The 112,078-nt window shown below is 64.1% G+C and carries 107 protein-coding genes, 1 tRNA gene and 1 pseudogene (2 of these 109 cut by a window edge); 45 read left to right on the forward strand and 64 right to left on the reverse strand.

From position 1 onward, the window contains the following. The 7 genes from pheT to infC all read right to left on the reverse strand — a co-directional run. On the reverse strand, window positions 1-866 hold the start of the coding sequence (gene pheT / locus A6B35_RS04865; RefSeq protein ID WP_006201244.1) for a phenylalanine--tRNA ligase subunit beta. It extends 1,543 nt beyond the left edge of the window; 866 of the gene's 2,409 nt are visible here — the first part of the coding sequence; it begins with the start codon at window positions 864-866; its stop codon lies off the left edge, out of view. After that, window positions 863-1,300 carry a GFA family protein gene (locus A6B35_RS04870; protein ID WP_006201245.1) on the reverse strand — a complete coding sequence of 146 codons (438 nt, stop codon included), beginning with the start codon at window positions 1,298-1,300 and terminating at the stop codon, window positions 863-865. Before A6B35_RS04870 ends, pheT begins: the two co-directional genes overlap by 4 nt. Beyond that, complete coding sequence (gene pheS, locus A6B35_RS04875) at window positions 1,297-2,382, reverse strand: phenylalanine--tRNA ligase subunit alpha (protein WP_006201246.1); 1,086 nt, start codon at window positions 2,380-2,382, stop codon at window positions 1,297-1,299. The genes A6B35_RS04870 and pheS overlap by 4 nt, the downstream gene beginning before the upstream one ends. A 196-nt stretch (window positions 2,383-2,578) precedes the next feature. Continuing rightward, window positions 2,579-2,980, reverse strand: a complete 402-nt coding sequence (gene rplT, locus A6B35_RS04880; protein ID WP_006201247.1) for a 50S ribosomal protein L20 — start codon at window positions 2,978-2,980, stop codon at window positions 2,579-2,581. 94 nt (window positions 2,981-3,074) lie between these two features. Next, a complete protein-coding gene (gene rpmI, locus A6B35_RS04885) occupies window positions 3,075-3,278 on the reverse strand; it encodes a 50S ribosomal protein L35 (protein WP_006201248.1) in 204 nt (67 codons plus the stop codon). A gap of 193 nt (window positions 3,279-3,471) precedes the next feature. After that, the gene (locus tag A6B35_RS04890; RefSeq protein ID WP_006201249.1) at window positions 3,472-4,116 is read right to left on the reverse strand and encodes a methyltransferase family protein; all 645 of its coding nucleotides are present in this window, start codon (window positions 4,114-4,116) and stop codon (window positions 3,472-3,474) included. A gap of 156 nt (window positions 4,117-4,272) precedes the next feature. Then, window positions 4,273-4,809, reverse strand: coding sequence for a translation initiation factor IF-3 (gene infC / locus A6B35_RS04895; RefSeq protein ID WP_081482097.1), 537 nt, complete (start codon window positions 4,807-4,809; stop codon window positions 4,273-4,275). A 207-nt stretch (window positions 4,810-5,016) separates the two neighbouring features. Here infC and A6B35_RS04900 point away from each other — a divergent pair, with 207 nt between their 5' ends. The 4 genes from A6B35_RS04900 to A6B35_RS04915 all read left to right on the forward strand — a co-directional run bounded on the left by A6B35_RS04900 (window position 5,017) and on the right by A6B35_RS04915 (window position 8,407). Continuing rightward, the gene (locus tag A6B35_RS04900) at window positions 5,017-5,787 is read left to right on the forward strand and encodes an alpha/beta hydrolase (RefSeq protein WP_006201251.1); all 771 of its coding nucleotides are present in this window, start codon (window positions 5,017-5,019) and stop codon (window positions 5,785-5,787) included. Window positions 5,788-5,790: 3 nt separating this feature from the next. Further along, the gene (locus A6B35_RS04905) at window positions 5,791-6,933 is read left to right on the forward strand and encodes a benzoate/H(+) symporter BenE family transporter (protein ID WP_006201252.1); all 1,143 of its coding nucleotides are present in this window, start codon (window positions 5,791-5,793) and stop codon (window positions 6,931-6,933) included. A 117-nt stretch (window positions 6,934-7,050) separates the two neighbouring features. Continuing rightward, the gene (locus tag A6B35_RS04910) at window positions 7,051-7,530 is read left to right on the forward strand and encodes a DUF2852 domain-containing protein (RefSeq protein WP_006201253.1); all 480 of its coding nucleotides are present in this window, start codon (window positions 7,051-7,053) and stop codon (window positions 7,528-7,530) included. Between the two features lie 118 nt (window positions 7,531-7,648). Continuing rightward, the gene (locus tag A6B35_RS04915; protein WP_006201254.1) at window positions 7,649-8,407 is read left to right on the forward strand and encodes a M48 family metallopeptidase; all 759 of its coding nucleotides are present in this window, start codon (window positions 7,649-7,651) and stop codon (window positions 8,405-8,407) included. A 29-nt stretch (window positions 8,408-8,436) separates the two neighbouring features. Here the strand turns inward: A6B35_RS04915 and A6B35_RS04920 are convergent, their stop codons facing one another. Continuing rightward, window positions 8,437-8,655, reverse strand: a complete 219-nt coding sequence (locus A6B35_RS04920; RefSeq protein WP_006201255.1) for a hypothetical protein — start codon at window positions 8,653-8,655, stop codon at window positions 8,437-8,439. A gap of 110 nt (window positions 8,656-8,765) precedes the next feature. Between A6B35_RS04920 and A6B35_RS04925 the strand changes: the two genes are divergently transcribed. The 6 genes from A6B35_RS04925 to A6B35_RS04950 all read left to right on the forward strand — a co-directional run bounded on the left by A6B35_RS04925 (window position 8,766) and on the right by A6B35_RS04950 (window position 14,380). Then, complete coding sequence (locus A6B35_RS04925) at window positions 8,766-9,425, forward strand: phosphoribosylanthranilate isomerase (protein ID WP_006201256.1); 660 nt, start codon at window positions 8,766-8,768, stop codon at window positions 9,423-9,425. An 88-nt stretch (window positions 9,426-9,513) separates the two neighbouring features. Next, window positions 9,514-10,734, forward strand: a complete 1,221-nt coding sequence (gene trpB, locus A6B35_RS04930; protein WP_006201257.1) for a tryptophan synthase subunit beta — start codon at window positions 9,514-9,516, stop codon at window positions 10,732-10,734. A gap of 2 nt (window positions 10,735-10,736) precedes the next feature. Continuing rightward, complete coding sequence (gene trpA, locus A6B35_RS04935; RefSeq protein ID WP_006201258.1) at window positions 10,737-11,576, forward strand: tryptophan synthase subunit alpha; 840 nt, start codon at window positions 10,737-10,739, stop codon at window positions 11,574-11,576. A gap of 36 nt (window positions 11,577-11,612) precedes the next feature. Beyond that, complete coding sequence (gene accD / locus A6B35_RS04940) at window positions 11,613-12,539, forward strand: acetyl-CoA carboxylase, carboxyltransferase subunit beta (RefSeq protein ID WP_006201259.1); 927 nt, start codon at window positions 11,613-11,615, stop codon at window positions 12,537-12,539. Between the two features lie 62 nt (window positions 12,540-12,601). After that, window positions 12,602-13,927: a bifunctional folylpolyglutamate synthase/dihydrofolate synthase gene (locus A6B35_RS04945; protein WP_006201260.1), complete on the forward strand. Its 1,326-nt coding sequence runs from the start codon at window positions 12,602-12,604 to the stop codon at window positions 13,925-13,927. Between the two features lie 33 nt (window positions 13,928-13,960). Continuing rightward, window positions 13,961-14,380 carry a VOC family protein gene (locus A6B35_RS04950; RefSeq protein ID WP_006201261.1) on the forward strand — a complete coding sequence of 140 codons (420 nt, stop codon included), beginning with the start codon at window positions 13,961-13,963 and terminating at the stop codon, window positions 14,378-14,380. Window positions 14,381-14,401: 21 nt separating this feature from the next. On the opposite strand, the gene A6B35_RS04955 is transcribed toward A6B35_RS04950, so the two are convergent. The 13 genes from A6B35_RS04955 to A6B35_RS05015 form a co-directional block, all read right to left on the reverse strand. After that, entirely contained in the window at window positions 14,402-14,683 is a 282-nt protein-coding gene (locus tag A6B35_RS04955) for a cupin domain-containing protein (protein WP_006201262.1), read from the reverse strand. 131 nt (window positions 14,684-14,814) lie between these two features. Beyond that, entirely contained in the window at window positions 14,815-15,138 is a 324-nt protein-coding gene (gene trxA, locus A6B35_RS04960) for a thioredoxin (protein ID WP_006201263.1), read from the reverse strand. Window positions 15,139-15,212: 74 nt separating this feature from the next. After that, window positions 15,213-18,731: a double-strand break repair helicase AddA gene (gene addA, locus A6B35_RS04965; protein ID WP_006201264.1), complete on the reverse strand. Its 3,519-nt coding sequence runs from the start codon at window positions 18,729-18,731 to the stop codon at window positions 15,213-15,215. Beyond that, window positions 18,728-21,847 (reverse strand): double-strand break repair protein AddB, encoded by a 3,120-nt coding sequence (gene addB, locus A6B35_RS04970; RefSeq protein ID WP_006201265.1) that lies wholly within the window; start codon window positions 21,845-21,847, stop codon window positions 18,728-18,730. Before addB ends, addA begins: the two co-directional genes overlap by 4 nt. Before the next feature lie 60 nt (window positions 21,848-21,907). Continuing rightward, window positions 21,908-22,672 carry a nucleotidyltransferase family protein gene (locus A6B35_RS04975; RefSeq protein WP_081482098.1) on the reverse strand — a complete coding sequence of 255 codons (765 nt, stop codon included), beginning with the start codon at window positions 22,670-22,672 and terminating at the stop codon, window positions 21,908-21,910. Then, window positions 22,669-24,174: a bifunctional tRNA (adenosine(37)-N6)-threonylcarbamoyltransferase complex ATPase subunit type 1 TsaE/phosphotransferase gene (locus tag A6B35_RS04980; protein ID WP_006201267.1), complete on the reverse strand. Its 1,506-nt coding sequence runs from the start codon at window positions 24,172-24,174 to the stop codon at window positions 22,669-22,671. Before A6B35_RS04980 ends, A6B35_RS04975 begins: the two co-directional genes overlap by 4 nt. 8 nt (window positions 24,175-24,182) lie before the next feature. Continuing rightward, window positions 24,183-26,747 carry a sensor histidine kinase gene (locus A6B35_RS04985; RefSeq protein WP_006201268.1) on the reverse strand — a complete coding sequence of 855 codons (2,565 nt, stop codon included), beginning with the start codon at window positions 26,745-26,747 and terminating at the stop codon, window positions 24,183-24,185. A gap of 187 nt (window positions 26,748-26,934) precedes the next feature. Then, window positions 26,935-28,335 (reverse strand): adenosylhomocysteinase, encoded by a 1,401-nt coding sequence (gene ahcY / locus A6B35_RS04990; RefSeq protein WP_006201269.1) that lies wholly within the window; start codon window positions 28,333-28,335, stop codon window positions 26,935-26,937. Between the two features lie 194 nt (window positions 28,336-28,529). Then, window positions 28,530-28,826, reverse strand: a complete 297-nt coding sequence (locus A6B35_RS04995) for an HPr family phosphocarrier protein (protein WP_006201270.1) — start codon at window positions 28,824-28,826, stop codon at window positions 28,530-28,532. Continuing rightward, complete coding sequence (locus A6B35_RS05000) at window positions 28,823-29,224, reverse strand: PTS sugar transporter subunit IIA (protein WP_006201271.1); 402 nt, start codon at window positions 29,222-29,224, stop codon at window positions 28,823-28,825. The genes A6B35_RS04995 and A6B35_RS05000 overlap by 4 nt, the downstream gene beginning before the upstream one ends. A 164-nt stretch (window positions 29,225-29,388) precedes the next feature. Continuing rightward, window positions 29,389-29,850 (reverse strand): HPr kinase/phosphorylase, encoded by a 462-nt coding sequence (locus A6B35_RS05005; protein WP_006201272.1) that lies wholly within the window; start codon window positions 29,848-29,850, stop codon window positions 29,389-29,391. A 17-nt stretch (window positions 29,851-29,867) separates the two neighbouring features. Then, window positions 29,868-31,652, reverse strand: a complete 1,785-nt coding sequence (locus A6B35_RS05010; protein WP_006201273.1) for a sensor histidine kinase — start codon at window positions 31,650-31,652, stop codon at window positions 29,868-29,870. Between the two features lie 22 nt (window positions 31,653-31,674). Continuing rightward, the gene (locus A6B35_RS05015) at window positions 31,675-32,376 is read right to left on the reverse strand and encodes a response regulator transcription factor (RefSeq protein ID WP_006201274.1); all 702 of its coding nucleotides are present in this window, start codon (window positions 32,374-32,376) and stop codon (window positions 31,675-31,677) included. Window positions 32,377-32,709: 333 nt separating this feature from the next. On the opposite strand from A6B35_RS05015, the gene A6B35_RS05020 reads away from it, so the two are divergent. The 3 genes from A6B35_RS05020 to A6B35_RS05030 all read left to right on the forward strand — a co-directional run bounded on the left by A6B35_RS05020 (window position 32,710) and on the right by A6B35_RS05030 (window position 35,543). After that, on the forward strand, window positions 32,710-34,311 hold the full coding sequence (locus A6B35_RS05020; protein ID WP_006201275.1) for a phosphoenolpyruvate carboxykinase: 1,602 nt from the start codon (window positions 32,710-32,712) through the stop codon (window positions 34,309-34,311). 82 nt (window positions 34,312-34,393) lie between these two features. Continuing rightward, the gene (gene arfB, locus A6B35_RS05025) at window positions 34,394-34,831 is read left to right on the forward strand and encodes an alternative ribosome rescue aminoacyl-tRNA hydrolase ArfB (RefSeq protein WP_040582465.1); all 438 of its coding nucleotides are present in this window, start codon (window positions 34,394-34,396) and stop codon (window positions 34,829-34,831) included. A gap of 94 nt (window positions 34,832-34,925) precedes the next feature. Then, the gene (locus tag A6B35_RS05030) at window positions 34,926-35,543 is read left to right on the forward strand and encodes an alpha-ketoglutarate-dependent dioxygenase AlkB family protein (protein ID WP_006201277.1); all 618 of its coding nucleotides are present in this window, start codon (window positions 34,926-34,928) and stop codon (window positions 35,541-35,543) included. Here the strand turns inward: A6B35_RS05030 and A6B35_RS05035 are convergent. The 17 genes and pseudogenes from A6B35_RS05035 to hisB all read right to left on the reverse strand — a co-directional run bounded on the left by A6B35_RS05035 (window position 35,506) and on the right by hisB (window position 48,403). Continuing rightward, window positions 35,506-36,054 (reverse strand): phosphatase PAP2 family protein, encoded by a 549-nt coding sequence (locus A6B35_RS05035; protein ID WP_425277651.1) that lies wholly within the window; start codon window positions 36,052-36,054, stop codon window positions 35,506-35,508. The two genes, A6B35_RS05030 and A6B35_RS05035, sit on opposite strands and share 38 nt — an antisense overlap. Beyond that, window positions 36,038-36,565: pseudogene (locus A6B35_RS37490) on the reverse strand (phosphatase PAP2 family protein); the annotation flags it as partial. The gene A6B35_RS05035 and the pseudogene A6B35_RS37490, both read right to left, overlap by 17 nt. A gap of 481 nt (window positions 36,566-37,046) precedes the next feature. Then, on the reverse strand, window positions 37,047-38,645 hold the full coding sequence (locus tag A6B35_RS05040; protein ID WP_006201279.1) for a hypothetical protein: 1,599 nt from the start codon (window positions 38,643-38,645) through the stop codon (window positions 37,047-37,049). Next, a complete protein-coding gene (locus tag A6B35_RS35435) occupies window positions 38,632-38,781 on the reverse strand; it encodes a hypothetical protein (protein WP_006201280.1) in 150 nt (49 codons plus the stop codon). The genes A6B35_RS05040 and A6B35_RS35435 overlap by 14 nt, the downstream gene beginning before the upstream one ends. Further along, entirely contained in the window at window positions 38,775-40,373 is a 1,599-nt protein-coding gene (locus tag A6B35_RS05045; protein WP_006201281.1) for a hypothetical protein, read from the reverse strand. The genes A6B35_RS35435 and A6B35_RS05045 overlap by 7 nt, the downstream gene beginning before the upstream one ends. Further along, a complete protein-coding gene (locus tag A6B35_RS05050; protein ID WP_006201282.1) occupies window positions 40,366-40,767 on the reverse strand; it encodes a GtrA family protein in 402 nt (133 codons plus the stop codon). Before A6B35_RS05050 ends, A6B35_RS05045 begins: the two co-directional genes overlap by 8 nt. Window positions 40,768-40,775: 8 nt before the next feature. Further along, entirely contained in the window at window positions 40,776-41,546 is a 771-nt protein-coding gene (locus A6B35_RS05055) for a class I SAM-dependent methyltransferase (RefSeq protein WP_006201283.1), read from the reverse strand. Then, window positions 41,546-42,553 carry a glycosyltransferase family 2 protein gene (locus A6B35_RS05060; protein ID WP_006201284.1) on the reverse strand — a complete coding sequence of 336 codons (1,008 nt, stop codon included), beginning with the start codon at window positions 42,551-42,553 and terminating at the stop codon, window positions 41,546-41,548. The genes A6B35_RS05055 and A6B35_RS05060 overlap by 1 nt, the downstream gene beginning before the upstream one ends. A 78-nt stretch (window positions 42,554-42,631) precedes the next feature. After that, window positions 42,632-43,591 carry a type I pantothenate kinase gene (gene coaA / locus A6B35_RS05065; RefSeq protein WP_006201285.1) on the reverse strand — a complete coding sequence of 320 codons (960 nt, stop codon included), beginning with the start codon at window positions 43,589-43,591 and terminating at the stop codon, window positions 42,632-42,634. 85 nt (window positions 43,592-43,676) lie between these two features. Beyond that, window positions 43,677-44,000: a phosphoribosyl-ATP diphosphatase gene (locus A6B35_RS05070; protein WP_006201286.1), complete on the reverse strand. Its 324-nt coding sequence runs from the start codon at window positions 43,998-44,000 to the stop codon at window positions 43,677-43,679. Between the two features lie 9 nt (window positions 44,001-44,009). Continuing rightward, a complete protein-coding gene (gene hisF, locus A6B35_RS05075) occupies window positions 44,010-44,804 on the reverse strand; it encodes an imidazole glycerol phosphate synthase subunit HisF (RefSeq protein WP_040582469.1) in 795 nt (264 codons plus the stop codon). Then, window positions 44,801-45,637 (reverse strand): arginase family protein, encoded by an 837-nt coding sequence (locus tag A6B35_RS05080; RefSeq protein ID WP_006201288.1) that lies wholly within the window; start codon window positions 45,635-45,637, stop codon window positions 44,801-44,803. The genes hisF and A6B35_RS05080 overlap by 4 nt, the downstream gene beginning before the upstream one ends. Beyond that, window positions 45,634-46,380 carry a 1-(5-phosphoribosyl)-5-[(5-phosphoribosylamino)methylideneamino]imidazole-4-carboxamide isomerase gene (gene hisA, locus A6B35_RS05085; protein ID WP_006201289.1) on the reverse strand — a complete coding sequence of 249 codons (747 nt, stop codon included), beginning with the start codon at window positions 46,378-46,380 and terminating at the stop codon, window positions 45,634-45,636. Before hisA ends, A6B35_RS05080 begins: the two co-directional genes overlap by 4 nt. Further along, window positions 46,381-46,671: a DUF1330 domain-containing protein gene (locus A6B35_RS05090; RefSeq protein WP_006201290.1), complete on the reverse strand. Its 291-nt coding sequence runs from the start codon at window positions 46,669-46,671 to the stop codon at window positions 46,381-46,383. Window positions 46,672-46,674: 3 nt separating this feature from the next. After that, window positions 46,675-47,325, reverse strand: coding sequence for an imidazole glycerol phosphate synthase subunit HisH (hisH, locus tag A6B35_RS05095; protein WP_006201291.1), 651 nt, complete (start codon window positions 47,323-47,325; stop codon window positions 46,675-46,677). Between the two features lies 1 nt (window position 47,326). Continuing rightward, the gene (locus A6B35_RS05100; protein WP_006201292.1) at window positions 47,327-47,800 is read right to left on the reverse strand and encodes a DUF2628 domain-containing protein; all 474 of its coding nucleotides are present in this window, start codon (window positions 47,798-47,800) and stop codon (window positions 47,327-47,329) included. Window positions 47,801-47,803: 3 nt separating this feature from the next. Continuing rightward, on the reverse strand, window positions 47,804-48,403 hold the full coding sequence (gene hisB / locus A6B35_RS05105; RefSeq protein WP_006201293.1) for an imidazoleglycerol-phosphate dehydratase HisB: 600 nt from the start codon (window positions 48,401-48,403) through the stop codon (window positions 47,804-47,806). 226 nt (window positions 48,404-48,629) lie between these two features. Between hisB and hslV the strand changes: the two genes are divergently transcribed. From hslV to A6B35_RS05130, 5 genes are all read left to right on the forward strand, one after another. Further along, window positions 48,630-49,181, forward strand: coding sequence for an ATP-dependent protease subunit HslV (hslV, locus tag A6B35_RS05110; protein ID WP_006201294.1), 552 nt, complete (start codon window positions 48,630-48,632; stop codon window positions 49,179-49,181). Continuing rightward, window positions 49,171-49,707 carry a GNAT family N-acetyltransferase gene (locus A6B35_RS05115; protein WP_006201295.1) on the forward strand — a complete coding sequence of 179 codons (537 nt, stop codon included), beginning with the start codon at window positions 49,171-49,173 and terminating at the stop codon, window positions 49,705-49,707. Before hslV ends, A6B35_RS05115 begins: the two co-directional genes overlap by 11 nt. Before the next feature lie 4 nt (window positions 49,708-49,711). Then, window positions 49,712-50,311 carry a DUF2585 domain-containing protein gene (locus A6B35_RS05120; protein ID WP_006201296.1) on the forward strand — a complete coding sequence of 200 codons (600 nt, stop codon included), beginning with the start codon at window positions 49,712-49,714 and terminating at the stop codon, window positions 50,309-50,311. Between the two features lie 5 nt (window positions 50,312-50,316). Then, window positions 50,317-51,630, forward strand: coding sequence for an ATP-dependent protease ATPase subunit HslU (gene hslU, locus A6B35_RS05125; RefSeq protein ID WP_006201297.1), 1,314 nt, complete (start codon window positions 50,317-50,319; stop codon window positions 51,628-51,630). 147 nt (window positions 51,631-51,777) lie between these two features. Further along, window positions 51,778-52,737, forward strand: a complete 960-nt coding sequence (locus A6B35_RS05130; RefSeq protein WP_006201298.1) for a DUF1402 family protein — start codon at window positions 51,778-51,780, stop codon at window positions 52,735-52,737. 18 nt (window positions 52,738-52,755) lie between these two features. Here the strand turns inward: A6B35_RS05130 and A6B35_RS05135 are convergent, their stop codons facing one another. The 4 genes from A6B35_RS05135 to A6B35_RS05150 are packed head-to-tail and all read right to left on the reverse strand — an operon-like array spanning window position 52,756 to window position 56,299. Next, window positions 52,756-53,562, reverse strand: a complete 807-nt coding sequence (locus A6B35_RS05135; protein WP_006201299.1) for a 3-methyl-2-oxobutanoate hydroxymethyltransferase — start codon at window positions 53,560-53,562, stop codon at window positions 52,756-52,758. Between the two features lie 39 nt (window positions 53,563-53,601). Further along, window positions 53,602-54,840 (reverse strand): NAD(P)/FAD-dependent oxidoreductase, encoded by a 1,239-nt coding sequence (locus A6B35_RS05140; RefSeq protein WP_006201300.1) that lies wholly within the window; start codon window positions 54,838-54,840, stop codon window positions 53,602-53,604. Beyond that, window positions 54,837-55,151: a Rieske (2Fe-2S) protein gene (locus tag A6B35_RS05145; protein ID WP_006201301.1), complete on the reverse strand. Its 315-nt coding sequence runs from the start codon at window positions 55,149-55,151 to the stop codon at window positions 54,837-54,839. Before A6B35_RS05145 ends, A6B35_RS05140 begins: the two co-directional genes overlap by 4 nt. Before the next feature lie 44 nt (window positions 55,152-55,195). Further along, window positions 55,196-56,299: a fatty acid desaturase family protein gene (locus A6B35_RS05150; protein WP_006201302.1), complete on the reverse strand. Its 1,104-nt coding sequence runs from the start codon at window positions 56,297-56,299 to the stop codon at window positions 55,196-55,198. Window positions 56,300-56,472: 173 nt separating this feature from the next. Between A6B35_RS05150 and A6B35_RS05155 the strand changes: the two genes are divergently transcribed. From A6B35_RS05155 to A6B35_RS05185, 7 genes are all read left to right on the forward strand, one after another. Further along, window positions 56,473-57,504 (forward strand): LacI family DNA-binding transcriptional regulator, encoded by a 1,032-nt coding sequence (locus A6B35_RS05155; protein ID WP_006201303.1) that lies wholly within the window; start codon window positions 56,473-56,475, stop codon window positions 57,502-57,504. Between the two features lie 310 nt (window positions 57,505-57,814). Continuing rightward, window positions 57,815-58,756, forward strand: a complete 942-nt coding sequence (locus A6B35_RS05160; protein WP_006201304.1) for a sugar ABC transporter substrate-binding protein — start codon at window positions 57,815-57,817, stop codon at window positions 58,754-58,756. A gap of 112 nt (window positions 58,757-58,868) precedes the next feature. After that, window positions 58,869-59,945, forward strand: coding sequence for an ABC transporter permease (locus tag A6B35_RS05165; RefSeq protein ID WP_006201305.1), 1,077 nt, complete (start codon window positions 58,869-58,871; stop codon window positions 59,943-59,945). A gap of 2 nt (window positions 59,946-59,947) precedes the next feature. After that, window positions 59,948-60,718 (forward strand): ATP-binding cassette domain-containing protein, encoded by a 771-nt coding sequence (locus A6B35_RS05170; RefSeq protein ID WP_006201306.1) that lies wholly within the window; start codon window positions 59,948-59,950, stop codon window positions 60,716-60,718. A 109-nt stretch (window positions 60,719-60,827) separates the two neighbouring features. Further along, window positions 60,828-61,820: an inositol 2-dehydrogenase gene (gene iolG, locus A6B35_RS05175; RefSeq protein WP_006201307.1), complete on the forward strand. Its 993-nt coding sequence runs from the start codon at window positions 60,828-60,830 to the stop codon at window positions 61,818-61,820. 84 nt (window positions 61,821-61,904) lie between these two features. After that, window positions 61,905-62,699, forward strand: a complete 795-nt coding sequence (locus A6B35_RS05180; RefSeq protein WP_006201308.1) for an SDR family oxidoreductase — start codon at window positions 61,905-61,907, stop codon at window positions 62,697-62,699. 195 nt (window positions 62,700-62,894) lie between these two features. Next, window positions 62,895-63,986: a 3-deoxy-7-phosphoheptulonate synthase gene (locus tag A6B35_RS05185; RefSeq protein WP_006201309.1), complete on the forward strand. Its 1,092-nt coding sequence runs from the start codon at window positions 62,895-62,897 to the stop codon at window positions 63,984-63,986. A gap of 39 nt (window positions 63,987-64,025) precedes the next feature. Here the strand turns inward: A6B35_RS05185 and A6B35_RS05190 are convergent, their stop codons facing one another. Then, window positions 64,026-65,135 (reverse strand): Gfo/Idh/MocA family protein, encoded by a 1,110-nt coding sequence (locus tag A6B35_RS05190; RefSeq protein WP_006201310.1) that lies wholly within the window; start codon window positions 65,133-65,135, stop codon window positions 64,026-64,028. A gap of 155 nt (window positions 65,136-65,290) precedes the next feature. On the opposite strand from A6B35_RS05190, the gene A6B35_RS05195 reads away from it, so the two are divergent. The 9 genes from A6B35_RS05195 (at window position 65,291) to phnN (ending at window position 74,837) form a co-directional block, all read left to right on the forward strand. Next, a complete protein-coding gene (locus A6B35_RS05195) occupies window positions 65,291-66,136 on the forward strand; it encodes a MurR/RpiR family transcriptional regulator (RefSeq protein ID WP_006201311.1) in 846 nt (281 codons plus the stop codon). Window positions 66,137-66,302: 166 nt separating this feature from the next. Next, complete coding sequence (locus A6B35_RS05200; protein ID WP_006201312.1) at window positions 66,303-68,237, forward strand: bifunctional 5-dehydro-2-deoxygluconokinase/5-dehydro-2-deoxyphosphogluconate aldolase; 1,935 nt, start codon at window positions 66,303-66,305, stop codon at window positions 68,235-68,237. A 26-nt stretch (window positions 68,238-68,263) separates the two neighbouring features. Then, window positions 68,264-70,108, forward strand: coding sequence for a 3D-(3,5/4)-trihydroxycyclohexane-1,2-dione acylhydrolase (decyclizing) (iolD, locus tag A6B35_RS05205; protein WP_006201313.1), 1,845 nt, complete (start codon window positions 68,264-68,266; stop codon window positions 70,106-70,108). A 56-nt stretch (window positions 70,109-70,164) separates the two neighbouring features. Continuing rightward, window positions 70,165-71,082, forward strand: a complete 918-nt coding sequence (iolE, locus tag A6B35_RS05210; RefSeq protein WP_006201314.1) for a myo-inosose-2 dehydratase — start codon at window positions 70,165-70,167, stop codon at window positions 71,080-71,082. Between the two features lie 64 nt (window positions 71,083-71,146). Continuing rightward, complete coding sequence (locus tag A6B35_RS05215; protein ID WP_006201315.1) at window positions 71,147-71,365, forward strand: DUF3329 domain-containing protein; 219 nt, start codon at window positions 71,147-71,149, stop codon at window positions 71,363-71,365. Between the two features lie 5 nt (window positions 71,366-71,370). Further along, window positions 71,371-72,183, forward strand: coding sequence for a 5-deoxy-glucuronate isomerase (gene iolB, locus A6B35_RS05220; protein ID WP_006201316.1), 813 nt, complete (start codon window positions 71,371-71,373; stop codon window positions 72,181-72,183). 149 nt (window positions 72,184-72,332) lie between these two features. Beyond that, a complete protein-coding gene (locus A6B35_RS05225) occupies window positions 72,333-73,040 on the forward strand; it encodes a DUF1045 domain-containing protein (RefSeq protein WP_006201318.1) in 708 nt (235 codons plus the stop codon). A gap of 31 nt (window positions 73,041-73,071) precedes the next feature. Continuing rightward, window positions 73,072-74,211, forward strand: coding sequence for an alpha-D-ribose 1-methylphosphonate 5-triphosphate diphosphatase (locus A6B35_RS05230; protein WP_006201319.1), 1,140 nt, complete (start codon window positions 73,072-73,074; stop codon window positions 74,209-74,211). Next, window positions 74,208-74,837: a phosphonate metabolism protein/1,5-bisphosphokinase (PRPP-forming) PhnN gene (phnN, locus tag A6B35_RS05235; RefSeq protein WP_006201320.1), complete on the forward strand. Its 630-nt coding sequence runs from the start codon at window positions 74,208-74,210 to the stop codon at window positions 74,835-74,837. Before A6B35_RS05230 ends, phnN begins: the two co-directional genes overlap by 4 nt. Window positions 74,838-75,000: 163 nt before the next feature. Here the strand turns inward: phnN and A6B35_RS05240 are convergent, their stop codons facing one another. From A6B35_RS05240 to A6B35_RS05250, 3 genes are all read right to left on the reverse strand, one after another. Further along, on the reverse strand, window positions 75,001-75,996 hold the full coding sequence (locus A6B35_RS05240; protein ID WP_065518153.1) for an ABC transporter permease: 996 nt from the start codon (window positions 75,994-75,996) through the stop codon (window positions 75,001-75,003). A 74-nt stretch (window positions 75,997-76,070) separates the two neighbouring features. After that, complete coding sequence (locus A6B35_RS05245) at window positions 76,071-77,615, reverse strand: sugar ABC transporter ATP-binding protein (protein ID WP_050900721.1); 1,545 nt, start codon at window positions 77,613-77,615, stop codon at window positions 76,071-76,073. Window positions 77,616-77,752: 137 nt separating this feature from the next. Next, window positions 77,753-78,715 (reverse strand): sugar-binding protein, encoded by a 963-nt coding sequence (locus A6B35_RS05250; protein ID WP_006201323.1) that lies wholly within the window; start codon window positions 78,713-78,715, stop codon window positions 77,753-77,755. 612 nt (window positions 78,716-79,327) lie between these two features. On the opposite strand from A6B35_RS05250, the gene A6B35_RS05255 reads away from it, so the two are divergent. Then, window positions 79,328-80,464: a LacI family DNA-binding transcriptional regulator gene (locus A6B35_RS05255; protein ID WP_006201324.1), complete on the forward strand. Its 1,137-nt coding sequence runs from the start codon at window positions 79,328-79,330 to the stop codon at window positions 80,462-80,464. A 44-nt stretch (window positions 80,465-80,508) separates the two neighbouring features. On the opposite strand, the gene A6B35_RS05260 is transcribed toward A6B35_RS05255, so the two are convergent. The 4 genes from A6B35_RS05260 to A6B35_RS05275 all read right to left on the reverse strand — a co-directional run bounded on the left by A6B35_RS05260 (window position 80,509) and on the right by A6B35_RS05275 (window position 84,691). Continuing rightward, window positions 80,509-81,264, reverse strand: coding sequence for an ATP-binding cassette domain-containing protein (locus A6B35_RS05260; RefSeq protein ID WP_006201325.1), 756 nt, complete (start codon window positions 81,262-81,264; stop codon window positions 80,509-80,511). Further along, window positions 81,257-82,312, reverse strand: coding sequence for an ABC transporter permease subunit (locus A6B35_RS05265; RefSeq protein ID WP_065518154.1), 1,056 nt, complete (start codon window positions 82,310-82,312; stop codon window positions 81,257-81,259). The genes A6B35_RS05260 and A6B35_RS05265 overlap by 8 nt, the downstream gene beginning before the upstream one ends. A 93-nt stretch (window positions 82,313-82,405) precedes the next feature. Further along, window positions 82,406-83,386, reverse strand: a complete 981-nt coding sequence (locus tag A6B35_RS05270) for an ABC transporter substrate-binding protein (RefSeq protein WP_006204515.1) — start codon at window positions 83,384-83,386, stop codon at window positions 82,406-82,408. A gap of 399 nt (window positions 83,387-83,785) precedes the next feature. Further along, complete coding sequence (locus A6B35_RS05275) at window positions 83,786-84,691, reverse strand: sugar-binding transcriptional regulator (protein ID WP_006204516.1); 906 nt, start codon at window positions 84,689-84,691, stop codon at window positions 83,786-83,788. Between the two features lie 173 nt (window positions 84,692-84,864). Between A6B35_RS05275 and A6B35_RS05280 the strand changes: the two genes are divergently transcribed. Continuing rightward, window positions 84,865-85,770 (forward strand): tagatose-bisphosphate aldolase, encoded by a 906-nt coding sequence (locus tag A6B35_RS05280; protein ID WP_006204517.1) that lies wholly within the window; start codon window positions 84,865-84,867, stop codon window positions 85,768-85,770. A 244-nt stretch (window positions 85,771-86,014) separates the two neighbouring features. Beyond that, the gene (locus A6B35_RS05285; protein ID WP_100084821.1) at window positions 86,015-87,529 is read left to right on the forward strand and encodes an ROK family protein; all 1,515 of its coding nucleotides are present in this window, start codon (window positions 86,015-86,017) and stop codon (window positions 87,527-87,529) included. Between the two features lie 55 nt (window positions 87,530-87,584). Here the strand turns inward: A6B35_RS05285 and A6B35_RS05290 are convergent, their stop codons facing one another. The 7 genes from A6B35_RS05290 to A6B35_RS05320 all read right to left on the reverse strand — a co-directional run bounded on the left by A6B35_RS05290 (window position 87,585) and on the right by A6B35_RS05320 (window position 94,072). Then, the gene (locus tag A6B35_RS05290) at window positions 87,585-87,935 is read right to left on the reverse strand and encodes a hypothetical protein (RefSeq protein ID WP_006204519.1); all 351 of its coding nucleotides are present in this window, start codon (window positions 87,933-87,935) and stop codon (window positions 87,585-87,587) included. Window positions 87,936-88,136: 201 nt separating this feature from the next. Further along, window positions 88,137-88,466: a hypothetical protein gene (locus A6B35_RS05295; protein ID WP_006204520.1), complete on the reverse strand. Its 330-nt coding sequence runs from the start codon at window positions 88,464-88,466 to the stop codon at window positions 88,137-88,139. A 139-nt stretch (window positions 88,467-88,605) separates the two neighbouring features. Further along, window positions 88,606-89,454 carry a glycosyltransferase family 2 protein gene (locus tag A6B35_RS05300; protein ID WP_006204521.1) on the reverse strand — a complete coding sequence of 283 codons (849 nt, stop codon included), beginning with the start codon at window positions 89,452-89,454 and terminating at the stop codon, window positions 88,606-88,608. Then, a complete protein-coding gene (locus A6B35_RS05305; RefSeq protein WP_006204522.1) occupies window positions 89,451-90,752 on the reverse strand; it encodes a lipopolysaccharide biosynthesis protein in 1,302 nt (433 codons plus the stop codon). Before A6B35_RS05305 ends, A6B35_RS05300 begins: the two co-directional genes overlap by 4 nt. After that, window positions 90,752-91,819, reverse strand: coding sequence for a GNAT family N-acetyltransferase (locus A6B35_RS05310; RefSeq protein ID WP_006204523.1), 1,068 nt, complete (start codon window positions 91,817-91,819; stop codon window positions 90,752-90,754). Before A6B35_RS05310 ends, A6B35_RS05305 begins: the two co-directional genes overlap by 1 nt. Then, window positions 91,812-92,726 (reverse strand): phytanoyl-CoA dioxygenase family protein, encoded by a 915-nt coding sequence (locus tag A6B35_RS05315; RefSeq protein WP_006204524.1) that lies wholly within the window; start codon window positions 92,724-92,726, stop codon window positions 91,812-91,814. The genes A6B35_RS05310 and A6B35_RS05315 overlap by 8 nt, the downstream gene beginning before the upstream one ends. A gap of 23 nt (window positions 92,727-92,749) precedes the next feature. Then, the gene (locus A6B35_RS05320; protein WP_202799461.1) at window positions 92,750-94,072 is read right to left on the reverse strand and encodes a DegT/DnrJ/EryC1/StrS family aminotransferase; all 1,323 of its coding nucleotides are present in this window, start codon (window positions 94,070-94,072) and stop codon (window positions 92,750-92,752) included. A 352-nt stretch (window positions 94,073-94,424) separates the two neighbouring features. Here A6B35_RS05320 and A6B35_RS05325 point away from each other — a divergent pair, with 352 nt between their 5' ends. From A6B35_RS05325 to A6B35_RS05335, 3 genes are all read left to right on the forward strand, one after another. Then, a complete protein-coding gene (locus tag A6B35_RS05325) occupies window positions 94,425-95,786 on the forward strand; it encodes a tetratricopeptide repeat protein (protein WP_006204526.1) in 1,362 nt (453 codons plus the stop codon). 258 nt (window positions 95,787-96,044) lie between these two features. Beyond that, window positions 96,045-96,656 (forward strand): YfbM family protein, encoded by a 612-nt coding sequence (locus A6B35_RS05330; RefSeq protein WP_006204527.1) that lies wholly within the window; start codon window positions 96,045-96,047, stop codon window positions 96,654-96,656. A 167-nt stretch (window positions 96,657-96,823) separates the two neighbouring features. Next, entirely contained in the window at window positions 96,824-99,001 is a 2,178-nt protein-coding gene (locus A6B35_RS05335; RefSeq protein WP_006204528.1) for a tetratricopeptide repeat protein, read from the forward strand. A gap of 212 nt (window positions 99,002-99,213) precedes the next feature. Here A6B35_RS05335 and A6B35_RS05340 read toward each other — a convergent pair whose 3' ends face one another. Further along, window positions 99,214-100,809, reverse strand: coding sequence for an ABC transporter substrate-binding protein (locus A6B35_RS05340; RefSeq protein ID WP_065518155.1), 1,596 nt, complete (start codon window positions 100,807-100,809; stop codon window positions 99,214-99,216). Window positions 100,810-102,250: 1,441 nt separating this feature from the next. Here A6B35_RS05340 and A6B35_RS05350 point away from each other — a divergent pair. Further along, on the forward strand, window positions 102,251-102,544 hold the full coding sequence (locus A6B35_RS05350; RefSeq protein WP_006200738.1) for a DUF982 domain-containing protein: 294 nt from the start codon (window positions 102,251-102,253) through the stop codon (window positions 102,542-102,544). A gap of 257 nt (window positions 102,545-102,801) precedes the next feature. Here the strand turns inward: A6B35_RS05350 and A6B35_RS05355 are convergent, their stop codons facing one another. From A6B35_RS05355 to A6B35_RS05370, 4 genes are all read right to left on the reverse strand, one after another. Further along, window positions 102,802-103,149, reverse strand: coding sequence for a hypothetical protein (locus tag A6B35_RS05355; RefSeq protein WP_006200739.1), 348 nt, complete (start codon window positions 103,147-103,149; stop codon window positions 102,802-102,804). 116 nt (window positions 103,150-103,265) lie between these two features. Next, window positions 103,266-103,342, reverse strand: a tRNA-Arg gene (locus tag A6B35_RS05360). 360 nt (window positions 103,343-103,702) lie between these two features. Continuing rightward, on the reverse strand, window positions 103,703-104,632 hold the full coding sequence (locus A6B35_RS05365; protein WP_006200740.1) for a DUF1003 domain-containing protein: 930 nt from the start codon (window positions 104,630-104,632) through the stop codon (window positions 103,703-103,705). Window positions 104,633-104,847: 215 nt separating this feature from the next. Beyond that, window positions 104,848-105,774 (reverse strand): D-alanyl-D-alanine carboxypeptidase family protein, encoded by a 927-nt coding sequence (locus tag A6B35_RS05370; RefSeq protein WP_006200741.1) that lies wholly within the window; start codon window positions 105,772-105,774, stop codon window positions 104,848-104,850. 240 nt (window positions 105,775-106,014) lie between these two features. On the opposite strand from A6B35_RS05370, the gene A6B35_RS05375 reads away from it, so the two are divergent. From A6B35_RS05375 to A6B35_RS05390, 4 genes are all read left to right on the forward strand, one after another. Beyond that, window positions 106,015-107,832, forward strand: coding sequence for a chemotaxis protein (locus tag A6B35_RS05375; protein ID WP_100084751.1), 1,818 nt, complete (start codon window positions 106,015-106,017; stop codon window positions 107,830-107,832). Window positions 107,833-107,952: 120 nt separating this feature from the next. Then, complete coding sequence (locus A6B35_RS05380) at window positions 107,953-109,059, forward strand: hypothetical protein (RefSeq protein WP_006200743.1); 1,107 nt, start codon at window positions 107,953-107,955, stop codon at window positions 109,057-109,059. A 91-nt stretch (window positions 109,060-109,150) separates the two neighbouring features. After that, a complete protein-coding gene (locus A6B35_RS05385) occupies window positions 109,151-109,777 on the forward strand; it encodes a nucleoside triphosphate hydrolase (protein WP_006200744.1) in 627 nt (208 codons plus the stop codon). Between the two features lie 77 nt (window positions 109,778-109,854). Next, entirely contained in the window at window positions 109,855-110,178 is a 324-nt protein-coding gene (locus A6B35_RS05390) for a hypothetical protein (RefSeq protein ID WP_006200745.1), read from the forward strand. 46 nt (window positions 110,179-110,224) lie between these two features. On the opposite strand, the gene A6B35_RS05395 is transcribed toward A6B35_RS05390, so the two are convergent. Both A6B35_RS05395 and A6B35_RS05400 read right to left on the reverse strand, forming a co-directional pair. Beyond that, window positions 110,225-110,929 (reverse strand): glutathione S-transferase family protein, encoded by a 705-nt coding sequence (locus tag A6B35_RS05395; RefSeq protein ID WP_006200746.1) that lies wholly within the window; start codon window positions 110,927-110,929, stop codon window positions 110,225-110,227. Window positions 110,930-111,044: 115 nt separating this feature from the next. After that, a protein-coding gene (locus tag A6B35_RS05400) for a beta-ketoacyl-[acyl-carrier-protein] synthase family protein (RefSeq protein ID WP_006200747.1) crosses the window boundary here: on the reverse strand, window positions 111,045-112,078 show its 3' portion. It continues 175 nt past the right edge of the window; the window shows 1,034 of its 1,209 coding nt (coding positions 176-1,209); the start codon falls outside the window, past its right edge — the gene reads right to left on this strand; the stop codon is at window positions 111,045-111,047.

A 112,078-nucleotide genomic window follows, 5' to 3' on the forward strand; every position in this document is an offset into this window, starting at 1 on the left:
GCATGCACCTTCTCGCCATCGCGTGCGCGCCGCACGGTGAGGTTTCCGTTGACCTTCCTGGCATCGAACACATGCAGCGGCCGGCCGCGGTCGAAGGTGACGTAATTGGTGATGTCGACCAGCGCGCTGATAGGCCTGAGCCCGATGGCGATCAGCCGCTGCTGCAGCCATTTCGGAGACGGACCGTTCTTGACGCCGCGCACCAGCCGCAGCGCGAAGCCGGGGCAGAGCTCAGGCGCTTCGATCGACACCTTCACCGGGCACATGCCGCTGCCGGCATGCGGCATGATCGCGCCGCCGACGAGGCGGCCGAGCCCGCTCGCGGCGAGATCGCGGGCGATGCCGTACACACTTGTCGCGTCCGGCCGGTTCGGCGTCAGGTTGATCTCGATCACCGGATCGTCGAGATGCGCATAGGCGGCGAAGCTGGTGCCGACAGGCGCGTCGTCAGGCAGGTCGATGATGCCGTGATGCTCGTCCGACAATTCCAGCTCGCGCTCCGAGCACATCATGCCGTGGCTTTCGACGCCGCGGATCTTGCCGACCGTCAGCGTCACGTCGATGCCGGGAACATAGGTGCCGGGCGCTGCGAAAGCGCCGATCAGGCCCGCGCGGGCGTTCGGTGCGCCGCAGACGACCTGGATGGGAGCCTTGCCGTCGCCGGTGTCGACGGTCAGCACGCGCAGCCGGTCGGCGTCGGGGTGCTGCACCGCCGTCAGCACCTTGGCGATGACGAAGGGTTTCAGGCCGGCCTTGTCGTCGACATGTTCGACTTCGAGGCCGATCGATGTCAGCCGCTCGACGATTTCCGTCAGCGAAGCGTCGGTCTCGAGGTGATCCTTGAGCCAGGAGAGGGTGAATTTCATGACTGTGTTCCGTCCGGGTTAGACGATGATGGTCTTGGCGCGCTGGTCTTCAGGTGCCGCGGCAAGTCGTCCGGCATGTGCAGGAAGGGCAGCTGCTCGCGCACATGGGCATGGTGCGTCGGCTTGAAATAGGCCGGCATGTCCATGGCGCCGAGCGTGAAATAGATGTGGTCTTCCAGCCGCTCGTCGACATAGGCGATCGGCGAGCCGCAGATGCCGCAAAACGAGCGCGTCACCGGCCCGTTCTCGTACATCTTCAGCGCCTTGCCGGTGAAGGCGACCTGGTCGGTCAGGAAGCCGACAAAGGCCGACACCGGCGCGCCGCTCGCCCGCCGGCAATCGCCGCAATGGCAATAGCTGACATGGTGCGGTTCGGCCGAGGCCTCGAACCGCACGGCGCCGCAGCGGCAGCCGCCAGTGTGCGGCGCTGTCATGCGCTTAGGCCCCCGAACAGCGTCGGCATGTCGAGCGGCCGGAAGCCGTAATGCGACAGCCAGCGCACGTCGGCATCGAAAAAGGTGCGCAAATCCGGCATGCCGTATTTCAGCATGGCGATGCGGTCGATGCCCATGCCCCAGGCGAAGCCCTGGTACTCGTCCGGGTCGAGCCCGCCATGGCGCAGCACATTGGGATGCACCATGCCGCAGCCGAGGATCTCCATCCAGTCGGAGCCTTCGCCGAAGCGCACTTCGCCCGGCCGCGAGCGGTCGCACTGGATGTCGACCTCGAGGCTCGGCTCGGTGAACGGGAAGAAGGACGGCCGGAAGCGCATCTTGACGCTCGGCACCTCGAAGAAGGCCTTGCAGAACTCCTCCAGCACCCACTTCATGTTGGCGACGTTGGCCGACTTGTCGATGACCAGCCCCTCGACCTGATGGAACATCGGCGAGTGGGTAGCGTCCGAATCCTGCCGGTAGGTCTTGCCCGGAATGACGATGCGGATCGGCGGCTTCTGCCGCTCCATGGTGCGGATCTGCACCGGCGAGGTATGGGTGCGCAACAGCTTGCGTTCGCCCTTCTCGTCCGGCTGGAAGAAGAAGGTGTCGTGCATCTCGCGCGCCGGATGCCCCTCGGGGAAATTCAGCGCGGTGAAATTGTAGTAGTCGCTCTCGATATCCGGGCCTTCGGCGATGGCGAAGCCGAGGTCGCCGAAGATCGCGGCGATCTCGTCGATGACCTGGCTGATCGGATGGATGCGGCCGCGCTCGGCTGGCGACTGGCGCACCGGCAGCGTCACGTCGACGGTCTCGGCGGCGAGACGGGCCGAGATCGCCACATCCTTCAGTTCGGCCTTGCGCTGGGTGAGCGCCTCGGTGACGCGGTTCTTCAGGCCGTTGATCGCCGGGCCCTTCACCTGACGCTCCTCGGCGCTCATCGCGCCAAGCGTCTTCAGCATTTCGGAGACCGAGCCCTTCTTGCCGAGCGCCGAAACGCGCACGGCTTCGATCGACGCCTCGTCGGCGGCCGAGGCGATGTCGGCCATCAGGGAATTTTCGAGAGTTTCCATGTCGCTCATGTTCCAGACCCGATTGAGCAATTCCAGGAAAAGTGTGAAGCGGTTTTCCGTCCGGAATTGCGTAAAAACAAAGACATGGAGCGGTTCGGCGTTCCCGTTAGACGATGAACCGCTCTAGGCATAAGAAAAACCCGCGCCAGCCGTGCCAGCGCGGGTTCCCCAAATCAGAATTGCGAATGCTTGGGAAGCGCTGGTCTTAAGCGACAGCGCTTTCAAAAGCGTTCGGCGTGGTGTTCTTGAGGTATTCGAGCGCGACCTTGGCCTTGGCCACGAGAGCGGCGAACGCCTGCGGCTCGTGGATGGCCATGTCCGACAGGATCTTGCGGTCGATTTCGATGCCGGCCTTGTTGAGGCCGTCGATGAAGCGGCCATAGGTCAGGCCGTGCTCGTGCGTCGCGGCGTTGATGCGCTGGATCCACAAAGCGCGGAACGAGCGCTTGCGGTTCTTGCGGTCGCGATAAGCGTACTGCAGCGACTTTTCCACCGCCTGCTTGGCGATGCGGATGGTGTTCTTGCGGCGGCCGTAGAAACCCTTGGCGGCTTTCAGGACCTTCTTGTGCTTGGCGTGCGAGGTGACGCCTCTCTTTACGCGTGCCATGTCATGATCTCCTTAAAAGCAATTCCAGGAAAAGTGCCCTGGCGGTTTTCCGTTCGGAATTGCGTAAAACAAATGCGTGTCCGGACCGAATGCCTTAGAGGCCGTTCGGCAGAAAATTCTTGATGACCTTCTTGCCATCCGGTTCAGCCAGAACCATCGTGCCGCGGGCATTTCGAATGAACTTGTTGGAACGCTTGATCATGCCGTGACGCTTGCCGGCCGCAGCCGACAGGACTTTACCCGTACCTGTGATCTTGAACCGCTTCTTGGCGGCCGATTTGGTCTTCATCTTGGGCATTTTGCTACTCCGTTTCTATGAGGTCCCTGTCGTGCCTTCGGCACTCCGCGCCTCTTGTTTTGTTCGCTTCGGGCCGACCAAAGCCCGAAAAGCAAATGAAACCGCCACGGCATGCCCTGCCGGGCGGTTTTCTTGGAACGGCGGTCCTATACGTCAAAGCAGGCTTGCACGCAACACCTGCCGGGATGCGACGTTATGGCAGCCGGAACAGCACCGGCAATATCCCCGACTGCTGCGCACCATCGATGGTTTCGAAGACCGGCAGTGCCACCAGGAACACCAACCCGTCGAGCAAAGTGGTCAACAGCAGGCGCGGCTTGAAGCTGCCGGTATCACCTTCCTCATAAAGCGAAAGCCTTGGGAAGAAGCGCGGCACCTTCGCCAGATAGGCCTGGTAAGGAGCGCCGAGAGCCTCCTTGAGGAATTTCTCCTCGCGCAGGATGACGATGTAGAAGGCGCCCGCGCAGAGCAGCCCAAAGCCGATCGTGGCCGTGATCGAGCCGATCTGCGCGCCGACGCCGGCGGCGGCGACGCTCGAGAAGACATAGAGCGGGTTGCGGGTGATCGAATAGGGCCCGCCAGTCACCACCTCGGCGGATTTGCGCCCGCCAATATAGAGCGTCGACCACAGGCGTCCGACGACGCCGAGGAAGATCAACAGCACGCCGAACATTTCGATGGACTCATGCACCGGGGTGTCCGGCGGAAAGGTCGACTGCCCGAACAGCAGTGCTGCGAACAGGACGACGACGAGCACCGCAAGCACCATCCGGCGCGTGTGCTGGTAGTTGCCCAGCCCATATTTGAAGTCCTCGGCAGGCTTCACTTCATTGACCATGTCGGAATCCGATCGTCGAGGGGTTCAGAGCTATCCTTGCTCCAGCCGGCGATTGCAGCGTCTGGACAAGAAAAAGGCGTCCCGCCGATCGCCGGGACGCCCTGGGGTATGATTCAGGCGGATTTAAGCGCGATGACCACGCTGAACTGATCGTGATCAGCGGGGTGCCAGCACCATCATCATCTGGCGGCCTTCGAGCTTCGGTTCCGCTTCGACCTTGGCGATCGGCGCCACTTCCTCGCGGACCTTGTTCAGAAGCTGCATGCCGAGTTCCATATGCGCCATCTCGCGGCCACGGAAGCGCAGCGTCAGCTTGACCTTGTCGCCTTCCTCGAAGAAGCGCCGCACGGCCTTCATCTTGGTCTCGTAGTCGTGGCTGTCGATGTTCGGGCGCATCTTGATCTCCTTGATCTCGATGACCTTCTGGTTCTTGCGCGCCTCGGCCGCCTTCTTCTGGTTGGCGTATTTCAACTTGCCGAGATCGAGGATTTTGACGACGGGCGGTACCGCATTGGGCGATATCTCGACCAGATCGAGCCCGGCCTCTTCGGCGAGCAGCAATGCGTCGTTGATGGAAACGTCGCCGCGGTTCTGGCCTTCTGCGTCGATAAGCTGGACCCGGGGAACCCGGATGTCGCGGTTGGAGCGCGGCCCATCCTTGGTGGGCGCCGCTGCTTTGAAAGGTCTGCGAATGGTCGTGGTCTCCTTGAGCCGTTTCGTTCAGGGTTCTTCAGTTCGGATGTTCAGGACGCGCCAATGTGGTGAGCGCGCGGCGCAAGTCAATAGCACAGCCTTCTCAGGAAATCACCTGATCGCGAGCTTGCACCAAGCAAAGAAAGTTGCAGGCCGCTTTTCGTTGAACGCCCGGCTGTGCCAAAAGACCCGGCGTGAGGGAAAGCCATGACCGCCACTGCGCCTGAGTTTCTGGAAGTCGAGGGAACCGATATCGCCGTCAGACGCGCGCCGGGGGCTGCGCCAGGCGTCGTCTGGCTCGGCGGCTACAAATCCGACATGCTGGGCACCAAGGCCGAGACGCTGGCTGAGTGGACGGCAAAGGAAGGCCGCGCCTTCCTGCGCCACGACTATTCCGGCCACGGCGAATCGGGCGGCGCCTTTGCCGACGGCACCATTTCGAAATGGCTCGGGCAAAGCCTTGCCGTCTTCCGTCACTTCACCAAGGGCAAGCAGGTCCTGGTCGGCTCCTCCATGGGCGCCTGGATCGCGTTGCGCATGATCCAGGAATTGCACAAGGCGGGTGACGACAGCATCGCCGGCCTGGTGCTGCTGGCTCCCGCGCCGGATTTCACCGCCGAGCTGGTCGAGCCGGTGCTGACCGAGGCGCAGAAGCGCGATCTCACTGAGAAGGGGTTCTTCGAGGAGCCGTCCGACTATTCGGCCGAGCCCTACATCTATACGCGCGCCTTGATCGAGGACGGCAGGAAGAACCTTGTCATGGCCGGGCCGATCGACACCCATTGCCCGGTCCACATCCTGCAGGGCCTGGCCGACGCCGACGTGCCGTCGAGCCATGCGCTGAAACTCGCCGCCCTGCTGCCGGCCGATGACGTGACGCTGTCGCTCATCCCCGATGGCGACCACCGCCTGTCGCGACCGCAGGATCTCGACATGCTGTTGCGGGCAGTGGGCGACATGGTGCGGCGAGCAGGGTAGGCCATGCGCATTTCCATCCCGATATCCGCCTTTGTCGCGGCAATCGTCGGCTTTGGCGGCACCCTGGCCATTGTCATCGCCGCCGCCAAGGCGGTCGGCGCCACCCAGGTCGAGACGGCGAGCTGGGTCACCGCAGTGTGCCTGGCGATGACCATCGAGTGCCTGTGGCTGTCCTGGCGCACGAAAATGCCCGTCATCACCGCCTGGTCGACGCCGGGCCTGGCGCTGATCGCGGCATCGAGCGGCTTTACGGTAAATGACGCGGTGGGCGCCTTCATCGTCACCGCCATCCTGTTGATCGCCACCGGCCTGTTCAAGCCGCTGACCCAGCTGATCGCCAGGATACCGGCCTCGGTTGCTTCCGGCATGCTGGCCGGCATCCTCGTCAGCTTCGCCACCGGCGCGGTCAAGACCATTCCCGCCGACCCCTGGCTGATCCTGCCGCTGATCGGGACATTTTTTGTCATCCGCCTGTTCAACCCGGCACTGTCGGTTCTTGCGGTGTTGATCGGCGGCGGCCTCGCCGCCTTCCTCACCGGCCGTGTCGGCGGCCTGCCGACGCCGGAACTGTCGACCCTCACACTGATTGCGCCGCATTTCAGCGCTGCGTCGATCATCGGCCTGGCCTTGCCGCTCTACCTCGTCACCATGGCCTCGCAGAACCTGTCCGGCCTCGCCGTGCTGAGGGCCGCCGGTTACCATCCCGAGCCCGGTCCGCTGATCGGCGTCACTGGCCTGTTGTCGCTGCTGACGGCGCCGTTCGGCGCCTCGACCACCAATCTGGCGGCAATCTCGGCGGCGATCTGCACCGGGCCGGACGTGCATCCCGACCCGGCCGAGCGCTGGAAGACGGGTCCCTTCTATGCACTGGCCTATCTGGTCTTCGCCATCTTCGGCGCCTCGCTGGTGGCAATCTTCGCTGTCCTGCCGCAGAGCCTGATCGTGCTGGTCGCCGGCCTGGCGCTGATGGCGCCTTTGGCCAACGCGCTGTCGATCGCGCTCAAGGAGGAGAGCGAGCGCATGGCCGCCACCGTCACCTTCGCCGTCACCGCTTCCGGGCTGACGCTGTTTGGCGTCGGCGCCGCGTTCTGGGGCCTGGTTGCCGGCCTGGCCGTGCTTTTCCTCGAAATGCTCAAAAAGAAATAATCATTTCAGCCCTTTGTCCGGTTTTGGCCGGATCTGTCTTGAATAGCCGTTTTCCCCATCCCATTTCGATTCCACGCAGCCGCAATTGGCTGTCTCCAACGGAAGGACTGGGAGAAAATGAACACGACTGCTTTGATCCGCCCGGCCTGGACGCCGGCGACCATCGCGTTGATGGTGATCGGCTTCATGGTGTTCTGGCCGCTCGGCTTCGCCATGCTCGCCTACATCATCTGGGGCGACCGGCTCGACGGCTTCAAGCGCGACGTCAACCGCGCCACGGACGGTATCTTCGCCGGCTGCCGCCGCGGTTCCGACAAGGCCGCGCGCTGGGGCCACGGCTCCGCCCGCACCGGCAACGTCGCTTTCGACGACTGGCGCGAAAAGGAGCTTGAGCGCCTCGCCGAAGAGCGCCGCAAGCTCGACGAGATGCTGACCGAGTTCGACGACTACGCTCGCGAACTGCGCCGCGCCAAGGACCAGGACGAGTTCGACCGCTTCATGGCGAACCGCAACAAGTCGACCAGCCCGACGACGACTGAGTCGAGCAAGTCGGCGACCACCAAGCGTGGCAAGGGTTCGAACCTGCTTGACGACTGAGGCCGCGCGACAGGTCTCGGCATGACAAACGGCGTCGCGCAAGCGGCGCCGTTTCTTTTTTGTTCTCTTTCAGCTTCGCTCCACTGGCCGTTTTCCTCGAATCGCGTATCGTCCAGCCATGTCCTTCGGCTTCTTCCGCAACCTGACCAAGCCCAAGCCCTCGCCCGTCGTCGAGCGCGAGCATAGCGTCGCTGGCCGCACGCTGCCGCTCAAGATCGTCGAGAGCGCCAGGGCGCGGCGCCTCACGCTGCGCATCGATTCCGGCGGTCAGGGCCTGCGCATCACCGTGCCGCCGGGGCTGCGCCGCGGCGAGGTCGAAAAATTCCTCGACCGTCACCAGGACTGGCTGGAGCAGCGGCTGGCCAAGGTGCCGACCCGTCCACAAGTAAGACCAGGCATCAAGATCCCGGTGCGGGGAGTGGCGCACCGCATCGTCCATGAGCCGGCGAAACGCGGCACCGTCACCGTGTCGCGCGACGAGCGCGGCCCGCTGCTGATCGTGCATGGCGAGCGCGTGCACCTGCCGCGCCGCATCGCCGATTTCCTCAAGCGCGAGGCCAAGCGCGAGATCGAGCGCCTGGTGGTCAAGCACAGCGCCGCGATCGGCAAGCGCGCCAAGGCGATCCGCTTCAAGGACACGTCGAGCCGCTGGGGTTCGTGCACCTCCGACGGCAATCTATCCTTCTCCTGGCGCATCATGATGGCGCCCGCGCCGGTCATAAACTACCTGGTGGCGCATGAGGTGGCGCATCTCAAGGAGATGAACCACGGCCCGAAATTCTGGAAATTGTGCGAACAGCTCTGCCCCGACACCGAGCGCTGCAAGGACTGGCTGAAGCGCAATGGCGGCGCGCTGCAGGCGATTGTTTTCGACTAACGCGCCCGAACCGGCCTCGGCCGGTCGGCTCAATCGTCATTCGCCGCGTTCAACTCCTCCGGCCGCAAGCCCTCATCGCCCTGGCGCGGCCACGGCAGGAAATTCCGCTCGAAGGCGTCGCCGCCGAAATAGTCGAGCGCGCGGTGCGCCTCGGCGCCGTTGAAGGCGGCCTTGTCCATCAGATGCGCGATGACTTCGCGCGCCTGCGCGATCTTCTGCCTGAGTTGGACGACGCTCTGGTCTGCCATGGTCGTTTCTCCCGCCTGTGTTCCCTTATGGAAAGGTAGCGCTTTCCTCTCCGGCGGCAACAGCATGCTTTTTCTCGACTCTTTTGCCGTTTCGTGCCAATCCCCGCGCCATGGCGCACGACATCAAGATATGCGGGTTGAAGACCGACGAGGCACTGGCCGCGGCGCTGGCCGGCGGCGCCAGCCATGTCGGTTTTATTTTCTTTGCCAAGAGCCCGCGCTACGTCGACCCGGCTGAAGCCGGTCGTCTGCGCGAAGCGGCGCGCGGCAAGGCCAAGGCGGTCGCCGTCACCGTCGACGCCAGCGACGCATTTCTCGACGAGATCGTCGCGAAAATGAGCCCCGAAATGCTGCAGCTCCACGGCTCGGAAACACCCGAGCGGGTTGTCGAAGTGAAGGCCCGCTACGGCCTGCCGGTCATGAAGGCGCTGTCGGTCAGCGAGGCAGCGGATATCGAGCGGATAAAGCCCTTCATCGGCATCGCCGACCGCTTCCTGTTCGATGCCAAGCCGCCGAAAGGATCGGAATTGCCGGGTGGCAACGGCATCGCCTTCGACTGGCGCATTCTGGCCGGCCTTGACGCCGGCGTCGATTACATGCTTTCCGGTGGGCTCAACGCCGCCAATATCGGCGATGCCCTCCAGCTTGCCAATCCGCCCGGAATAGACATTTCGTCGGGCGTGGAAAGCGTGCCGGGCGTCAAGGAGCCGGCGCTGATCGAGCAGTTTTTCCGGGCCGTCAGGGCCGCACGCGACAACCGCGCCGCCTGAGCGTGCTCTAAACCAAAGCATGTCCCGGAAAAGTGGGAACCGGTTTTCCGCCTAGGACATGCTCAAGACCAGATGCAGGAGATCGGCGATGGACAAGCCGGCGACACCCAATTCCTTCCGCACCGGACCCGACGAGCAGGGTATGTTCGGCATCTTTGGCGGCCGCTTTGTCGCCGAGACGCTGATGCCGCTGATTCTCGACCTGGAGCGGCACTGGAACGAGGTCAAGAACGATCCCGATTTCAAAGCCGAACTGCAGAACCTGTCGACCCACTATGCCGGGCGGCCGTCAAAACTTTATTTCGCCGAAGGCCTGACGAAACATCTCGGCGGCGCCAAGGTCTACTTCAAGCGCGAAGACCTGAACCACACCGGTTCGCACAAGATCAACAACTGCCTCGGTCAGATCCTGCTCGCCAAGCGCATGGGCAAGAAGCGCATCATCGCCGAGACCGGCGCCGGCCAGCATGGTGTCGCCTCGGCCACGGTCGCGGCCCGCTTCGGCTATCCGTGCGTCGTCTATATGGGCGCCACCGACGTCGCCCGCCAAAGCCCCAATGTCTTCCGCATGAAGCTGCTTGGCGCCGAAGTCAGGCCGGTGACCGCCGGCCACGGCACGCTGAAGGACGCCATGAACGAAGCGCTGCGCGACTGGGTGACCAATGTCGAGGACACCTATTACCTGATCGGCACCGCCGCCGGCCCGCATCCCTATCCGGAGCTGGTGCGCGACTTCCAGTCGGTCATCGGGTCCGAGGCGCGCGCCCAGATCCTCGAGCAGGAAGGCCGGCTGCCCGACACCATCATCGCCTGCGTCGGCGGCGGTTCGAACGCCATCGGCATGTTCCATCCCTTCCTCGACGACAGGCAGGTCCGCATCATCGGCATCGAAGCCGGCGGCCGCGGCCTCGACGGCATCGAGCACTGCGCCTCGATGAATGCCGGCGCGCCCGGCGTGCTGCATGGCAACCGCACCTATCTCTTACAGAATGCCGACGGCCAGATCATGGATGGCCATTCGATCTCGGCCGGCCTCGACTATCCGGGCGTCGGCCCGGAGCATTCCTGGCTGCGCGATAGCGGCCGCGTCGAATATGTCCCCATCCTCGATGACGAGGCGCTGGAAGCGTTCCAGCTGACGACGCGCGTCGAAGGCATCATCCCGGCGCTGGAATCGGCCCATGCCATCGCGCATGCGGTCAAGATCGTGCCGGCCATGGACAAGGACCAGATCGTCATCGTCAACCTGTCCGGCCGCGGCGACAAGGACGTGCACACGGTGGCCTCGATGCTGGGCATGGAGATCTGATCATGACCACCCGCATCGACCGCCGCATGGCAAAACTGAAAGCCGAAGGCCGCCCAGCTTTAGTTACTTATTTCATGAGCGGCGATCCGGACTACGACACCGCTCTGTCGATCATGAAGGCGCTGCCGAAGGCAGGCGCCGACATCATCGAAATGGGCATGCCGTTTTCCGATCCGATGGCCGACGGCCCGGCGATCCAGGCGGCCGGCCTGCGTGCGCTGAAGGGCGGCCAGACGCTGGTCAAGACGCTGCAGATGGCGGCAGAATTCCGGACCAGTGACAATGAAACGCCGATCGTCCTGATGGGCTACTACAACCCGATCTACATCTATGGTGTCGACCGTTTCCTCAAGGACGCGATCGCCAGCGGCATCGACGGGCTGATCGTCGTCGACCTGCCACCGGAAATGGACGAGGAACTCTGCATCCCGGCGCTCAAGGCCGGCATCAACTTCATCCGCCTGGCGACGCCGACCACCGACGACAAGCGCCTGCCCAAGGTGCTGCAGAACACCTCCGGCTTCGTCTACTATGTCTCGATGACCGGCATCACCGGCTCTGCTCTGGCCGACACCAACAAGGTTGCCGCCGCGGTCAAGCGCATCAAAGGTCACACCGACCTGCCGGTCTGTGTCGGCTTTGGCGTCAAGACCGCCGAGCAGGCGCGCACCATCGGTGCCAATGCCGATGGCGTGGTCGTTGGCACCGCGATCGTCAATGCGGTCGCCAATGTGCTCGGACCCAAGGGTGAAAAGACCGCCGATCCGGCCGAAGCGGTCGCCACTTTTGTCAGCGGACTGTCGCAAGGCGTGCGCTCGGCTCGCCTTGCTGCCGCCGAATAATCTTCCTACCTCTTCGTCAGGACAGGAGCCGAAGCGATGAACTGGATCACCAATTACGTCCGCCCGAAGATCAATTCGATGCTCGGCCGTCGCACCGACATGCCCGAAAACCTCTGGATCAAGGATCCCGAGACCGGCGAGATGGTGTTCCACAAGGACCTGGAGCAGAACCAGTTCGTCATCCCGTCTTCCGGCCACCACATGAAGATCTCGGCCAAGGAGCGGCTGAAATATTTCTTCGACGACGGCAGATACGAGACGCTCGAAAACCCCAAGGTCGTGCAAGACCCGCTGAAGTTTAGGGACGAGAAGCGCTACACCGACCGGCTGAAGGACGCCAAGGCCAAGACCGGGCTGGAGGACGCCATCGTCAATGCGCTGGGCAGCATCGACGGCCTCCCGGTGGTGGTCACGGTGCAGGATTTCGCCTTCATGGGCGGCTCGCTCGGCATGGCCGCCGGCGACGCCATTGTGCACGCCTTCGAGGTCGCCCTGCAGCGCAAGCGGCCGATGATCCTGTTCGCTGCCTCCGGCGGCGCCCGCATGCAGGAAGGCATTCTCTCGCTGATGCAGTTGCCGCGCACCACGGTCGGTGTCGACCGGCTGAAGGAGGCCGGCCTTCCCTACATCGTCGTGCTCACCAACCCGACCACCGGCGGCGTCACCGCCTCCTACGCCATGCTGGGCGATGTCCACATCGCCGAGCCCGGCGCGCTGATCGGCTTTGCCGGGCCGCGCGTCATCGAGCAGACCATCCGCGAAAAACTGCCCGACGGCTTCCAGCGCGCCGAATATCTGATGGAGCACGGCATGGTCGACATGGTGGTGTCGAGGCTCGAATTGCGCCAGACGATTTCGCGACTGTTGAAGATGCTGCTCAAGATGCCGGAAGAGCAGAAGCCGCTGGAGCCGGAAATCCTGCCGCCGGCGCTGACCCAGCCGGAAGCACGGCCGCAGGCCTGACGCGACTTTCTTAGCCGCGAACCGCGATTGCGCGAGACTCCGCGCACGCTTAGGATTCTTTTATGACCACGCTTGCCGCCGACCGCGAAATCGAAGCCCTGATGGCGCTTCACCCGAAAGGCTTCGACCTTTCGCTCGACCGCATTTCGCGGCTGCTCGAACGTCTCGGCAACCCGCAGGACCGGCTGCCGCCGGTCATCCACATCGCCGGCACCAACGGCAAGGGCTCATGCGCAGCCTTCTCGCGGGCGCTGCTCGAAGCCGCCGGGCATCTGGTCCACGTGCACACTTCCCCGCATCTGGTGAACTGGCATGAGCGCTACCGTCTTGCGGCCGAGGGTGGCGGCAGGCTGGTCGACGATGAGATCTTTGCCGAGGCCATCGCCCGCGTCGCCAAGGCCAATGCAGGCCAGAAGATCACCGTCTTCGAGATCCTCACCGCCGTCACCTTCATCCTGTTTTCCGAACATCCGGCCGCCGCCGCCATCATCGAGGTCGGCCTCGGTGGCCGCTTCGACGCCACCAATGTCGTGGCCAGGTCGGCGGTGTCGGTGATCATGCCGGTCTCGCTCGACCACGAGGCCTATCTCGGCGACCGCGTCGAGCTGATCGCCGCCGAAAAGGCCGGCATCATCAAGCCCGGCTGCCCGGTTGTCATCGGCGCCCAGGAAACCGAGACGGCGCTGCAGGTGCTGATCGAAACCGCCGAGCGGCTCGATTGCCCGACCTTCGTCTACGGCCAGGATTTCCTCGCCTACGAGGAGAACGGCCGCATGGTCTACCAGGACGAGGACGGCTTGATGGACCTGCCGCCGCCGCGCCTGCCGGGGCGTCACCAGTTCGCCAATGCGGCGGCGGCGATCGCCGCGGTCAAGGCGGCGGGTTTCGAGATCAGCCACCGCGCCGCCGAGAAGGCGATGACCAGCGTCGCCTGGCCGGGCCGCATGCAAAAACTGGCACAGGGCCGTCTGGCCGAGCTCGCGCCGAAGGGCGCCGACATCTGGCTCGACGGCGGCCACAATCCCGGCGCCGGCATCGTCGTCGCCGAGGCGCTGGCCGAGCAGGAGGACAAGAACCCGCGTCCGCTGTTCCTGATCTCCGGCATGATCAACACCAAGGACCAGAGCGGCTATTTCCGCGCCTTCAAGGGCCTCGCCCGCCATGTCTACACGGTGCCGGTGAGCATGAGCGATGCCGGCGTGCCGAATGACGAGCTGGCCATTCGCGCGGTCGAGGCCGGCCTGTCGGCCGAGCCGGTCAGCTCCGTCGCCAGCGCCCTGATGCTGCTGCGCGACACATGGGACGGCCCGCCCCCGCGCATCCTGATCGGCGGTTCTTTGTACCTGGCCGGCGCCGTGTTGGCCGAGAACGGCACGCCGCCAGCCTGAGCGTCCGTCCCCGATCACCGCAAGGAGCAAGTGATGATCAAGGTAAAACAGCTCGCTCACGCCTGCATTTTCGCGCATGATCTGGAAGCGACGCGGAGCTTCTACCGCGACGTGCTCGGCATGGACACCCAGTTCAATTTCCTGCGCGACGGGAAGATTTTCGGCTTCTACCTCAATTGCGGCGGCCGCAGCCATGTCGAGGTGTTCCAGAAAGACGAGGCTAGCTACAGCGAGCTGAACCAGATCAACCATTTCTGCCTTGAAGTGGAAAACATCGATGCCGCGATCGCCCACATAAGGGCGAAGGGCATCGACGTCACGGCCAAGAAACACGCCTGCGATGATACCTGGCAGGCCTGGATCCGCGACCCCAACGGCGTGAAGATCGAGCTGTTCGAATACACCGAGAAAAGCGCGCAATTCACCGGCGGCGATCGCATCGCCGACTGGTGATCGCGCCGCGGCCCGAGAGGCCTATTTCAGCTCGATCTCGATGAAGGCGTATTCGCCCTCATTGGCGTTGATCACGTCGTGCTCGACGCCTTCCTTGCGGAAATAGGGCGCGCCCTTCTTCATTTCGGCGAAGGTTTCGCCGTCCTTGGTCAACAGCTTCACCTTGCCGTCCATCAGCGGCACGACGACATAGTCGTGGCCATGGCGGTGCCAGCCGGTGTTGTCGCCCGGCTGGAAGCGGTACTCGGTGACGATGACGCGCTCATTGTCGATGAAGACGGTGGCCTTGGCGGATCCGGTCATGGGGTTCTCCTGTCCTTTTCAAGCAGAAGACATGGAAGATCGTCGCGCGAGGGCCAGAGCACGTTGAGCTATGACGCCAAAGAAAAAGCCCGGCGCGACGGCCGGGCTTGTCCTTCAACATTTTAATCGGCTCAGGCGAGGTTGCCGTTGATCCAGTGTGACAACGCGGTCTTCGGCGCGGCACCCACCTTGATGTCGGCGCGTTCGCCACCCTTGAAGATCATCAGCGTCGGGATCGAGCGTACGCCGAACTGCGCCGCCAGTTCCGGGTTCTCGTCGATGTTCAGCTTGGCGATCTTGACCTTGCTGCCGAGTTCGGTGGCGATCTCTTCGAGCGCGGGCGCGATCATCTTGCACGGGCCACACCATTCGGCCCAGAAATCAACCACGACCGGCTCCTTGGCGTTGAGCACATCGGCCTCGAAATTGCTCTTGTCGACCTTGACGGTGGCCATGCGGAAATCCTTTCGAAAAATTCGGTTGCACCAAATGTGGTGGTTGTCGCGCCCTTCTTCAAGCAGTTCTTGTGTCACGCTCCCGTGAGTCTAGCAAGGGCATCGTCCATGACCGCCGCCGGCAGTTCGATCAGCCTTGGAGCCTCGGTAAACAGCAGTGCTGCCGAGATCTCGTGGCCGGGATAAAGCGGCTGAAGCAGCGCCCGATAGAGCGCGAGCTGCAGCACATAGGCCGGCGGCACCTCGGCAATCGTCGCCGGTGCCGGCCGGTTGGTCTTGTAGTCGACGATCGACACTTTGCCCGATGTCACCGCCAGGCGGTCGATCTTGCCGGAGATGGAGCGTTTCCTGCCCTTCACCTCGAGGCTGCCCATGATCGAAACCTCGGCGCGCGATGACGAACCGAACAGCGGTGCGAAGCGCGGATCGGCAAGGATCGAGAACACCGAGGCGAGCGCCCTGCCGCGCTCGGCTTCGGACCATTCGGCGCCAGCGCGCGCCAGATAGCGCTCTGCCGCATCCCGGCGTTCGGCCTCGGCGATGCCGGGCAGCATCTGCAGCAGTTTGTGCAGCGCCAACCCGCGCATAACAGCAAAACCGGGCTCCGCCTCCGCATCCAGCACCGGTGAGCGTGTGTCGGCCACGGTTTCCTTGCCCTCGTCGATCAGTGCCGAAGCGCCGGACGGCGACAGCGGCCGCGGCAGGTCCTCGTAAGGCGGCAGCGGCCGGAACAGGCTCTCGGGCAAGGGCGCGAACTGCTGCGCCGGCCTGTTCTCTCCACTCGCCGCAAGCGCCACCGGCGGCAGCTTGGTCATGTGGAAGCGGTGTACGGGCTCGCCGGTGGCGGGATGCTTGCGCTCAGTGCTTTCCGGCGCGCCTACCAGTGCGCGGCTGACGATCGAATGCCAGGTGCCAGTGCTTGGCGCGCGCTTGCCGCAATAGCCGCAGGCGATCAGCCGATCCTCGGCGCGGGTCATGCCGACATAGAGCAGCCGGCGGTACTCGTCGTCGGCGAGGTCGCGCGCGCGGGCGGCTGCGGTCTTGGAAAAGCCGTTGGCGACGTCGCTGGCCGAGCGCCAGAGATAGCCCTTGCCGACGAAATGCTCGCCAGAGCCTTGGAACGGCATCAGCCTCGGCAGATGCTGGTCGCTGAACGGCGCCGAGCCGCCGTCGACCAGGAAGACGACTGGCGCCTCCAGGCCCTTGGCGGCGTGCACCGTCATGACGCGCACTTCGTCGCGGGTCTGGTCCATCTCACGCTTGATCTCGGGGCCGGTGCTTTCCAGCGTCGCCAGGAAAGCTTCCAGCCCCGGCAGGCCGGTCCGTTCCTCGGCGAGACAAAAGCTCAGGAATTCGTCGATGATGTCACCGGCTTCCGGTCCGAGCCGCGCGATCATTCTCTTGCGCAGCCCGTCGCGGGCGAGTGCCGCGGCATAGAATTCGAACACCGGCTTGAACGCCGCCTCGTCCGCCCAGGCATCCAGCCGGCTAACGATGGCGGCCAGCGCGGCGTCCTGGTCGGCATGCAGTCTCAGCGAGCCGATCAGCGACTGTCCCGATGGCCGCCCGCTTGCCAGCGCAAACAGCTGCTCCTCGGAAACATCGAAGATCGGGCTGCGCAGCACGGCGGCCAGTGACAGGTCGTCTTCCGGCTGAATGAGGAAATGCCCGAGCGCGATCAGGTCCTTGACCGCGATATGGCCTGGCAGGCTCAGCCGGTCGGCGCCGGCGACCGGGATCTGCCGGTTCTTCAGGCTGCGCGACAGCGCGTGCACAAAGCGGTCACGCTTGCGCACCAGCACAAGAATGTCGCCGGCCGTCAGCTTCCGTCCCTGGCCTTCGATGGTCTCGCCGTCGCGGAGCCAGGCCTGGATGGTCGCGGCGACATGTTCGGCAACGCGCACTGCCGGCGCGCTGGCATGGTTGACCGGCAAGGTCCAGTCGTCGGGTTCCTCGACCGCATCGGCGCCGATCGACGGCCAGACCTCGACATAGCCCGGCGCGTCGGTCCGGATCGCCTTGTGGCTCAGCGGGTCGGGATCGTGGCTGATGCCGCGCCGTACGCCCGGTTCGGCGAAGACGCGGTCGACCGCGGCCAGCACGTCGTCGGTCGAGCGGAACGACCATGTCAGCTTGAGATCGGCGAACGAGGCGTCCGCGTCGCGCACGCGTCCGGCAAACAAATGCCGGCTGTCGGCAAACGAGTCCGGCGCGGCACCCTGGAAGGAATAGATCGACTGCTTTTCGTCGCCGACAGCAAACATCGTCCGCTGCACGGTCTCGCGTTGGCCGAGCCCGGCAAAGAACTCTTCCGTCAGCCGCTTCACCACCTCCCACTGGTCGGGACTGGTGTCCTGCGCCTCGTCCAGCAGAATATGGTCGATGCCCTGGTCGAGCTTGTATTGCACCCATGGCCCGGCGTCGGGTCGCGCCAGCAGGCTGACTGTGCGGGTGATGAGATCGTTGAAATCGAGGAAGCCGCGGCCGCGCTTCAGCTGCTCGTAGCGCGCGATCAGCCAGCCGGCGATCGTCAGTGCGGCACATGTGCCTTCCAGCATTCGGAACAGCGCCAACCTGTCCGAAACCTCGATTATGGCATTGACGGCAGCCAGATAGCGTTCTGGAAGGTCGGGCAGCCGGTCGAGCAGCGCCTTTTTGAACGCCTTTTGTGGGTCGTAGGGGTCGCCGTCCGCCTTGAGGAAGGCCTTGCCGAGCATCTGCAGCCGGCGGATCGGGTCCTTCTCGGCGAAGGCGGCACGGGCATAGGGCAGCAAATTGTTCAAGACCGCGCGGGCGTCGGTGGCTTCGGCAGTCTGGGCGAAGCCGACAAAATAGTCGGGCAGGAAACCCGGCAGCGGCCAGACGGAGGTGGCTATGCCTTCGGCCGTTTCGCCGGCGCGGAACCGGAATTCGTCGAACAGCGGCTGGAAGCCCGGCCCGTCACGGCCAAGCGCGCCGATGAAGGCGCGTAAGCCGTCGCGCTTGTGCACGATCTCGGCAAGCAGCGCGTCGAGACCGGCTTCGCCGCCGCGCTCCAGCACGGTGGCGAAGGCCCCGGCCAGCCCTGCCTCGCCGGCGGTGGTACCCGAAATCATGTCGCGTCGCGCGGTAGCGAAAAGCGACGCCTCCATCTGTGGGTCGAGCATTTCGAAATGCGCGGGAATGTTGGCTTCCAGCGGAAACTGGTGCAGCACCGATTCGCAGAAGGCGTGGATGGTCTGGATCTTCAGCCCGCCCGGCGTCTCCAGCGCCTCGGCGAACAGCCGCCGCGCCCGGCGCATCGTGTCGCGATCGGCCCGGCGGCCGTCCAGAGCTTCGATCCGTGCCGCCAGTTCCGTGTCGCCCAGCGCCGTCCATTCGGAAAGCGTCGAAAACACCCGGTTCGACATGTTGGCGGCGGCGGCGCGCGTGTAGGTCAGGCAGAGGATCTTCGACGGGTCGGTGCCGCGCAACAAAAGCCGGATGACGCGCTGCGCCAGCACATGGGTCTTGCCGGAGCCGGCATTGGCCGACACCCAGGCCGAATTCAGCGGATCGGAAGCGCGCGCTTGGCTGGAGGCGGTATCGCTCGGGATCGGGTAGGCCTTTTTCATGCCTCCCCCGCCTCGTCGTCGTTGTCGCCGCCAGCCGACCATTCGAGCACGCGCGCCAGGTGGTCGTAATCGCCGTCCGCCTCGCCCTCGCGGAACGGCAGCGCGCGCGACAGATAGCCGGTCGTCGGGTCGGCATAGTGGAAGAGCAGCTGTTCCAGTCGCGCCCAGGCCTCCTCGGCGAGGTCAGAGGCGGTCCTCGGCTTGCGGTTGTATTCGAGGATCGATTCCTCGAACACGTCGCCATTCGGCTTCAGCCGTACGAAGGCAAGCTGCGACGGCTCGCGTACATCGAGCGTCTTGAAGGCGCCGCGCCTGAGCAGCGCGCCTTCCAGCGCCAGCTGCGGCGCCAGCAGCGTATGCGCCTGCGCTTTGGAGGGCGAGGAGCCGGTCTTGTAGTCGAGTATGTCGGCCATGCCGCCGGCCAGCAGATCGACGCGATCGGCATAGCCGGACAGCGTCACGCCGGTGCGGCCGACGGTCGTCCTCTCCGCACGCTCCTCAGCATGGCGTTTTGCGACGGCGTCGGCGCGGCCGTGTTCCCATTCGATGATGTTGGTGGCGAGCTTTTCGAAGCGCGGCCACCACACCGCCTCGACATCGGGCGGCAGCGCCGCCTCGGTAAAGCAGATGCGGCCGGCTTCGATCAAGCCAGCGAGAGCGCCGGGCTCGCGCGGGTCCGGCACACGGCGCGAGAACAGATGCAGGATGGCGTGAAACAGCGTGCCGCGCTCCGCCGCACCGGGATCGCGGATCACCGGATCGAGCGGCATCAGGCCGAGGATCCTCCTGGCGTAGATCGCATAGGGGTCGCGGCGCAGCGTCTCGATCTCGGTGACCGAGAAGTGCTGCGGCCGCACGCCGAGCGGCGGCCTCGGCTGCGGCCTTGGCGCAAAATCCTGTTTTTCGCCGGCGTCGAGCGCTCGCGCCCAGGCCAGCAATTCGTCGCCGCGCCGCGCCGGCTCTGCCGCATGCTCCTTGCCGATGAAGGTGAGCAGGCGCTGCAGCCAGCGCGACGGCACCGCCGGTGCGTCGCCGGAACGTGCGGAGCGCGTCAGCACCACCTTTCTCGCCCCCATCGCCATCTGGAAATCATGCGCGGCCAGGCCGATGCGCCGTTCCGGCGGTTCGAGGTCGATTCCGGTCTTCATCAGCCGCGACATGAAGCGATCGCTTTCCGGCTTGCGCGGCCACACGCCTTCGTTGAGCCCGCCGATGACCAGCGTGTCGACGCTTTGCAATCGTGCTTCCAGCGCGCCCCAGATGGCGATGTTGCGGTCGGTGCCTTGCGCCGGCTTGACCGTTTCCGGCGCGATCAGCGCCTCCATCACGTCGGGCCATTCGACGGCCGCAAAGGAGAACGGCGCCGATGCCGCGACCAGGCCGCGCAGCAGCTCGGCAAGCTTTTCGCCGGCATCGCCGGCATAGAGGTCGGCGAGGCTGCCATCCACTGCCCGGCCGAGGTTTTCCAGCGCAACGATGCTCGCCCGCGTCAGCGCGGCGAGATCGGCGTCGCGCTCGTCGCGAAAAGCGATGAGCGGGGAGAGTGCCGCCACGAGACGGGCAAGCACATCCCGCGCATTCTCGATGCCGCGCACCGTCAGGCGTGAGAACCAGAAGGGCGGTCGGCTGTCGCCAAGGCCCGAGAGGCGGGCCTCGAAAAGGTCTGCGAGCGTCGCCGCGTCAGGACGGCCGGTACCGCCGCGCAACGCCACCAGTTCGACGATCTCCGCCGCGTGGCGCACGCCTGTGCGTTCCAGGCCAAGGCTGAGCAGTGGATGCTTGAGCAGCGACAGCAGGCCGACCGGGTCGCCGGGCCGGAACACGGCCTGCAGCGCCAGTCTCAGCAGGCTGGCGGCCGGCGTGTTGGCCAAAGGCGTGCCGCCGGAATCGTCGGCGACGACGTCGAAGCGCTTGAGCTCCGCCGAGACGCGCCGCGCCAGCGCACGATCGCCGGTGACGAGTGCGGCGCGCTGGCCGGGCTGTTCAACGGCGCGCTTGAGCGCCACCGCGATCGCCACCGCCTCATCGCGTTCACTGGCGGCTTCCACCAAAATCACGTCGGCCAGGGCCTCGGCGATATCCCCAGCTTGGAAGGCAAGCCGTGTCTCGGTCCACAGCTCGGTGGTCTCGGCCGGCCGCAGCGCCTCGCCGACCAGGGCCGCGCGCAGCGCCAGCGGCCGGTCCGCGGCGGCGATCTCCTCGACATCCGCCCGAAGCACACCGATGCCGCTGATCAGCTTGGCCAGGCCGTATTGCGGGTGGCCAAGCAGAGCCGGGCGCGCGCCGGGCGTCGAAAGGGCTGCAAAGGACGCCTCGTCCAGCCTGCTGTCGAGGCCGGGCAGCACGATCGCGCCATTGGGCAGGCCGGCGATCGCGGCCAGTAGTTCGGCCGTCGCCGGGATCGAGCCGGTCGAGCCGGCGGCGATCACCGGCCCGGCCGGTGGATTGCGTTTCAGCCGCGCCGCCTCCAGCCGGATCAGCGCGCTGCGATGCGCGGCCGGGTTCGAACGCTGGCGCTCTTCCAGCAGCTTCGGCCAGTTGTCGGTGACGATGCCGAGAAAATCCAACGTCACCTGCCACCAGCCGGCGAGATTGCCGGTCACCAGCGTGGCGAGCTTGGCCCAATCCGTGCCCTCGGTCTCGATCTCGTCCATCAGCCGGGCAAGGTCGCGCGCCAGCCAGATCGCGTCGGCGGCCGAGGCCGGAATGACGATCTCCTCGTTGAAACGGGCAGCGACCGCCGCCGGCAGATGGCTCTTCCACAGCCGCACCAGCGGCGCCAGCAAGAGCAGCCGTTCCTGCGCAGCGATCGGCGGCGCCAGATCGATGGCCAAAGCTGCCTCGGCATCGAACGCGGCCTCGTCCTCGTCGAACTCGCCGAGCGGGCGCACCACCGGCAGGATCGCCGAGCGGCCACCCAGATGGTCGACAAAGGCGCCGCGCAGCGCCCGCGCGGCACGGCGGGTCGGCACATAGATGGTGACGTCGGCCAGCGCCAGCGGATCGCCGTCGAAGCGGAAGCCGGGAACCAGCCGGCCGGCCAGCAGGGCCTCCGCCAGCGTCGGCAGAAACGGCGCTCCTGATGGTATCGAGAAGACGCGGCGCAAGCCGCTCATTGCGACCCAGATCGCTGTGCGCCCGCTTGGGCGCACAAAAGACGATCTGTTTCTTTGAGTCTACGCATCGTGCTTTCCGAAAATCGACCCCGATTTTCGGGCCGATGCGGTGAGGACGCCGGCGACGGCCGCTTCCGCCAGCGGAATGGCATCGGGCGTGCCGACGGTGATCCACTGCCCTCGCATCTGCATGCCGAACAGGCGGCCAGCGGCGATGGCCGTATCGAAATAGGCGTTGAGCGAGTGCGGCTTTGCCGGTGCGTCCTTGAAGATGCGCGGATGCATGATCGCCGCCCCGGCATAGATCACCCCGGCCGGGTCGCCCTTCGAGCGCCGCAACGCGCCGTCCGGCGCCATCAGGAAATCCGTGCCGACGCAGTGTCCGGTCGCTGAGTCGAGATCGGTAAGCATCAGCAGAATATCCATTCTCGAGCCGTCCCATGCAAGGGAAAGGCGCTCGAGGCTGGGCTGGCCGCTGTCGATCCAGAACGTGTCGGCGTTGATGATGTAGAAGGCATCCTTGCCCAGATCCGGCAGCGCCTTGACGATGCCGCCGGCCGAGTCGAGCAGGGCAGCGCTCTCGTCGGAAATGACGATTTTCGGTGCCCGCCTGTCGGCGACATGGGCGACGATCTGCTCGGGAAGATAATGGACGTTGACGATAGCCGTCTCGACGCCGGCCATGGCGAGGCTGTCCAGCCCCCAGTCGAGCAGCGTCTTGCCGGCGATTTTCACCAGCGGCTTCGGCATCGTGTCGGTGATCGGCCGCATGCGCTTGCCAAGCCCCGCGGCAAGCACCATCGCAGTCTTGGGGTTAGCGGTCACAGCGGTCGTTCTTCCAGCAGGCCATGGGCGACATAGAAGGCGTGTAACCCGGCAAGCGCAGGATGCGCCAGTGCCCGCCGCAGATAGTCGCGAATGCGCGGCAGGTGCTTGAGGTAGAATGGCTTGCCGTCGCGCTTCTCGAGCCGCACGAAAATGCCGAGGATCTTGGAATTGCGCTGCGCCGCCATGATGGCATAGGCCTCCCTGAAGGCCTCCTCGTCGAAGGCGCCGGCGGCGTGGCGCGCCGCGATATAGGCGTGGAGCGTCCGCTTCTCGATCTCGGGCGATATCGTGACGCGCGCATCCATCGCCAGCGAGGCGACGTCGTAGGCGGCGGGGCCGATCAGCGCGTCCTGGATGTCGACGATGCCGAGGCGGTCGTGCCCGGACCGCTCGCCGCGCCAGATGATGTTGGGCGAATGGAAGTCGCGCAGCATCAGCGTGTATTCGCTGGCCGCGAGCCGGTCGAGAACCGCGTTCCATTCCCTGGCGTAGCCGGCCCGCAAGGCATCGCTGGCCGGCCCGCTGGTAATCATCGGCACATACCAGTCGACCAGCAGCTCGGCCTCGATCATCATGGCGTCGCGGTCGAAAGGCGGCACGTCGTGGAAGATCCCGGGCGCTGCCTGCATCCGCTCGGGCCAGGCCTTGCCGTGCATCATCGCCAGCAGTTCGGCCGCCGCCGCGTAGCGCTCGGCCACCGGCTCGCCGTCGCTGCCCAGAAACCCTTCCGAGCCGAGATGCTCGAGCAGCAAAAAACCCTGGTCGAGATCCTCGGCGTGGATTTCCGGCACGCAGACGCCGGCGGCCAGCAACGCCTTGTCGATGGCGACGAAGGCCGCAACGGATTGCGCGGAATGGGCGATCACGGCATAGGGCTTGCCGTCACGCACCGGCGGGCCTAGCACCAGCCGCGGCGAATTCATCAGCACGCGCGGCGCAAGGCCGTTGTGCGAAACAATCTCATAGGAGCGGGCCGAAGCGTCGCCGACGAAATGGCGGCGGCTCGCCTCACCCCATCCGGCCGAGTCGAGAAAATCGCGCATCGCCAGCGACCGCGCCGCGCGATCGAAGGCAGCACCTTGCCCCGACAGGCTTGCCCGACGGCCCTCGTCCTGATGAACGAGGTCGATCCAGAGCGTGCCTGCCGGCATCCGGGTTTCGGCCCGCTCCGGCCACTCAACCAGTGCTGCCCCTTGCGCCAGCGCGTCGTCGAAGCCGAGTTCGTCGAGCTCGGACGCCGAAGACAGACGGTAGAGATCGAAATGATGCACGGGCACGCGCGTGTCGTAGCTTTGCACCAGCGTAAAGGTTGGGCTCGGCACGTCGAGGGCCGTATCGTCGGCCAGTGCCCTGATCAGCGCCCGCGCTAGTGTCGACTTGCCGGCGCCGAGGTCGCCCTTCAGCGCCAGCACATCGCCGGGGCGCAGTGCCATGGCGAGATCCTCGCCGAGCCTTGCGGTCGCGGCCTCGTCGGCGAGAAAGCGCTCCAGCCCTGCCATGAAGCGCGCTACTCGGCCGCGGCGCGAATGCCCGAAGGCGCGTCGGGGAAGGTGCAGATGACGGTGGTGCCGCTGTCCCTGCCGGTCTGGATGCGGACGCTGCCGCCATGCAATTCGACGAAGCTCTTGACGATCGACAGGCCAAGGCCAGCGCCGCGCCGGCGCCCGCCATTGGCTCTCGGCTCGAAGCGGCGGAACACCGAATCGAGCACGTCCGGCGGCATGCCGGGGCCGTCGTCATGGACGGAGAATTCCACCCCTTCGGCCAGCTGCCGGCAGGCCAGTGTCACCGTGCTTGCCTCCGGTGCGTAATTCGCGGCATTGCTCAGCAGATTGTAGAGGATCTGGCGGATGCGGGTCTCGTCGCCGTGGAAGCTTTTCGGCGCCGCCGCCGCATCGACCTTGAGCTTGATCGAATGCTCCTCCAGCCGCTCGGCGACCAGCTCGGACGCTGCCGCGATGGTCCGCTCGACGCTGACTTCGGAAATGTCGAGCTGCATGATGCCGGCATCGACCGTCGCCAGATCGAGTATGTCGTTGACGATGGTGAGCAGCACCGAGGAGGACGAGCCGACATGCTCGACATACTCGCGCTGCTTCGGCGTCAGCGGCCCGGTCGCCGGTAGCGACAGAAGCTCGGTGAAGCCGATGATGTTGGTCAGCGGCGAGCGCAGCTCGTAGGAAACGTGCTGCACGAAATCGTTCTTCAGCTGGTCGGATTTCTCCAGCGCCTCGTTCTTGTCCTTCAGCGCCCGCTCGACATTGACGCTGTCGGTGACGTCGACGAAGGTCATCATCACCTGGCCGTTGGGCAAATGGATGACGGCATAGCGCAGCACAGTGCCGTTGGTGAGTTCGGTCTGGCCATGGCGGTCGCGGCGCTCGTCGTCGAAGCCGGTGATGGCGGCGACGAACCCGCCCCACGGGCTGTCCGCGGCGCGCTGGTCGCAGAGGTCGCGGATCGCCTGGACATGGACGTTGGGCTTGACCACGTCCTGGCTCAGCCCCCACAGCGCGACGAAGGCCGGGTTGGAGAGGCGAAGCCGCCCGTCGGGTCCGAACACGGCAACACCTTCGGCAAGGTTGTCCAGCGTCTCGCCCTGGACCCGCACCGCCGTCTGGTAGCGGCTTTCGAGGTCCATCTTCTCGGTCAGGTTCTCGAATACCCAGGTCACGCCGCCCTTGGGCTGCGGGTTGGCGACCACGCGGATCGTCTTGCCGTCAGGCAGATGCCACCAGTGCTCCTGCGATTCGACAGCGCGGTAGGCGCTGAGCAGGCCCTCCTTCCAGCGCCGCCACTCGGGCTGCTCGGCGATCTTGCCTTCGCTGCGCAGCCGGTCGAGCAACAGGGCATTGTCCGGGGCGCTGTGCAGGAAGCCGCTGTCGAGATTCCACAGCTTCTGGAAGGCCTGGTTGAAGAAGCGCAGCTTCTCGTCGGTGTCGAAGATCGCAACCGCCGTATTGAGCTGGTCGAGCGTGTCGGCGTGGCTTCGGACCGTACGCTCATATTCGCCGCGGATGGTTTCGGTGGCGCTGGTGTCGTAGGCAAGACCCGCCGAGCCGTCGGTGCCGGCGAAGTCGGTGACCGCGAACACGCGACGGTCGCCCTCGATCACCGTCGACAGCGTCTGTTCGAAGACCGGGCGCGATTTGTGCTGTTCGGTAATCGTGTCGCGCGCCTGGCCGCCGAGGAATTCCTTGGCCTCGCGAACCGCGGTTTCGGCGTTCTGCGCCTCGACCGCTTCGGCATAGGCACGGTTGACCCATTTCAGCCGCCCGTCGGCCGCGCGCAGCCATGTCGGCATCCTCAGCGCGTCGAGCAGGCCGAGCATGGTGTCGTAGTCGGCGCCGAGCCGCTGGTTCTCGATCTTGAGCCTTGCCTGGCTGCGCAGCGTATCCGACAGCGAGACGAAACGCACCAGCACATGCGCCGCACTCTTGCGGCCATAGACTTCGAGCGGCACGCCGGCCTGCGATTCGATGACGAGATCGAAGGCCTTTGCCTTTTCGCGCAAGGCGGTGATCGCGTGTTCGAGCGCCGCCGCCGAACGCGGCATCAGCCAGCGACCGAAGGCGAGGAAGGCTGCCCGGTCCTCGGGCGCGCCGCTCTCCACCGGCAGGGTTCCGAGGAGCTCGGGTTTCTTGTTCTCCGAGGTCCAGACGACCACGCGCTGGTCGCGCAGGTTGAGCAGCGCCTCGGAGCGCTGCAGCGCCGCGTTGACGTCTGCTATGCGGGCCCTGAGTTCGGCATTCTGCGCCGAAGTGCGCGCCCTTTCGCGGATCAGGAAGATCGCCGAGACGAGTGCCGCGCCCATGACGCCGGCGAACATGGCCATTTGCATGACCTCGACCGCGCTGACCCCCAGTCCGGCCTTTTGAGCGACGTCGGGTTCGGCATGCGCGGCAAACACAAGCAGCGGACCGGAAAGCACCGAGGTGGCAAGAAATGTCCCGATGCGGGCTCCGGCACGCAATGAAAGACGCCCGCCCGCGACGGCGGGACCGGTCCTTGTCGAATCATTTTGGCCGCCGGAAACGGCCTGTCCCGCCTGACGCGGGTTTTCCCCCGGCATGTCTTGGTCCTCTTCGCCGCCTGAATGCAAGACCGCCCTGATACGCGCGCCGTCCCCTCGTCCCCGGACCGCGAATCACAACATAGCGCTTGCTGGAATCGGCGTGAAGAATCAATCGACGCAAAAATAAAGCCGGACGAAATGTCAATCGCCCGGCTTCAATATGTGGTAGGAATTTTCGCTTTGGTTAATAGCGGTAGTGTTCCGGCTTGAACGGTCCCTGCGGCGTCACGCCGATATAGGCGGCCTGTTCGCCGGACAGTTCGGTTAGCCGGGCACCGAGCTTGCCGAGATGCAGGCGCGCGACCTTTTCGTCGAGATGCTTCGGCAGCACGTAGACCTGGTTCTGGTACTGGCCAGGCTTGCTGTAGAGTTCGATCTGCGCCAGCACCTGGTTGGTGAACGAGGCCGACATGACGAAGCTCGGATGGCCGGTGGCGTTGCCGAGGTTGAGCAGCCGGCCTTCCGACAAAAGGATCATCCGCTTGCCGTCCGGGAAGGTGATCATGTCGACCTGAGGCTTGACGTTGGTCCATTTCAGGTTGCGCAGCGACGCCACCTGGATCTCGTTGTCGAAGTGGCCGATATTGCCGACGATCACCATGTCCTTCATCGAACGCATGTGGTCGAGGGTGACGACGTCCTTGTTGCCGGTGGTGGTGATGATGATGTCGGCGGTGGGAGCGGCGTCCTCGAGCGTGACGACCTCGAAACCGTCCATCGCCGCCTGCAGCGCGCAGATCGGGTCGACCTCGGTGACCTTGACGCGGGCGCCGGCGCCCTTCAGCGAAGCCGACGAGCCCTTGCCGACGTCGCCATAGCCGCACACCACCGCGACCTTGCCGGCCATCATGGTGTCGGTGCCGCGGCGGATGCCGTCGACCAGCGATTCCTTGCAGCCATATTTGTTGTCGAATTTCGACTTGGTCACCGAATCGTTGACGTTGATCGCCGGGAACGGCAGCAGGCCCTTCTTCTGCAGCTGGTAGAGCCGGTTGACGCCGGTCGTCGTCTCTTCGGTGACGCCCCGGATCGCTTCCTTCTGCTTGGTGAAGAAGCCGGGCGAAGCCTTCAGCCGCTTCTTGATCTGGGCGAACAGGATCTCTTCCTCTTCGCTGCCCGGGTTGGACAGCACGTCCTCACCGGCTTCGGCGCGGGCGCCGATCAGGATGTACATGGTGGCATCGCCGCCATCGTCGAGGATCATGTTGGAGGTGCCGCCATCGGTCCACTGGAAGATCCGGTCGGTGTAGTCCCAGTAATCTTCGAGCGTCTCGCCCTTGATGGCGAACACCGGGATGCCGGCTTCGGCGATCGCCGCCGCTGCATGGTCCTGGGTCGAGAAGATGTTGCACGAGGCCCAGCGGATGTCGGCGCCCAGCACCTTCAGCGTTTCGATCAGCACCGCCGTCTGGATCGTCATGTGCAGCGAGCCGGTGATGCGCGCGCCCTTGAGCGGCTTCTTGTCACCGAATTCCTCGCGACAGGCCATCAGGCCCGGCATTTCCGTTTCGGCGATCTCGATTTCCTTGCGGCCCCAGCCGGCAAGCGAGATGTCGGCGACCACATAGTCCTTGCTACCCGTCATGGCAGTGCTCCGGTGTGAATTGTTAGTGGCACGCGCCCGCGCCGGAAAGGCGCGTGGAGGAGCGCGAATTGCCGGTCTGACTAGCAGATCGGCCTTCAAACGACAATGGGATATAAAGAAATCTTTATTCGTGCATGTCTTCGCACGACGCGACCGGCTTGTCCGCCGTCAGGGTTCTACCGGAAAAGTCGCCGTCAGCTTTCCTCGCCGAAGCGCGAGGCGACCAGCTGCTCCAGCGCGTCCATCGCCTGCAAGGCTTGCGGCCCGCTGGCGGTGACGCGGATCGAATAGCCGGGGCTCGCCGCCAGCATCATCAGCCCCATGATCGACGTGCCGCCGACCTTGACGCCGTCCTTCTCGACATCGACCGTGGCGTCGAAACCGCTGGCGACCTGGACGAACTTCGCCGAGGCGCGCGCGTGCAGGCCACGCTGGTTGACGATCGGAAATTCGCGCACGACCTGGTCTTTCTCCGGCGACAGCGCGTTCATTTGCTGCTCAGGAGCTGGCTGGCCACGTTGATGTATTTGCGTCCCGCCGCCTGCGCCTCGTCGAGCGCGGCGGCCATGTTGTCGCCCTTGCGGATCGAGGAAAGCTTGATCAGCATCGGCAGGTTCATGCCGGCGATCACCTCGGTGCGGCCCGATTCCATCACCGAAATGGCAAGGTTGGAAGGCGTGCCGCCGAACATGTCGGTCAAAACGATGACGCCGGCCCCGGTGTCGACGCGCGCCACGGCGTCGACGATGTCGCTGCGGCGCTGCTCCATATCGTCATCGGCACCGATCGCCACGGTTTCGAAATTGTCTTGTGGCCCGACGACATGTTCCACGGCATGTCGGAACTCGGTGGCCAGTTGACCGTGCGTTACAAGCACGAGTCCGATCATTCGTTGGTGGCTCCCGTCATCGCCGCTTCACAGGCGCATTTTATGCTCGCCAGCCATTCCAGGCGGCGGGAGCGCTATCTTGTCGACGCGAGGCGCGTTGACAAGCCCAAAATTGCGCCGGCCCGGGCCATTTTGACGCATTGCAACAAAAAATCCGGACCGGATCATAAAAAAGGCGCGATGGACAACCGCGCCATCACCGCCGGCAAGGCGGTCGCGGCGTTGCGCTCGGCAAGGTCGATACGCGGCACCGGGCAGCCGGCGACTGGCTCGCTGATTTCCTCCTGGAAACGGGCCATCTCTGCCTTCGGCACCAGCCGCACATGCAGGTCGATCACGCCGCCCGGCTCGAACGGCAGCGGCCGCGGAATGAACCCAGGCACCTCGGCGAGACCGGCGATGGGCGCCGGCACGCGGCAGACCAGCCGCCCCGCATGGCTTGAGGCAAGCAGCCTGTCGTCGCCGATCATGCGTGAAAACAGCCCGCGTGCGCGGCAATGGTCGAGCAGTATCAGTGCCAGCGTCGTCTTGCCGGCGCCCGACGGCCCGGTGATGAGGACGCCGCGCTCGCCGATCAGGATGGCGGTTCCGTGGATGTTTTCAGGCTTCGCGGCGGCATCGGGCATGAGCGTGTTCGAACCGGTCAGCCTTCGGCCGGCAAGGTGACGACGAAGCGCGCGCCCTTGATCTCGCCGGGCTTGGTGCCCGGGATGTTCTCGGCCGTCAGCGTGCCGCCATGCGCCTCGACGATCTGCCGGCTGATCGACAGGCCAAGGCCCGAATTCTGGCCGAAGGCTTCGCCGGCCGGCCGGTCGGTGTAGAAGCGCTCGAAGATGCGGTCGATGTTGTCGGCCCGGATGCCGGGGCCGTTGTCGTCGACGGTGACGATGTTGACCTTGCCGGCGCGCGCCAACGAAATGGCGATGTGGCCATGGTCTTCCGGCACGAAGGAGCGGGCATTCTCGATCAGATTGGTGATGACCTGGCCGATCCTGAGGTCGTGGCCGGTGACGAAATAGCCTTTGACGCCCTGCGGCAGCTTGGCGACCTTGAACTCGATCTCGACCGCCTTCTTGTTGCGCGTCGCCTCGCGCGACACGGCGACGAGATCGGTGATGAACTTCTTCAGATCGACCGTTCCGGCGTCTTCCCGCGCGAGCTCGGCGTCCAGCCGGGAGGCGTCGGAAATGTCGGTGATCAGCCGGTCAAGCCGGCGGACATCGTGCTGGATGATCTCCATCAGACGCGCTCGTGAATTGTCATTCTTCGCCAAAGGCAGAGTCTCCACGGCGCTGCGCAGCGACGTCAGCGGGTTCTTCAATTCATGCGAGACGTCGGCCGCGAAACTCTCGATCGCCTCGATGCGAGCATAGAGCGCATTGGTCATGTCGCGTACGGCGATCGACAGATTGCCGATCTCGTCCTGGCGGTCGGAAAAGTCGGGGATTTCCTCGCGGTTCTTGACGCCGCGCCGCACCCGCACGGCAGCGGCCGACAGCCGCCTGAGCGGATTGGCGATGGTCGAGGCAAGCAGCATCGACAGGATGGCGGTGACGAGTGCGGCGATGCCGAAGACGCGCAGGATCGCCTTGCGCTCGGCGGCGACGATCTTGTCGATGTCGCCGCCCTCGGTCGACAGCATCAGCACGCCAAGCACGGCGCGGAAGCGCTGGATCGGCACGGCGACCGAAACGATCTGCTCGCCCTGCTCGCTGATCCGCACGATTGTCGACGGGCTGCCGGTCAGCGCCTTGACCACTTCGGGGAAAGCCGCGCCATTGCCGCCCGGCTGTTCGTGGTAGACCGGCAGGTCGGTGTTGCGGAAGAAGTCGAAGACGAATTTCTGTACCCGCTCAAGCAGGTCCGGTTCCTCTTCGTCGACCGGCGGCAGGTCGTAGCGCAGGATCTGGCCGCGCGAATAGAGATGGCGCGAATCGAGCAGCAGGTTGGCGTCGCGGTCGTAGATGCGGGCGCGCGTGCGCGTCGGCGAGATCAGCCGTCTCAGCACCGGCGCGACGCGCTCCGGATTGATCGGGAAATCCAGATTGTCGAGCTGGTCGGAGCCGGGTCCGAGGCTTTCGCCGGCCTGCAGCTCCAGCAGCTTTTCCGGATCGATGCTGATCGAATCGGTTTCGACCGTCGCCGACGCCGCGATCGCGCCGGCGATAATCTCGCCCTGCGTCATCAGGCTTTCGACACGGGCATCGATCAGCCCGTCGCGGAAGGTGTTGAGGTAGAGAATGCCGGTGACCAGCACGGCCAGCCCGGCAAGGTTGAGGAACAGGATGCGCCGGGTCAGGCTGGAAAAGATGTGATGGCCGAGGAAACGGCGCATCGGCACGGTGATCTTCGACAGGAATGCGGGCAGAATCCGCGACGGGCGCCTGGCAGCGCCCGCCCTTCTGCTCCGCTCTACGTCCACTGCCATCGAATAGCAGCTCCCGCTGAAATTAAGCCTCGCGGAACCGGTATCCGACTCCGTAAAGGGTTTCGATCATCTCGAAGTCATCGTCGACGGCCTTGAACTTCTTGCGCAGCCGCTTGATGTGGCTGTCGATGGTACGGTCGTCGACATAGACCTGCTCATCATAGGCCGAATCCATCAGCGCATCACGGCTTTTTACCACGCCGGGACGCTGCGCCAGCGAATGCAGGATCAAGAATTCCGTCACCGTAAGCGTCACCGGCTCGCCCTTCCAGGTGCAGGTGTGGCGCTCCTGGTCCATGACCAGCTGGCCGCGTTCCAGCGAGCGGGCCTGCTGGCTCGGCGCCTTGGCCGCCGCCTCGCGGGCGCTGGTGCGGCGAAGCACCGCGCGCACCCGCTCGACCAGAAGACGCTGCGAGAACGGTTTGCGGATAAAGTCGTCGGCACCCATCTTGAGGCCGAACAGCTCGTCGATCTCGTCGTCCTTCGAGGTCAGGAAGATCACCGGCAGGTCGGATTTCTGGCGCATCCGGCGCAGCAGCTCCATGCCGTCCATGCGCGGCATCTTGATGTCGAGGATGGCGAGATTCGGCGGCCGCGCCGCCAGGCCTTCCAGCGCTGACGCCCCATCCGTATAGGTCTCGACGCGGTAGCCCTCCGATTCGAGGGCAATCGACACCGAAGTCAGAATGTTGCGGTCGTCATCGACAAGCGCGATTGTTGCCATTTCAAGCGGCTCCCTCATGAGCTGTCCCTTCGTTCATAGAGAAGGGGCTTTTGCAGGACAAATTAGGTACAAAATGTGGCATAGGCTCCGCCCGCTGTCACGGACGGCCACTATCGCACCCCTACGCGGATTGGACGATCGACGACTGCCAATCCTTTGGGCAACCATCGGACTTTTTTGCACATATAAACGATTTAAACAACTTTCAAAATTTTTAAATCGATTAAAGATTTGATATCATTCGTGTTTTCTGGTTCTGACCGTCTCAGCCTCCTTCGCGGGGCACCGGTAATTCACCGGCCAGGACGCGGCAAATCACAGAAGGGACACTTGATGTCGGAAGCCGGCAAACGCAATCCCGCATGCAAGATCGATCTCGAGACCACCGGTATGGTGCGCTATAATTTTGGCGCCGCGGCACTCTATGAGGAGGCGATCGGCCGCGGCGAGGCCCGGCTCACCGCCCATGGCGCGCTCGTCGCCGAGACCGGCCAGCACACCGGCCGTTCGCCCAAGGACAAATTCGTCGTCCGCGACGCGACGACCGCGCCTCATGTCTGGTGGGACAACAACAAGGCGATTTCGCCGGCTGAGTTCGACACGCTGCTTGCCGATTTCCGCACCCATGCGGCAGACAAGGACCTCTATGTCCAGGATCTGGTCGGCGGCGCCGATGCGGAATTGAAGCTGCCGACCAGGGTCATCACCGAATTCGCCTGGCATTCGCTGTTCATCCGCAATCTGCTGATCCGCCCTGAAGCCGCGGAACTCGAGCATTTCGTACCCGAAATGACGATCATCGACCTGCCGTCCTTCCGCGCCGATCCGGCCCGCCACGGAACCCGCACCGAGACGGTGATCGCGGTCGATCTCACGCGCAAGATCGTGCTGATCGGCGGCACCTCCTATGCCGGCGAGATGAAGAAGTCGGTCTTCACCATGCTCAACTACCTGCTGCCGGCGAAAGGCGTGATGCCGATGCATTGCTCGGCCAATGAAGGGCCTGCCGGCGACGCGGCGGTGTTCTTCGGCCTGTCGGGCACCGGCAAGACGACGCTGTCGGCCGATCCCTCGCGCACGCTGATCGGCGACGACGAGCATGGCTGGGGTCCGCACGGCATCTTCAATTTCGAGGGCGGCTGCTACGCCAAGACGATCAGGCTTTCGGCCGAGGCCGAGCCGGAGATCTTCGCCACCACGCGGCGCTTCGGCACCGTGCTGGAGAATGTCGTGCTGGGTGCGGACCGCGTGCCGGATTTCGACGACGGCAGCCTCACCGAAAACACGCGCTGCGCCTATCCGCTCGACTTCATCCCCAACGCCAGCAAGACGGGCCGCGCCAGCCATCCCAGGAACATCATCATGCTGACCGCCGACGCCTTCGGCGTGATGCCGCCGATCGCCAGGCTGACGCCGGCGCAGGCGATGTACCATTTCCTCTCCGGCTACACGGCCAAGGTGGCCGGCACCGAAAAGGGCGTCATCGAACCGGAAGCGACGTTCTCGACCTGCTTCGGCGCGCCGTTCATGCCGCGCCATCCGTCGGAATACGGCAATCTGCTGCGCGAACTGATCGCCGGCCACGACGCCGATTGCTGGCTCGTCAACACCGGCTGGACCGGCGGCGCCCATGGCACCGGCCGCCGCATGCCGATCAAGGTGACGCGGGCGCTGCTTGCCGCCGCACTCGACGGCTCGCTGAAATCAGCCGATTTCCGCACCGATGCCAATTTCGGTTTCGCGGTGCCGGTGGCGGTTGCCGGCATCGACAGCGCCATTCTCGATCCCCGTTCGACCTGGGCCGACAAGCCGGCCTATGACCGGCAGGCGGCAAGGCTGGTCGGCATGTTTGCAACCAATTTCGAGAAGTTCGAGCCCCATGTCGACGCAACGATCATGGGCGCCGCGCCGCGCCTGCAGGAAGCCGCTGAATAGCCCTTTCGGCATCCGCTTGCGTATCGAGACCCGGCTTCGGTCGGGTCTTTTCTTTTTTGTCCCGCCGCGTCATGACTGCGGCATGAATGCCGACGAGAAAATCATCATTGCCGACGAGGCGACAATCCACCCCGGCGACCTGCACGAGGATTTCATCCGCTCGTCCGGCCCGGGCGGCCAGAACGTCAACAAGGTGGCGACCGCGGTGCAACTGCGCTTCGACGCCGCCAACGCGCAGGGCCTGTCGGAACGCGTGCGCGAAAGAACCATAAAACTCGCCGGCCAGCGCGCCACCAAGGACGGTGTCGTCGTCATCGAGGCCGGGCGCTTCCGCACGCAGGAGCAGAACCGGGCGGACGCACGCGCCAGGCTGACCGCGCTGGTCGCCAAGGCGGCCGAGCCGCCACCGCCGCCGCGCAAGAAGACCAGGCCGTCGAAGGGCGCGGTCGAGCGTAGGCTGAAAACCAAGGCTGGGCGCTCCACGGTGAAGAAGCTGCGCGGCCGCGTCGGTGACGACTGAGGTTGCTTTGCCCGGCGAAAGCGGCTTTCGGGTCGCCGTTTTCTTCTGAGAATGGCATTCTCCTCCGGACAAACCGGATGAGGCGGAAACTCTGATGCTCGTTCTGCCCAAAGGCGTGCGCCATATGCCCGGCTACCTGCCGCGTGCGGCGCAGGATGCGCTGGTCGAAGAGATCAGGAAGGTGGTGCAGGCGGCGCCCTTGTTCGTGCCGGCCATGCCGCGCACCGGCAAGGAGATGAGCGTGCGCATGACCAATTGCGGTCCGCTCGGCTGGGTCACCGACAAAGGGCAAGGCTATCGCTATCAAGGGGCGCATCCGGCGACCGGATTGCCATGGCCGCCGATCCCGGACGCGTTGCTGCAATTGTGGCAAGAGGTGGCAGCTTATCCGCATCCGCCGCAGGCCTGTCTCGTCAACTTCTATTCGAGCGAGGCCAAGATGGGTTTGCACCAGGACCGCGACGAGGCGGATTTCTCCGCCCCCGTCGTCTCCGTGTCATTGGGCGACGACTGCCTGTTCCGCGTCGGCCAGACGACGCGCGACGGGGCGACCCGATCGTTCAGGCTGAGGAGCGGCGATGTCGTCGTGCTCGGCGGCGAGGGCCGCCTTTGCTTCCACGGCGTCGACCGGATCTATCCGTCGACCTCGGCGCTGCTCAAGAATGGCGGGCGGATCAATCTGACGCTGCGGCGGGTGACCCTGCCGGCGTGATCGCCCGGCGTTGCCCGGCAAGTGCAAGGCGAAGCCTTTCGGCGCCTGCGCTGACAAAAGACTCGGCCGCGCTCGGGCGGTAGAACAACGAGGTCGCGATACTGATCGTGAGCGCGGCGATGCCGAGGCCGGCAATCACGTCGACCATATAGTGGTTTGCATGGCTGACCGCCGAGGTCGCCATCAGGATATTCAGCACCAGGAGCGGGTAACGCAGGACACGGCTGTCCCAGGCTGCCCAGGCGCAGAGACCGGCCAAGCCGGCGTGGACAGAAGGAAAGGTAACGATACCCGCGGCCTGGCTGAGCTTTAACACGAACTCGTGTTGGTCGCGGACCGCATGGAACTGGTCGAGGAAGAAGAAGCCGAATTTGGCGTTGATGTTTGTGAGATCGCCGATTCCGACGCCATAAGCCGCATAGGTGCCAAGCGCCGGGTACCAGGGCTCCGAGAATGCTCGAGAGCAGGCACAACAGTGCGTAGCAGAACAACAGGGCACAGGCGCGCACACCCCTGCCGGAGATTGCCAGCCACATTGGAACCAGAAAAAACTGAATGGTGAAAGATCCGTAGGCAAGCCCAAGCAAGCGGGCAAGGCGCGGGCGGTGGTCGACGTAGCTGATGAAACTCCACCAGTCGAAGTGCATGGCTCTGTCCATCGCAATCAGTTTCGCGTCGGCCAGCGGCAAGGCAAGGCTCATTCCTGCGTAGGTCCATACCAGCGATGGAATGGTTATGAGATAGGCCGCGACCAGCGTGTCAAGAGTTGCGTAAAGCGGACGCATCCGGCGCCAATAGGCATAGAGCATGGCCGTAACCGGTATGGCCGCTACCACATAGGCACGAGCTGCCTCCTCATAGTCGAGACTGACCTTGGTGGCGAGAAAGCAAAGCACCATAGCGACGTAGGAAAGTCCCACTGTCCAAATCAGGATCTGCCTGGCTTCGCCATAGAGTACCGGTCGCATCATTTCATTAGCGTTTTCTGTATTAGAGGCATCTGTACTATGCAGTACTGGCATAGATAAGTATTTTGTTTTGTAGTGACTCTATTAAAAATAAATGAAAAGCAACGTCTACGAGGAGAGATTCCATATTTGTGCGTGTTCACTTACATATTGCTCATCGAACAAGTCCTTTGTGGCGAGATTTACCCGAAGCAAAAGCAACATTCGGGATGGCTTCATGTTGCGAGTGGCCCATCGCAGGTAGCCGGGGATTTTTGGCGACAGTCGAGATCAGGCGGCCGCATGAATCAGACAGTGCGGCGAGCGATGAAGCGGGCTGAGCTTGCTCAGGTGGCGGGAAGCGGGTTGCACCTATGGTTCCTGCGCGGCATTGCGCGCGCAGAACCGTCCTCGACCGGCCAAACCGTATCGCTAATCATGCCCAGAAGCAGGCGCAGGAAGTGTCGCCGCCGTCGTCACAGCGTTGCAACGCATAAGCGGCATCGGCACAGAACCAGTGCCCGGCCCGGCCATCGCGCGGGCGCGGACACTGCGCTTACCTTGAAGCGTGTTCGGTACCGGCCTGGAGGGTGGAAACCCTATTGCTGCGCACATAGACGGTGACCGTCGGCTCGCGATGCAGGATCTCGTATTGCTGCAGCACAAGCGCGATCCGCGGATCGCGCAGCATGAGAGCGTCCCAGAGCGGCCCGGTCCCGGCGCTGTAAAGCACGATGTCCGGTTTCTTGACGGCGATCTCCGAGGCCAATTGCCCGATGACATCGTCGCGGATGGCTTCCAGCCGGTGCCGCTGCCCGGGATCTTCGGTGCTGACGGCGAGCAGGTTGGCGTTGTAGACGGCCCAGGCCGCGGGATAGCGCGAGACGAAGTCGCCATTGACCAGCCTGGCGAGGGGGTGAGCCACCTGCAGCCGGGCCGCGAGCGACGTGATCGTCGGCTTTGGGCCGGTACGCTGGATCGAGGCGACGGTCCGCTCGAGTGCCCCGTTGTCGGCGGTTAGGAAAAGCCGTTGGATGCCGGCTGAAGTCTGCAATATGAGAAAGCCGCCGAGGGCGGCGGCAAGTCTGCTGACCGGCTTCACGCGGCCATTGTCGCCCGTGCGCAGCAATTGCACGCCAAAGGCAAGGATGCCGAGAACCATCATCGGCAGGGCATGGTTGGGCCAGCCCTTGCCCATGATCAGGAAGGCTGGAACGAAGCCGAGCGCGGCCAGCAGCAGGATTTTGGCGTCCCAATGCATCTGCCTGAAACCGCCGGCCAGCAGCACCGTCGCCGCCGCGAAAAAGAGCAGCAATCGTGGCCAGGTCGAAAGCAGGGTCAGGAAGGGCGCGCGCGCCGGCAGATAGACGTCTCGTAGAAACGGCAGGATCTCGGTCAGGAATGTCGTCTGGAAAATCACGACATAGGCGATGTAGAGCGCAACGATCGCGGCGCCGATGATGCTTTCGATGACGAACAGCGGTTTCAGGGATCGGCGCTGGAAAGCCAGGCACATGGCGGGCAAGGCAAGGGCCAGTGCGAAATGCGGCGGTTTGACCATCACCACGATGGCCGCGCACACGCCTGCGACTACCTGTTCCCAACCGGTGCCGGCGGCAAATCCCGGCGCCCGCTGGCGAGCGCATTGAAGCGCGATCCAGGGCAGGATCGCGATCGTCGCAAAATGCTCGCGCTGGCCGAATTCGTCCGGGCGGAAGCAAAGCAGGACAAAGAGTACGGCCGGCAGCGCCCAGAGCGCGCCGGGCCGGCGATAGGCCGCATCGGCGCGCGCCAGGATGCGGGCGGAGATGGCAAGGCTGGCCAGTCCGGCGCCGATCACGCCGAGGGCCAGCCACAGTTCGGCGCGGCCACCGACCAGCCGTTCCAGGAGCATGGATGGCATGTAGAGCCAGATCGAGAACGGCGGATTGACCTCCATGAGGTCGACATTCAGCCGCTCGCCGTTCAGCAGCCGGTCGCAGACGACCAGCAGCCACGACACATCGACATTGGTCGGCACCACCACGAGCGCCAGCCATGCCGCGTAGGCGGCCACCGCCAGTGTCAGAGAGAGCGGCACCACCGTCAGCCAGAGGGGCCGCGTTGCCAGCGCCGTGTGCGCCATGGGCTTGTCGAACGGTTCAGCCCTGGACATGGCGGACCGTCCGGCGGTCGAGCGTGATGGAATTCACCAAAACCGCGGCGATGCCGGTCATAGCGACCGCCACGGCCGCGGGCAGGCCGAGCTTCTCGATGAGAAGGATCGGCAAGGTGATCGCCGGGCTCACCATGCTGTCTTGCGCCGAAGTCCCTCGGCCTCCTGAGGCGCCGCGGAGCGAACATAGACAGTGATCGCCGGCTCGGTGTGCAGCACATGATAGTCGCTCAAGACTGCGGCGATCCTCTTGTCGTTTGGCATGAGCGCATTCCAGGCGGGATCGGCTTCGGGGCCCGACAGCACGATATCTGGCTTCCTTGCCGATATCTCGGCGGCGAATTCGCCGATTGTCCGATCGCGGATGGTCTCCAGCCTCTGTTTCTGTTCGGGATCATCGGCGGTGCGCACAAGTTTTTCTGCCTTGGAGACCACCCACGCACCCGGGTGGCGCGATATGAATGTGCCGTCGACCAACCGGGTCAGGGGGTGTGCCGCCTGCATCTGAGCGGCAATCGATATGATCGTGGGGTGCTCGATCGTGCCGCGGATTGCCGCGACCGATCGCTCGATCGGCCCGTTGTCCGCCGCCAACACGATATACTGCGCTCTGACCGTCGTTTGCAGCACGAGCGCGCAGCCGAAGATCAGCGCGGCCCTGCGCACGATCCCTGCCTTGTGAAAATCACCAAACCGCAGGAGCTGCAGGCCTGACGCAAGCACCGTGATCGCCACCATCGGCAGCGCATGGTTCGGCCAGCCCTTGCCCATCAGCAGGAATGCAACGACCAGGCCGAGCGCGCTCGCCAGCAGGATCCTGGTGTCCCAATGCACATGCCTTGCCCCGCCCATGGCGATGACGATGGCGGCGGACAGCAGCAGCACGACCTTTGGCCAGTTCGCCAGATTGTCGATGAACGGAGCGCGAATCGGCAGATAGACGTCCCCGAGAAGGGGCAGGATGTCGGTGAAGTAGGCGCGGTCAAAGATCGCAATGCAGGCGACATAGCCGACGGCTATCGCCGCGCCGATGAGGTTTTCCGTGACGAAGAGCGGTCTTGGGGAGCGCCGTTGAAATGCAAGACACAGCGATGGCAGCATCAGGGCGAGCGCGAAGTGAGGCGGCTTGACCATCACCACGACAGCCGCGCCCAGCCCGGCCAGGATGCGCTCGGCAAGCGATCCGGCGGCGAAATCCGGCGTCCGCTGGCGCGCGCACTGCAACGCCAGCCAGGGCAGGATGCCGATCAGCGCGAATTGCTCGCGTTGACCAAACTGGTCCGGCAGGAAACACAGGATCATGAATACTGCAGCCGGCAATACCCATAGGACGCCGGGCTGCCGGTAGATCGGGTCGACACGGACCAGAATTCGAGCGGAAACGAACAGGCTGGCCAAACCGAGACAGACGACCCCGAGGGTCAGCCAGAGTTCAGCACCTATGCCGGTCAGCTTTTCCAGGAGCATGAACGGCATATAGAGCCAGATCGAAAACGGTGGGTTGGTCTCCAATATGTCGGTGTTCAGCCGCTCTCCCGCGAGAAGCCGGTCGCAGACGACCAGCAGCCACGACACATCGACATTGGTCGGCACGACGGCGATCGCCAGCCATGCGGCGTAGGCGGCTGTCGCCAATGTCAGGAAAAGCGGCGCCACCGTCAGCCAGGCGGGTCGCGACGACAGCTCCAGGCCAGCCAGGGGCCTGTCGAAGGGTTCAGCGCTAGACATTGCGGAACACCCAGCGGCCGAGCACGATGTAATTCACCAGCGGCACGGCGATGCAGGTCAGAACGACCGGAACGGCCACGGGCATACCCAGTTTCTCGGTGAGAAGGACCGGCAGGGCGATGGCTGTCGCCAAGCCTGTTGCGTTGAGCAGGAGAAAACGCGGCAATTCGAAGGCGTGGGCGCCTGCCGACACGAAGGTAAAATATTTGTGCCCGGCATAGGAGAACAGCCCGGCGACCGCATAGGCAACCGCCGACGCCAGGGTCGCCGGCAATATGGCGGCCCCGGCGCCGCCTCGCGAAAGCAGCAAGGCGCAGGCGCCATAGATCAGCGTCGAGGCGCCGCCGATGACGGCGAAGCGCGAAATCCGGCCATAGCGGGGCATGTTCAGCATCTTGGGGGTCAGGCCGCCAGTCTGCCACCTTCGGGCGCCGCGTCGAAAGCCGCATCCTTGCCGAACACGGCCAGCAGCGACACGCCGAAAGGCAGTTCGGCATTAGGCACGATCCGGCTCTCCGCCGAAAACAGCGCTTTCATCGCGCTGTTGATCGGCTTCGGCGGCATTGCCTGTCCGGAGGCGGTGTTCGAGCGGCGCAGGCGATCGGCAAGGCGGGCAAGTGCCGCGACCGGAAACAGCGCCGCGTTGGTATAGCTCAGCTTCTCGATCCGGTATCCGGCCTGCTCGATGCGCGCCTTCAGCAGTTCGCGCGAATAGCGCCGCATATGGTGCAGCCCGACATCGTGCTTGCTCCACAGCCATTGGTGGGCGGGAACCGTTAGCACGACCTTGCCGCCTGGCTTCAGCATGCGGCGGATCGTTGCCAGCGAGGCCTCGTCTTCGGCAACGTGTTCCAGCACGTCGAACAGGCAGATGAGGTCGAAGCCCTTCGACGCGACGGGCATGCCGTCGGGGAGGTGCCCGGCAAGGAAGTCGTGGCCGGTCTTCTCGCGGGCGATCTGGCGGGCAAGATCGTTCATCTCCACCGCTGTGACAGCGCCGAACTGTTCCAGCATCTGGATATTGCCGCCCGTGCCGGCGCCGATCTCGAGGATATCGGCGTCGCCAGGCAGGCCGAGAACGCGGATGACCGCTTCGGCGATGGCGCGCCGCCCGCAGAACCACCAGTGCTCGTCCTCGGTGGCCGCCATCTGTCGGTAGGCGTCGAGCTCCATCAGTCCGTCCCCTCATATGTGCGGCGCACGATGTAGATCGGGCGCTGTTTGATCTCGGCATAGACGCGACCGAGGTACTGACCGATGATGCCGATGCCGAGCAACTGGATGCCGCCGAGGAAGAGGACGCTGACCAGCAGCGAGGCATAGCCGGGCACGTCGATGCCGAACACCAGTGTCTTGGCGATGATCAGCAGGCCGTAGAGGAACGACAAGGCCGAGATCGTCGCGCCGACATAGGTCCAGATCTCGAGCGGCGCGGTCGAGAAGCTGGTGATGCCTTCGAGCGCGAAGTTCCACAGCCGCCAGCCCGAGAACTTCGATTGGCCGGCGATGCGCTGGTCGCGTTTGTATTCGACGGTCGCGGTGCGGAAGCCGACCCAGGCGAACAGGCCCTTCATGAAGCGGCGCCGTTCGGGCAAGGAGCGCAGCGCTTCGATCACCTGCCGGTCGATCAGCCGGAAGTCGCCGACATCGTGCGGGATCTTCTGCTGCGCGATCCAGTTGTGGACGCGATAGAACATCGACGCGGAGCGCTGCTTGAGAAAGCTGTCGCTCGACCGGTTGGCGCGCTTGGCAAGCACGACCTCGAAACCCTCGCGCCATTTTTCGACGAGCAGCGGAATGACATGCGGCGGATCCTGCAGATCGACATCCATGGGGATCGCGGCATCGGCATCGCAGCAGTCGAGACCGGCGGTGAGCGCCGCTTCCTTGCCGAAATTGCGCGACAGGTCGATCACCTGGATACGCCGATCGGTTCGCTGTGCCTCGATCAGCCTCTCGAGCGTCGCATCGCTGCTGCCGTCATTGATGAAGATGAATTCGAAGGCGACGCCGGCGTCCTTCAGCGGGTCGATATTTTCACGCACGGCCGCCAGGAACGGAGCGATCGCTGCTTCCTCATTGTGCACCGGCACGATCAGCGCGACCGTGGCCGTCCCGCTCTTCGGGCTCGTTTCGCCGGCGGTGGCCGGTCGATCGATATGAAGGAATGGCGCGTTCATTGCCTGCCGAAGCCCGCGGATCAGGCCCCGACAATAGAAAAGCTCGGTTAAGATGACTTTAAGGAATGCCTCAAGATTTCACAGCTTCCTGAGAGCCACTTCCTCGACCAGGTGATTGGCGCCCTTGCGCAGGATGAGATCGGCCCGTGCGCGCGTCGGCAGGATGTTTTCGCGCAGGTTCTTCAGGTTGATGTTGGCCCATAGCCCTTCGGCAATGGCGCGCGCCGCATCTTCCGAAAGCTGCGAATAGCGGTGGAAGAAGGAGTCCGGGTTGCGGAAGGCGGTTTCGCGCAACCGCATGAAGCGCTGGATATACCATTGGTGGATCAGCGCCTCATCGGCATCGATATAGATGGCGAAGTCGAAGAAGTCGGACAGGAACGGCACGATCTTGCCGTCCCTCGGCAACTTGCCCGGCTGCAGCACATTGATGCCTTCGAAGATCAGTATGTCCGGCCGGTCGATGGTGACGAATTCGCCGGGGATGACGTCATAGGTCAGATGCGAATAGACAGGCGCGCGGACATTGCGCTGCGCCGATTTGATGCCTGACAGGAACCTGAGCAGTGCGCCGACATCGTAGCTATCGGGAAAGCCCTTGCGCTCCATCAGATTGTCGCGGCGCAGGATCTCGTTCGGCAGCAGGAAGCCGTCGGTGGTGATGAGATCGACCTTGGGGCTCGAGGGCCAGCGCGCCAAAAGTTCCTTGAGCACGCGCGCCGTGGTCGATTTGCCGACCGCGACGGAGCCGGCAATGCCGATGATGAAGGGCGTCTTGACCACATCCTGGGCGTTGAAGAAGGCCTGCCGCTGCCTGAACAGCAACTGGCTCGCCTCGACATGCGCCGAGAGCAGCCGCGACAGCGACAGATAGATGCGCTTGACCTCTTCGAGATTGACCGGGTCGTTCAGCGAACGCAGGCGGTTGATCTCGTCCTCGGTCAGCGTCAGCGGCGTGTCGGCGCGGAACTGCGACCATTGCTCGGCCGAGAAGAAACGATAGGGCGAGTATTTCTCGGTAGGAGCAAGCTGGTCCATCGAGTTTCCTGCCCTCCTAGAGCATGATGCCGAAAAGTGTGAAGCGGTTTTCGGGCAACATCATGCTCAATCCGTCTCTTGCGGGTCAGCCCTTCGACCGGGATGCCTTTTCGGCGACGCCCGAGCGGCCAGTGCGACCCTCGAGTTCTCTCAGCACGTCGTCCAGAGGAACCCCCGCGATGCCAAGGACGACAAGCCAATGATATATAAGATCGGCACTTTCCGAAACGAGGGCCCGCCTGTCGCCCTTCACGGCGGCGATTACCGTCTCGACCGCCTCTTCGCCGAGCTTCTGTGCCGCTTTGTCGATGCCCTTGGCGAACAGTTTTGCCGTCCACGATTCCGGGTCGCCGGACCGGGCGCGTTCGCCGATGATTTTTTCGAGGTCAGACAGTGAAAACTGAGCCATTTGCGCCGTTTAGAGCCGATTATCCAGGGAGTCCAGCCGCATGGGCAGCCCGGCACGGGCCATATGCGTCTTGGCTTGCGCGATCGTATAGGTGCCGAAATGGAAGATCGAGGCCGCCAGCACGGCCCCGGCATGGCCGTCGCGTATGCCTTCCACCAGATGGTCGAGCGTGCCGACGCCCCCGGACGCGATGACCGGCGCGCGCACCGCGTCGGCAATGGCGCGGGTCAGCGCAAGGTCGTAGCCGGCCTTGGTGCCGTCGCGGTCCATCGACGTCAAAAGGATCTCGCCGGCGCCGCGATCGACCATCTGCCTTGCGAAGTCGACGGCGTCGATACCGGTCTTCTCGCGCCCGCCATGGGTGAAGATCTCCCAGCGGTCGGCCTCGTTGACCGCGGATACCTTCTTGGCGTCGATGGCGACCACTATGCACTGGTTGCCGAACTTGTCGGCCGCTTCCGCGACGAAATCCGGGTTCTTCACCGCAGCCGTGTTGATCGACACCTTGTCGGCGCCGGCCAGCAGCAGCTTGCGGATGTCGGCCACCTGGCGCACGCCGCCGCCGACGGTCAGCGGCATGAAACACTGTTCGGCGGTGCGGGCGACAACGTCGAAAATGGTCTCGCGGTTGTCCGACGACGCGGTGATGTCGAGAAAGCAGAGCTCGTCGGCGCCGGCCGCGTCATAGGCCTTGGCCGCCTCGACCGGATCGCCGGCATCGACCAGGTCGACGAAATTGACGCCCTTGACGACGCGGCCGTTCTTGACGTCGAGACAGGGGATGACGCGGGCCTTCAGCATCAGCTTTTCTCCAGAGTCGCAAGCAGGTCGACCAGCAGCTGGCCGACCAGCGGCGGCACTTCGCCCTTGGCGTCGAAGGCCGGATCGTAGGCGGAGATGGTGAGGCCGACGAGCGTCAACGGTCCGGCCATGCCGCACATCGCCTGACGCACTTGCTCCGGAGCCGGACCGCCAGGAGTGGCGTAACGGTTGGCCTGCAGCGCTTCGGGGTCATGGACATCGAGATCGATGTGCATGTGGACGCGCTCGGCGCCGGCGTCCTTCAGCTTTTGCGCCGCGCCGGCCCAGTCCGGGCATTCGGTCCGGATGACCGGCAGCGTCTCCAGCAATTGCTGTTCCGCAGTGTCGAGGTCGCGCGCGTTGACCAGCACGCAGCGGGCAGGATCGATTGCCTTGAACCCGGGGATCCGCGCCTCGATAGGTCGCCAGCAAAGCCCGAGCACGGTCGCCAGCGCCATGCCGTCGAGAAAGCCCGATGTCGAGGTATCGGGTGTGTTGAGGTCGCCATGCTGGTCGGCCCAGATCATGGCATCGGCGCCTTCGCCGGCCACCGCGCCGGCGCTGGTCAGGCAATTGCCGGCAAGCACAATGGGAAACCGGCCGCGGTCACAGGCAATGCGGACTTCACCCGACACAGCGTTGCAGACGGCGAAGCCGGTTGCGATCTCACGCTCCTGCTCGTCGCTCATCCTGCCTATGTCGTGAACGTCTATGTCGTGCCCGGCAAGCTTGAGCGCCTCGGTCAGCCCGCCGGCAATCAACGCGTCCGGCCCCTGGCCGCAGCCGCCGTGATAGTAACCACTGTCATAGGACGCCAGGATGATCGTGACGTTCACGGCGTCGTCTCCGCCTGTTTGCCGCTCAAGATCGCCAGCGCCTCGGCCGGATCGATGCGCCCGTCATAAAGCGCGCGGCCGGAGATCGCGCCTTCGAGCCGCTTCGCGTCGGGCATGGTCATGCGCACGATGTCGGCGATCGAGGCGAGCCCGCCAGAGGCGATAACCGGGATCGACACCGCCTCGGCCAGGTCGATGGTGGCGTCCCAGTTGATGCCGGTCAAAACGCCGTCGCGGTCGATGTCGGTGTAGATGATGGCGGCGACGCCGGCGCCTTCGAATTTCTTCGCCAGTTCGACGACACCCAGGCTCGACGCCTCGGCCCAGCCTTCCACCGCCACCTTGCCGCCCTTGGCGTCGATGCCGACGGCGATCTTGCCCGGGAAGGCCCTGCAGGCCTGCCTGACCAGGTCGGGGTCGCGCACCGCAACCGTGCCGAGAATGACGCGGGCAAGCCCGCGGTCGAGCCAGTCCTCGATCTGCGCCAGCGTGCGGATGCCGCCGCCGAGCTGAACCGGGCTCTTCGTCGCCTTGAGGATGGCGCCAACCGCCGCGCTGTTGACGCTCTGACCCTTGAAGGCGCCGTTGAGGTCGACGACGTGCAGCCACTCGAAGCCCTGCTCCTCGAAAGCCTTAGCCTGTGCGGCCGGATCGTCATTGTAGATCGTCGCGGTCGCCATATCGCCGTGCTTCAGGCGCACGCATTTGCCGTCCTTGAGATCGATGGCCGGAAACAGGATCATCTAGGCGCCCTCGACAATGACGAAGTGGCCGGTCGATGCCGCCAGCCGGTATTTCGAGGCTTCCTTGTATTCAGGCGATTCGTAGCAGGCGATCGCCGCCTCGTAAGAGTCGAACTCGACCAGCACGTGGCGGTTTCCGGTCGGACCCTCCGGGCTCACATATCGTCCGGCGCGCACGGGGAACTTCGCGCCATATTTGACGAAGGCTTTCGCATTGGCCTCGATGTACTGCTTGTAGACCTCGGGGTCGCGAACATCGATCATCGCCATCCAATAGCCCTTCTTGCTCATGGGTTAAGGCCTCCAGCGCAGGAAATTGGTGATCAGCGCCAGGCCGAGCGCCTGGCTCTTCTCGGGATGGAACTGTGTGCCGACCAGATTGTCGCGCGCGACTGCCGCCGTCACCGGGCCGCCATAGTCGGCAATTGCCAGCACCTCGTCGGCCTTCTTCGCATCGAGATGGTAGGAATGGACGAAATAGGCGTGCAATCCCTTGGTCCCGGTCGTGATGCCCGAAAACAGCGGATGCTTGCGCGTCATCTCGATCGTGTTCCAGCCGATCTGCGGTATCTTTAGGGCCGGATCGGTGGGCGTGATCTCCTTGACGTCGCCGGCGATCCAGCCAAAACCTTTGGTCACGGTCTTTTCCAGACCACGTTCCGACATCAGCTGCATGCCGACGCAGATGCCGAGGAAGGGCCGGCCCTTGACGATCGCCACCTCTTCCACCGCGTCCCACATGCCGGCGACGGCCTTGAGGCCGGCCGCGCAGTCGGCATAGGCGCCGACGCCGGGCAGCACGATGCGGTCGGCGGTGCGGACGCGTTCGGCGTCGGCGGTCAGCTCGATCGCCGCGGCGATGCCCGCCTCATGCGCGGCGCGCTCGAAGGCCTTGGTGGCCGAGCGCAGATTGCCCGACCCGTAATCGATGATCGCTATCCGCATGTCAGGGCTTTCCGGGCGTGTGGGTCAAACCCAATGCAATGCCGGTCTGAGGCGGCCGCGCCAGGGCGGCGTCCGGAACGATGCGCTGCATCGTCGCCTGCTCTTCCGCCATCGCTTCGGCCTCCAGCGCATCGCGCGTCTCGGCGTCATAAAGCCTGTCGGCCGCGACAACGCCCCTTTCATGCCAGCCGCGGCGGCGCAGTGCGGCGATCCGCAACGCCTGCCCCTCCAGTCCGATGTAGAGCGAGACCAGCAGCGACAGCAGCGAGCCGGCCCAGGCAAGCCCCAGTTTTTCGCCAAGCATCGACAGTATGGCCATGACGACAAAGGCGAGTGCAGCCTCGACCCACAGCCGGTGCCAGGCGAGCCACAACGGCGCCGCCAGGAAGCCGAGCCAGGCAAATCCGTCGCGGACAAAGGTCACGTCGGCCGTTTCGCTGCGGCCTGGCGGTTCCATCACGACATAGATGGCCATCGCCTATCCTTTCAGAGATCCCTTGGTGGAGGGCACCGCATCCGGCTGGCGCGGGTCGCGTTCGAGTGCTGCGCGCAGCGCCCGCGCCACCGCCTTGAAGCAGGTCTCGGCGATGTGGTGGTTGTTGGCGCCGTAGTGATTGGTCACGTGCAGCGTGATCCCGGCGTTCTGCGCCAGCGCCTGGAAGAATTCGCGCACCAGCTCGGTGTCGAAGGTGCCGATCTTGGGCGACGAGAAGGATACGTTCCAGACCAGGAACGGACGGCCGGAGACGTCGATCGCCGCCCTGGTCAGCGTCTCGTCCATGGCAAGGTCGATCGAGGCATAGCGCATGATGCCGCGCCGCTCGCCGAGCGCCTTGGCCAGCGCCTGGCCGAGCGCGATGCCGGTGTCCTCGACCGTGTGGTGGTCGTCGATGTGCAAATCGCCCTTGGCCTTCACCGTCATGTCGATCAGCGAGTGGCGCGACAACTGGTCCAGCATATGGTCGAAGAAGCCGACGCCGGTTGCAATGTCGGATTTGCCCGAGCCGTCGACATGGACCGATACGGAGATATCGGTTTCCTTGGTCTTGCGGCTTGCTTCGGCGGAACGGGGCGACATGACCTCATCCTTGTCCAGGGTTTCACGCCTTCCAAGCCCTCGCACGCTTGAAAGCGAGAGCCTTCTAGCAGCATGATCCGGCGATTGCCAGTTGGCATGCGCGGCGCTATCGAGGCTTGCCGGAGGCCGGTTTGCAATCGCTTGACCCATGCATACATATGGCCGATCAAGTCACTCGTAACGCGCCGGATCGCCTTATCGGGATCGGTGCTGATCGGAGCAGAACATGTCGAATGAACTGACCATGCACGCCACGACCATCGTGACGGTGCGCAAGGGCAGCAAGGTGGTGATCGCCGGCGACGGGCAGGTCAGCCTTGGCCAGACCATCATGAAGGGCAACGCAAAGAAGGTGCGCCGCATCGGCAAGGGCGGCAATGTCATTGCCGGTTTCGCCGGCGCCACCGCCGATGCCTTCACCCTTCTGGAGCGGCTTGAAGCCAAGCTCGAACAATATCCGGAGCAGCTGACGCGCGCCTGTGTCGAGCTCGCCAAGGACTGGCGCACCGACCGCTACCTGCGCCGGCTGGAAGCCATGATGCTGGTGGCCGACAAGTCGGTCTCGCTGGCGCTGACCGGCACCGGCGACGTGCTCGAACCCGAACATGGCGTCATGGCCATCGGCTCCGGCGGCAATTACGCGCTGGCCGCCGCCCGCGCGCTGATGGATTCCGACAAGGACGCCGAAGAGATCGCTCGCAAGGCGATGCAGATCGCGTCCGACATCTGCGTCTACACCAACAACAACTTCGTCATCGAAACGCTCGATGCCGCCTGAGCCGGCCAAGCAGAGCGATGTGTACGAATTTCGGCCGGTGACCGAAAAGGACCTGCCGATGATCGCCGGTTGGCTGGCCGAGCCGCATGTCGCCGAATGGTGGGGCGATCCCGACAAGGAAATCGCCGAGATCCGTGAGCATATCGACTCGATTTCGGTCGAACCGCTGATCGTCGAGCTGGACGGCAAGCCGATCGCCTATCTGCAGAGCTACGATCCGCATATGGAGGACGACCATCCCTATGCCGACCAGCCGTTCGGCACGCTGGGCATCGATCTCTCCATCGGCAGGCCGGAGCTGGTTGGCGTCGGCCATGGCTCGGCCATCGTGCGTCAGTTCGTCGAACAGCTCTTCGAGGAAGGGGCGCCGCGCGTCATCATCGATCCGCACCCTGAGAACGCGCGCGCCATCCGCGCTTATGAGAAGGCCGGCTTCAGGGCGATCGGGCGCAGGCAATCGGAATATGGGGACGCCGTGCTGATGGCCGTTGATGCGGCCGATGGCGACGCGCAAGAGGGGCACTGACCAAATGAACACGATCGGCGAAGACAAGACGCTATCTGCCTATGAAGACAGCTGGCGGATGGGGCTTCTGCTCGTGCTGGCTCTGGTCATCTTCCAGGCCGGGGTCCTCTACGGCATGGGTCACCCGCCGATCTGCACCTGCGGCTACGTGAAGCTCTGGCACGGTGTGGTGAACAGCTCCGAGAATTCCCAGCACATTTCCGACTGGTACACGCCTTCGCACATCATCCACGGCTTCCTGTTCTATGCGCTCGCAAGGGTCCTGTTCCCGCGCTCGCCGGTCGGGCTGCGGCTGGCCTTCGCCGTCCTCATCGAGGGCGGCTGGGAGCTCTTGGAAAACAGCCCCTTCATCATCGACCGTTATCGGGCCGGCACCATCTCGCTCAACTATTACGGCGACAGCATCATCAATTCCGTGGCGGATACGTTCGCCATGGTGCTGGGATTTGTGATGGCGCGAAAGCTTCCTATATGGGTGATCGTCAGCCTTGCCGTGATCTTCGAACTGGGCACCGGCTACATCATCCGGGACAATCTGACGCTCAACGTGATCATGCTGCTGCATCCGTTTGAGTCCATCCGGCAGTGGCAAAGTGGAATTTGAGTGACATGAGCACATTCTCCCCGCGCGAAATCGTTTCGGAACTCGACCGCTTCATCATCGGCCAGAAGGACGCCAAGCGCGCCGTGGCCATCGCCTTGCGCAACCGCTGGCGCCGCCAGCAGCTCGAAGGCCAGATGCGCGAAGAGGTGATGCCGAAGAACATCCTGATGATCGGGCCGACCGGCGTCGGCAAGACCGAGATCTCGCGCCGCCTGGCGCGTCTCGCCGGTGCGCCCTTCGTCAAGGTCGAGGCCACCAAGTTCACCGAGGTCGGCTATGTCGGCCGTGACGTCGAGCAGATCATCCGCGACCTGGTCGAGATCGCCATCGGCCTGGTGCGCGAGAAGATGCGCGAGGACGTCAAGGCGCGCGCCCACCTCAATGCCGAGGAACGGGTGCTTGAGGCGCTCGTCGGCAAGACGGCAAGCCCGGCCACGCGCGATAGCTTCCGCAAGAAGCTGCGCGACGGCGAGCTCGACGACAAGGAGATCGAGGTCGAAGTGGCCGACACCGGCAGCGGCGGCATGCCTGGCTTCGAGATTCCCGGCATGCCGGGCGGCAATATCGGCGTGCTCAACATCAACGACATGCTGTCGAAGGCGATGGGCGGCCAGAGAACCAAGACGCGCAAGACGACGGTGAAGGAATCCTACACGCTGCTGATCAGCGACGAGTCGGACAAGCTGCTCGACCAGGACGAGGTGGTGCGCCGGGCGCTTGAATCGACCGAAAACGACGGCATCGTCTTCCTCGACGAGATCGACAAGATCGCGTCGCGCGAAGGCGGCATCGGCGCCGGCGTCTCCCGCGAAGGCGTGCAGCGCGATCTGCTGCCGCTGGTCGAGGGCACCACGGTGGCGACCAAATACGGACCGGTGAAGACCGACCACATCCTGTTCATCGCCTCGGGTGCGTTCCACGTCGCCAAGCCGTCGGACCTGCTGCCGGAACTGCAGGGCCGCCTGCCGATCCGCGTCGAACTGCGGGCGCTGGAGAAGGACGATTTCGTCCGCATCCTGACCGAGACCGAGGCCAGCCTGATCAAGCAGTACATCGCGCTGATGAAGACGGAAGGCGTCGAACTCAGCTTCACCGATGACGCCATCGATTCGCTTGCCGGCATCGCCGTCGATCTCAACGCCAGCGTCGAGAACATCGGCGCCAGGCGCCTGCAGACGGTGATGGAGCGGGTGCTGGACGAGATTTCCTACGACGCGCCGGACCGCAACGGCACGTCGGTCACCATCGATGCCGCCTATGTGCAAAAGCATGTCGGCGACCTTTCCAGGAACACGGATTTGTCCAGATTCATCCTGTAGAAGCGGCGCCGGGCAGTTCCCGGCGCAAGAACCAGGGTGTGGCCAAATGGAAGCATCTGCCCGCTTTCGTCCGGCAAGACGAGGCGGTTCTCTCGACTCTCCATTGAGCTTTACCTAGTTTGCCCGGCGACTCACAGGCGGCGGTGCATGAAAAAACGCATACTTCTCCTTCTCGGCTTGGCGCTGACGGCAGCGGTGGCCGCCGCCGATGCGGCGACGCTGGTCCCGCCGGGAAACCGCCATGCCGAGCAGCCCGACATACCGGGCGCGTCGAGCCGCCGCACCCAGGCCACCAACACCACCTTCCAGGCCAAGTACCGCAAGGTCTACGCGCTGCTGCAGAACGACGCCGACCTTCGCGGCAAGATCAAGCAGCAGGCGGCGGCCTATGGCATCGATCCCATTCACATCGTCGGCGCCATCGTCGGCGAGCATACCTACAATGTCGATGCCTACGACCGGCTGCAGACCTACTACGTCAAGGCGATCTCCTATCTGTCGAGCAGGCTCGCCTTCGCCTATGAGGGCGAGGACATCACGGATTTCGTGCAGCGGCCGGAATTCAAGAAATGCGCCGGCCTGACCGACAGCTACGATTTGTGGGAGTGCCGCGAGCAGGTGTGGAACCATGCCTTCCGCGGCAAGAGTGTGGGCGGCGAGAGCTTTCCCAACGACCGTTTCGGGGCCACCTTCTTCCAGCCCTATTATGCCGGCCAGACCTTCGGCCTTGGCCAGCTCAACCCGCTGACCGCGCTGCAGATGAGCGATCTCGTGCACAAAGTGTCCGGCTTGCCCAAGCTCGACGTCGCCGATCCGAACGGGGTCTACAAGACCATCATGGACCCGGACCTGACGCTTCCTTACGTCGCGGCGACGATCAGGAAATCGATCGACGCCTACGAGAGCATTGCCGGCCTCGATATTTCGGGCAATCCCGGCCTCACGGCGACGCTCTACAATGTCGGCAATCCCGAGCAGCGTGCCGAAGCGCTGAAGGCCGAGAACGACAAGCGCCGAGCCGCCGGCGAGCCCGAAAAGCTGCCTGAGGAAAATTATTATGGCTGGCTGGTCAACGACAAATTGTCTGAGCTGAAGGCGCTATTCTAGAGCTGAGGGACAAGCCGCTCAGGTCTGGGATTCGAGGAACGCCTCGAACTTGCGCAATTCCTCGGCGTCCACCCCAACCATGTGCTGCGGCGCCGGATAGGCGCCGGACTGGATGTCGGCGGCATACTCGCTGAACGCTGCAACGCGCTCGCTCTGGATACGGTCGAACTCCGCCGCCAGGTCGCGATAGCGTTTGGCATGGCGCGGATAGTGTCCGCGATGGGTGCCGAGCACATCTTCCGAGAACAGATACTGGGCATCGCAGCCGGCGCCGGCCCCCATCGAGATCATGATCAGCGGCGTGCGCCTGGAGATGGCGCTCGCCATTTCGGCCGGTACCACCTCGATCTCGGCGGCGAAGGCGCCTGCCGCTTCCAGGTCCCTGACCTGTTTCCAGACGAAGGAAGCACTTTCGGCGGTCTTGCCCACCGCCTTGAACCCGCCCGTCCAGGTCGCATGCGCCGGGATCAGCCCGACATGGCCGCAGACCGGAATATGCTCGTCGCGAAGCCGCCGGATCGTCTGCAGGCTGGCCGAACAATACATGGCGTCGGCGCTTGCCGCGCGCAGCTTCACTGCCGTGCGCAGGATCTCGTCAGTGGTCGCGCCCATTTTGGCCTGCTCGTCACCGGGAATGGCAAAGCGGGTCGGCGCCGCATCGCGAAACCGCGGGTCGAAGATCAGGTCGTAGGGAACGGAAATGATATCGATGCCAGCGCGCTCCGCGGCCTCGGCCTCTTCCAGCGAGAAGACCCTGAGCTTGGAAAGCTGCCGCTTGCCCTTCAGCGATTGCAGGTCGGCGACGGTCGGTCTGGTGCTCGGCATTTTCTTCCCCCTAGATCCTTGATTTCCGGATGGCGCGCCTCACGCCGCCAGCAGCGACTTCAGCTTGACCGTCTGTGACCCGAGCGCCTCCGGCGCCGGCTTTGCCCGTTTGGCAATCAGCATTTCGGCCAGCCTGATGTCGCGGGCGACCGCATTGCCCGGCCCGATGCCACTTGCAGCGACCAGACGGCCGTCCCCAGCCAGATGGAACAGGATGAAGGCACCGTCTTCAAGGTCGCGGCGCACGACGCTGTGCCCCTCGTCCGACAGGCCGGCGATCTGCAAGGTCAGGCCATATTGATCCGACCAGAACCACGGCACAGCGGCGTGGGTCTCGCCGGCGCCCAGCATGTTCCTGGCCGCCAGCGCGCCCTGCTCCTGCGCGTTGCGCCATGCCTCCAGCCGCACCCGCCTTCCGCCATAGACGGCAAGCGGAAACGAGCAGCAGTCGCCGGCGGCAAAGATGTCCGGATCGCCGGTGCGAAGTTCGGCGTCGACGGCGATGCCGTTGTCTATGGTCAATCCCGCTTCCGCGGCAAGCCCGGTCACCGGCATCGCGCCGATGCCGATGATGGCGAGGTCGGCAACGACCTCCAGGCCGCCGGCAAGTGTGATGCGCACCTCGGCGCCGTCATCGGTGATGGCCGCGATGCCCTGGCCGGCGAGGATCGTCACGCCCTCGGCTTCGTGCTGCTTGTGGATGGTCTCGGCGATTTCGGCGGGCACGCCACGCATCAGGATGCGCGGCTGCGCCTCGATGACGGTGACGGTTGCGCTGAGTTTGCGCGCCGAGGCGGCGAGTTCGAGACCAATGAAGCCGCCGCCGACGATTGCCACGCGGTTTCCGGCCCTGAGATGGGCGCGGATGGCCTTCGCGTCATTGAAGGTCCTGAGATACACGCAGCGCGCTCCGAGGCCCGGCATCGGCAGCTTGCGCGGCAGCGAGCCGGTCGCCAGCAGGAGCTTGTCGTACGGCAGCGCCGAGCCATCCGACAGGCGCACGACATGGGCGGCGCGGTCGATCGCCACGGCCTGGACCGAATGGATATGCCGGATCGACCTTTCGGCCAGGATCTCATCGCTGGTGATCGCCTTGATCGCGGGCGCCTCGCCGGCCATGGCCTCTTTCGACAGCGGCGGCCGCTCATAGGGCAGATGCGGCTCGTCGCCGACCAGCGTCACCGGCCCTTCGAAACCGAGATCGCGCAATGCGAGTGCCGCGCGTCCGCCGCATTCGCCGGCGCCGATGATGACCATTGCCTTTGTCATCACCGTCATCCGATCTGAATGAGGACTTTGCCGGCGTCGACCTTGACCGGATATGTCCTGAGGTTGACGCAGACCGGCGCCCCTCTCGCCGCCCCGGTCTTGTAGTTGAAGCGGCCATTGTGCTTCGGGCATTCGATGATGTCGTCCATCACCAGCCCGTCGGCCAGATGCACCTTTTCGTGCGAGCAAAGCCCGTCCGTCGCGAAATACTCGTCGTCAGGGCTGCGGTAGATGGCGAAGGTGCGGCCGCCATGGTCGAACCGCATCACGTCTTCTTCGTCTATGTCCGCGGCCTCACAGGCCTCGACCCAGTCGCTCATTTGTTCCTCCGGAAAGTTGGATTGCTCTGCGCCCGTCAGGCCGGTCATTCAGCCGCGGCGATGGCGTTGTCGTTGTGCAATTCCTCGCGATACGGCCTGGCGGTCGGCGGCAGTTCGCGCTTGAGGAAATAGTCTTCGTTGCGCAACTGGCGCAGGAAGGCCGGGATCACTTCGCGGTAGCCGGCCAGGATCGACGGCGTCGGCGCCGGCAGATCGTGCTTGATCAGCTCGTGCAGCCGGGGCAAGGCGTGATAGGGCACCATCGGGAACATGTGGTGCTCCACGTGGTAGTTCATGTTCCAGTAAATGAAGCGGCTGACGGGATTCATGTAGACGGTACGGCTGTTGAGCCGGTGATCGATGACATTGTCGGCCAGCCCGCCATGCTGCAGGATGCCGGTCAGCACATGGTGCCACGCGCCGTAGAGGCGGGGCAGCCCGACCAACATGAACGGCAGGAACGAGCCCATATAGAGCGCCAGCGCGATCGTCGCGGCATAGATCGCCAGCCAGATGCGGGCGAACAAGATCGCCCTCGGCTGTTCCTGCTCGGGCACATAGGTCTTTTCCTCGGCGCTTATGATGCCGGCCGCATGGCGGACCATGTCCTTCATGGCATGCCAGGCATCGAGGACGCCGACGAAGGCGAGGATGACGCGGATGAGGTCGGGGGGCCGCATGATGGCGATCTCGGGATCGCGGCCGACGATGATGGTGTCGGTATGGTGGCGCGTATGGCTCCAGCGCCATGTCACCGGGTTGCGCATGATCATGAAGCAGGCGATCTGATAGATCGCGTCGTTCATCCACTGCGTGCGGAAGGCGGTGCCATGGCCGCATTCATGCCAGCGTGAATCGGTCGAGGAGCCGTAGAGCGTGCCGTAGACGAAGAAGAACGGCACGCACCACCAGGTCCCCCAGAACCAGGCGCCGCCGGCTCCGCTCAGGATGAGCACGCCGAGCCAGATGATGGTGTCGCGCATCGCCGGCCCGTCGGAGCGCTGCATCAGCTCCTTCATCTGCTTGCGCGGAACATCGGTGTGGTACCAATCGGCCGCCGCCAGCCCGTTCTCAACGGCCAGCTGCGTATCGCGGCCCACCAGGCTGTAGTCGCGCCGGGATGGCGTTGCAGACAGTGTTGCCGCCATTGGAAACCTCCACCAGCGCCTCGCGGTCCCTTCCCGGCGAATGCCAAGGGTATGACCGCAGGCGTCGGAATTCAAAATAGCGCCACTGGATGATAGGATCAATCTCACAAAGATAGTTTCTATCATTTCCCATCAAGATGATGTAAAAGGATTCGACAAATCAGAGGGCAGTCATGGCAAAACGGCCGACCATCACCGATCTGGCGCGCATCTCCGGCGTCAGCGTTGCCACCGTCGACCGGGTGCTGAACAACCGCCTGCCGGTGCGCGAGGAAACCGCCCGCCGTGTCTATGAGGCCGCGACCGGCATCGGCTATCACGCCGCCGGGCTGATCAAGCAGCGCATGCGCCAGGAACTGCCGGAATACCGCCTCGGCTTTCTGCTGCTGAGGGGCAATGATGTTTTCTACAGCGATTTCGCGCGCGAGCTCGAACTGGCGGTGTCGCAATCGCAGCGCTTCCGCGGCGTCGCAACCATCGACTTTGCCAGTTCGCTGGCCCCCGACGAGATCGCCGCACAGATGCGCAAGCTGGCGGCGAAATCCCGGGCCATCGCCGTTGTCGGCCCGGACCATCCGACGTTGACGGCAGCCGTCGAGGCGCTGAAGGCGAGGGGGCAACCTGTCTTCTCTCTGCTGTCCGACTTTGCCGCCGGCATCCGCGAGGGCTATGTCGGCCTCGACAACCGCAAGGTCGGTCGCAGCGCGGCCTGGATGATCGCCAAGGCGGCGAGGAAGCCTGGCAAGATCGCCCTGTTCGTCGGCAGCCATCGCTTCCATGGCCATGAGCTGCGCGAGATCGGCTTCAGGTCATTCTTCCGCGAGCATGCGCCGGAATTCACGGTGATGGAGACGCTGGTCAACCTGGAAGCCAACCAGGTGACCCATGATGCGATGATCGATCTTCTGGCGCGCTATCCCGATCTTGCCGGCTGCTACGTCGCCGGCGGCGGCATGGAAGGCGCGGTCTCGGCGCTCAGGGCAGCGAAGCCCGAAAACATGCCGGTGGTCGTCTGCAACGAGATCAATGCCGAATCGCGCGCGGCGCTCGCCGACAACATCCTCACCATGGTGATCTCCACGCCGCTGCCGGCGCTCTGCCGCGAGCTTGTCGGCCTGATGGCGCATGCCATTGAAACTGGCGCCGCCAATGCGCCGGGCCAGACCTTCCTGCCCTTCGACATTTACCTGCCGGAAAACATCTAGGCCATCGAGCCATTCGAAATGATGGGATCCATCACCCTGATAGAATATTGCAAGGCTCTGCCGCGAAAATCCGGCATCGGTTTTTGGAATCGCCCTTGACGGCCTCCCCCAAAATGGAATAAATATTTCACTAACTAGGCATTTTGGTCCTTTCGTTCCGGAACATCTGTTTCAAACAGAGGGCTTGGCGTTCCATCTCTGGGGAAACGCCATCCGGAGCAGGGGAGCAGGCGGGAGAGATTCCTCGGGAGATCGGGGATTCCGGGCGAGATCGGTGCAGCCGGACACCAATGTGTGGAGGAGAAATAAAATGAAGAAACTGATTTTGGGCGTCGCCTTTGCGGCGCTGATGAGCTCGTCGGCATTCGCGGCCAAGGTCGGCGTGTCGATGGCCAAGTTCGACGACAACTTCCTGACCGTGCTGCGCAACGGCATGATCGAGCAGGCCAAGGGCATGGACGGTGTCGAGCTGCAGGTCGAGGACGCGCAGAACGACGTTGCGAAGCAGCTTGACCAGATCAAGAACTTCGTCGCCTCTGGCGTCGACGCCATCATCGTCAACCCGGTCGACACCTCGGCCACCCAGGCGATGTCGGACGCGGCGGCCGCGGCCAAGGTCCCGCTGGTCTATGTCAACCGCGAGCCGGTCAATGTTGACACGCTGCCGGACAACCAGGCCTTCGTCGCCTCGAACGAGGCCGATTCCGGCACGCTCGAGACCAAGGAAGTTTGCCGCCTGTTCACCGAAGCCGGCAAGAAGGAAGCCAATGTCTATGTGATCATGGGCGAGCTTTCCAACCAGGCCGCGGTGATGCGCACCAAGGACATTGACGACGTGATCGCCACGCCGGAATGCAGCTTCATCAAGATCATCGACAAGCAGACGTCGAACTGGAACCGCGATGAGGCCCAGAACCTGATGACCAACTGGCTGTCGACCGGCAAGCCGTTCGACGGTGTCATCGCCAACAACGACGAAAGCGCCATCGGCGCCATCCAGGCGATGAAGGCCGCCAACATCGACATGAAGACGGTTGTCGTCGGCGGCGTCGACGCCACCCAGGACGCGCTGGCTGCGATGCAGGCGGGCGACCTTGACGCGACCGTGTTCCAGGACGCGGCCGGCCAGGGCGCCGGTGCCCTCGACGCGGCGCTGAAGCTGGCCAAGGGCGAGAAGGTCGACCAGAAGGTCTATATCCCCTTCCAGCTCGTCACGCCGGCCAACATCGACAAGTTCCTGAAGAAGAACTGAGCCAGGCGCTTCGATAAGGGGCGGCGCATCAAATCAGAAAAACAGCGCCGCTCTCCACTTTCCTCCCGCCCCAGCGGGCGGGGGGATGAATGCGGCCGACGGAGGAAAAGACGTGGCACAGACATCTCATGGCATCGGTGGGCTCACCTATGATGCAAAAAAGCGTGCATGGCCTGCTGAGTTCAACGTTTTCCTGGCGCTCGTCATCCTCGTCGGCGCTTTCGAACTGATCGGCCGGGTCTTTCTCGGCGACAGTTTCCTGTTCAACACCCGCGACAATGTCGACGCGATCTTCAACGAACAGCGGCTGCAGATCATCATCCTGCAGGTGTCTATCGTCGGCATCATCGCCATCGGCGTGACGCAGGTGATCATCTGTGGCGGCATCGACCTGTCCTCGGGATCGGTCGTCGGCGCCACGGCGATGATCGCCATGAGCTTCGCCCAGGTGGCGACGGTCAACGGCAATCCGAACCCCAAGGCGATGTTCATCGACTACGGCTTGACCGACCTGCCGGTGATCGTGCCGCTGCTGGTCGCCATCGGCTGCGGCCTGATTGCCGGACTGGTCAACGGCGCCTTGATCGCCTACACGCGCATCCCGCCCTTCATCGCCACGCTCGGCATGATGGTCACCGCGCGCGGCATCGCCAAATGGTGGTCGAAGGGACAGCCGATCTCGTTCCCGACCGAGAGTTTCGCCGGCATAGGCAAGGGCCTGATGCCGGTCATCATCTTCATCTCGCTGGCGATATTGTTCCAGCTGATCCTGAGCTACACCAAATACGGCAAGCACTGTTATGCCATCGGCTCCAATGAGGATGCCGCGCGCATGTCGGGCATCAAGATCGCCAACCACAAGGTGCTGGTCTATGTCATCGCCAGCATCCTCGCCTCGCTCGCCGCCGTGGTGCTGTGCTCCAAGAACCTCACCGCCCAGGCCGGCATGGGCGTCATGTACGAACTCGACGCCATCGCCATGGCGGTCATCGGCGGCGTCTCGCTGTCGGGCGGCCGCGGCTCGATCGTCGGCACGGTGATCGGCTCGCTGATCTTCGGTGTCATCATCTCCGGCTTCACCTTCCTGCGCCTCGACGCCTACTACCAGGAGATGGTCAAGGGCGTGATCATCGTCGGCGCGGTCGTTCTCGATCAATGGCGCCAGCGTCGCCGCGCGATAGGAGCTTGACCATGTCGGACATCGTTCTCAAGACCGAAAACCTGACCAAGCGCTATGGCGGCGTGCATGCGCTCGAAGGCGCCAACTTCGAGCTGCGCAAGGGCGAGCATGTCGCCATCATGGGCGACAACGGCGCCGGCAAGTCGACCTTTGTGCGCCAGATCACCGGCGTCGAGCAGCGCACCGACGGCAAGGTCTGGTTCGACGGCAAGGAAGCGAACTTCGCCGGCCCGATCGAGGCGCGCGAGGCGGGCATCGAAACGGTGTTCCAGAACCTGGCGCTGGCCGACGATCTCGACGTGCCGTCGAACCTGTTCCTCGGCCGCGAAAAGGTGCTGTTCAATCTCGGCCCGTTCTCGATCCTCGACCGTAAGTATATGCGCAAGGCGACAGAGGCGGCACTGGTCCGCACGGCGGTGAAGATCCCCAATCTGTCCAGCACCATCCGCCACATGTCGGGCGGCCAGCGCCAATGCGTGGCGATCGCCAGGACCGCGACCTTTGCCTCGAAACTGATCATCATGGACGAGCCGACGGCCGCCCTTGGCGTGCAGGAGACGGCGCAGGTCGAAAACATCATCCGCACGCTGAAGGCAAACGGCGAGCCGCTGATCCTGATCAGCCACAACATGCGCCAGGTGTTCGATCTCGTCGACCGCATCGTCGTCTTCCGGCGCGGCAAGATCGTCGCCAACCTGCGCAAGCAGGACACCGACGGCAACGACATCGTCGCCTACATCACCGGCAGCAAGACCGGGGAGGCGGAGCTTGCGGCAGCCTAGTATTGTTTGCGGCGGGCGGTAGCTCTAGCAGCCCGCTGCAATCCGAAAATCAGCCGCGCCCCGATGGGCGCGGAAATTCGTTCGAACCCATCCCCAAGGAAAATACCAGATGACACTTCGCTTCGCTCTTCTCGGTGCCGGCCGTATCGGCAAGGTCCACGCCCGTGCCGTCGGCTCCAACCCCGAGGCAAAACTGGTTGCCGTGGCAGACGCTTTCGAGAAAGCGGCGACGGAACTGGCATCGGCCTACGGCGCCGAGGTACGCACGATCGAGGCCATCGAGAAGGCCAAGGACATCGACGCCGTCATCATCTGCACGCCGACCGACACCCATGCCGACCTGATCGAGCGCTTTGCCAAGGCCGGCAAGGCGATCTTCTGCGAGAAGCCGATCGACCTCAATGTGAAGCGTGTCGAAAAGTGCCTGGCCGTGGTCGACAAGGCCAAGGCCACGCTGATGGTCGGCTTCAACCGCCGCTTCGACCCGCATTTCGCCGCCGTGCGCAAGGCGATCGACGACGGCGCGATCGGCACGGTCGAGATGGTCACCATCACGTCGCGCGATCCCGGCGCGCCGCCGCTCGACTATATCGCCCGCTCGGGCGGCATCTTCCGCGACATGACCATCCACGATTTCGACATGGCCCGCTTCCTGCTCGGCGAGGAGCCGGTGGCGGTCAGCGCCCATGCCTCGGTGCTGGTCGACAAGAAGATCGGCGAGGCCGGCGATTTCGACTCGGTCAGCGTCATCCTCGAAACTGCTTCCGGCAAGCAGGCCGTCATCTCCAACTCGCGCCGCGCCACCTATGGCTACGACCAGCGCATCGAGGTGCATGGCTCGAAAGGCATGGTCGCGGCCGAGAACCAGCGGCCGGTGTCGATCGAACTGGCCAATGAGAAGGGCTACACCCGCCCGCCGCTGCACGACTTCTTCATGACCCGCTACCTCGACGCCTACGCCAACGAGATCGCGGCCTTTATCGCCGCGGCAACGAAGGGCAAGAAGGCGGCACCAAGCGGAGCGGATGGCCTCGTGGCACTGAAGCTCGCCGATGCGGCACTGAAATCGGCGAAGACGGGCAAGTCCGTCCGCCTCGACTAAGGTGCGTTGATATTCAGGTGAGGCCACCTGACCTACATCTGAACACACCTTGGGCCAATTGGCATCGAACACAGGAGCAGAGCGATGAACGGTTCAGCCGGTCGCAATTCGGAAACGCGCGCCATCGTCACCGGCGGTGCGCAAGGCATAGGCTTCGCCGTCGCCGAGGCGCTGGCCGATGAAGGCTGTCGCGCTTTGGCGCTGATCGGCCGCTCGCAGGAGAAGGGCGACAAGGCGGTCGCGGCTTTGAAGAAAAGTGGCGTCGACGCGATCTTCATCAGCGCCGATGTCGCCAAGGTTGCCGACTGCAAGCGCGCCGTCGACACCGCGATCGCCCATTTCGGCACTGTCAACGCGCTGGTCAACGCCGCCGCCACCTCGGCGCGCGGCTCATTGGTCGAGACCTCCGAAGAGCTTTTCGACACCATCTTCGCCACCAATGTGCGCGGGCCGTTCTTCCTGATGCAGGGGCTGGTGGCACATCTTCTGGCGCGCAAGGCGCCCGGCTCGATCGTCAACGTGCTGTCGATGTCGGCGCATGCCGGCCAGTCCTTCCTGACGCCCTATTCGACCAGCAAGGGCGCGCTGATGACGCTGACCAAGAATGTCGCCAATGCCTATCGCACCAATCGCATCCGCTGCAACGCGGTGCTGCCCGGCTGGATGGATACTGAAGGCGAGGATATCGTGCAGAAGAAATGGCACGGCGCCGCCGACGACTGGCTGGAAAAGGCCGAGGCCGGACAGCCGATGGGCCAATTGGTGAAGCCGGCGCAGCTTGCCCGGTTGATCAGCTATATGGTCAGCCCGCAGGCCGGGGTCATGACCGGATCCCTGGTCGATTACGACCAGAATGTCGCCGGCGCCGGCGCGGAGTAGTGACAAACGCCTCCGCTTCGATTATATGAGCCTCGATGATCAACCTGACCGCCAAATATTGGTACTTTAGCAGCTCGCTGGCGGCGGGAGGATTGCGCTCGATCTGAAGATTGCAGATCAAAATCCGACAAGCCGCCAGACCTGGCGGCTTTTTTGTTTCAGCCGGCAGGTCTCCTAAACCAGGAGCAGAAAGCCGTGTTGACCACCACAGACGACCTTCGGGTCACCGAACTCAAGGAACTGAGCACGCCGGACGAGGTGATGCGCGAGATACCGCGCACGCTGACGGCGACGCGCACCGTTGCCGCCTCGCGCAACGCCATCCACGCCATCCTGACGGGGGCCGACGATCGACTTGTTGTCATCGTCGGCCCTTGTTCCATCCACGATCCGGTCGCTGCCATGGACTACGCCAGCCGTCTGGCGGCGCTGCGTGAGGCCCTGTCCGACCGGCTCGAGATCGTCATGCGCGTCTATTTCGAGAAGCCGCGCACCACGGTCGGCTGGAAGGGCCTGATCAACGATCCCGACCTCGACGGCAGCTTCAACATCGACAAGGGGCTCAGGATGGCGCGCAACGTGCTCTCGGCCGTCAACAATCTCGGCCTGCCGGCGGCGACCGAATTCCTCGACATGACGACGCCGCAATACATTGCCGACCTCGTCGCTTGGGGCGCCATCGGCGCGCGCACCACCGAGAGCCAGATCCATCGCGAGCTGGCATCGGGCCTGTCCTGCCCGGTCGGCTTCAAGAACGGCACCGACGGCAATTTGCGCATCGCCGCCGAGGCGGTGAAATCCGCCGCCCAGCCGCATCATTTCATGGCGGTGACCAAGGGCGGGCGCAGCGCGATTGCGACGACCACGGGCAACGAAGACTGCCACGTCATCCTGCGCGGTGGCATTCAGCCCAATTATGACGCGGCGAGTGTCGCGGCGGCCTCAGCGGAACTCGGCCGGATCGGTGTTGCGCCGCGGCTGATGATCGATGTCAGCCACGCCAACAGCTCGAAGAAGCCGGAGAACCAGCCGAAGGTGGCGGCCGACGTGGCGGGCCAGGTCGCGGCGGGCGACGAGCGCATCATCGGCGTCATGATCGAGAGCAATCTCGTCGCCGGCCGCCAGGACGTCGTGCCCGGCAAGCCGCTCGTCTATGGCCAGAGCGTCACCGATGGCTGTATCGACTGGGCAACCACCGAGACGGTGCTGCACGGTCTTGCCGGCGCCGTCGAGTGGCGCCGCTCGGCGCGCCGCGCCATGCTGGACAGCCGCCAGGGAGCCGCCTGACGCTATTGAACAGCCGCGCCGTAACCGGCGCGGCTGCCGCTATCGCACATCCACCCAGCGCTGCTCCTCGAACGAGCGCGCCATCGCATGCACGGTGCGCTCGATCTCCAGGCCTTCGTCGAAGTCGATGATCCGCGCCGGCTTACCGGCGAGCCGCATCAGGAGCTCTCGGCATTCGATGATCTTGAGATCGTTGAAGCCGAGGCCGTGGCCGGGCGCCGGCAGGAAGGCGTCGTAGGGCTTGTGGTGCGGCGCCACCAGAATGGTGCGGTAGCCCTGCTCGGTCGGCCGGTCGGCGGTGAGGTAGAGCTGGAATTCGTTGAACCGCTCCTGATCGTAGAGGATCGAGCCTTTGGAGCCGAAGATCTGGATGGCTATGCGGCCCTTGCGGCCCCAGGCCGAACGGTTGACCAGCAGCGTGCCGGCAACGCCGTTTTCGAGATGCATCAGCACGCTGGCGATGTCATAGGTTTCGACCGCGCGGCGGCCGCCCGATGCCAGTTTGCGGTCGGCATAGGGCTTGGCCATGTCGCACATGACGCGGCCGACACGGCCGAACAGCACGTTGACCAGGGACAGCGGATGCACGGCGAAATCGTCGAGCGCGCCATAGCCGGAAGCCGCCTCGTGCTTCCAGAAGAACGGCGCTTCGGGGTCGGCCATGAAATCCTCGTCCATCTCGATGCGCAGATGGTTGACCTCGCCGATGATCTTCTCGTCGAGCAACGCACCGATGTGACGGATGGCGGGGTTCTGGATGTAGTTGTAGCCGAGCGCGGCCACCTTGCCGGATTTCTTCGCCGCCGCGGCCATGGCTTGTGCCTCGGCGAAGCCCGGCGCCATCGGCTTTTCGCACCACAGATGCTTGCCGGCCTCGAGGATGGCGATGGCCATTTCCGGGTGGAACTGGTTGGGCGTGGTCAGTGAGACGACATCGACCTCGGGGTCGTTGACGACGGCGCGCCAGTCGCCGGAGCCTTTGGCGAAGCCGAATTCTGCGGCGCGGCGTTTGGCGAGATCCGCATCGACCTCGCCCAGATGCACCAGCCTTGGCTTGGCGACTTCGGGAAAGACGGTGCCGACCGCGCTCCAGGCAATCGCATGGCACTTGCCCATGAAGCCCGTACCGATAAGACCGACTCCGACCATCTCTGCAATCTCCACTGCGGGGAAAATAGTGTGGATGAATTAATCCATTTTACTCGCAGATGGAACGTGTGACTCATTTTTTATGGCCTTCTTGCACAGTCTCGCTATGATGTGCACAGAGGGGGCTTCGACAGATGGGCTTGGGCGGAGCGACGATGGACGAACGGGTGCCCCGCGATTTCGAGACGCTGCGGGCGACGATCCTGGAGCGGCGCCAGAGCCTGCCCAAGCGTATCGCGCAGATCGCCGCCTATGCGCTCGACAATCCCGACGATATCGCCTTCGGCACTGCAGCCAGCATCGCCGCTTCCGCCGGCGTTCAGCCATCGACCCTGATCCGTTTTGCCCAGCAACTCGGATTCGACGGCTTCACCAGCCTGCAGCAGGTGTTTCGCGAGCGCCTGCGCGAGCGCAATTCCTCCTATGACGAAAGGCTGGCAGCACTCCGCGCCAAGGCCGAGGAGGGTGCCGGCCACCGGGCGATTTTCGACGGCTTCGTCGCCGCCGCCAGCACTTCGCTCAGCGACATTTCGCGCACGCTCAACGAACCGCATTTCGAAGAGGCGATCGCTCTGCTGGCCAAGGCCGAGACCATCTATGTGCTGGCCAAGCGCCGCTCCTATCCGGTCGCGTCCTACATCGCCTATGCGCTGGGCAAGCTGAAGATCCGCAACCAGCTGATCGAATCGGCCGCCGGCCTGAACGCCGAGATGGTCGGCTTTGCCACGCCGAACGACGCCGTCATCGCCATCAGTTTTTCTCCCTATGCGCCGGCGACCATCGAGGAGACGCGCGCCATCTCCGAGCAGGGCGTGCCGATCGTGGCCATCACCGACAGCTCGTTTTCGCCGCTCGCCCAGTTCGCCAAGGTCTGGTTCGAAGTCGCCGAGGCTGATTTCGCCGGCTTCCGTTCGCTGTCGGCGACGATGGCGCTGGCCATGGCGCTCACCGTTGCCGTTGGCGAAAAGCGGCGCGACACGGGCCGCAAGCGCAAGGCCTGACGCCGGCCTTCGGGTTCATGGTCAGGCACTTTCCAGCAAAGGAATGCTCATTCCATCTTGACTATGGATTGGAATTATTATTTCATATTGACGGCGCCACGCTGCCGCTCGCACGTGTACCCCAAAATGAAGTTGCTCAAGACAACAAGGCCGATGGGAGGTTCCAATGGGCGAAGCCGTGGAAGCGAGACATACACCGCTCGACGTCATCACCATCGGCCGTGCGTCGGTCGATCTCTATGGCCAGCAGACCGGCTCGCGGCTGGAGGACATCACCTCCTTCGCCAAGTCGGTTGGCGGCTGCCCGGCCAACATTTCGGTCGGCACGGCAAGGCTCGGCCTGCGCTCGGCGCTGCTCACCCGCGTCGGCGACGAGCAGATGGGCCGTTTCATCCGCGAACAGCTCAGGCGTGAAGGCGTCTCGGTCGACGGCCTCAAGACCGACAAGGACCGGCTGACCGCGCTGGTGCTCCTGTCGGTCGAGGAAGAGGGCGTGTCGCCGATGATCTTCTATCGCTCCGACTGCGCCGACATGGCGCTGGCGGAGGAAGACATCGACGAGGCTTTCATCGCCTCGGCGCGCTCCGTCGTTGTCACCGGCACGCATTTTTCGCGGCCCAACAGCGACGCCGCGCAGCGCAAGGCGATCCGCATCATGAAAGCCAAGGGCGGCAAGGTGGTGTTCGACATTGACTACCGCCCCAATCTCTGGGGCCTCGCCGGCCATGCCGAAGGCTTTGAGCGCTATGTCAAATCCGACCGTGTCTCGGCGCAGCTGAAGACCGTGCTGCCCGATTGCGATCTCATCGTCGGCACCGAAGAGGAGATCATGATCGCGTCGGGCGCCGACGACTGCCTGAGCGCGCTGAAGACCATCCGTTCGCTGTCCAAGGCCACCATCGTGCTGAAGCGCGGCGCCATGGGCTGCATTGTCTATGACGGGCCGATCAGCGACGATCTCGAGGACGGCGTCGTCGGCAAGGGCTTCCCGATCGAGGTCTACAACGTGCTCGGCGCCGGCGACGCCTTCATGTCCGGGTTCCTGCGCGGCTGGCTCGGCGGCGAGAACCTTGCCACGGCGGCGACCTGGGCCAATGCCTGCGGCGCCTTCGCCGTGTCGCGGCTGCTCTGTGCGCCGGAATATCCGACCTTCGAGGAGCTGCAATTCTTCCTCAAGCACGGCAGCAAGCATCTGGCGCTGCGCAAGGACGAGGCCATCAACCACATCCATTGGGCGACGACGCGCCGGCGCGACATTCCTTCGCTGATGGCGCTGGCCTGCGACCACCGCGTCCAGCTCGAGGATGTGGCGGCCAAGGTTGGCGCCGATGTCGCGCGCATCGAGGATTTCAAGGTGCTGACGGTCAAGGCGGCCGCCAAGGTGGCTGCCGGTCGCGGCGGCTATGGCATGCTGCTTGACGAAAAATTTGGCCGCGACGCGATGTTCGAGTTCGCCCGCCATCCCTTCGCCTGGCTCGGCCGTCCCGTCGAACTGCCGGGCTCGCGGCCGCTTCGCTTCGAATTCTCGCAGGACATTGGCTCGCAACTGGTCGAATGGCCGGTCGAGCACTGCATCAAGTGCCTGTGCTTCTATCATCCCGACGATCCCGAGGCGCTGAAGACGGAGCAGCAGCAGAAGCTGCGGGCGCTGTTCGAGGCCGCGCGGAAGGTAGGCAGGGAACTTCTCATCGAAATCATCGCCGGCAAGCACGGCAAGCTCGACGACACGACGATCCCGCGCGCGTTGGAAGAGCTTTATGCGCTCGGCATCAAGCCCGACTGGTGGAAGCTCGAACCGCAGGCTTCCGCGAGCGCCTGGGCCAAGATCGAGTCGGTGATCGTCAGGAACGATCCATGGTGCCGCGGCGTCGTGCTGCTCGGGCTGGAAGCGCCGCAGGACGAGCTCGAGGCGGCCTTCGCCGCCACCGCCAAGGCGCCCATCGTCAAAGGCTTTGCCGTCGGTCGCACCATCTTCATCAATGCCGCCGAACAATGGCTTGCCGGCAGGATGTTGGATGACGAAGCTGTGGCCGACATGGCATCGCGCTTCGAGCAATTGACCGAGGCATGGCTTGCCGCACGCGGCCGCAAGGCCGCATAAGAAGACGGAAAGCCGGAGGAAACGACATGACCAAGACCGTTCGCCTGACGATGGCGCAGGCTGTGACCCGCTTTCTGTCCCGCCAGATGACCGAGATCGACGGCAAGAAGGTTCAGATCTTCGGCGGCGTCTGGGCGATCTTCGGCCACGGCAATGTCGCCGGCATCGGCGAGGCGCTTTATCAGGTGCGCGACGACCTGCCGACCTTCCGCGCCCATAACGAACAGGCGATGGCGCATGCGGCGATCGCCTACGCCAAGGCCAATTTCCGCCGCCGCTTCATGGCGGCGACCTCTTCGATCGGCCCCGGCGCGCTCAACATGGTGACGGCGGCGGCACTTGCGCATGTAAACAGACTGCCCGTCCTGTTTTTGCCCGGCGATGTCTTCGCCAACCGCTTGCCGGATCCGGTGCTGCAGCAGGCCGAGGATTTTTCCGACGGCACGGCGACCGTCAACGACTGCTTCCGCGCCGTGTCGCGCTATTTCGACCGCATCACCCGTCCCGAGCAGATCATCCCGGCGCTCAACCGCGCCATGCAGGTGCTGACCGATCCGGCCGAATGCGGCCCGGTGACGCTGTCGCTGTGCCAGGACGTGCAGGCCGAGGCCTATGATTATCCGGAAAGCTTCTTCGCCGAGCGCGTATGGACGCCGCGCAGGGTGCGCCCCGATCGCCAGGAACTGGCGGCCGCGGTGGCGGCGCTCAAGGGCGCCAAAAAGCCGTTGGTGATCGCTGGCGGCGGCGTCCTCTATTCGCAGGCTTCCCGAGAATTGGCGAAGCTGGTGCAAGGCGCCGGCATTCCGGTCTGCGAGACGCAAGGCGGCAAGTCATCGCTCCCCGATGATCATCCGCTCAACATGGCTGCGGTCGGCGTCACCGGCACCTCCGCTGCCAACCGGCTGGCCGAGGAGGCCGACGTGGTGCTGGCCGTCGGCACCAGGCTGCAGGATTTCACCACCGGTTCCTGGGCGCTGTTCAAGAATTCCGGCCGGACCATCATCGGCCTGAACAGCCAGCCTTTCGATGCCGGCAAGCACTGGGCACTGCCGCTGGTCGCCGACGCGGCGGAAGGGCTTTCCGAACTTACTGCCGCGCTGAAGGGCTGGAAGGCGCCTGCCGCCTGGACCGACAATGCGCTCAAGGGCAAGACGGACTGGCAGGCCGATGCCGGCAAGGTGACGGCGTCGACCAATGCCGCCTATCCGTCCGACGCGCAGGTGATCGGCGCCGTGCAGCGCACGATGGGCGCCAGTGTGACGCTGCTGCACGCCGCCGGCGGTCTGCCCGGCGAATTGCACAAGCTCTGGCAGGCCGGCGCGCCTGGCTCCTACCATGCCGAATACGGCTTCTCGACCATGGGCTATGAGATAGCCGGCGGCCTCGGCGTCAAGATGGCCAAGCCCGACGAGGAGGTCGTCGTCATGATCGGCGACGGCTCCTATCTGATGCTCAATTCCGAGATCGCGACCTCGGTCATGCTCGGCCTCAAGCTGGTGATCGTGCTGCTCGACAATAGAGGCTACGGCTGCATCAACCGGCTGCAGATGGCGACCGGCGGCGCCAACTTCAACAATCTCTTGAAGGACTCGCGCCACGAGATCCTGCCGGATATCGACTTCGCCGCGCACGCGGCAAGCCTAGGCGCCATATCCGAGAAAGTGACCTCGATCGCCGGGCTGGAAACGGCGCTTGGGCAGGCGAAACAGAACAGCAGGACCACGGTCCTGGTCATCGACACCGACCCGCTGGTCTCGACCGATGCCGGCGGCCATTGGTGGGATGTCGCCGTACCGGAAGTCTCGTCGCGGCGCGAAGTGAACGCCGCGCGCAAGAAATACGAGGAAGCCTTGAGCGAACGGCAGGCCTGAGCCCGCCGTTCAAAGACCCTGGGCTGCCAGAAACGATCTGACACTGGAGTGACGACTTGAAAGCCAAACTGGGCATGTCCCCCATCGCATGGTGGAACGACGATCTTGCTGAACTCAGCGATGACGTGTCGCTGGAGGAGTGCCTGGCGCAGTCGCGCTCGGCTGGGTTCACCGGCATGGAGATGGGCCGCCGCTTCCCCAACGACCCCAAGGTGATGCTGCCGATCCTGAAGGAAGCCGACGTCACGCTGTGCGGCGGCTGGTTCTCCGGCACCCTGGTCGATGAGGAGATGGCGAGGAACAAGGATCGCATCCAGCCGATGATCGATCTGTTCAAGGCGGTGAACGCGCCTTGCATCGTCTATGGCGAGGTCGGCCGTTCCATCCAGGGCGACCGCTCCAAGCCTTTAGCCACCAAGCCAAAACTTTCCGGCGACGAGATGAAGGCCTACGCTAGGCGGCTGACCGAATTCGGCGAATGGTGTGCCGAGCAAGGCATGCCGCTGTCCTATCACCACCACATGGCGGCGGTCGTCGAGACCGAGCCGGAACTCGACGCCTTCATGCGCCATTCCGGCGAAGGCATTCCGCTGCTGCTCGATGCCGGCCATCTGGCCTTCGCCGGCGGCGATGTCCTGCGCGCCATCGACAACCACCACAAGCGCATCAACCATGTCCACGTGAAGGACGTGCGCATGGGGGTGATCGACAGCCTCGACCGCACCAGGCAATCCTTCCTCGATGCCGTGGCGCTCGGCGCCTTCACCGTGCCGGGCGACGGCTCGCTGGATTTCGGTGCCATCGTGCAGAGGCTGGCGGATCATGGCTATGAGGGCTGGTTCGTCGTCGAGGCCGAGCAGGATCCGAAGAAGAATCCGCCGCTCAAAATGGCTGAGGTCGGCTACAAGGAGCTGATGCGGGTGATGACGGCTTCCGGGTACACGGTCGAGACGCAAGGCTTCCCCAACGCATGAACGCTGGATTTGCTGTGACCAGCGGCCTATCTGAGGTCCGGTTGGTGAAATCCGGATTGGCCCGATGAAAGATAGTGAGCACCCGTTCTTCCGGCCGCTGTGGCGGCGCGTTGCCATCGTCGCGGTCTGCCTGATCTGGTCGGCAATCGAGTTCGCCTCCGGCACACCTTTCTGGGGCGTGATCGCGCTCGGTTTCGCCGGCTACGCCGTCTGGCAGTTCTTCTACCTCTACAAGCCGGCCGAAGAGGGCAAGGCACCGACCGAGCCCGAACCGAAGGAGTAACCCAGATGTCGAAGCTGCTCGTCAAAGCCAACAAGGGCCATGGCCGCGTCGCCCATGTGACGCCGAAAAGTGCCGGCTGGACCTATGTCGGTTTCGATCTGCATCGGCTGAAGCCCGGTGAAAGCGCGTCCGGTGAAACCAAAGATCGCGAAGTCTGCCTGGTCTTCGTCACCGGCAAGGGCAAGGCGAGCACCGGCGGCAAGGATCTTGGCCTGCTCGGCGAGCGCATGTCGCCTTTTGAAGGCAAGCCTTGGTCAGTCTATCTGCCCGAGGGTTCCGACTGGTCGGTGACCGCCGACACCGATCTCGAGCTTGCCGTCTGTTCGGCGCCGGGGCTTGGCGGCGGCCTGCCGGTGCGCGTCATCGCGCCCGACGATCTCGGCCAGGAAACCCGCGGCAAGGGCACCAACACCCGCTACGTCACCAACATCCTGCCAGAAGGCAAGCCGGCCGATTCGCTGCTGGTGGTCGAGGTGATCACGCCCGGCGGCCACACTTCGAGCTACCCCCCGCACAAGCACGACCAGGACAATCTGCCGGCCGAGTCCTATCTCGAGGAAACCTACTATCACCGCCTCAACCCACCGCAGGGTTTTGCCTTCCAGCGCGTCTACACCGATGCCGACGCAGACGGCGGGCGCGCGCTGGACGAGGCGATGGCGATCGAGGATGGCGATGTCGTGCTGGTGCCCAAGGGCTATCACCCCTGTGCGGCCTGTCACGGCTACGACCTTTATTATCTCAATGTCATGGCCGGGCCGAAGCGCACCTGGAAGTTCCACAATGCGCCAGAGCACGAATGGTTGATGAAGGCCTGATCGATCGGCCTTCGGCTGAAGCTGTTGGTCCAGCACGGAAAAATCGTCGGCTAATGACTTGCCGGCTCGATTTGCCATCGAAAACCCCCAAAAGCTTCGTCAATCCGTCATGCAAATCGCCTATGGCAGCGGTCTGACGAGGACTTTCTATGCGCTATGCCATCTACTTCACCCCAAGGCAGGACGAGCCGCTGGCGCGGATCGCCGCCAATTGGCTTGGCCGCGACCCGTTCGGCGCGGCGACCCGGCCGGTCGAGGCTGTCGGTGAATTGTCGGCGGCGGAAGTCGCCTTCCACACCGCCTCGGCGCGGCGCTACGGCTTCCATGCGACGCTGAAGGCGCCCTTCCGGCTGGCGCCCAACGAGACGGAAGCCTCGCTGCGCGCGGCACTCGACAGCTTCGCCGAAGCGACCATGCCGGTCACCATTCCACGCCTCGTCGTCGGTCAGATCGACGGCTTCTTCGCGCTCGTCCAGGAAGCCCCGCTGCCGGCGCTCAACCGTTTTGCCGATGACGTCGTGCTCGCCTTCGACCGCTTCCGCGCGCCGCTGACCGAGGCGGAAATCGAACGCCGCAGCCCCGATTCGCTGAAGCCTGCCGAATTCCGCAACCTCTGCCAGTGGGGCTACCCTTACGTGTTCGAGACCTTTCGCTTCCACATGACGCTGTCCGGCCGCGCCGCGTCACAGGAAAGCCCTCGTCTGCGCGCAGCAATAGACAGCCTGTTCGCGGAGGTGCTGCTGCGGCCGGTGCCGGTGGATGCGCTGACGCTGTTTGTCGAAACCGAACCGGGCGCCCCGTTCATGGTGCTTTCCCATCACGCGCTCGGACGTCGCCCGGCCAGAAAAACTGCCTAGTTCGCTAGCTTGAGATCAAGGACTGCCTGAAATGACCGCCGAGACCGTTCTCACCAACGCCCGCATCGTGCTTGCCGACGAGATCGTCGAAGGCTCGCTCGTGCTGCGCGACGGCCTGATTGCCGCCATCGATCCCGGCGCCGCCCGCACCGGCGAGGACATGGGTGGCGACTACGTCATCCCCGGCCTGGTCGAATTGCACACCGACCATCTCGAAGGCCACTACGCGCCGCGGCCGAAGGTACGCTGGAACCCGATCGCCGCCGTGCTTGCCCATGACGCGCAGGTGGCGACCGCCGGCATCACCACCGTGCTCGACGCCTTGCGCGTCGGCATGGACGAGGATGCCGACCTGACCTCCGCCGACATCCGCAAGCTCGCCGACGCGATCGAGGACAGCGTCGAGCAGGACCGGCTTCGCGCCGATCACTTCATCCATCTGCGCTGCGAGGTTTCGGCACCCGATTGCCTGAGGGCCTTCGCCAATTTCGAAACCGATGAAAGGGTGAAGCTGGCTTCGCTGATGGATCATGCGCCGGGACAGCGCCAGTTCGTCAATCTCGAGACCTATGCCTATTATTACCAGCGCAAGCTGAAGCTGACGGATCGCGCCTTTCAGAAGTTCTGCGAGAAGCGCATGGCGGAATCGGCCATGAACTCCGGTCCCAACCGCGTCTTCATCGCCGCCGCCTGCCATGAGCGCGGCATCGTGCTGGCGAGCCACGACGACGCCACCTCGGGCCATGTCGAGGAGGCGATCGAGCAGGGCGTGCGCGTCGCCGAATTCCCGACCACCGAGGAAGCGGCACGGGCCTCGAAGGCCGCCGGGCTCGGCGTGCTGATGGGCGCGCCCAACGTCATGCGCGGCGCCTCGCATTCCGGCAACGTCTCGGCCCGGACGCTTGCCGGCGACGGCCTGCTCGACATCCTGTCGTCGGATTACATTCCTTTCAGCCTGATCCAGTCGGCTTTCTTCCTCGGCGATGTCGTCGAGGGCATTTCGCTGCCGCAGGCGGTGGCCATGGTGTCGAAGAATCCGGCCGAGGCGGTCGGCCTCAGCGATCGCGGCGTCATCGAACAGGGCCGGCGCGCCGACCTCGTACGCGTGCGCGTCGACGACCATGTGCCGGTCGTCCGCACCGTCTGGCGCCAGGGGCGCCGGGTCGCATGATGGTCTCGGCGCTGATCGAACGCGAACTGTCCACCGACACCTTTCCGATCCGCCACGGCGTCTTCGTCGCCGTGGTCGGGCCGAGCGGCGCCGGCAAGGACACGGTGATCGGCTATGCCAAGGCGCGTTTCGCCGACGAGAGCCGGCTGGAATTCGTGCGCCGGGTCATCACAAGGCCGAGCGATGCGGCGAGCGAGGACCACGACACGCTGGCCGACGCCGCCTTCGCCGAAGCCGAGGCCGACGGTGCCTTCGCCATAGCCTGGGAGGCACATGGCCTGCGCTATGGCATTCCGGCCGATGTCGACTGGTCGGTCGCCAACGGCCAGGTCGCCGTCGCCAACGTCTCGCGTTCCATCATTCCGGCGCTGCGCGATCGCTACGCAAACCTGGCCGTCGTCGAGATCACCGCCACGCCGGAAATCCTCGCCGAGCGGCTGGCCATGCGCGGCCGCGAATCGCGCGGCGAGGTGCTGGCCCGCCTGGCGCGCAGCACGTCCGTCGCGCTGTCCGGCCCCGATGTCACCTCGATCGACAACAGCGGCACCCGCGAGATCGCCGGCGAGCGCTTCGCCGAAGTGCTGCGCAAGGCGATGGCTTTCTCCGACCTGTCGAGCATGATCTAGGATGTGCTGATATTCAGGTGATGCCGGCCTGCAAACGGCGGTCTCCTGCGCTTCCGGTGCTCACGTACATTGAGTACGCTCCGCTCCGGTTCTCGGAACCCACCATTTTCGGCTCGGCCTGACCTGAATCTCAGCACATCCCAGGGCCGGCTTCGACAAGCAGCTACTCCGCCGGCGCGCCGGCGACGTTCTTGCGCGTGGCGTCGATCATCTGCCGCCGTGCCCGGAACACGCCCCATTGCTGGTCGACCAGCACGCCGATCAGGATCACCCCGCCCATCACCGCGAAATTGAGCGAGGAGGGGATGCCGAGCAGATTGACCAGGTTCTGCAATTCCTGCAGCAGCACCGTGCCGAGGATGACGCCGATCAGCGAGCCTTCGCCGCCGCGTAGCGAGAAGCCGCCGAGCACGGCCGCCGCAATGGCGTAGAGCTCGTAGAACTGGCCGTGGCTGGCCGGCGAGATCGAGCGCGTGTACATGGCGAAATAGATCGCCGACAGCGCCGTCAGCACGCCGCAGATGACGTAGGCCGCCATGACGACGCGCCCCGTGCGGATGCCGGAATATTTCGCCGCTTCCTCGTTCTTGCCGATGGCGTAGAGATAGCGCCCGAACACCGAGCGGTGCAGCACCACCCACATGACGATTGAGATGACGATCAACGCGATGAAGCTGTTCGGCACGCCGTAGCTGCGGCCGGCGGTCAGAAACTCGAGGTCAGGGAAATTCTGGCCGAAGCCGAAGCCCGCCGTGCCGTCGGCGGTGTAGAAGCGCGCTACGCCGCGATAGATCAAGAGGCCGCAGAGCGTCACCACGAAGGGCTGCAGCTTCAGCCGCGTGATCAACCAGCCATGCATGAGGCCGATGACGGCGCCGAGCGCGATGATCAGCACGAAGGCCAGCGGCCAATCCATCCCGCGCACGGCAATGAAGTCGATGAACAGCGTACCGAGCAACGCAACCACCGATCCCACAGACAATTCGATGCCACCGGTGATGATGACGAAGGCCTGGCCGATCGACAGAATCCCGAACAGGCCGATCAGGTTCGAGGTGTTGGCAAGGTTGATCGGCAAGAGGAAGCGCGGATTGATGATCGCTACCACCGTCCCCACCACCAGGATCAGGATCAGCAGGCCGAGATCTTTCTTGCTCATCTTTTTCTCCCCAAAGCAGGTTCCGCAAAAGTGTTCTGCGGTTTTGCGACCGGAACCTGCGGCAAAACAAAACGCTAATTCGGCTTCTTGCCGACCGCGAGCAGCAGCACGTTTTCCTGGCTGAAGTCGTCCTTGTCGAGAATGCCCGAGATCTGGCCCTCATGCATGACGGCGATACGGTCCGAGACGCCGATCACCTCCTCCATGTCGCTGGAGATCATCAGCACAGCGACGCCGGCATCGGCCAGCGCCCGCATCAGCCCGTAGATTTCCGCCTTGGCGCCGATGTCGATGCCGCGCGTCGGTTCGTCGAGGATCATCACCTTCGGATTCATCGCCAGCCACTTGCCCAGCACCACCTTCTGCTGGTTGCCGCCCGATAGCGTGCCGGTGCGCGTCGCCACCGATGGCGCCTTGATGCCGAGATTGCTCTTCTGCTTCTCGGCGGTGGCGACTTCGGCGCTGGCCGAGACCAGTGAGCGCTTCGCATGCGCCGGCAGATTGGGCAGCGAGATGTTCTGCGCGATCGACAGATCGAGCAGGATGCCGGTCAGCTTGCGGTCCTCGGGCACCAGGAAGATGCCGCTGGCCACGGCATCGGCGGCCGAGCCGAGTGCGAGTTCCTTGCCGTCAAGCTTGACGCTGCCGCCGAAGCGTTCGTCGATGCCGAACAGCACGCGCGCCAGCTCGGTGCGGCCGGAGCCGACCAGGCCGGCAAGGCCGAGGATTTCGCCATGCCTGACGTCGAGATCGACCGGCCGGTCGGGATAGGCGCTGGTGCGCACCGCCTTGGCTGAAAGTGCTACGCCGCCCGGCGCGCGCGCCGATTCCGAGGCCTTCTCGCGTTCCTTCAGCATGCGGCCGATCATCAGCTTGACCATCTGGTCGTGGTTGATGGCGCTTTTCGGCAATGTGCCGGCCAGCATGCCGTCCCGCAGCACCACGACGCGGTCGGCGACGCGCTCGACCTCATGCAGCCGGTGCGAGATGAAGATGACGCTGATGCCTTCCGCCTTCAGCGCCTTGATGACATCGAGCAATTTGTCGGTTTCGGCGAGTGGCAGGCTGGATGTCGGCTCATCGAGGATCACCAGCCGCGCCTTGATCGACAGCGCCTTGGCGATCTCGACCATCTGCTGCTGGGCAAGCGACAGCGACGCCACCGGTGCGTCGGCCGAGAAATTGGCGCCGACCCGCTTCAGCAGCGGCGCCACCATGACGCGCAGTTTGGCGCGGTCGACCAGCTTCAGCGGCCCGGCGCGCAGCGGCTCGCGGCCGAAGAAGATGTTGGCGGCAACATCGAGGTTTTCGAACAGATTGAGTTCCTGGTGGACGAAGGCGATGCCGGAGCCGAGGCTGGCCTCGACGGTGAGCCCGTCATGCTCGACGCCGTCGACGGTGATGGTGCCGGTATCAGGCCGGGTCACGCCGCCGAGGATCTTCATCAGCGTCGATTTGCCGGCGCCGTTTTCGCCGACCAGTCCGATCACTTCGCCCGGCCTCACCTCCATCGAGAACCCGTCCAGCGCCACCACGCCGGGATAGGTCTTGCGCACGCTCTCCAGGCTCAGGAACGGAGCGACCGTGGATGCAACGATGGATGTGTCGGAATAGTTCATCACGCCATGATTCATCGCGCCACAGTTCATCGCGCTTGCCAGCAGCCGGTGAGCTACAGACTGACGGGCCCGCGAAGGCCCGTCAATACGAACGCCGGCTCAAGGCAGTCCCCTGAGCCGGCGCAACTGTTTTCGTCTCAGTTCCCGGACATCGCCTTCAGATTGGCGGCGTAGGCGTCGACATCATCCTTGCCGATGATCTTGGTCGGGATGATGATCAGCCCATCGGCCGGAACGCCCGACTTGTCGCCCTTGAGATAGGCGGCCATCAGCTTCATGCCCTGATAAGCCCATTCGAAGGGCTGCTGCACGACGGTCGCCGCCACGGTGCCTTCCTTGACCCCACCCAGCGTGATCGGATCGTCGTCGAAGCCGACGACGGTGATCTGGCCGAGCTTGCCGGCGTCGCGCAGCGCCTCATAGATGCGCGGCGTGTTGTAGGAGTAGAAGCCGACCATGCAGGTGACGTCGGGGCTGGCAACGAGCGCGTCCTCGACATTCTTCTTGGCACGGGCCTGGTCGATATCGTCGCCGCGCACGTCGATCAGCTCGATCTTGGTGCCGGCGAGCCCGTCCTTCATGCCCTGGATGCGCTCCTTGGCATTGTCGGCGCCGAGCAGGCCGACGAAGCCGAGGCACTTGCCGCCGTTCGGCATCGCCTTCTTGGCGATCTCGGCCGCCTGCTTGCCGGCATCGACGTTCGACGAGCCGATATAGGCGACACGCTTGGTCTGCGGGGCGTCGCTGTCGGTGGTGAACAGCGCCGTTTCGGAAGCGATCTTGTTCAGCCCGTCGGTCGAGGTCTTTGGGTCCACGGCCGACACCATGATCGCCTTGACGCCTGCGGTCACCAGATCGTCCATCAGCCGCTGCTGGATGGCGACCGACGACTGCTCGGGATATTTCAGCTCCAGATTGTAGTCGGGCAGTTCGCCCTGCGCCTTCTTCACGCCGGCTTCCGCCGCCTTCCAGAAGTCGGACGCGCCGTTGACGACGAAGGCCAGCGTCGGCTTGTCGTCGGCACGCGCGATTGCGCTCGCCGACAGGCCGAGAGCCAAGGCCGCGGCGGCGATGGATGCAGTACGGATCACAGATTTCATGTTCAACCTCCCTTTTGAAACTCATCGCTGATGTCTCGGCTGCGGCCCGGACGCCCTCCTCCTCAAGGGTCTGCCAAAGGTCTGACAACTAAAGAACGGCGCCAATCCAGCCGCGACCGAAACACTAGACACTGATTTGTCGTTCGTAAATAGTCCGATTTGTCTGACATTTTCGTGAGAGCGCTACGGCCCCCTTCCGGTAGCAATCCGGACCGGTGGCGCGCCACGCTTCGGGTCTCGTCGCCACCGGTCCCGAACCCCGGATCGGTGACGACGAGTTGACAGTAGAACGCTTACGACTATTAGTAAATAGTATTAGTCGTGACGTTGGGAAGGACGCGCCGCGGGGCGGAGGAGGCTAATGCAGCGGGGGACATCAGGGAGGAACGACGGCGGCAGGCCATGACTGCTGCCGCAGCGAAAAGCTTGAGGAAATCACCGTTTTTCCGGTCCCGGCCAGTTGTTTTCGTCGCCATGCAGCGCTACTGGCACAGAACGCCTCGTGTATGATAATAGTTATAAGTGCGCATCTCCGATCAATGCGCCTGATTGAAACCGCCTTTGCCGCCGATGCCGGCCTAACGAGGCCGGACTTTGGGAAACGATGCCGACATGAGCGAACCGACGGAACTGCGCGATCCCCCGGAGGCCTCCAGGCGTCGCAAGCCGTCCGCCAGAGGTCCCAAGGGTCGCGTCACCATGACCGACATAGCCAGAGCCGCCGGCTGCTCGCAGGCGACGGTGTCCTTCGTGCTCAACAATTCGCCGGGCATCCGGCTGTCGCAGCAGACCCGCGACCGGGTCATCGAGGCGGCGCGGACGCTCGGTTATGCCGCGCCGGCCTTCTCCGCCTTGCGTCCGCCCGTCACGCCGTTCGAAGGCCTGGACGGCGTCATCGGCTTCGCCGTCGACCAGCTCGCCACCAGCCCCGAAGCGGTGGTCGCCATCGAAGGCGCGCGCCAGGCCTCGTGGAATGCCGGCAATGTGCTCCTGGTGGCGCAGACCATGGGCGACGCCGTCATGGAGCCGAGGGCGATCCAGGCGCTGACCAGGCGCGGCATCTCGGCGCTCATCTACATGACCATCTTCACCCGCGAGATCACCGCGCCGGACTTCCTCTACAGCCTCGACATCCCGGTCATCCTGCTCAACTGCTATACGGCCGACTATGCCTTCCCCGCCGTGGTGCCCTCCGAGATCGCCGGCGGCCAGAGCTCGACCCGCCATCTGATCGGCCATGGCCACCGCCGCATCGCCACCATCACTGGCGAGCCTTGGATGCAGGCCGCTCAGGACCGGCTGAAGGGCTACCGCCGCGCGCTGGCGACGGCCGACATTCCTTTCGATCCGGAACTGGTGGTCGAGGGCGACTGGTCGGCCAGTGCCGGCTATGCCGCGACCGTCAAGCTGCTGGCGTTGAAAGACCGCCCGACCGCCATCTTCTGCCAGAACGACCGCACGGCCATCGGCTGCTACGAGGCGCTGAAGGAGGCCGGCCTGCACATCCCGCAGGATATTTCCGTGGTCGGCTACGACGACGAGGAGATCGCCCGCCACCTCTTCCCGCCGCTGACGACATCGATCCTGCCGCATATGGCGATGGGCCAATGGGCGATCGAGCAGCTGGAGACGCCGCCGACCCCGGGCCGCGGGCGCTATCCCATCACCAAGCTCGAATGCCCGCTGGTGGAGCGGGAGTCGGTGGCGGTTGCGGCGTCACAAGAGCCGCGAGCGATGACGGCCGGCTGATAGCCTGCCGCACCGGTTCCCGGCCGCCGCCAGACCTGCGCGCCCTACCCGCCAACCATCAGCTTGACGACTTCGTCGTGGTTGGTCTCCGAGATCTTGCGCTCGCCGGCCTGGACGCCGCGCCTGAGCACGACGATGCGGTCGGAGACGGCAAAAATGTCCTGCAGATTGTGCGAGATGAAGATCACGCCGCGGCCTTGTGCCTTGAGCTGGTGGATCAGCGAAATCACCTTGCGCTGTTCGGGCACGCCGAGGGCGGCGGTCGGTTCGTCCATGATCAGGATCTGCGCGTCCCAATAGACGGCGCGGCCGATGGCGACGGCCTGGCGTTGGCCGCCGGAGAAATTGCTGACCGGGGCATCGAGCCGGCTGACATGGAAATCCAGCCGCCCCATCGTCTGCTTGGCGGCCACCGCCATGGCCTTGCGGTCGAGCACCGGCAGGAAGCCGAAGGCTTTGCGCATCGGTTCTCGGCCAAGGAAGATGTTGGCGCCGATCGACAGATTGTCGGCCAGGGCGAGGTCCTGGTAGATGGTCTCGATGCCTTTCTCGCGCGCCTCCTGCGGCGTCGAAAAGCTCACCGGCTGACCCCTGAGCAGAATCTCGCCGCCGGTCGGCTGGAAGACGCCCGATATCGCCTTGATCAGCGTCGTCTTGCCGGCGCCGTTGTCGCCGGCCAGCGCCACCACTTCTCCCGGCCGCACGACCATGGAGAAATCGTTGAGCGCGCGCACCGCTCCAAAATGCTTGGAAAGGTTGCGGACTTCCAACAGCGGGGCTGTCTGTTCCTGACTATTCATCCTGGCGAGCTCCACTGAACCGGCGCTGCGCCTGGTCGATGAGGACGGAAATGATGATGACGAGGCCGACGGCGATGAACTGCCAGAACGGCTCGACATTGACGAAGACCAGCCCGTACTGGATGACCGCGATCACCAGGGCGCCGGCGACGGTGCCGAAGATGGTGCCGGAGCCGCCGAACAGGCTGGCGCCGCCGATGACGACGGCCGCGACGCTGTCGAGCAGCAAGGGTTCGCCGGCCTGGGCAGCGCCCGCGGTGAAGCGCGCCGCATAGAGCGCGCCGCCGAGGCCGGCGCACATCGCCGAAAGTACATAGAGGCGCAATATGTGCCCCTTGATGTCGATGCCGGCACGGCTCGCCGCCTGCACATTGGCGCCGATGGCGTAATTGTGCTGGCCGAACCGTGTCTGGCTCAGGATGTAATGCATCACCACGACGAAGACGGCGGTGATCATGACAAGATAGGGCACGCCGTGGAACTTGCCGTTGCCGAGCAGCGCGAACCAGGAATTCTGCACCGGCACCGTCGTGCCGCCGGCAAGAAGATAGGCAGCACCGCGCGCCACGCCGAACATGCCAAGCGTGCCGATGAAGGGCGGAATTCTCAGCCGCGAGATCAAAAGGCCGTTGATGACACCGGGCACGCCGGCAACGATGACGGCGGCGAGAATGCCGGCCAGCATGGCCAGTGGCAGCGGGATAGCGGCTCCCGCCATGTTGGTGGCATGGGCGGCGACGACGGCCGCAAGGCCCATGATGAAGCCGAGCGAGAGGTCGATGCCGCCCGAAATGATGACGAAGGTCTGGCCGGTCGCCAGCAGCAGCGGCGCCACGGCAAAGATCGCGATGGACTGCACGTTGAACGGGTTGAGCACGAAGGTGGCGCCGAAGGCGAGTCGCGACCAGACCTCGAAACAGATGATCAGGCCGGCGAGGAACAGCCAGGCACGCCCATCGGCGATACGTGCGATCCAGGTCCTGGCAGGATCACCGTGGTCCGCCTGGGGGGCAACATGCGTTCCACCGCTTGATGATGTTGAGGTCATGAATGGATCCGATCCGCGGCGCGGCCTTCAAATAGGTCCGGGAACATCCCGGCCTCCTCCCGGCGAAGCGCAAGGAGGCCGGGCCGGTTGAGCTCACTCGGAGTAGAGATACTTCGAGATGTTCGGGTCGGCGATGTTGGACTTGTCCATGATCGTGAAGCCGGTGCCGATCGCAACCGGGACCGACTGGCCGGTCAGATGGGCATAGGCTGAGACGACGCCAAAGTAGCCGATCTCGGCGGGATGCTGGGCAATCGCAACGTCGACCAGGCCGGTGTTGATGTTGTCGACGATGCTGGTCGGCGCATCGAACGCCACGACCTTGACGGTGCCGGTTTGCCCAGCCTGCTGGACGCCATTCGCCGCGCCAAGCGCGGAGAACAGGTTGGCGCCGAACACGCCAACGAGGTCGGGATTGCGCGCGAACACGGCCTGCAGCTGCGAGGCGGCCTTATTGGCGTCGTTGTCGTTGAACTGCGTTTCGAGAACGGTGATGCCGGGATGGTTGGCCGCCATCTCTTTCTTGAAGCCCTCTTCACGCTGGTCGGTGGTCGAGATGCCGGGCTTCACGTTTGAAACGTAGACCTTGCCCTTGTCGCCGATGGCCTTGGCCAGTGCCCGCGCGGCGATCTCGCCGCCGAGGACGTTGTCCGACGCGATGTAGGACAGCGGGAAATCCGCATCGCCGGCGCCGGTCTGGTAGACGCCGCTGCCGATGAAAGTGTCGACAGTGATCACCGGGATGCCGGCATCGCTGGCCTTGCGCAGCGGCTCGACCAATTGGACCTTGTCGGTCGGCGCGATCAGGATCGCGTCCGGCTTCTTGGCGATGACCGCGTCAAGCACGGGCACCTGCGTCACCGGGTTGAAGTCCGGCGCGCCCTGGAAGACCAGGTTGACGCCGAGCGCATCGGCCGCCGCCTGGGCGCCCTTGCGCATGGTGATGTAGAAACCGTCGGTGGTCAGGCCGGGAATGAGCGCGATGGTGTACTTCTTGTCCTGCGCCGACGCAGGCGCGACCAGCGCCGATGCCGAGATGGCGAGCGCCGCGAGCGCGGCAACGATCTTCTTCATGAATTCCTCCTCATGGTGTTGGCAGATATGCTGTGGACAGTGGAATGGTCGTCGATCTCGGATCGTGACCAAGAAACGGATTTCACCTGCCTGGCTGTTGCGGGCGGCTTTCCTCCCAAGCGCCCCTGTCGTCAGTCCAGCCAGTCGAAACCGGCCATTGTGATGTCAGCAGTCTCGTTCCCTGCCTCCGCAAGGTCGACAAAACCGCGCCGCCCGGCACGCATTCGTACCGGGTTCGCAGAGTTGTAACACTTTGCTGAAATAAATTGCAAGCGGCTCTTTGGCGGGCCGAACCGCCGCAGTTTTCAAACCGGACATCACCTGTGCGCTCCGCAGAGCCCCGCCTGGGCGACTATCGCCCCAACCCGTCTACGGCACAACGGGTGATTTTCGCGGGCGCTATCGCGGCAACAGCGCCTCGAGGATGGCCTGCGCCGTCTTGGTGTCGGTGACGAGGGCATTGATCAGCTTGGCACGCGCGGCGCCGATGATGGCCGTCGCTTTTTCCGGCCCGGCGGCGACGCCGATCACCAGCGGAATGGCGCGCAGCTGGGCCGGCGACATGGCGATCATCCGGCTTTCCCCTTCCCAGGAGATGAGCGTGCCATCGGCGTCGAAATAGTGGCGAAGGACGTCTCCGGCCGCCTGGAACAGCGCCTGCTCGCTCAGCGTCGCCGCACTTGCCTCCGGCGGGTTGATGGCGTGCGGCAGGCCGACGCCGACAACCGCCACATCGGTCCGGTCCCAGAGGGCCACGCTGTCGCTGATCGCCGCATCGCCAAGGAAGACATCGCGCAGTTCGGTCGACGGCAGATAGGGCGCATGGATGAAATGCGGCGTCCCGCCGAACTCCTCGGCGGCGAGCCGCACGAACTCGTTGATCTGGAAATGCGCCGCCTGCTGCTGCATCCCGCCAGTGGCGGCGACGGTGAGCACGCCGGGAATGCGCGGCAGGCCGGCGCGGATCACCTCACGGATGGCGCGCCCCCAGCCGATGGCCACAACAGAGCCGGCCGAAAGCTCCGCCTGCCTGAGCAGGCCGCCGAGGGGGGTTGCCAGCGCCGTCAGCACGCCAGCTGCCGGCGTCTCGACGACGGCCGCGTCGCGCAGCCCCAGCCCCTCGATCAGCTGCGCGGTGACAGCTTCGGGCGTGACGATGTCGAGCACCTCGATGCGCACGATCCCCTCCGCCCGCGCCCGCTGCAGCAGGCGCGATATGGTGGCGGTCGAGACCCCCAGCCGCCGCGCGATATCGACCTGCGACATCTCCGCCTCGTAGTGCAGCTTGGCGACCGTATGCAGCATCGTGCGCGACGCGGTCGCATCCTGGATGGGAGGAACAGACAGCTTGCAATTCCTTTCAGCAATGTGTTACAGACCTGCCGACCACCGAGTTATCGCCCAAATTTGGCAAAGCCGCAACTTGGGCTCGCTTCCATATCGCGTCCCGAGGGCGCCAGGATCGGACAAAAAAGACCATGACCAGGATGACCACCGCGGAGCTGCGCGGCTACCAGCAGATATGCGGCAGGGACGGGGCTATGATGGCCATCGCCTGCGACCAGCGCGGCGGCATGCGTACCTTGCTGGCGTCGGATCCGGAGGAGCAGGCCAGGATCACCAACGACATGCTCGGCGACACCAAGGCCGACATCACGCGTTACCTCGCCAGCGAGGCCTCCTGCGTGCTGCTCGACCCGCTCTGCGCGGTGCCGCGTGTCGTCGACGAAGGCGTGCTGAACCGCGACACGGCGCTGCTCATCGGCCTCGACGCATCGGGCTTCGACGTCTCGCCCGACGGCTACCGCCTGTCGCGCCTCGTTCCAGGCATCAACGCCCGCCGCGTGCGCGAACTCGGCGGCACCGGCGGCAAGATCATGGTGTATCTCAGGGCAGACAAGCCCGAGGCGAACGAGCACAACATCGCCATCCTCAGAGAGTGCATCGCCGACTTCGGCCAGGAGGACCTGCTGCTGGTCGTCGAGTTCCTGACCTACCAGCTCGAGGGCGAAAGCGCCGAGGACTACACCGCCAAAATCCCCTCGCTGATCGAAGAGGGTACGCGCATCTCACTGCAGTGCGGGGCCAAGGTGCTCAAGCTTCCCTATCCCGGCACGCCGGATGCCTGCGCCAGGATCACCAGGCTGGCCGGCGACGTGCCATGGGCGGTGCTGTCGGCCGGGGTCAACCATTCGACTTTCCTCGGCCAGGTCGAGATCGCCATGATGAACGGTGCGTCGGGCGTCATTGCCGGCCGCTCGTTGTGGAAGGACTGCATCTCGCTCGACCGTGACGTGCAGCGCGAGAAGCTGAAAACCATCGCGGTGTCGCGGTTACGCGAGATCCAGGCGGTGATTGGCAATTACCGGCGCAAAGCCGCCTAGGGCATGCTGATCTTCAGGTGAGGCCGGCCTGCAAACGATGGCTTCCTGCGCTTCCGGTGTTCACGTACTTAAAGTACGCTCCGCTCCGGTTCTCGGAAACCACCTTGTTTGGTCGCTTCGCGCCCGTCTTCGACTCCGGCTCGGCCTGACCTGAATCTCAACATGCCTTGGAGCGCTCTGTGGTCAAAATAGCCGGAGCGCTTTTTTCCACCGGGCTATCTGCGCCAGACAAGCACGAGAAATCATGCGACAGAAATCGATGGCCATAGGGATCGATATCGGCGGCACCAATCTGCGTGCCGCCCGCATCTCCGCCACGGGTGAAATCCTCAAGCGTATCTCCGAGAAAAGCGCGCCCGACCCGGAGCTCGTGCTCGGCCGCATCGCCGACATGGTGCACCAGCTCGATACTCCGGAAGTAGCGGCGATCGGCATCGGCGTTCCCGGCCGCGTCGATGCGCGGCGCGGCACTGTGCTCTCCGGCGGCTATGTCGACCTCGCCTCGGTCGCCCTGGCGCAGCGGCTGGAAAGCATGGCGGGCAAGCCCGTTATCATCGACAATGACTGCAACATGGCTCTGACAGCCGAAATGGCCCGGGGCGCTGCCGTCGGCCACGACAACATCGTCATGTTCACCATCGGCACCGGCATCGGCGGCGCGGTCGCCGAAGCGAGGCGCATCGTGCGCGGCAAGGCAACCGCGGGACAGCTCGGCCACATCGCCGTCGACCTCAACGGCGAGATCTGCAAATGCGGTCGCCGCGGCTGCGTCGAAACCACCAGCTCGGGCACGGCGCTTGGCCGCCACATTATAAGAGCTGGTCTCGGCCCGGAGATCACGGTCGACCAGCTCTTTGCCCGCGACGCCGCCGGCGATGCGCTGACACGCGGCATACTGGACGCCTGGGCAAGGCCGCTGCGCGCCGCGATCGACACGGCGGTCGCCATGTTCAATCCGGACCTTGTGCTGCTCGGCGGCGGACTGGGCGGCGCGGCGCACAGGGCGCTCGCCAATGCGCCGGCTCTCGCGCCCTGGTACCAGGCTCCGGTGCAGCCGGCCCTGCTCGGCGACGATGCTGGCGTCATCGGCGCCGGCCTGCAGGCGCTTGCGGCCGAGGGCGCTGACACAGCGACCACGGGCGCGCGCCGAGTCATGACACCGGCCAAGACGGCACCTGCTCCAGCTTCACCCCTCTCCGTGCCCTCGGCTCGGCGTGCCGTGCCTAACCGGCGCGCCGTGCTCGTCAATGGCATCCCCGCCTCAGGCAAAAGCACGGTCTCGCGCGGCATCGCCGAGCGCATGGGCTGGCCGCTGCTGGGGCTGGACACGATCAAGAACCCGTTTTTGGAAGTGCTCGGTGGCGGCGACCGCGAGTTCAACCGCACGCTCGGCCGCGCCAGCTACCAGGCAATCTGGTCGCTCGTCGGCGAAGCCCCGGCCGGCAGCATTTTTGTCGTCGACGCCTGGTTCGGCTTCCAGCCGCGCCAGCTGCTCGAGGATCATCTGAAGCGGGCCGGCGTCGTTGAGACCGCCGAGATCTGGTGTCATGCGCCGGGTGATATCCTGGCCGAACGCTATCGCGCCCGCCTCGACCAGCGCCTCCCCGGCCATCCGGGTGCCGCCTACATCCCCGAACTGATCGAGCTCGCCAAACGTGCCGAGCCGCTGCGCCGCGGCCCGCTCTTCGACGTCGACACGACGCAGCCCATCGCCTTCGACGCCCTCACGGCATGGCTGCGCACGACGCTTCCGTCGTAGGCTGCACGGGGGGACTGTTGAGATTCAGGCCAGGCCGGCTGAATACCAACAGATACTAGAACCAGCGCTCCCGGCGCGGCTCGCTGGCGCCAAGCGCGAGACCCAGCAGAAGGCCCGCCGCTCCGCCCAGAATGAAGGCGGACGACACCGTGCCCGGATTGTCGTGAACGACACCCGACACCGACTGCGCCCTGCTGCGCAGCGCCTGCGCGGTGCGGGAGGCGCGCTCGGTGGCACTGTCATACCAGCCATTGGCCTCCTCGACCGCCTCTTCGGCCCGCTCGGCCAGCGTCCGGTTGATCTTGCCGATCTCGCGCTTCAGCTGCGCGACCTGCTTTTCCAGGGCTTCCTGGGCTTCGCGCTGCGTCATCCTCGGCGCCGTGGTTTCGTTCGGGTCGTCGGCCATTGTTGTCTCCTTTGCTGAAGGGCTTCTAGGGTCAACGGCGAGCCGCGGCGCAAGGTTCCCAACTGACAGGCAACCCCTCTGGGACTTGGCCCAGCCTCGACCGGAGGTTTCAACCCAGCCGGTTGCTGGAGCATGATCCCGAAAAGATCATGCTCCAGCACTGGGAGAGAGTCCCATCGCGATCAAATCGGGATGGGAGATCTAGAACTCGTAGAAGACCCAGACACGCCGGCGATAGCACCGCCTGCGATAGCGGCCATAGCGCCAATAGCGGCGGCAGATCCGTCTCCAGCCGCGACGCCTGCGGCGGCGATAATGGCGGCGATGCCAGCGGCGATGATAGACAGGCTCCAGATCCGCCTGCGTGCCATCGTCGCCGAAAGGCTCCGTATCCGGCGCGTCGAGCTCATCGAGAATGCCGGGCCCGACATTCGGAACCCCGGCCACCGCATTGAGTGGTCGAACCGTGCTGGCAAGGGCCGCCGCCCCCGCAACGCCGAACATTGCCGTCAAGAATGATCGCCGATCCATCAAAACCTCCCGATCTCCAACCAGCGAAAACAAGGCTAGCAAAGGGGAAATAGCGCGCTGGAGGCGAAAGCCTAGGGGGCGGGCTTGGAGGACGGATTGGCGAGGCTGGCGGGAGCCTGATTGCTCTCTACCGCCTGGACTAGGCGCGCCGCGCAGTGGCGTGATTGTAGAGCCACTGAAGAAAGGCATAGCCGTGCGGGCTGAGGTCCAGCATGCGCAGCCTGCGGCGGATCCGGCGTTCAGCACACAGAAGCGCCTCTTCCTGCTGAGGAAAGTAGGGGCGCAACATCTCGAGTGCGGCGAGCTTGTCGGCGAGCATGCGTCTGGTTCCGTAGAGAAGCGTCACGCTGTCGCGATGGATCCGATGTGCCGCCATGACGTCGTCGATGAATCCGACTTTGCCGCCGCGCGCCGTCAGGACATTCAAAAGCCAGGCGGCAGAGGCGACAGTCGTCGTTCGATACCATCCCGGCAACGCATCGAGCGCGGCTTTGCGAACCATCGTGGCGCTCTTGGGCGTAAAGTTGACGTTCAGCAACCGGTCAATGTCATAGACGGCATCGCCCACACCAGGTCGGACGGAAAGCTGGCGCGTTCCGTCTTCGCAGACATGCTCGACCCGGTGGGCGGAAATCGCGCATTCCGGGTGCGCATCCATGAACTCGACCTGCCTCTGCAGTTTGAACCGGTCCGTCCAATAGTCATCGCCATCGAGAAAGGCGACGTACTCGCCCTGAGCCGCGTCGATCGTTGCCATGACATTCGACAGGCCAAAGTCGCCGTAGTTCGACCTGGCGCGCAGCAGCTTCACGCGGTCCGGCGCGCCGGCGTGGATGTCCTCGAGCACCTCCAGCGTGCCGTCCGTCGAGGCGTCGTCGCCAACGATGACCTCGATGGGGAAACGGGTTTGCTGCTGAAGCGTACTTTCGACGGCCTGTCGGATGTAATCGACTTGCTGGAACGTGACGATGGAGACCGAGAGCTTCATTCGACGGCGTCCGACTGCCTCGTACGCGGCAGATTGTACGACAGGCCAAGCGCGACCACGATCAGATGCGAAGCGAAAATCAGCAGCATCGCAATGCCTGCGCCGGTCAGACCCAGCCGAGGGATCAGGGTGAAGGAGGTCGATACCGCGACCAGCGCGACGACGCCGTACTGAACCGCGAGCCACCAGAAGCGGCGCGAAGCGACCATCCCGAACTTCAGCACGTCGGCGATGCATCGCAAGGTTGCGGCGCCGGCCAGCCATGCGAGCAGGCCCCCCTGTGCGAACTCGGCCGTATAGACCAGGCCGAGGATCGCGTCACCGAACGCGGCCGCGATCGCGACGGCCAGCGTTCCGCATGCCGCTACGCCCAGCGCAAAACGTCCAAGCAGGCCGACGAAACGCGTGCGGTCACCCGCCGCATGATAGTGCGCGAGCCGGACGCTGACCGCTATTCCCATCGAGTTGACCACCCGGTTCGGCGACATCGCGAGCGCGGTCAGCGCGGCGAACAGGCCCAGCGCCGACAGGCCGAGCGCGCTTTCCACGACGAGTCGCGGCAGATAGACCGCGATCATCACCAGCACGGTGGCGATGGCGAGCGGAAGCGCTTGCAGGGCGAGCCTCTGAAGGGCGCCCCTGTCCCAGATTGGCCTGACCGTTTCCGAACTGCGCAGTTTTGCGCATCTGCGGCCCATGGGCACGTCGTAGAAAGCGAGGACCAGAAGTTGCGCAAGAAGCTGGCCGAACACCGCGACCACAAGCGAGCCTGTGGCCCAGTAGCCGGCCGACAGGAACAGCAGCGAGAGCGGACCGAGCAGACAAAGCGAACGGCCGATGTAGTCCATCCGCTCGTGCGCCTGGAAGAGGCCGTGGACCATGTCGGAAACCAGCTCCATGCATCGGGTCAGCGCATAGAGGACGACGACCCAGATGACGACGGCGGAATTGGTCTGGAGAATCCCGCTCGCCACCATGAGCACCAGGGCGACGCCGGCGGCCACCAGCCGCAGCGCGAGATAGTTGCCGAAGAGATAGGGCCCGCCTGTGCTGCTCGAGTGGATTTCGCGCAGCCCCATCTTGGCCACCTCGCCGATCGGGATGCACAATGCCTGCGCGAGCGCATAGATGCCGACGGTCGTCGGATCGGACAGCTTCGCCAGCAGCATGAGCGCGAGCCACATCGAAAGGGATGAGAACAGACGCCCGATAAAGACCGACCGAAAATTGCCAAGGATGGAGCGACGTCCGCCGTCCAAATGGTCTTGATCGGCGGCGATGTGCGGGGTGGCCAACATCAGTGTCCGGTGGCGACTGCGATCGGGGCGCGATAGGCGGGGAAGTATCCGACGTCCGGCGCGGCATCCCCGCAATGTGCGCACAGCAGCGCGCGGTAGGCCGACTTGTCCAGGATCCAGCGGCCGACCTTGAAATCGTGGCGGACCGAGGAGAACCGGGCCTTGAACTCGAAAAGCGAATCCTCGTGGCCCCCGCGACCTGCCCCCAGGTGCAATCGTGTCGCGCCAAGCGACCGGGCGATATCGGCGACGCCGTCGAGGAGGCCCTTGAGCGGCGACAGGGCGCGGAACTTCGCGTTCACGCCCGTGAGGTGCGCCTCCGCGATGTCTCCACACACGGTGAGAAGCAGGATCGCTGCCGCTTCGCCCTCGACTTTCGCGACGGCCAGATGTCCGAGACTTCCAAGCGCGTCGCGCAGCGCCTCGAAGTAGCGGTCCGAGAACATATAGCGCTCCGAGGCCTCGTTGTTGCGCATCGTCGCGCGGTAGAGCTCGGCGAAGGTCGGATAGGTGGACCATTCGCTGTCCCGCTCCACCACGAGACCGGCACGCTCCGATTCCTTGATCTCCTGCCTCAGCACCTTCGGGTAGAGCCGGCGCCTGGTTTCGCGATCATGCGTCAGGTCGATCGAGACGCTGCGCCCAAGGTGAAGCACCTCTCCTCCCGGCGTCAACTCGTCGCCGTGGAAGCCCTCGCAGTGGCGCCAATTCTGCAGCAGCGGATGAAACCGCGTGAACAGCGTGACCAGCTCCTGATCCGCCCAGGCAGCGCGGATTTCCGACCATGCCCTCGCCAGAAATTCGGTGTCGTCGAGTCCGAGCCCGACCGGACCGGTGTAGCCGTAGACCGAGTTTGCGTCGGTCCGGCCATCCTCGAACGAGGCGACGTACGGCCACGCCATGAACCGCTCAGGGGTGCCGTGAACGACCATCCACGCGCGCCCCTCTCCCATTCTCTCGGCGAAGGCATGATAGGCCGCACGGTGATAAAAATCGTGTGGTGCGCGGCCCAGCCATTCATCCCATGCAGGGTCGCTCGGCGAAAGCAGGACCGTCGGATCAGGCATGCTTCACGTTCCGCGCCTTGCCGGGCCAGATCTCGGGAAATATTTCCGGATCGGAATAGTCCGGCCTTCCCGCGCGATCGGGCCGGCAGAGCTGGTCGTGCGGCAGGACGATTGCCATGCCATTTGCCGAGGTGAGCGGCTGGTAGGTGTTCGCCGCGTCCTGCATATGGACCGCCACGGCGAAGCGCGGGTGCGTCGCCCGGTTCGGAGCGCTCGCGTGCAGCGCCCGCATGTGGTGGAAGCTGACCTGCCCCTTCTTGAGCTGCATGGCTGTGATCAGGTGTTTCGGGATCGCCCGGCCCATGCGCTGTTCGATACTGTCGAGGTCTGGGTCGTTGAAACCACGCAGATGTTCGCACTCCGGCCATAGATGGCTTCCGTCGATGACGTAGAGCGTGCCGTTCTTCACTTCCGCGTCGTGCAGCGGGATCCAGGCGGTCAGCATGCTCGTTGAAGTGCAGGTGGACCAGTAGGAGTGGTCGGTGTGCCAGCCGACGGCCGTCGCGCCAACCGCGCCGGTGGCGGGCGGCTTGTAGATCGCCTGGTCGTCGAACAGCCTGATCGCCGGGGCACGCGCCAGCCGGGCCGCGATCGCTCCCAGCACGGGCTGCATAACAAGCTCCCGTACACCGTCATTCTGAAGCGAGCAGAATTCGTTGTTGCGGACGCCGTCGCCGTCGCCGGGCCGCCAGTCGCTGAACTTCGCCTTGCGCGGCAGGATTCGGTCGCGTTTACCGGCGTGGTGTGCCTCGATCGCCAGCCGCGCCGAGTCGAGCAGCGCGTCCGGGAGCACCTGGGGCGCTATGTGCCAGCCAGTTCTTTCGTAGCGCGCTACGTCCGCTTCAGTCGGCAGCAGTGCCTCGTCGACGAGCTCGCGACCGCGCAGGTTCATCTCGTTGGTCGTCATCCTCGGCTCCTTCGGTCCGCAATCTATTGGCGCAGAAACGGCGGCAAGCGTGGGTCGTGGCATTGAGCCAGGGCCGCGCGAACCGCGGGCGCCTGCCGCACGATCGCCGCGATCCTGGATGTCAGCTGCTCCACCTCCGCTTCGCTGACTTGCATTCCGGTGGGCAGTACCATGACGCGCCTGGCGATCTCCTCGGTAACCGGCAGGGTTCGGCCCGCCTGCGGAAAAAGGCCAGTGTAGGGCTGCATGCGATGGCAACCTGGATAGAAGTAACGGCGGGCGACAACGTTCTCGAGGCGCAGCGCAGCGACGAGCTCATCGCGGGTCAATCCGGCCGTGGCGGCGTCGATCTCGGTGACGATGTAGTGGTAGTTGTGCTGCTGGTTCATCCGCCGCGACATCAGGCTGATCCCGGGGATCGCCTGAAGGCCGAAGGCGTAGGCCGCATAATTGCGCCGATTGTGCGCGATAATGGCATCCATCGACTCGAGCGACGTCAGGCCCATGGCGGCCGATGCCTCGCTCATCTTCCCGTTGGTGCCGAGGTGCTTGACGGTGTCCTCGTCCGAGAACCCGAAATTCACCATCAGCCTTAGCCTTCCGGCGAGGTCACTGTCGTCGGTGACGATCGCGCCGCCTTCAAGGGCATGGACGCACTTGGTCGCGTGGAAGCTGAAGACCTCCGCGTCACCGTAGCCGCCGACCGCACGCTTCTTGGTGCCGCAGCCGAAGGCGTGCGCGGCGTCGAAGAGCAGTTTCAGGCCGTGGCGCTGCGCGATGTCCTCCAGCGCGTGGGTCGCGCAGGTGTTTCCCCACATATGTACGGCCAGGATACCCGTGGTACGCGATGTGATGGCAGCCTCGACGCTGTCGGGGTCGAGGCAGTGGGTCTTGGGGTTGATGTCGCAGAATACGGGTCGCAAGCCCTGACGCCACAGGGCGTGCACGGTTGCCACGAAAGTGTACGAGGGAACGATGACGTCTCCCGCCATACCCAATGCGCTGATGGCCAGCTCAAGACCGACCGTTGCGTTGCAGGTGGCAATGCAATGACGGGTGCCGGCAATCCTCGCGACGCGCTCCTCAAACTCAAGCAGCATCGGACCGCGGTTTGTCAGGCGCCCGCTATCGAACATTCGGTCGATGCGACCCATGAAGGCGGCCCGATCGGGCATGTTGGGGCGCCCGACGAGCAGCATCTCCGCGAAGGCTGGCTTGGCACCCAGCAGGGCGACATCTGCGTTGCGTCCGGGGATCGCAAAGACCTTCGCAGAGTACCTTGGCCCAGGAACCACCGGTACGGGGGGCGCGAGCATGCCCTGCTTGGAAACCGTATGAGACGCCATGCAACAACCCCCACCCATGGAAGTTTACAAACTTCGATAGCCCCCGCAAAATGCCGAAAGTTCTCCTGGCCACTGTATTTCCTGGGTCCAGACGCGTTCTCGTTGCGTCAACAATTACCTGCGCTCTGCAAGGCGTCGGACCTCATTTTGTTATGGTTTCTAGTCTGTCCCAATTCCCTCTAACCTTAAACTCATCCTTTTAGCGTAGCCGGACTACCTCTGCCGCGACGCTCAGTAGCCTGGCGACTGCGGACGTGATTTGCCAACTGGGGCTGCCCTGCGGCAACTTCGCTGTGCCGGATGCCCACCTCGTGGTTCTTTGCTTGCGTCTTCGCATACGCTAAAATCGGCCATGGGGATTGACCGAGATCCATATGCCTGGATCGACGATTTTTCGATCGTACTCAGACGCGATGCGATCCGGCGCAAGGCCGGCGATCCGGCTTTTGAATTCTACACCGGCTCCAAGATCACGGCATCGTTTTGGCTCGCAATCGTGTCGTGTATTGCTGGGATGCTGGGCGGTCTCCTGCCAAGTCACATCCTATGGTCGTCATTTATCTATCCAGCAGCGTGGCTGGTTGTTGTCGTTGGTGTTGGCTTCGCCGTCACATTGCTGACGATAAGGTTGGCGGGGCGTTCCATAGTCTTCCTTGCCGGCTGGTGCATCTTCTGGGGAATACTTACCGGCACAGTGGCAATGTGGGGGGCGCAGCTTTCTTCTGCGGGTTGGGCCTACGGGATCGCGGGCGGCATCGGTTTCCTCGTCGGCATTACTGAAGGCCTCCTGGAACACGCCGACCTGGAAGGACATGACAGCCTTTACATGACCGGCACGATACTGGCGCCAACGAGCATCTGTCTCGCTGTTTGGTTCAATCGCCAGGATCTGGTTGGATTTGGGGGATTTCAGCAGGCCGCATTGACGGGAGCGATAGCTGCCTCCCTGTTCCTGGGGCCTGTCATGGCGCTCTACATGGCCAAGTGGAAGAGCAGGAGCGCCATTTTCCGCCGTGCTTCGGTTTACCTGCACCACGATGACTTTGTTGCGGAAGGCATCCGGCTGCTGAATATCGCGATCCGCCTGACGCCTGACGACGCCGTGCTGTTCGACAGGCGAGCGCTGGCACACGCACTCCATGGAGACGCAGCCTCCGCAGAGGCTGACTGGCACCAGCACAAGGTACTCAAAAAGGAAAGCCTGGCACCCGAAATCTCCCGAGGATGGTTGCACCTGCGCCACGGCAGCCCCGAGTTGGCTGCAACGGCTTTCGATAAGGCGCTGTCTGGCAAGGCGCGTCCGGCGTCGGCGATTGTGGGCCGATCAATATGCGCACTGCGGCTTGACCAACCTCAGCAGGCGATCGACATGCTTGGTAGATTGCCAAAGGGCGAACGGGACGCACGTAGCCTGACCTACCTTGCTCAAGCGCATTTCATGCTCGGACATTGGCAAGATGCCATAGGGGTCGCGACGGACGCGATTGAAGAGCTGGACTCTCCTTATGGTTTGACATGGTTGGTTTGTGCCGAGGCGAACCTCGAACTCGGCAACAATGACCAGGCCATCTTGGGTTTTAACCGCGCATTGGAGAGGGACCAAGAATTGGGCATTGAGGAACGGGCGCTCGAAGGCCTGGAAAAGGTGGACGGTCCCGTCTTCGAGGAGGATGAACTGGAGGATTTCGAAAAAGCGCTGAGCAGCGGAAGCTAGCCGAAGAGATTCGAACTCCTGACCCCAAGATTCGTAGTTAAGCTTTGAAGAGTGTCGGCGCGCCAGCGTTGATCAAGATGACAACTCTGTTTCCGCTGGAACGCTATTATGTTCCAACTGCCCGACCGCCAATACCACCGCACGCATACGAGACCCGCCAAGCCCCTACGACCGATTGCTCCGTAAACCTGCTCGGGTCCTCTCTGGTAGGCAGTGGTTCGCGCCAATAGAATGGCGCTTCGTTGAAGGGGGCGGCAGATGGGCCTGACGTGTAGCTTGCATCGTGCGTCAGAGGCTGAGATCAAGCGATTGCTTGCGGAGCCAGATGCGATAGCCGGCTTCCTTTACCCTGAAGACGGCTCGCTGCGGGTGAGAAAGGTCTGGCCGAGAGGGATGCTCGGCTGGCTATTGCGTCTGACGCCAATCACGATCGAAGAAGTGGTTCCCGACTCCGACGGCGGCGCGGCGATCCACCCGCCCGATCCGGATCGGAGTATCGACATCGACCGCGGCTGGCATGGCCTGCACTTTCTCTTCACCGGCACTGCCGACGAAGGCGACGAGCCCGCTTGCTACTTCATGCGAGGTGGGCAGGATCTCGACGACGAGGGCCACGCTCGGGCGCTACGACCCGATCAGGTTCGGCGATTCGCGGCGTATCTCGATACGCTCACACCTGCCGAGCTCGCCCGCCGTTACGATCCTGCGCGGATGACGGAGCTCGATATCTACCCCGGTGTGATCTGGACCCGGCCTTCCGCCCCAGACGAATCACCCCTCGGCTGGCTGACTGGCTGTTACGCCGAAGTGCAGCAATTCGTGAAGAAGGTGGCGGCTTCCGGTGAGGGGCTCATCATCAACATTTCGTAACGTGGAAGCGGCGGCGCGGAGCGGCAGCCTCGGGATTTTAGGATGGCGATAGCGGATGTTTGTCGGAAGGCGTGCAGTCTCGATCTGACCCGAAGCTGAGCGACCCTAGGCTCAGGAGCAAAACTCGCCTAACATGACAGCGAGCGTGCCCCACGTCCGGAGCTGGCATGCAGCGCAAGCTTGCAGCGATTCTTGCCACCGACGTCGTTGGCTACAGCCGCCTTATGGAAGCGGATGAAGCCGATACATTGGCGCGCCTGAAGAGCACGCGAGAGAACCTGATCGATCCGAAAATCGCAGCTCACAATGGGCGAATCGTCAAGCTCATGGGTGATGGTACGCTGGTAGAGTTCCCGAGCGTTGTTGATGCAGTCGCCTGCGCCGTCGAAATCCAGCGCACCATGGCAGAGTGCAATGCCGAACTGCCGAAAGAAAAACAGCTCGAATTCCGCATTGGCATCAACCTTGGCGACATCATCATCGAAGGGGCGGACATCTACGGTGATGGGGTGAATGTGGCGGCGAGGCTCGAGGGGTTGGCGCCGCCGGGAGGCGTGCTGATTTCGGGAACAGCATTTGATCAGGTCGAGATGAAACTGGACTACGGGTTCGAGTTTTTGGGCGAACAGCGTGTCAAGAACATCGAGAAGCCCGTTCGCCTCTACCGAGTGGACCCGCGCACCCCGGTTATCTCAGGAAGTCGCAAACCTGACGGAACGCGGCGCTGGATCGCGGTCGCGGCCACGGTATTGATTCTGATCGTCGCGGGGCTGGTGCTTTGGCAGCGCTTTGGTGACGATCTCGTTCGACCCGGTGACGTGGCCTCGCAATCGAAGATGGCGTTGCCGCTGCCCGACAAGCCGTCAGTCGCCGTGCTCCCGTTCACCAACATGTCCACCGAAGCTGGCCAGGAACACTTCGCCGACGGCATGACCGATGACTTGATCACCGACCTTTCCAAGGTTCCCGGCCTCTTCGTGATCGCGCGAAACTCGACATTCGTTTACCGCGGCAAGCCGGTAAAAATCAGCCAGGTCGCCGAAGAACTTGGCGTGCGTTACGTTCTCGAGGGGAGCGTACGGCGAGCCGGCGAGCAGGTGCGAGTCAACGCCCAGCTCATCGATGCCCTCACCGGCGGGCATGTTTGGGCGGATAGGTTCGATGGAAACGTCGCCGATATTTTTGCGGTCCAGGACGTTTTTGTCGCGAAGATCGTCGAAGCGTTGAAGGTCAATCTCACCACCACCACAAAAGCGGAAATTGCCCGCGCCAAGCCGGACAACATTGCAGCCAAGGAAGCTTTCGAAGAGGGTTGGAGCCTTTATCTCCGTTACAACGCAAAAGACACAGCTGCCGCCATCACGTCCTTGAAAAAAGCAACCGAGCTTGATCCCGAATATGGGCGAGCTTATGCCGCCCTGGCGCTGGCCTACTTCCGCGTCGTTGACTCACTCTGGGGCAAAGAACTCGGCAGGGACGAACCATATTTCTGGTGGGGAGCTTACGATTATGTAGAGCTGGCCAAGAAGTATCCAACGTCACTGTCTTATACGGTCGAGGCATTGCGGGACGTGTATCAAGGCCTGGCCGAAGATGCACGCAAGAATGCCGGTCGAGCGATTGCATTGGATCCCAACGACCCCGAGGCGCACATCGCAACAGCTTGGGCGCTGACGATCTCAGGCGAACCTGCCGAGGCGCTGAATTTCGTCGCGACCGCCATGCGGCTCAACCCGAACTATCCAAGCCACTACGTTCTCGCTCGTGGATTGGCGCTTTTTGCAATGGGCGATCTGAAACAAGCGGCGGAGGTGTTCGGAGAAGGCGTCAGACAAAACCCAGACGCAACTGCGCTCTTTCTACCTCTCAGTTCCGTACTGGCGCAGCTCGGTCGCCGGGAGGAAGCGAGACAAATGCTCCTGAAGTTCCGGCCGGGTTTAGACCAGAAAGGACTAGAAAACCTTCCCGACACCTTACCCCTCTCGTTCAAATGGGATTATGAACACGCAAGCGTCCCGGAGCGCCTGAATGACGGTGTCCGCATCGCTGCGCTGCCGCTGGACGTCACCGTTACGAGCTTGGAAACAGCGCTTGAGACCGGCGATCCCATTTCTCAGCTATATGCAGTGAAGCGACTGGGCTGGTTTGGACCAGCGGCATTGCAAGCCGTTCCGGCTCTGGTTGAAGCGCTTAAGGTTGAATATCTCCGCCGGGAGGCCATTGAGGCGCTGGGAAAGATCGGGCCTCCGGCACGAGCTGCGATACCTGCGCTCGTGGCACTCCAGAATGAAGCCCTGGTTGGCATTTACGCAAAGGGCGCGCTGTCCAAAATCAGAGGCAATTGATGGACCCTGGACGCGCGCCAGGGATTGGACCTGCTGCGATGTCCGCTCCGGAGCCGCTGTTGGGGGACAAGGAGACATCAAAACGCCATCCCAATTTATGAGTTCACGGCCTAGAGCAATCCCAGGAAAAGTGCGTAACGGTTTTCCGTCCGGAATTGCGTCAAAACAAAGAGATAGAGCGGTTCGGCGTTTCCGTTAAACGATGAACCGCTCTAGGCGAACCACCAGCGTTCGGCGATCTTCGAGCCGTCCATCGGCCAGTTCGACGCCACCTCGCCATGGGCGAGAGCCCTGGTGTGGGCATCGACATAGGAGTTGAAGACCAGGTTCACCAGCCCGCCGTCGTCATGCAGCAATTGCTGCATTTCGGCATACATGCCGGCACGCTTGGCATCGTCGGTCTCCGAGCGGGCAGCGACGAGCAGCTCATTAAAGCGCGGATTTTTCCATTGCGTTTCGTTCCACACCGCTTCCGCCGCATAGGCGGTGGTGAACATCCAGTCGCAGGTCGGCCGGCCGGCCCAGTAGGAGGCGTAGAACGGCTTCGCGAGCCAGACATTGCTCCAGTAGCCGTCATTGGGCTCCCTGATCACATTCAGGTTGAGTCCGGCCGCCCGGGCATGCTCCTGCCAGAGGAGAGCGGAGTCGGTCGCACCCGCGAAGCCGGCATCCGCGACCGACAGGTGGAACCGGGTGTTCTCGGCTCCCGCCTTCTTGAGGAGGCTCTTGACCATGTCGGGGTCGTAGACGTGCTTCGGCTGCGGAGCGATCGCGAACTTGACGGTCGGTGCGATCGGATTGTCGTTGCCGATGGCGCCGTGGCCGAGAAACACCTTCTGCACGATCTCGTCGCGATTGAGCGAGTACTTCAACGCATTTCGCACGTCGGCATTGTCGAAGGGCGCCTTCTGGACATTCATGACATAGACGTAGTGGCCGTAGCCCGTCGTCTCCGAGATCACGAGATCGGGGTTCTGGTTCAGAATGTCGAGCGTCTTCAGATCGCAGCGATCCATGTAGTGGACCTCGCCGGTGTTGAGTGCATTGGTGCGCGCCGTTACATCATTGATCGCCAGGCATTCGACACGGTCGAACCAGCCCTTGTCGGATTTGAAGTAGTTCGGGTTCTTGTTGAAGGTGGCGATGACGCCGGGCTCGAATTTCTCGAGCAAATAGGGGCCGGTGCGGATGCCCGACTCCCAGTCGGCGACGCCCTCTTTCGCCGGCATTACCGCGATGTCTGAGATGATGTAGGGGAAGTCGGCATTGCCGCCATCGAGCTCAAAGACGACCGTCTCGGCACCGTCGGCGACGACGTTCTTGATAGTAGCCAGGAGCGATTTCGCTACCGATTTCGTGCCCTCGACGGTGTGATGCCTGACCGAGGCCACGACATCGTCGGCGGCAACCGTCCTGCCATTGTGAAAGGTGGCGCCTTTCCTCAGTTTGAACACCCACTTCTTGGCGCCATCCGAAGGCTCAAAGCTCTCAGCGAGGTCGGGGACCACGTTGCCCTTGGAATCGACCTCGGTCAGGCTGTTCGACAAGGTTCCCCCCAGCGCGGTGGTGGTGAACGGGTTGACGTAGAGACCCGGGTCCATCGTATCGACGGCGGCGCCATCGCTGATGCCGATCTTCAAGGTGCCGCCTCTCTTCGGCTCCGCGCGCACCGCCTGGACGAACATCGCATTGGCGGCCGTGGCGGTAAGGCCGGCGGCGAGCGCCAGCTGAACAAAGTCACGACGCGAAACCCTGCCGTTCGCGGCAAGCTTGGCGGCCGACTGCAGCTTCAATTCGAATTCCGTCATTTCCTGGTTTCTCCTTCAGATCCAGATGGAGAACGGGCATGACCAAGAGGAAACGAGGAGGTGCATCCCCTCGTGGGCCAACGGTTTCGGCCCGCGGCAGATCATAGCGCGCCCGAGTGTGGCGGGCAAACAGCCGTCATCCGCCGCAGTTCCCAAATGATCGCAGTTGGGGCCGGGAGCGGACAGTCAGCTTTCAGCCGTTAAAGGGGCGGAAGCCGACATTCAGGACCTTGGGGAGCATCGATCTGACCCAATCCGGTCATTCCCTGGCCCACCCCCGTCTTTGTGCCCAGCGACCTTGGGCCCTCAGTCTCATTTGAGGGATTGCTCATCTGCGATAAAATGCGTTTCAGAGCTGGGCTACTAGTCTCGCAGGGCGGCCGGTGCAGTCGGGGTTTGGCTAGGGTGCTGCACCGGCCTTTTTCACACGGGGCTCGCCTCACGAACTGCGAATGAGCCTTCCTGACCTGTTGACGGTCTTCCTCCGCCCGCTGCGCCGGGTCTGCCCCATGAGCCAGCGCCGTGCAACTCGACATGCTTCACGCGCGCATCTTTCAGATTAGCGATTGCTAAATTTCGAGACAATTGGATTGCCGAGGCTTAACTGCCGCATGCCATGATCAGGCGGGTTTCCGGCTGGAGATGGTGCGATGCGCGCTCGAACTTGGGTCAGGGATGTGCGGCTCGGCGAGGCCCTCGAACTGAAAAAACACATAGCTGCCCTCGAGCGAGAACTCATCGCGGAGACATCTGGCTCTGTCGGAATGTTGAGGCTCGCCGAACTTGGCCAACAATTGCGCAGGCACAAATTTCGGTTGGAGGTGCTGGAGCGGTGCATATCCGGGCTCTCCGAACGAGCGCGGCCCGCGGAAATGGCTGGCGATGCACGAAAAGCGCCCGCGATCCGGGGGTAGAAGGCAGTTCCGCCTGTTAGCAGCGGCCGTGACGTAGCAACCCGCGCCGGAAACGATGACGCGGGCTGCCCACCTGCACCGAAAAAGCGACGGCTTCCGGTGCGCTCATCCAACTACTCGAAAACGCCAATGTCCCATGCAAGAACCGGGATCCAGAAAACCGTATTATCGATGCAACATGAATGGTATAGTGGGATCAGGGCCTGAGCATTCCCCGATTTTATGGCCCCCTGTCCTACGGTGACCGGCGCCCCCCAAACCCCACCCCCAACGTCGGTCGCCCCGTCTTTTCCCGGCATTGTCTTTTCTTGGCATTTTGCTGGACGATGGTTTGATAGACGTCGAGATGTTTGAGCTGGATGCTGGGCCGGCCAAGGCACTCATTGAGACTCTGGATCGATTTACTGCTTTGCGACCTGATCGCCATTCTTGACACGCAAAAATGCCCTTCACATATTTGCCGGCGGCCGTCTGCGAAGACGCTTTTTTGAGGCCCAAGCACTCGTTCAGACTGTATGGAGGATCTCATGAACGACAGGACTTTTGATCGGCCCGTGTTGGTAAAGAATGGGCAGTTTTTGATCGAAGAGATTGGATGCCTGGCTGATGCTTTCGAGTTCCTTGAGGAGTGGCCAAAGAACCGCAGGGGACCCATTTACGACACCGCGTTTCGCGCCTGTCAGCGAGCCCATGATGGCCACATTCCACTTTCCGTCGCGCGTGACGCCTTCGCTGGCTTCGCCAGATCGGCAAAAGTCCTGGAAGATGTCTCTGCCGCAATGCCTTGGATGGCAGGAAACACCGGCCGCGCAACGGCATAACGCACACCTCTATTGAGGTCACCGGCGTCGCGGCAGGTCATGACGCCGGTGCATTTTACAATTTGGTGCGGCGCCCCCGGCGAGCAGATATGGGTAGCCGTTGGTCGTCATCCAGCGGGCGCGGGCAAGATGCGCCTCCCAAGCCCGGAACGCTCTTTCCGGTTCCGCTCCGGGGGGCGCATTGCCGCCCGGCAGCTTTGTGGCCGACAGCGGACAGACGGCTTTTGACATCAGAAAGCGGCAAGCGGCGTTTCAAGTCATCGTGCGTCGGTGAGGAAGGGCATGATATCCACGCCGTCTCCCGGGAAGACGGTGAAATGCGGGTGGTTCTCGAACAGGCGGGCGGCAGCCTCGATGGTATCGGCCTCGACGACAATGTAGCCGCAGAAAGGGTTCACGGCGTCGGCGATGCCGTCCTTTGTAACGCGCGTCGTTCTGCCGACCATACCGCCGCGATCAGGGAAAAATGCGGCATTTCTCGCCTCCCAGTCCACCCACTGCTGAAAGCCGACGGCATCAATCGCATCTTGCTCTGGCTTGGGCAGGCTGCGAAAGCGGGCAAGGTCTTCGGGCTTCATGGTGTAGACGGCAAGAAAGCGGGGCATACGGCGAACTTCAGGCTGGCGGAAGCCTTGTCAGGCTACACTCCTGTGCGGCCGAAGTCACTGCGGACACTCGCCAAAATCACCTTCAAATAACTATTTGATATTTATGTTGAAACTGGCGCACCCGACAGGATTCGAACCTGTGACCTCTGCCTTCGGAGGGCAGCGCTCTATCCAGCTGAGCTACGGGTGCCTTCAGGATCGGCGATCTTGAAAACGAACCAGCCGGTGAACCGGCCAGCCACGGCTTCTTAGCGGAAGCAGGCGCGGGCTTCAACGGGCAATTGCGCTGCCTCCTCGCGCAGAGGTCACAGGTTCGAATTCAGCCGGGTGCGCGGTTTGTGTGCCGAATGAGAGCTGGATCGAACGTCCAACGAGAAGCCAAGCCCGAAGGCCCGCAAGCCTGAAACGAAAAACCCGCCTCGGCGGCGGGTCGCTGGCGCAAATCAGCACCATGCCCAAACTTATAGCATAATTGCCGTCACCGGGCAACCGTTTCGCGAGCCCGCCGGTCCGTCCATCCGCCCGCAACGGAGCAGGCGGCGGGTGCCTCTCACTGCCCAGCCTCGCTCTTCACCGCCCGCCTCCTCACCCCGCGTAGCGCCCGCTTCGGCTTCTTCGCACCCGTCAACTCGTGCATCGCATCCAGCTGCATCTGCTGCATCTCGGCCAGCCGCGTCCACTGGCGCGAGATGAGGTAGTCGAGCTTCTCGTGCAGGTGCCGCACTTCCAGCTCGGCCTTCAGATTGACCCGGTAGTCGTTGAACGAGCGCAGGCGGTCTTTTGCTTCCTGCCGCCTCTGGCTCATCATGATCACCGGCGCCTGGATGGCGGCAATGCAGGAGAGCAGAAGGTTGAGCAGGATGAAGGGGTAGGGGTCGAAGGCGCTTGTCGCGCCCTCGATCAGATTGATGCCGATCCACACCAGCAGCACGCTGGCGAACGAGATCAGGAACCACCAGCTGCCGCCGAACGCGGCCATATTGTCGGAGACGCGGTCGGCGAATGACCTGTGCTCCTCGAATTCCTCCTCGCTGTTTTCGGAAATCGTGTCCTGCCTGGCGATGCTCTCCACCACCTGCCGGTCCAGCTCGGAGAATTCGCCGTGCTCCTGCTGCAGAAGCTCCTCCATGTAGCGCATCCGGTAGCGGCCGAGCTCCTCGCGGCTGATGCGCGCGCCGGTCGGCAGGTCGGGATGGTCGGCGCGGATCCGGTCGGCGAGGCTCGGGCGCAGATCGTCGATGCGCACGAGGTCGCGCTTGCGGAATTTCCGGCCTGATATCGCCGACGGTTTCTTCTTCGGCTTTACGCGCGACGCGGCTGGCCCGGGCAGAGTCGGCTCGGAATCCGGCACCTCCGGCGCTTCGAGGATCTCGTCAGCCGCCTCATGCAGGTCTTCCGGCAGGGTGGACGCCTCGAGATATTCACCGCCCGAGTGGTTCTCGTCGTCTTCTGTCTTCTGCGCCTTCGGGTCGCCGGCCATGGTCAGTGCTCCTGTCTCGGCTTCCGATACGATACGCCAAGCCGGCGCGGCATATCCATCGCGACTGTGAATCTGGTGTGACCGAACAAGTTGTTGTGATTGGCGGAGGGCGCGCTTCTTTGGCGACCTCAACGTGCAATCGCGCATGGCGGCGCCGCCCCCGCTGAGAAGGTGCTGTCGCTGACCGAAATCCCGGTGCTGGTGTTCGCCAGGGTCTATGGAGCCGGCAAACCGGGAAGCGGCGAACCGGTCGGCTGCTGCCCTGCGAACATCAGCCGCGTCTTCGCATCCGCCACCGTCGGCGACAGGCTCCGCTGGATCAGCGCCTCGACATGGTCGTTGCGCTGGCGGGCGCTGTCGGCGCCCATCACCACGACGATCAGCTGGCGGCCGTCGGCGCTGTAGGAGGTCACGATGTTGAAGCCGGAGGCCCTGATATAGCCGGTCTTGATGCCGTCGACGCCGCGCACCCGGCCGAGCATGTCGTTGTGGCCGCGCACCAGCCGCCCGCGGAACATGAAGTCGCTTTCGGAGAAATAGTGGAAATGCTGCGGGAAGCGGTTGCGCAGCGCCATGCCCAGCACCGCCATGTCGCGCGCGCTCGTCATCTGGCCGCCGTCGGGCAGGCCAGACGCGTTGCGGAACACGGTGCTGGTCATGCCGAGCTGGCGCGCCTTGGCCGTCATCATGGCGGCGAACTGCTCCTCTGAGCCGCCGAGATATTCGCCCACCGCCACCGCCACGTCATTGGCCGATTTGACGACGATGGCGCGGATGGCGGAATCGACGTCGATCGGCTCGCCGCGCCGGAAGCGCAGTTTTGTCGGCGGCTGCCTCGCGGCGTTGTCCGAAACCGGGATCTGCGTCTCCTTGGCTAGGCGGCCGCTCTCCAGCGCCTCGAACAGCAGATAGAGCGTCATCATCTTGGTCAGCGAGGCCGGATAGCGCTGCGCCGTCGAGTTGACCTCGAACAGTTGCTTGCCGGTCCTGGCATCGACGACGATCGCCGCATATTTCTGCGGTGCCGCCGGCACCGCCAGCACGGTCTCGGGCGGCGCCGTGGTGCAGCCGGCGACAAGCACCAGCAGCGCGAACGCGGCCATCAATTTCTGGATGAGCGGGAAGGGACGCTGGTCGGACAAGGGCTGGACTGTTCTGAACGCGGCTGTTGCTGAGATGCGGCGAAGCTAACGTAATGCGCCTGCCGCGTCCATTTGGTTAACACCTGCAGTGACGCATTTGCCCAGGTTTCAGAGGCTGGCAGCGCCGACTTCGGTAATTCCCCTCCCATAACCCTGCCCCGAAAACGCCCGCTTCCTCTCCTGTTTTGCTCGCGGGGCCGCGCTGCTATTATGCGCGCGGCATTGGCTTGGGGGAACGACATGACGAGTGGAATGGAACTCGGCGCCAAGGCGCCGTCGCTTCTCAAGGCATCGCTGGGCCGTACCGGCAAGTGGGCCGGCAGCGTCGCGTTCGTCAGTGGCGCCGTTTCCGACGTGCTCAATCCGTTGGCGCCTTTCGCCGCCTATATCGCTTTGGTCGCCGCCGTCGCGGCGGTCATCATCGCGATTGCCGTCGTGCTCAAGCTGGTGCTGGCGGCCAAGGCCGTGCCGGCACTGATTTTCGCCACCAGCGCGGCGGCGGTGGCCGGCGGCGTCTACGGCCTGCAACAGCAGACCAATTCGCAAAACGGGGTGATTGCCAGCCTGGTGCCGGCGGTGGCCGAGCTGCAGCAGTCGATGGGCATCGTCGCCGAGAAGGTGGCCAAGATCGAGCAGACGGTCACGCAGACGCAGAAGACCGTCGAAGCGGTCAAACAGTCGACCGACACGGTGGCGAAGCAGACCGAGGAGATCGCCGCCAACCAGCAGCAGCAGACCGCGCAAGGTGCGGAAACGCAAAAGACGGTCGAAGCGGTCAAGCAGACCACCGACACGCTGGCCGCCGGCCAGCAGCAGCAGGTGGCGCAGGCCGAAAAGCTGCAGGCGACGACCGAGCAGATCGCCGCCTCGATCGATACAATCGCCAAGGGCTTTGCCGCCCTTGCCGCGCAGGGCGGCGCGATCGCCGATCCCAAGCGTCCCGATGAGTATTACCACAACGCCCGCGTCTACGAACTGTCGGGCGACATGCTTAATGCGCGTCGCTCCTACCTCGCCTTCGCCGGCTTCGATGTCGACGCCGTCGATCCCTACACCCGCTTTGCCACGTTGCTTCGGGTGCAGGACGGCAAGGCTGGCGCGCGCGAGGTGTTCGGCGCGCTTTCCGACAAGGGCAAGGCGCTGTCGATCAACCTGGTCCATCTCATGCAGTTCGACGATGTCCAGCGCCTTGACAAGCTCAACGCCTTCATCGCGGCCCATGCCGATTTCGCCCCGGCCTATTTCCTTTTGGCGCAGGAGTTTTCCGAGGATCGTCTCGGCAGCCAGTCGCTGTCCGACAAGCGCAGCGAAGCCCAGGCGCTGACCAAGTTCGTCGCCTACGAGAAGGATGGCGGGCTGCTCAAATATTTCGTCGACCAGAGGGAGCTTGCCGACTGGCTGGACCGCAGCCGCAGCCGGCTGGCCGCCCTTGGCGACGTGCTCGATCCTGCGCTGTTCGCCCCGACGCTGACGCCGATGCGGTCGAACCAGGGTTGGTCGATGACCATCTCGCTGCCCGAGCCGGCAACCGCCATTTCCTGGCGCCTGGGCAATAGCGGTCCGTTCACCGACACCGGTTTCATGGCGATGAACGACCAGCGGACCGGCAAGCCGATGCCCAATCCGAGTTTTGAGCTGCCCGACAGCACCGCGGCCACCACGATCGGCATAAAGTATCTCGATCTCCGCGGCCGCGAGACCGGCCCGTTCGACATCAGCTTCGATCCCGACGCCGCCCTTCAGCAAGGCGCGAAGCAGATCCTCGACCAGTTCTGGACGTCGTGGATCGCCTTCGACGCCAGCGGCAACCATGGCCTGGTCTATTTCTCGCAGATGCTGTCCTTCCGCTGCGCCATCAAACAGGTGCATTACGGCCTGAATGGTGCTGCGCTCGACAAGGAGATCAAGATGCCGCCTTGCGACAAGAAGGACCCTTACGCCATCCCCTATGACTACCAGCCCTATTTCAAGGTCGCCGACAGCGTGAAGTCGATGTCGGTGCAGGTCACCTACACCGACGGCACCAAGTCGCCGGTGCGGGAGTACAAGCGGCAGTAGGGGCGCCTACCCTCCCCACAAGGGGAAGGGTGGTGAAGTGATGCAAAATGCCTGCCCTCATGCTTGCACAACCGGCGCGGACCGGGCTTTGCTCACGCCGGGCAGAATCGGCAGGTGGACATGGACACGCTCACAATCGGCGCAAAGGGCATTTCGGTCTCGCTCGACCTCGCGGTCGGCCACCTTGCCGACATGGCGGTCGACATCGACGGCCGCCGCCTAAACCCGTTGCACCGTGCGCCCTGGGTCGGCGCGCCGCGCGAAACGCTGCCTGAAAACCTGCCCGAGGGCACGGTGCGGCTGTCGGGCGATTTCCTCTGCGCGCCGTTTTCGCGCAGCGACGTCGAGGAGGCGCCGCTGCATGGCTGGCCGGCCAACAGTGCCTGGGATGTCGTCGAAAACAGCGCCATCGCCGATGGCTGGCGCGCCACCTTCCGGCTGCGCCGCAAGGTCATGGGTGCCGCCGTCGACAAGGTCCTGACGCTGCGCGACGGCCACCCCTTCCTCTATCAGGAACATGTCTTCTCTGGCGGCGCCGGCGCCATTTCCGTCGCCCATCATCCGATGACGGCGATGCGCGACGGCGGCAGGCTGGCCTTCTCGCCCAAGCGCTTCGCCGCCACCCCCGCCGACCCGCTGGAGCCCGATCCGGCCCGCGGCCGCTTCATGCTCGCCTACCCCGCACGTTCCGCCGACCTGGCGCGGTTTCCGACCGCCGATGGCGGCACGGCGGACCTCGGCGACTATCGCAACGATCAGCTGCGCGAGGATTTCCTCACTTTGGTCGAGGCCGATCACGGCGGGCCGGGCTGGACGGCGCTCGCCCGGCACGCCGAGCAGGATCTGGTGCTGGTGCTGAAGAACCCGGCCGAACTGCCGGTCACCATGCTGTGGTTCAGCAATGGCGGGCGCGACTATGCGCCTTGGTACGGCCGCCACCGCGGCGTGCTCGGCATCGAGGACGGCCGCGCCGCGGTCGGCCATGCCGCCTCGCTCGGCGACAACTGGCTCAAGCATGAAGGTGTGGCGACAGCCTTCGCGCTTGCCGAAGGGCGCTCGGTGTCGTTCCGCCATGTCATCGGCGCCGTGCCGATGATCGGCGGCGAGCCGCCGCGCGACATCGAAACCCTGCGCGACCGGATGCGCATCCTCGCCGCCGAAGGCACGGCGAAGGAGATTGCCTTCGACGGCGACTTCCTGCGCATCGGCCGGTCCGTCCCAGCCTGAGGCGCTGGCGCCAATCCCGCGTTTGAAATTTCCACCAACTGCCGCCAAGATGCGCCGATCACCCTGCGGAACATCCAGCCAGGAATGCCTCATGTCCGAAATCGCCCATCTCGCCGCCACCATCTTCAAGCGTGCCGGAAAGGCGCCGCGCTTCATAGTCGCCATCGCCGGCCCTCCCGGCGCCGGCAAGTCGACGCTGTCGGCCTCCTTGCATGACCTGCTGCCGGAAGGGTCTTCGGAAGTCGTGCCGATGGACGGCTTCCACTATGACGACATCGTGCTCAACCAGCGCGGCCTTCGGCCAAGAAAAGGCGCGCCGGAAACCTTCGACTTTGCCGGCTTCGAAACGCTGTTGAAGCGCATCCGCGCGGGCGAGCCCGACATTGCCATCCCGGTGTTCGACCGCAGCATGGAATTGTCGCGCGCCGCCGCGGCAATCGTCGGTGCCGGCACCAAGTTCATCCTGGTCGAGGGCAACTATCTCCTGCTCGACGAGGAGCCATGGTCGCGGTTGGCGCCGCTGTTCGATTTCACCATCTTCGTCGACGTGCCGCGCGCCGAGCTCGAACGCCGCCTGCTGGTACGCTGGCACGGGCACGGCCGCTCCGACGAAGACGCCCGCGCCTGGATCGCGTCCAACGACATGCCCAACATCGACCGCGTGCTGTCGCGGCGGCGGCCCGCCGATCTTGTCATCGGCGATCATGGCGGATTTTAGCATTGTCGGTCGGGGAACCTTAAGACTTTCCGGTCGTTATGCCCGACACGGCATTTAGCTGTATCAGGGAAAATCCGATGGCAACCAGGACCAAAAAACCCGCCAAGGGCAAGTCAGTTCAACCCAGGGCAACACAGGCAAAAGCGGGTGCCGGCCCGGCAATCGCCGAGCGTTCGAAGGACGCCAAGCCTGCCTTCGGCAAGGCCGCGCCGAGGAAAGTGGTGCCGGGCGCCGCGCCGAAGGTCACCAAGGCCAGGAAGCCGGCGGCAAGCACCTCGAAGGGCGCCGTTCGCACGGCAGCCAACGTTGCGGCCGGAGCGGTCGTCGCCACCGCGCGAAGCGTCGCGTCGCTTGCGGCCTCCGTCGTCGGCCGGGGTGGATCCAAAGCCAAGGCAAAATAGGCCCGGCCAAGGCAAAATAGCAGTTGTTCCACCTTCGCGGTGGCTTTCAGGCGCGTGCGGGAATGGTCAGGCCTTTTTGCACCGCAGGCCGCGCAAGGCCGCGCTCCAGCCATGCCGCGACGATCGGGAAATCGTCGAAGCCTACCAGGTCGCGCGCCTCATAAAAGCCGATCAGATTGCGCACCCAGCCGAGCATCGAGATGTCGGCGATGGTGTAGTCGTCGTCCATGATCCATGTCCGACCCTTGAGCCTGGTTTCAAGCACGCCGATCAGCCGCCGCGATTCGTCGCGGTAGCGCTCCAGCGGCCGCTTGTCGGCGATCTCGCGCCCGGCGAATTTGTTGAAAAAGCCGACCTGTCCGAAGATCGGCCCGATCGAAGCCATCTGGAAGAACACCCACTGGATCGTCTCGTAGCGCCGGATCGGGTCGGCAGGGATCAGCTTGCCGGTCTTGTCGGTGAGATAGAGCAGGATGGCGCCGGATTCGAACAGGCCGATCGGTTGGCCGCCGGGACCGTTCGGGTCGATCATCGCCGGAATCTTGCCGTTCGGGTTCAGTGACAGGAATTCCGGCGTCCAGCTCTCGTTCTTGCCGATGTTGACCGCGTGCGCCTCGTAGGGCAGGCCGAGTTCCTCCAGCGCGATCGAGATTTTCACGCCGTTGGGTGTTGTCGCGGAATAGAGCTGGAGGCGGTCTGGATGCTTGGCCGGCCAGCGCTCGGTGATCGGAAAGGCGGACAGGTCGGTCATGGAAGGCTCCGGGATCGGAAGCGGCGCAAGGCGGCGGGTCGCAAAGAATTAGGAGCAGGCCCGGCCCCGATCAATATGGCCGGCAAAAGTTGCGGCCAAATGGTGCAGAACGGCCTCAGACCGCCTTGAAGGCCAGCACCGCATTGGTGCCGCCAAAGGCAAAGCCGTTGCTGATCGCGACGCGCACCTTGCGCTCGCGCGCCACGTTCGGCGTCACGTCGAGATCGCAATCGGGGTCTGGCTCGCGGAAATTCGCCGTCGGCGGCACGATGCCCTCGCGGATCGCCATGACGCAGGCGATCATCTCCAGGCCGCCCGAGGCGCCAAGGCAGTGCGCATGCATCGACTTGGTAGAGGAGATGGAGAGCGAATGCGCGTGCTCGCCGAAAACGCGCTTGATCGCCGCCGTCTCGATCTGGTCGTTGGCCTTGGTGCCGGTGCCGTGCGCGTTGAGGTAGTCGACATCCTCCGGATTGAGCCCGGCGTCCGCCAGGCAGAAGCGCATCGCCGCTTCCGGCCCTTCGATGGTCGGCGCGACGATGTCGGATGCGTCGGCGGACAGGCCCGTGCCGGCGATCTCGGCCAGGATGGTGGCGCCGCGCGCCACGGCGTGGTCGTAGCTTTCCAGCACCGCCATGCCGGCACCTTCGCCGAGGATCAGGCCCTGGCGATCGGCCGAGAACGGTCGGCATGTGTCAGGCGACAGAACGCGCAGCGCCTCCCAGCCCTTCAGCACGCCCCACACCAGCGGCGCGTCGGTGCCGCCGGCGACCATGACGTCGGCGCGGCCGAGCCGGATCTGGTCGACCGCCGAGGCGATCGCGTGGTTGGCCGAAGAGCAGGCCGAGGTGACGCCAAACACCGGCCCGCGCAAGCCGAGATGCATGCTGACCTGGCCGGAGGCTGCGCCCGGCATGACTTTCGGCACCGTGAAGATGCCGGCGCGGTTCTTCTTCTCGATCAGGATCGCGCGATAGTTTTCCTCGACCGCCTCAAACCCGCAGACCCCGACGCCGACGATGGTGCCCATGCGGTAGGTGTTGTCCGCATGCGCGGTCAATCCGGAGTGCTGCATGGCTTCGCGCGCGGCAATCACCGCCAGCAGGCTGAACCGGTCCATCGATACCAATTGCTTGCGGTCGATGCCGT

It is taken from the genome of Mesorhizobium amorphae CCNWGS0123 (genome assembly GCF_001686985.1).
GTDB lineage: Bacteria > Pseudomonadota > Alphaproteobacteria > Rhizobiales > Rhizobiaceae > Mesorhizobium > Mesorhizobium amorphae.

Bases quoted from the DNA above. Each gene is read 5' to 3' on its own strand.
- A6B35_RS05030 (WP_006201277.1), top strand. From the start codon at position 34,926: ATGCTCGTTCTGCCCAAAGGCGTGCGCCATATGCCCGGCTACCTGCCG.
- A6B35_RS04995 (WP_006201270.1), bottom strand. From the start codon at position 28,826: ATGAACGCGCTGTCGCCGGAGAAAGACCAGGTCGTGCGCGAATTTCCG.
- A6B35_RS05305 (WP_006204522.1), bottom strand. From the start codon at position 90,752: ATGTTGGCCACCCCGCACATCGCCGCCGATCAAGACCATTTGGACGGC.
- A6B35_RS05040 (WP_006201279.1), bottom strand. From the start codon at position 38,645: ATGTCCAGGGCTGAACCGTTCGACAAGCCCATGGCGCACACGGCGCTG.
- A6B35_RS05180 (WP_006201308.1), top strand. From the start codon at position 61,905: ATGAACGGTTCAGCCGGTCGCAATTCGGAAACGCGCGCCATCGTCACC.
- A6B35_RS04915 (WP_006201254.1), top strand. From the start codon at position 7,649: ATGTCCTTCGGCTTCTTCCGCAACCTGACCAAGCCCAAGCCCTCGCCC.
- A6B35_RS05355 (WP_006200739.1), bottom strand. From the start codon at position 103,149: ATGCCCCGCTTTCTTGCCGTCTACACCATGAAGCCCGAAGACCTTGCC.
- A6B35_RS04925 (WP_006201256.1), top strand. From the start codon at position 8,766: ATGGCGCACGACATCAAGATATGCGGGTTGAAGACCGACGAGGCACTG.
- A6B35_RS04920 (WP_006201255.1), bottom strand. From the start codon at position 8,655: ATGGCAGACCAGAGCGTCGTCCAACTCAGGCAGAAGATCGCGCAGGCG.
- A6B35_RS05280 (WP_006204517.1), top strand. From the start codon at position 84,865: ATGACCAGGATGACCACCGCGGAGCTGCGCGGCTACCAGCAGATATGC.
- A6B35_RS05000 (WP_006201271.1), bottom strand. From the start codon at position 29,224: ATGATCGGACTCGTGCTTGTAACGCACGGTCAACTGGCCACCGAGTTC.
- A6B35_RS04950 (WP_006201261.1), top strand. From the start codon at position 13,961: ATGATCAAGGTAAAACAGCTCGCTCACGCCTGCATTTTCGCGCATGAT.
- trpA (WP_006201258.1), top strand. From the start codon at position 10,737: ATGACCACCCGCATCGACCGCCGCATGGCAAAACTGAAAGCCGAAGGC.
- A6B35_RS05365 (WP_006200740.1), bottom strand. From the start codon at position 104,632: ATGGCCGGCGACCCGAAGGCGCAGAAGACAGAAGACGACGAGAACCAC.
- A6B35_RS05005 (WP_006201272.1), bottom strand. From the start codon at position 29,850: ATGCCCGATGCCGCCGCGAAGCCTGAAAACATCCACGGAACCGCCATC.
- A6B35_RS05240 (WP_065518153.1), bottom strand. From the start codon at position 75,996: ATGAGCAAGAAAGATCTCGGCCTGCTGATCCTGATCCTGGTGGTGGGG.
- A6B35_RS05245 (WP_050900721.1), bottom strand. From the start codon at position 77,615: ATGAACTATTCCGACACATCCATCGTTGCATCCACGGTCGCTCCGTTC.
- A6B35_RS05150 (WP_006201302.1), bottom strand. From the start codon at position 56,299: ATGGCGGCAACACTGTCTGCAACGCCATCCCGGCGCGACTACAGCCTG.
- phnN (WP_006201320.1), top strand. From the start codon at position 74,208: ATGATGGTCTCGGCGCTGATCGAACGCGAACTGTCCACCGACACCTTT.
- A6B35_RS05170 (WP_006201306.1), top strand. From the start codon at position 59,948: ATGTCGGACATCGTTCTCAAGACCGAAAACCTGACCAAGCGCTATGGC.
- hisB (WP_006201293.1), bottom strand. From the start codon at position 48,403: ATGTCGCCCCGTTCCGCCGAAGCAAGCCGCAAGACCAAGGAAACCGAT.
- A6B35_RS05060 (WP_006201284.1), bottom strand. From the start codon at position 42,553: ATGAACGCGCCATTCCTTCATATCGATCGACCGGCCACCGCCGGCGAA.
- A6B35_RS04905 (WP_006201252.1), top strand. From the start codon at position 5,791: ATGCGCATTTCCATCCCGATATCCGCCTTTGTCGCGGCAATCGTCGGC.
- A6B35_RS05260 (WP_006201325.1), bottom strand. From the start codon at position 81,264: ATGAATAGTCAGGAACAGACAGCCCCGCTGTTGGAAGTCCGCAACCTT.
- A6B35_RS05100 (WP_006201292.1), bottom strand. From the start codon at position 47,800: ATGGCCATCTATGTCGTGATGGAACCGCCAGGCCGCAGCGAAACGGCC.
- hisH (WP_006201291.1), bottom strand. From the start codon at position 47,325: ATGCGGATAGCGATCATCGATTACGGGTCGGGCAATCTGCGCTCGGCC.
- A6B35_RS05070 (WP_006201286.1), bottom strand. From the start codon at position 44,000: ATGGCTCAGTTTTCACTGTCTGACCTCGAAAAAATCATCGGCGAACGC.
- coaA (WP_006201285.1), bottom strand. From the start codon at position 43,591: ATGGACCAGCTTGCTCCTACCGAGAAATACTCGCCCTATCGTTTCTTC.
- A6B35_RS05200 (WP_006201312.1), top strand. From the start codon at position 66,303: ATGGGCGAAGCCGTGGAAGCGAGACATACACCGCTCGACGTCATCACC.
- trpB (WP_006201257.1), top strand. From the start codon at position 9,514: ATGGACAAGCCGGCGACACCCAATTCCTTCCGCACCGGACCCGACGAG.
- A6B35_RS05145 (WP_006201301.1), bottom strand. From the start codon at position 55,151: ATGAGCGACTGGGTCGAGGCCTGTGAGGCCGCGGACATAGACGAAGAA.
- A6B35_RS04910 (WP_006201253.1), top strand. From the start codon at position 7,051: ATGAACACGACTGCTTTGATCCGCCCGGCCTGGACGCCGGCGACCATC.
- A6B35_RS05350 (WP_006200738.1), top strand. From the start codon at position 102,251: ATGAACGACAGGACTTTTGATCGGCCCGTGTTGGTAAAGAATGGGCAG.
- A6B35_RS05045 (WP_006201281.1), bottom strand. From the start codon at position 40,373: ATGTCTAGCGCTGAACCCTTCGACAGGCCCCTGGCTGGCCTGGAGCTG.
- A6B35_RS05190 (WP_006201310.1), bottom strand. From the start codon at position 65,135: ATGGTCGGAGTCGGTCTTATCGGTACGGGCTTCATGGGCAAGTGCCAT.
- iolG (WP_006201307.1), top strand. From the start codon at position 60,828: ATGACACTTCGCTTCGCTCTTCTCGGTGCCGGCCGTATCGGCAAGGTC.
- iolD (WP_006201313.1), top strand. From the start codon at position 68,264: ATGACCAAGACCGTTCGCCTGACGATGGCGCAGGCTGTGACCCGCTTT.
- iolB (WP_006201316.1), top strand. From the start codon at position 71,371: ATGTCGAAGCTGCTCGTCAAAGCCAACAAGGGCCATGGCCGCGTCGCC.
- A6B35_RS05390 (WP_006200745.1), top strand. From the start codon at position 109,855: ATGGCAACCAGGACCAAAAAACCCGCCAAGGGCAAGTCAGTTCAACCC.
- A6B35_RS05335 (WP_006204528.1), top strand. From the start codon at position 96,824: ATGCAGCGCAAGCTTGCAGCGATTCTTGCCACCGACGTCGTTGGCTAC.
- A6B35_RS35435 (WP_006201280.1), bottom strand. From the start codon at position 38,781: ATGGTGAGCCCGGCGATCACCTTGCCGATCCTTCTCATCGAGAAGCTC.
- A6B35_RS05140 (WP_006201300.1), bottom strand. From the start codon at position 54,840: ATGACGGTGATGACAAAGGCAATGGTCATCATCGGCGCCGGCGAATGC.
- A6B35_RS05310 (WP_006204523.1), bottom strand. From the start codon at position 91,819: ATGCCTGATCCGACGGTCCTGCTTTCGCCGAGCGACCCTGCATGGGAT.
- A6B35_RS05195 (WP_006201311.1), top strand. From the start codon at position 65,291: ATGGACGAACGGGTGCCCCGCGATTTCGAGACGCTGCGGGCGACGATC.
- A6B35_RS05275 (WP_006204516.1), bottom strand. From the start codon at position 84,691: ATGCTGCATACGGTCGCCAAGCTGCACTACGAGGCGGAGATGTCGCAG.
- ahcY (WP_006201269.1), bottom strand. From the start codon at position 28,335: ATGACGGGTAGCAAGGACTATGTGGTCGCCGACATCTCGCTTGCCGGC.
- A6B35_RS05375 (WP_100084751.1), top strand. From the start codon at position 106,015: ATGACGAGTGGAATGGAACTCGGCGCCAAGGCGCCGTCGCTTCTCAAG.
- rpmI (WP_006201248.1), bottom strand. From the start codon at position 3,278: ATGCCCAAGATGAAGACCAAATCGGCCGCCAAGAAGCGGTTCAAGATC.
- hslV (WP_006201294.1), top strand. From the start codon at position 48,630: ATGTCGAATGAACTGACCATGCACGCCACGACCATCGTGACGGTGCGC.
- A6B35_RS05340 (WP_065518155.1), bottom strand. From the start codon at position 100,809: ATGACGGAATTCGAATTGAAGCTGCAGTCGGCCGCCAAGCTTGCCGCG.
- A6B35_RS05115 (WP_006201295.1), top strand. From the start codon at position 49,171: ATGCCGCCTGAGCCGGCCAAGCAGAGCGATGTGTACGAATTTCGGCCG.
- A6B35_RS05270 (WP_006204515.1), bottom strand. From the start codon at position 83,386: ATGAAGAAGATCGTTGCCGCGCTCGCGGCGCTCGCCATCTCGGCATCG.
- A6B35_RS05015 (WP_006201274.1), bottom strand. From the start codon at position 32,376: ATGGCAACAATCGCGCTTGTCGATGACGACCGCAACATTCTGACTTCG.
- A6B35_RS05265 (WP_065518154.1), bottom strand. From the start codon at position 82,312: ATGACCTCAACATCATCAAGCGGTGGAACGCATGTTGCCCCCCAGGCG.
- A6B35_RS04955 (WP_006201262.1), bottom strand. From the start codon at position 14,683: ATGACCGGATCCGCCAAGGCCACCGTCTTCATCGACAATGAGCGCGTC.
- arfB (WP_040582465.1), top strand. From the start codon at position 34,394: ATGAATGCCGACGAGAAAATCATCATTGCCGACGAGGCGACAATCCAC.
- A6B35_RS05330 (WP_006204527.1), top strand. From the start codon at position 96,045: ATGGGCCTGACGTGTAGCTTGCATCGTGCGTCAGAGGCTGAGATCAAG.
- accD (WP_006201259.1), top strand. From the start codon at position 11,613: ATGAACTGGATCACCAATTACGTCCGCCCGAAGATCAATTCGATGCTC.
- A6B35_RS05295 (WP_006204520.1), bottom strand. From the start codon at position 88,466: ATGGATCGGCGATCATTCTTGACGGCAATGTTCGGCGTTGCGGGGGCG.
- A6B35_RS04870 (WP_006201245.1), bottom strand. From the start codon at position 1,300: ATGACAGCGCCGCACACTGGCGGCTGCCGCTGCGGCGCCGTGCGGTTC.
- A6B35_RS05225 (WP_006201318.1), top strand. From the start codon at position 72,333: ATGCGCTATGCCATCTACTTCACCCCAAGGCAGGACGAGCCGCTGGCG.
- A6B35_RS05395 (WP_006200746.1), bottom strand. From the start codon at position 110,929: ATGACCGACCTGTCCGCCTTTCCGATCACCGAGCGCTGGCCGGCCAAG.
- A6B35_RS05250 (WP_006201323.1), bottom strand. From the start codon at position 78,715: ATGAAATCTGTGATCCGTACTGCATCCATCGCCGCCGCGGCCTTGGCT.
- addB (WP_006201265.1), bottom strand. From the start codon at position 21,847: ATGAGCGGCTTGCGCCGCGTCTTCTCGATACCATCAGGAGCGCCGTTT.
- A6B35_RS05300 (WP_006204521.1), bottom strand. From the start codon at position 89,454: ATGAAGCTCTCGGTCTCCATCGTCACGTTCCAGCAAGTCGATTACATC.
- A6B35_RS04900 (WP_006201251.1), top strand. From the start codon at position 5,017: ATGACCGCCACTGCGCCTGAGTTTCTGGAAGTCGAGGGAACCGATATC.
- A6B35_RS05325 (WP_006204526.1), top strand. From the start codon at position 94,425: ATGGGGATTGACCGAGATCCATATGCCTGGATCGACGATTTTTCGATC.
- A6B35_RS05135 (WP_006201299.1), bottom strand. From the start codon at position 53,562: ATGCCGAGCACCAGACCGACCGTCGCCGACCTGCAATCGCTGAAGGGC.
- A6B35_RS05090 (WP_006201290.1), bottom strand. From the start codon at position 46,671: ATGAGCAAGAAGGGCTATTGGATGGCGATGATCGATGTTCGCGACCCC.
- A6B35_RS05315 (WP_006204524.1), bottom strand. From the start codon at position 92,726: ATGACGACCAACGAGATGAACCTGCGCGGTCGCGAGCTCGTCGACGAG.
- A6B35_RS05255 (WP_006201324.1), top strand. From the start codon at position 79,328: ATGAGCGAACCGACGGAACTGCGCGATCCCCCGGAGGCCTCCAGGCGT.
- A6B35_RS05055 (WP_006201283.1), bottom strand. From the start codon at position 41,546: ATGGAGCTCGACGCCTACCGACAGATGGCGGCCACCGAGGACGAGCAC.
- rplT (WP_006201247.1), bottom strand. From the start codon at position 2,980: ATGGCACGCGTAAAGAGAGGCGTCACCTCGCACGCCAAGCACAAGAAG.
- A6B35_RS04985 (WP_006201268.1), bottom strand. From the start codon at position 26,747: ATGCCGGGGGAAAACCCGCGTCAGGCGGGACAGGCCGTTTCCGGCGGC.
- A6B35_RS05230 (WP_006201319.1), top strand. From the start codon at position 73,072: ATGACCGCCGAGACCGTTCTCACCAACGCCCGCATCGTGCTTGCCGAC.
- A6B35_RS05215 (WP_006201315.1), top strand. From the start codon at position 71,147: ATGAAAGATAGTGAGCACCCGTTCTTCCGGCCGCTGTGGCGGCGCGTT.
- A6B35_RS05160 (WP_006201304.1), top strand. From the start codon at position 57,815: ATGAAGAAACTGATTTTGGGCGTCGCCTTTGCGGCGCTGATGAGCTCG.
- A6B35_RS05380 (WP_006200743.1), top strand. From the start codon at position 107,953: ATGGACACGCTCACAATCGGCGCAAAGGGCATTTCGGTCTCGCTCGAC.
- A6B35_RS05050 (WP_006201282.1), bottom strand. From the start codon at position 40,767: ATGCTGAACATGCCCCGCTATGGCCGGATTTCGCGCTTCGCCGTCATC.
- A6B35_RS04980 (WP_006201267.1), bottom strand. From the start codon at position 24,174: ATGGCAGGGCTGGAGCGCTTTCTCGCCGACGAGGCCGCGACCGCAAGG.
- A6B35_RS05285 (WP_100084821.1), top strand. From the start codon at position 86,015: ATGCGACAGAAATCGATGGCCATAGGGATCGATATCGGCGGCACCAAT.
- hslU (WP_006201297.1), top strand. From the start codon at position 50,317: ATGAGCACATTCTCCCCGCGCGAAATCGTTTCGGAACTCGACCGCTTC.
- A6B35_RS05130 (WP_006201298.1), top strand. From the start codon at position 51,778: ATGAAAAAACGCATACTTCTCCTTCTCGGCTTGGCGCTGACGGCAGCG.
- A6B35_RS05020 (WP_006201275.1), top strand. From the start codon at position 32,710: ATGTCGGAAGCCGGCAAACGCAATCCCGCATGCAAGATCGATCTCGAG.
- A6B35_RS05385 (WP_006200744.1), top strand. From the start codon at position 109,151: ATGTCCGAAATCGCCCATCTCGCCGCCACCATCTTCAAGCGTGCCGGA.
- A6B35_RS05290 (WP_006204519.1), bottom strand. From the start codon at position 87,935: ATGGCCGACGACCCGAACGAAACCACGGCGCCGAGGATGACGCAGCGC.
- A6B35_RS05155 (WP_006201303.1), top strand. From the start codon at position 56,473: ATGGCAAAACGGCCGACCATCACCGATCTGGCGCGCATCTCCGGCGTC.
- A6B35_RS05320 (WP_202799461.1), bottom strand. From the start codon at position 94,072: ATGGCGTCTCATACGGTTTCCAAGCAGGGCATGCTCGCGCCCCCCGTA.
- A6B35_RS05120 (WP_006201296.1), top strand. From the start codon at position 49,712: ATGAACACGATCGGCGAAGACAAGACGCTATCTGCCTATGAAGACAGC.
- A6B35_RS04945 (WP_006201260.1), top strand. From the start codon at position 12,602: ATGACCACGCTTGCCGCCGACCGCGAAATCGAAGCCCTGATGGCGCTT.
- pheS (WP_006201246.1), bottom strand. From the start codon at position 2,382: ATGAGCGACATGGAAACTCTCGAAAATTCCCTGATGGCCGACATCGCC.
- A6B35_RS04890 (WP_006201249.1), bottom strand. From the start codon at position 4,116: ATGGTCAATGAAGTGAAGCCTGCCGAGGACTTCAAATATGGGCTGGGC.
- A6B35_RS05010 (WP_006201273.1), bottom strand. From the start codon at position 31,652: ATGGCAGTGGACGTAGAGCGGAGCAGAAGGGCGGGCGCTGCCAGGCGC.
- hisA (WP_006201289.1), bottom strand. From the start codon at position 46,380: ATGATCCTGTTTCCGGCCATCGATCTCAAGGACGGCAAATGCGTGCGC.
- trxA (WP_006201263.1), bottom strand. From the start codon at position 15,138: ATGGCCACCGTCAAGGTCGACAAGAGCAATTTCGAGGCCGATGTGCTC.
- addA (WP_006201264.1), bottom strand. From the start codon at position 18,731: ATGAAAAAGGCCTACCCGATCCCGAGCGATACCGCCTCCAGCCAAGCG.